General features: G+C 62.5%; 95 protein-coding genes and 2 pseudogenes (2 of these 97 cut by a window edge). 42 read left to right on the forward strand and 55 right to left on the reverse strand.

The genetic code is table 11. The annotated features are described in order from the left end of the window. The 5 genes from VSR68_RS03875 to VSR68_RS03895 form a co-directional block, all read right to left on the reverse strand. Positions 1-158, reverse strand: the 5' end (the start) of a protein-coding gene (locus VSR68_RS03875) for an SDR family NAD(P)-dependent oxidoreductase (protein ID WP_342938528.1). 607 nt of this gene lie to the left of the window's left edge; only the first 158 of its 765 coding nucleotides appear in the window; it begins with the start codon at positions 156-158; the stop codon falls past the left edge of the window. A 3-nt stretch (positions 159-161) separates the two neighbouring features. After that, positions 162-659 (reverse strand): 2,4'-dihydroxyacetophenone dioxygenase family protein, encoded by a 498-nt coding sequence (locus VSR68_RS03880; RefSeq protein ID WP_342938969.1) that lies wholly within the window; start codon positions 657-659, stop codon positions 162-164. A 209-nt stretch (positions 660-868) separates the two neighbouring features. Then, positions 869-2,137 (reverse strand): hypothetical protein, encoded by a 1,269-nt coding sequence (locus VSR68_RS03885; protein ID WP_342938529.1) that lies wholly within the window; start codon positions 2,135-2,137, stop codon positions 869-871. A 765-nt stretch (positions 2,138-2,902) separates the two neighbouring features. Next, positions 2,903-3,319, reverse strand: a complete 417-nt coding sequence (locus VSR68_RS03890; RefSeq protein ID WP_342938530.1) for a hypothetical protein — start codon at positions 3,317-3,319, stop codon at positions 2,903-2,905. Between the two features lie 65 nt (positions 3,320-3,384). Next, positions 3,385-4,422 carry a LacI family DNA-binding transcriptional regulator gene (locus VSR68_RS03895; protein WP_342938531.1) on the reverse strand — a complete coding sequence of 346 codons (1,038 nt, stop codon included), beginning with the start codon at positions 4,420-4,422 and terminating at the stop codon, positions 3,385-3,387. A gap of 262 nt (positions 4,423-4,684) precedes the next feature. Between VSR68_RS03895 and hisD the strand changes: the two genes are divergently transcribed. The 4 genes from hisD to VSR68_RS03915 all read left to right on the forward strand — a co-directional run bounded on the left by hisD (position 4,685) and on the right by VSR68_RS03915 (position 9,436). Continuing rightward, positions 4,685-5,998: a histidinol dehydrogenase gene (hisD, locus tag VSR68_RS03900; RefSeq protein WP_342938532.1), complete on the forward strand. Its 1,314-nt coding sequence runs from the start codon at positions 4,685-4,687 to the stop codon at positions 5,996-5,998. A gap of 36 nt (positions 5,999-6,034) precedes the next feature. Further along, positions 6,035-6,802, forward strand: coding sequence for an SDR family NAD(P)-dependent oxidoreductase (locus VSR68_RS03905; protein ID WP_342938533.1), 768 nt, complete (start codon positions 6,035-6,037; stop codon positions 6,800-6,802). Positions 6,803-6,823: 21 nt separating this feature from the next. Next, positions 6,824-7,831, forward strand: a complete 1,008-nt coding sequence (locus tag VSR68_RS03910) for a galactitol-1-phosphate 5-dehydrogenase (RefSeq protein ID WP_342938534.1) — start codon at positions 6,824-6,826, stop codon at positions 7,829-7,831. Positions 7,832-8,023: 192 nt separating this feature from the next. Beyond that, entirely contained in the window at positions 8,024-9,436 is a 1,413-nt protein-coding gene (locus VSR68_RS03915; RefSeq protein ID WP_342938535.1) for an MFS transporter, read from the forward strand. Positions 9,437-9,577: 141 nt separating this feature from the next. On the opposite strand, the gene VSR68_RS03920 is transcribed toward VSR68_RS03915, so the two are convergent. Next, a complete protein-coding gene (locus VSR68_RS03920) occupies positions 9,578-10,543 on the reverse strand; it encodes a GlxA family transcriptional regulator (RefSeq protein WP_342938536.1) in 966 nt (321 codons plus the stop codon). 149 nt (positions 10,544-10,692) lie between these two features. On the opposite strand from VSR68_RS03920, the gene VSR68_RS03925 reads away from it, so the two are divergent. Next, a complete protein-coding gene (locus tag VSR68_RS03925; RefSeq protein WP_342938537.1) occupies positions 10,693-11,136 on the forward strand; it encodes a hypothetical protein in 444 nt (147 codons plus the stop codon). A 113-nt stretch (positions 11,137-11,249) separates the two neighbouring features. Here VSR68_RS03925 and VSR68_RS03930 read toward each other — a convergent pair whose 3' ends face one another. Beyond that, a complete protein-coding gene (locus tag VSR68_RS03930) occupies positions 11,250-12,176 on the reverse strand; it encodes a LysR family transcriptional regulator (protein ID WP_342938538.1) in 927 nt (308 codons plus the stop codon). 149 nt (positions 12,177-12,325) lie between these two features. On the opposite strand from VSR68_RS03930, the gene VSR68_RS03935 reads away from it, so the two are divergent. From VSR68_RS03935 to VSR68_RS03965, 7 genes are all read left to right on the forward strand, one after another. Continuing rightward, entirely contained in the window at positions 12,326-12,631 is a 306-nt protein-coding gene (locus VSR68_RS03935; RefSeq protein ID WP_342938539.1) for a hypothetical protein, read from the forward strand. Positions 12,632-12,645: 14 nt separating this feature from the next. Continuing rightward, on the forward strand, positions 12,646-12,981 hold the full coding sequence (locus VSR68_RS03940) for a cupin domain-containing protein (protein WP_342938540.1): 336 nt from the start codon (positions 12,646-12,648) through the stop codon (positions 12,979-12,981). A gap of 106 nt (positions 12,982-13,087) precedes the next feature. After that, the gene (locus tag VSR68_RS03945) at positions 13,088-13,411 is read left to right on the forward strand and encodes a carboxymuconolactone decarboxylase family protein (protein WP_342938541.1); all 324 of its coding nucleotides are present in this window, start codon (positions 13,088-13,090) and stop codon (positions 13,409-13,411) included. Between the two features lie 166 nt (positions 13,412-13,577). Then, the gene (locus tag VSR68_RS03950) at positions 13,578-15,362 is read left to right on the forward strand and encodes an ATP-dependent DNA helicase RecQ (protein ID WP_342938542.1); all 1,785 of its coding nucleotides are present in this window, start codon (positions 13,578-13,580) and stop codon (positions 15,360-15,362) included. 123 nt (positions 15,363-15,485) lie between these two features. After that, complete coding sequence (locus VSR68_RS03955; RefSeq protein ID WP_342938543.1) at positions 15,486-15,671, forward strand: hypothetical protein; 186 nt, start codon at positions 15,486-15,488, stop codon at positions 15,669-15,671. A gap of 216 nt (positions 15,672-15,887) precedes the next feature. Further along, positions 15,888-16,415: a low affinity iron permease family protein gene (locus VSR68_RS03960; protein ID WP_342938544.1), complete on the forward strand. Its 528-nt coding sequence runs from the start codon at positions 15,888-15,890 to the stop codon at positions 16,413-16,415. Between the two features lie 121 nt (positions 16,416-16,536). Beyond that, the gene (locus VSR68_RS03965) at positions 16,537-17,421 is read left to right on the forward strand and encodes a 2OG-Fe(II) oxygenase (protein WP_342938545.1); all 885 of its coding nucleotides are present in this window, start codon (positions 16,537-16,539) and stop codon (positions 17,419-17,421) included. Positions 17,422-17,559: 138 nt separating this feature from the next. Here VSR68_RS03965 and VSR68_RS03970 read toward each other — a convergent pair whose 3' ends face one another. The 8 genes from VSR68_RS03970 to VSR68_RS04005 all read right to left on the reverse strand — a co-directional run bounded on the left by VSR68_RS03970 (position 17,560) and on the right by VSR68_RS04005 (position 27,517). Further along, a complete protein-coding gene (locus tag VSR68_RS03970) occupies positions 17,560-18,231 on the reverse strand; it encodes a hypothetical protein (protein WP_342938546.1) in 672 nt (223 codons plus the stop codon). A 73-nt stretch (positions 18,232-18,304) separates the two neighbouring features. Next, positions 18,305-19,732, reverse strand: a complete 1,428-nt coding sequence (locus tag VSR68_RS03975) for a cytochrome-c peroxidase (RefSeq protein WP_342938547.1) — start codon at positions 19,730-19,732, stop codon at positions 18,305-18,307. Positions 19,733-19,919: 187 nt separating this feature from the next. Further along, a complete protein-coding gene (locus VSR68_RS03980; protein WP_342938548.1) occupies positions 19,920-22,259 on the reverse strand; it encodes an alkaline phosphatase family protein in 2,340 nt (779 codons plus the stop codon). A 667-nt stretch (positions 22,260-22,926) separates the two neighbouring features. After that, positions 22,927-23,319: a hypothetical protein gene (locus tag VSR68_RS03985; RefSeq protein WP_342938549.1), complete on the reverse strand. Its 393-nt coding sequence runs from the start codon at positions 23,317-23,319 to the stop codon at positions 22,927-22,929. 11 nt (positions 23,320-23,330) lie between these two features. Then, the gene (locus VSR68_RS03990; RefSeq protein ID WP_342938550.1) at positions 23,331-23,999 is read right to left on the reverse strand and encodes an RraA family protein; all 669 of its coding nucleotides are present in this window, start codon (positions 23,997-23,999) and stop codon (positions 23,331-23,333) included. After that, positions 23,996-25,036, reverse strand: coding sequence for an amidohydrolase family protein (locus VSR68_RS03995; RefSeq protein WP_342938551.1), 1,041 nt, complete (start codon positions 25,034-25,036; stop codon positions 23,996-23,998). The genes VSR68_RS03990 and VSR68_RS03995 overlap by 4 nt, the downstream gene beginning before the upstream one ends. A 41-nt stretch (positions 25,037-25,077) precedes the next feature. Beyond that, positions 25,078-26,394 (reverse strand): MFS transporter, encoded by a 1,317-nt coding sequence (locus VSR68_RS04000; protein WP_342938552.1) that lies wholly within the window; start codon positions 26,392-26,394, stop codon positions 25,078-25,080. Positions 26,395-26,614: 220 nt separating this feature from the next. Further along, positions 26,615-27,517 (reverse strand): LysR family transcriptional regulator, encoded by a 903-nt coding sequence (locus VSR68_RS04005; protein ID WP_342938553.1) that lies wholly within the window; start codon positions 27,515-27,517, stop codon positions 26,615-26,617. 141 nt (positions 27,518-27,658) lie between these two features. Here VSR68_RS04005 and VSR68_RS04010 point away from each other — a divergent pair, with 141 nt between their 5' ends. Continuing rightward, positions 27,659-28,654: an aldo/keto reductase gene (locus tag VSR68_RS04010; protein WP_342938554.1), complete on the forward strand. Its 996-nt coding sequence runs from the start codon at positions 27,659-27,661 to the stop codon at positions 28,652-28,654. Positions 28,655-28,758: 104 nt separating this feature from the next. Here VSR68_RS04010 and VSR68_RS04015 read toward each other — a convergent pair whose 3' ends face one another. The 3 genes from VSR68_RS04015 to VSR68_RS04025 all read right to left on the reverse strand — a co-directional run bounded on the left by VSR68_RS04015 (position 28,759) and on the right by VSR68_RS04025 (position 33,943). Next, positions 28,759-32,010, reverse strand: a complete 3,252-nt coding sequence (locus VSR68_RS04015) for an autotransporter outer membrane beta-barrel domain-containing protein (RefSeq protein WP_342938555.1) — start codon at positions 32,008-32,010, stop codon at positions 28,759-28,761. A 440-nt stretch (positions 32,011-32,450) separates the two neighbouring features. Continuing rightward, on the reverse strand, positions 32,451-32,810 hold the full coding sequence (locus tag VSR68_RS04020) for an RcnB family protein (RefSeq protein WP_342938556.1): 360 nt from the start codon (positions 32,808-32,810) through the stop codon (positions 32,451-32,453). Between the two features lie 134 nt (positions 32,811-32,944). Then, entirely contained in the window at positions 32,945-33,943 is a 999-nt protein-coding gene (locus VSR68_RS04025; protein ID WP_342938557.1) for a quinone oxidoreductase, read from the reverse strand. Between the two features lie 155 nt (positions 33,944-34,098). Between VSR68_RS04025 and VSR68_RS04030 the strand changes: the two genes are divergently transcribed. Both VSR68_RS04030 and VSR68_RS04035 read left to right on the forward strand, forming a co-directional pair. Beyond that, the gene (locus tag VSR68_RS04030) at positions 34,099-35,460 is read left to right on the forward strand and encodes an MmgE/PrpD family protein (RefSeq protein WP_342938558.1); all 1,362 of its coding nucleotides are present in this window, start codon (positions 34,099-34,101) and stop codon (positions 35,458-35,460) included. 51 nt (positions 35,461-35,511) lie between these two features. Next, positions 35,512-36,219 (forward strand): GntR family transcriptional regulator, encoded by a 708-nt coding sequence (locus VSR68_RS04035; protein ID WP_342938559.1) that lies wholly within the window; start codon positions 35,512-35,514, stop codon positions 36,217-36,219. Positions 36,220-36,276: 57 nt separating this feature from the next. On the opposite strand, the gene VSR68_RS04040 is transcribed toward VSR68_RS04035, so the two are convergent. The 7 genes and pseudogenes from VSR68_RS04040 to VSR68_RS04070 all read right to left on the reverse strand — a co-directional run. After that, entirely contained in the window at positions 36,277-37,686 is a 1,410-nt protein-coding gene (locus VSR68_RS04040) for an MmgE/PrpD family protein (RefSeq protein WP_342938560.1), read from the reverse strand. An 11-nt stretch (positions 37,687-37,697) separates the two neighbouring features. Next, positions 37,698-39,092, reverse strand: coding sequence for an MFS transporter (locus tag VSR68_RS04045; RefSeq protein WP_342938561.1), 1,395 nt, complete (start codon positions 39,090-39,092; stop codon positions 37,698-37,700). A gap of 139 nt (positions 39,093-39,231) precedes the next feature. Next, positions 39,232-40,719 (reverse strand): MmgE/PrpD family protein, encoded by a 1,488-nt coding sequence (locus tag VSR68_RS04050; RefSeq protein ID WP_342938562.1) that lies wholly within the window; start codon positions 40,717-40,719, stop codon positions 39,232-39,234. A gap of 12 nt (positions 40,720-40,731) precedes the next feature. After that, positions 40,732-42,213: an FAD-dependent tricarballylate dehydrogenase TcuA gene (gene tcuA, locus VSR68_RS04055; RefSeq protein WP_342938563.1), complete on the reverse strand. Its 1,482-nt coding sequence runs from the start codon at positions 42,211-42,213 to the stop codon at positions 40,732-40,734. A gap of 410 nt (positions 42,214-42,623) precedes the next feature. After that, positions 42,624-45,554 (reverse strand): putative bifunctional diguanylate cyclase/phosphodiesterase, encoded by a 2,931-nt coding sequence (locus VSR68_RS04060; protein WP_342938564.1) that lies wholly within the window; start codon positions 45,552-45,554, stop codon positions 42,624-42,626. A gap of 165 nt (positions 45,555-45,719) precedes the next feature. Then, entirely contained in the window at positions 45,720-46,466 is a 747-nt protein-coding gene (locus VSR68_RS04065; protein ID WP_342938565.1) for an N-acyl amino acid synthase FeeM domain-containing protein, read from the reverse strand. A 562-nt stretch (positions 46,467-47,028) separates the two neighbouring features. Further along, positions 47,029-48,261, reverse strand: a pseudogene (locus VSR68_RS04070) (TRAP transporter large permease); the annotation flags it as partial. 71 nt (positions 48,262-48,332) lie between these two features. Between VSR68_RS04070 and VSR68_RS04075 the strand changes: the two are divergent. Then, on the forward strand, positions 48,333-49,235 hold the full coding sequence (locus VSR68_RS04075) for a DMT family transporter (protein WP_342938566.1): 903 nt from the start codon (positions 48,333-48,335) through the stop codon (positions 49,233-49,235). Positions 49,236-49,258: 23 nt separating this feature from the next. Here the strand turns inward: VSR68_RS04075 and VSR68_RS04080 are convergent, their stop codons facing one another. The 9 genes from VSR68_RS04080 to VSR68_RS04120 all read right to left on the reverse strand — a co-directional run bounded on the left by VSR68_RS04080 (position 49,259) and on the right by VSR68_RS04120 (position 62,344). Continuing rightward, positions 49,259-51,751 (reverse strand): glycogen/starch/alpha-glucan phosphorylase, encoded by a 2,493-nt coding sequence (locus tag VSR68_RS04080; RefSeq protein WP_342938567.1) that lies wholly within the window; start codon positions 51,749-51,751, stop codon positions 49,259-49,261. Positions 51,752-51,961: 210 nt separating this feature from the next. Continuing rightward, positions 51,962-52,975: a helix-turn-helix domain-containing protein gene (locus VSR68_RS04085; protein ID WP_342938568.1), complete on the reverse strand. Its 1,014-nt coding sequence runs from the start codon at positions 52,973-52,975 to the stop codon at positions 51,962-51,964. Between the two features lie 115 nt (positions 52,976-53,090). Further along, on the reverse strand, positions 53,091-54,491 hold the full coding sequence (locus tag VSR68_RS04090; protein WP_342938569.1) for a response regulator receiver protein: 1,401 nt from the start codon (positions 54,489-54,491) through the stop codon (positions 53,091-53,093). Positions 54,492-54,684: 193 nt separating this feature from the next. Beyond that, on the reverse strand, positions 54,685-56,058 hold the full coding sequence (locus tag VSR68_RS04095) for a c-type cytochrome (RefSeq protein ID WP_428983449.1): 1,374 nt from the start codon (positions 56,056-56,058) through the stop codon (positions 54,685-54,687). Positions 56,059-56,063: 5 nt separating this feature from the next. Continuing rightward, positions 56,064-56,522 (reverse strand): hypothetical protein, encoded by a 459-nt coding sequence (locus VSR68_RS04100; protein WP_342938570.1) that lies wholly within the window; start codon positions 56,520-56,522, stop codon positions 56,064-56,066. After that, positions 56,519-57,175: a cytochrome c oxidase subunit 3 gene (locus tag VSR68_RS04105; protein WP_342938571.1), complete on the reverse strand. Its 657-nt coding sequence runs from the start codon at positions 57,173-57,175 to the stop codon at positions 56,519-56,521. Before VSR68_RS04105 ends, VSR68_RS04100 begins: the two co-directional genes overlap by 4 nt. Position 57,176: 1 nt before the next feature. Next, positions 57,177-59,180 (reverse strand): cytochrome c oxidase subunit I, encoded by a 2,004-nt coding sequence (ctaD, locus tag VSR68_RS04110; RefSeq protein ID WP_342938572.1) that lies wholly within the window; start codon positions 59,178-59,180, stop codon positions 57,177-57,179. 15 nt (positions 59,181-59,195) lie between these two features. Beyond that, positions 59,196-60,269, reverse strand: a complete 1,074-nt coding sequence (gene coxB, locus VSR68_RS04115; protein ID WP_428983450.1) for a cytochrome c oxidase subunit II — start codon at positions 60,267-60,269, stop codon at positions 59,196-59,198. Between the two features lie 281 nt (positions 60,270-60,550). After that, positions 60,551-62,344 carry a thiamine pyrophosphate-requiring protein gene (locus tag VSR68_RS04120; RefSeq protein ID WP_342938573.1) on the reverse strand — a complete coding sequence of 598 codons (1,794 nt, stop codon included), beginning with the start codon at positions 62,342-62,344 and terminating at the stop codon, positions 60,551-60,553. Between the two features lie 173 nt (positions 62,345-62,517). Here VSR68_RS04120 and VSR68_RS04125 point away from each other — a divergent pair, with 173 nt between their 5' ends. The 5 genes from VSR68_RS04125 to VSR68_RS04145 all read left to right on the forward strand — a co-directional run bounded on the left by VSR68_RS04125 (position 62,518) and on the right by VSR68_RS04145 (position 68,018). Continuing rightward, a complete protein-coding gene (locus tag VSR68_RS04125; RefSeq protein ID WP_342938574.1) occupies positions 62,518-63,657 on the forward strand; it encodes an enolase C-terminal domain-like protein in 1,140 nt (379 codons plus the stop codon). Between the two features lie 70 nt (positions 63,658-63,727). After that, the gene (locus tag VSR68_RS04130; RefSeq protein WP_342938575.1) at positions 63,728-64,684 is read left to right on the forward strand and encodes a hypothetical protein; all 957 of its coding nucleotides are present in this window, start codon (positions 63,728-63,730) and stop codon (positions 64,682-64,684) included. Next, complete coding sequence (locus tag VSR68_RS04135) at positions 64,677-65,312, forward strand: gluconate 2-dehydrogenase subunit 3 family protein (RefSeq protein WP_342938576.1); 636 nt, start codon at positions 64,677-64,679, stop codon at positions 65,310-65,312. The genes VSR68_RS04130 and VSR68_RS04135 overlap by 8 nt, the downstream gene beginning before the upstream one ends. Beyond that, positions 65,302-66,945, forward strand: a complete 1,644-nt coding sequence (locus tag VSR68_RS04140; RefSeq protein ID WP_342938577.1) for a GMC family oxidoreductase — start codon at positions 65,302-65,304, stop codon at positions 66,943-66,945. Before VSR68_RS04135 ends, VSR68_RS04140 begins: the two co-directional genes overlap by 11 nt. Before the next feature lie 2 nt (positions 66,946-66,947). Next, positions 66,948-68,018 carry an SDR family oxidoreductase gene (locus tag VSR68_RS04145; RefSeq protein WP_342938578.1) on the forward strand — a complete coding sequence of 357 codons (1,071 nt, stop codon included), beginning with the start codon at positions 66,948-66,950 and terminating at the stop codon, positions 68,016-68,018. A 31-nt stretch (positions 68,019-68,049) separates the two neighbouring features. Here the strand turns inward: VSR68_RS04145 and VSR68_RS04150 are convergent, their stop codons facing one another. The 4 genes and pseudogenes from VSR68_RS04150 to VSR68_RS04165 form a co-directional block, all read right to left on the reverse strand. After that, positions 68,050-69,372 carry an NRAMP family divalent metal transporter gene (locus VSR68_RS04150; protein ID WP_342938579.1) on the reverse strand — a complete coding sequence of 441 codons (1,323 nt, stop codon included), beginning with the start codon at positions 69,370-69,372 and terminating at the stop codon, positions 68,050-68,052. 17 nt (positions 69,373-69,389) lie between these two features. Then, positions 69,390-71,159, reverse strand: coding sequence for a SulP family inorganic anion transporter (locus VSR68_RS04155; protein ID WP_342938580.1), 1,770 nt, complete (start codon positions 71,157-71,159; stop codon positions 69,390-69,392). Between the two features lie 124 nt (positions 71,160-71,283). Next, on the reverse strand, positions 71,284-72,240 hold the full coding sequence (locus VSR68_RS04160; RefSeq protein WP_342938581.1) for an NADP-dependent oxidoreductase: 957 nt from the start codon (positions 72,238-72,240) through the stop codon (positions 71,284-71,286). Between the two features lie 65 nt (positions 72,241-72,305). Further along, positions 72,306-72,506, reverse strand: a pseudogene (locus VSR68_RS04165) (aldehyde dehydrogenase); the annotation flags it as partial. A gap of 232 nt (positions 72,507-72,738) precedes the next feature. On the opposite strand from VSR68_RS04165, the gene VSR68_RS04170 reads away from it, so the two are divergent. The 6 genes from VSR68_RS04170 (at position 72,739) to VSR68_RS04195 (ending at position 78,549) form a co-directional block, all read left to right on the forward strand. Further along, positions 72,739-73,332 (forward strand): ParB/Srx family N-terminal domain-containing protein, encoded by a 594-nt coding sequence (locus tag VSR68_RS04170; RefSeq protein ID WP_342938582.1) that lies wholly within the window; start codon positions 72,739-72,741, stop codon positions 73,330-73,332. Positions 73,333-73,421: 89 nt separating this feature from the next. Further along, positions 73,422-73,919 carry a DUF421 domain-containing protein gene (locus VSR68_RS04175; RefSeq protein WP_342938583.1) on the forward strand — a complete coding sequence of 166 codons (498 nt, stop codon included), beginning with the start codon at positions 73,422-73,424 and terminating at the stop codon, positions 73,917-73,919. Positions 73,920-74,220: 301 nt separating this feature from the next. Continuing rightward, positions 74,221-75,006 (forward strand): SDR family NAD(P)-dependent oxidoreductase, encoded by a 786-nt coding sequence (locus VSR68_RS04180; RefSeq protein WP_342938584.1) that lies wholly within the window; start codon positions 74,221-74,223, stop codon positions 75,004-75,006. A 651-nt stretch (positions 75,007-75,657) separates the two neighbouring features. Further along, positions 75,658-76,338 carry a VIT1/CCC1 transporter family protein gene (locus VSR68_RS04185; protein WP_342938585.1) on the forward strand — a complete coding sequence of 227 codons (681 nt, stop codon included), beginning with the start codon at positions 75,658-75,660 and terminating at the stop codon, positions 76,336-76,338. 103 nt (positions 76,339-76,441) lie between these two features. After that, positions 76,442-76,822, forward strand: coding sequence for a potassium channel family protein (locus VSR68_RS04190; protein WP_342938586.1), 381 nt, complete (start codon positions 76,442-76,444; stop codon positions 76,820-76,822). 62 nt (positions 76,823-76,884) lie between these two features. Then, on the forward strand, positions 76,885-78,549 hold the full coding sequence (locus VSR68_RS04195; protein ID WP_342938587.1) for a Na+/H+ antiporter: 1,665 nt from the start codon (positions 76,885-76,887) through the stop codon (positions 78,547-78,549). A 365-nt stretch (positions 78,550-78,914) separates the two neighbouring features. Here VSR68_RS04195 and VSR68_RS04200 read toward each other — a convergent pair whose 3' ends face one another. The 3 genes from VSR68_RS04200 to VSR68_RS04210 all read right to left on the reverse strand — a co-directional run bounded on the left by VSR68_RS04200 (position 78,915) and on the right by VSR68_RS04210 (position 79,838). Continuing rightward, positions 78,915-79,241, reverse strand: a complete 327-nt coding sequence (locus VSR68_RS04200; RefSeq protein ID WP_342938588.1) for a hypothetical protein — start codon at positions 79,239-79,241, stop codon at positions 78,915-78,917. A 264-nt stretch (positions 79,242-79,505) separates the two neighbouring features. Next, a complete protein-coding gene (locus VSR68_RS04205; RefSeq protein ID WP_342938589.1) occupies positions 79,506-79,691 on the reverse strand; it encodes a hypothetical protein in 186 nt (61 codons plus the stop codon). Positions 79,692-79,700: 9 nt separating this feature from the next. Next, positions 79,701-79,838, reverse strand: a complete 138-nt coding sequence (locus VSR68_RS04210; RefSeq protein ID WP_342938590.1) for a hypothetical protein — start codon at positions 79,836-79,838, stop codon at positions 79,701-79,703. 1,857 nt (positions 79,839-81,695) lie between these two features. On the opposite strand from VSR68_RS04210, the gene VSR68_RS04215 reads away from it, so the two are divergent. After that, positions 81,696-82,007, forward strand: coding sequence for a high-potential iron-sulfur protein (locus VSR68_RS04215; RefSeq protein WP_342938591.1), 312 nt, complete (start codon positions 81,696-81,698; stop codon positions 82,005-82,007). 113 nt (positions 82,008-82,120) lie between these two features. On the opposite strand, the gene acs is transcribed toward VSR68_RS04215, so the two are convergent. The 3 genes from acs to VSR68_RS04230 form a co-directional block, all read right to left on the reverse strand. After that, on the reverse strand, positions 82,121-84,061 hold the full coding sequence (acs, locus tag VSR68_RS04220; RefSeq protein ID WP_342938592.1) for an acetate--CoA ligase: 1,941 nt from the start codon (positions 84,059-84,061) through the stop codon (positions 82,121-82,123). Between the two features lie 78 nt (positions 84,062-84,139). Continuing rightward, positions 84,140-84,829 carry an acetate uptake transporter gene (locus tag VSR68_RS04225; protein ID WP_342938593.1) on the reverse strand — a complete coding sequence of 230 codons (690 nt, stop codon included), beginning with the start codon at positions 84,827-84,829 and terminating at the stop codon, positions 84,140-84,142. Then, entirely contained in the window at positions 84,826-85,293 is a 468-nt protein-coding gene (locus VSR68_RS04230; RefSeq protein WP_342938594.1) for a universal stress protein, read from the reverse strand. The genes VSR68_RS04225 and VSR68_RS04230 overlap by 4 nt, the downstream gene beginning before the upstream one ends. A 358-nt stretch (positions 85,294-85,651) precedes the next feature. Between VSR68_RS04230 and VSR68_RS04235 the strand changes: the two genes are divergently transcribed. The 3 genes from VSR68_RS04235 to VSR68_RS04245 all read left to right on the forward strand — a co-directional run bounded on the left by VSR68_RS04235 (position 85,652) and on the right by VSR68_RS04245 (position 87,544). Beyond that, complete coding sequence (locus VSR68_RS04235; RefSeq protein WP_342938595.1) at positions 85,652-86,056, forward strand: hypothetical protein; 405 nt, start codon at positions 85,652-85,654, stop codon at positions 86,054-86,056. Positions 86,057-86,583: 527 nt separating this feature from the next. Then, positions 86,584-87,150: a hypothetical protein gene (locus VSR68_RS04240; RefSeq protein WP_342938596.1), complete on the forward strand. Its 567-nt coding sequence runs from the start codon at positions 86,584-86,586 to the stop codon at positions 87,148-87,150. A 70-nt stretch (positions 87,151-87,220) separates the two neighbouring features. Then, a complete protein-coding gene (locus VSR68_RS04245) occupies positions 87,221-87,544 on the forward strand; it encodes a DUF4148 domain-containing protein (protein ID WP_342938597.1) in 324 nt (107 codons plus the stop codon). Positions 87,545-87,709: 165 nt separating this feature from the next. On the opposite strand, the gene VSR68_RS04250 is transcribed toward VSR68_RS04245, so the two are convergent. The 3 genes from VSR68_RS04250 to VSR68_RS04260 form a co-directional block, all read right to left on the reverse strand. After that, positions 87,710-88,915, reverse strand: coding sequence for an amino acid aminotransferase (locus VSR68_RS04250; protein ID WP_342938598.1), 1,206 nt, complete (start codon positions 88,913-88,915; stop codon positions 87,710-87,712). A 125-nt stretch (positions 88,916-89,040) separates the two neighbouring features. Continuing rightward, positions 89,041-90,423: an amino acid permease gene (locus VSR68_RS04255; RefSeq protein ID WP_428983451.1), complete on the reverse strand. Its 1,383-nt coding sequence runs from the start codon at positions 90,421-90,423 to the stop codon at positions 89,041-89,043. A 174-nt stretch (positions 90,424-90,597) separates the two neighbouring features. After that, on the reverse strand, positions 90,598-90,750 hold the full coding sequence (locus tag VSR68_RS04260; RefSeq protein ID WP_342939001.1) for a hypothetical protein: 153 nt from the start codon (positions 90,748-90,750) through the stop codon (positions 90,598-90,600). A gap of 259 nt (positions 90,751-91,009) precedes the next feature. Between VSR68_RS04260 and VSR68_RS04265 the strand changes: the two genes are divergently transcribed. Next, on the forward strand, positions 91,010-91,483 hold the full coding sequence (locus tag VSR68_RS04265) for an Lrp/AsnC family transcriptional regulator (protein WP_342938599.1): 474 nt from the start codon (positions 91,010-91,012) through the stop codon (positions 91,481-91,483). Between the two features lie 494 nt (positions 91,484-91,977). Here VSR68_RS04265 and VSR68_RS04270 read toward each other — a convergent pair whose 3' ends face one another. Beyond that, positions 91,978-92,280 carry a hypothetical protein gene (locus VSR68_RS04270; RefSeq protein WP_342938600.1) on the reverse strand — a complete coding sequence of 101 codons (303 nt, stop codon included), beginning with the start codon at positions 92,278-92,280 and terminating at the stop codon, positions 91,978-91,980. A 449-nt stretch (positions 92,281-92,729) separates the two neighbouring features. Continuing rightward, positions 92,730-93,692 (reverse strand): GlxA family transcriptional regulator, encoded by a 963-nt coding sequence (locus tag VSR68_RS04275; RefSeq protein WP_342938601.1) that lies wholly within the window; start codon positions 93,690-93,692, stop codon positions 92,730-92,732. Positions 93,693-93,882: 190 nt separating this feature from the next. Here VSR68_RS04275 and VSR68_RS04280 point away from each other — a divergent pair, with 190 nt between their 5' ends. Continuing rightward, positions 93,883-95,073 carry an MFS transporter gene (locus VSR68_RS04280; RefSeq protein WP_342938973.1) on the forward strand — a complete coding sequence of 397 codons (1,191 nt, stop codon included), beginning with the start codon at positions 93,883-93,885 and terminating at the stop codon, positions 95,071-95,073. 143 nt (positions 95,074-95,216) lie between these two features. Continuing rightward, positions 95,217-95,663: a carboxymuconolactone decarboxylase family protein gene (locus VSR68_RS04285; RefSeq protein ID WP_342938602.1), complete on the forward strand. Its 447-nt coding sequence runs from the start codon at positions 95,217-95,219 to the stop codon at positions 95,661-95,663. A gap of 49 nt (positions 95,664-95,712) precedes the next feature. Here the strand turns inward: VSR68_RS04285 and VSR68_RS04290 are convergent, their stop codons facing one another. Then, positions 95,713-96,609 carry a LysR family transcriptional regulator gene (locus VSR68_RS04290; protein WP_342938603.1) on the reverse strand — a complete coding sequence of 299 codons (897 nt, stop codon included), beginning with the start codon at positions 96,607-96,609 and terminating at the stop codon, positions 95,713-95,715. 95 nt (positions 96,610-96,704) lie between these two features. Here VSR68_RS04290 and VSR68_RS04295 point away from each other — a divergent pair, with 95 nt between their 5' ends. The 8 genes from VSR68_RS04295 to VSR68_RS04330 all read left to right on the forward strand — a co-directional run bounded on the left by VSR68_RS04295 (position 96,705) and on the right by VSR68_RS04330 (position 105,655). Further along, on the forward strand, positions 96,705-97,454 hold the full coding sequence (locus VSR68_RS04295; protein WP_342938604.1) for a sulfite exporter TauE/SafE family protein: 750 nt from the start codon (positions 96,705-96,707) through the stop codon (positions 97,452-97,454). 75 nt (positions 97,455-97,529) lie between these two features. Further along, entirely contained in the window at positions 97,530-98,069 is a 540-nt protein-coding gene (locus VSR68_RS04300; protein WP_342938605.1) for a carboxymuconolactone decarboxylase family protein, read from the forward strand. A 111-nt stretch (positions 98,070-98,180) separates the two neighbouring features. Further along, positions 98,181-98,813 (forward strand): LysE family translocator, encoded by a 633-nt coding sequence (locus tag VSR68_RS04305; RefSeq protein ID WP_342938606.1) that lies wholly within the window; start codon positions 98,181-98,183, stop codon positions 98,811-98,813. A 593-nt stretch (positions 98,814-99,406) separates the two neighbouring features. Then, complete coding sequence (locus tag VSR68_RS04310) at positions 99,407-100,975, forward strand: alpha-galactosidase (protein WP_342938974.1); 1,569 nt, start codon at positions 99,407-99,409, stop codon at positions 100,973-100,975. Positions 100,976-101,079: 104 nt separating this feature from the next. Further along, positions 101,080-101,967 (forward strand): LysR family transcriptional regulator, encoded by an 888-nt coding sequence (locus VSR68_RS04315; RefSeq protein WP_342938607.1) that lies wholly within the window; start codon positions 101,080-101,082, stop codon positions 101,965-101,967. A 399-nt stretch (positions 101,968-102,366) separates the two neighbouring features. Next, entirely contained in the window at positions 102,367-103,569 is a 1,203-nt protein-coding gene (locus tag VSR68_RS04320; protein ID WP_342938608.1) for a CoA transferase, read from the forward strand. Further along, positions 103,566-104,330: an enoyl-CoA hydratase gene (locus VSR68_RS04325; RefSeq protein WP_342938609.1), complete on the forward strand. Its 765-nt coding sequence runs from the start codon at positions 103,566-103,568 to the stop codon at positions 104,328-104,330. The genes VSR68_RS04320 and VSR68_RS04325 overlap by 4 nt, the downstream gene beginning before the upstream one ends. 26 nt (positions 104,331-104,356) lie before the next feature. Next, complete coding sequence (locus VSR68_RS04330) at positions 104,357-105,655, forward strand: MFS transporter (RefSeq protein ID WP_342938610.1); 1,299 nt, start codon at positions 104,357-104,359, stop codon at positions 105,653-105,655. A 75-nt stretch (positions 105,656-105,730) separates the two neighbouring features. On the opposite strand, the gene VSR68_RS04335 is transcribed toward VSR68_RS04330, so the two are convergent. From VSR68_RS04335 to VSR68_RS04355, 5 genes are all read right to left on the reverse strand, one after another. Then, positions 105,731-105,991, reverse strand: a complete 261-nt coding sequence (locus VSR68_RS04335) for a hypothetical protein (protein ID WP_342938611.1) — start codon at positions 105,989-105,991, stop codon at positions 105,731-105,733. A gap of 86 nt (positions 105,992-106,077) precedes the next feature. Continuing rightward, entirely contained in the window at positions 106,078-106,242 is a 165-nt protein-coding gene (locus VSR68_RS04340) for an FmdB family zinc ribbon protein (protein WP_152761854.1), read from the reverse strand. Between the two features lie 134 nt (positions 106,243-106,376). Further along, on the reverse strand, positions 106,377-108,521 hold the full coding sequence (locus VSR68_RS04345) for a response regulator (RefSeq protein WP_342938612.1): 2,145 nt from the start codon (positions 108,519-108,521) through the stop codon (positions 106,377-106,379). A 9-nt stretch (positions 108,522-108,530) separates the two neighbouring features. Next, positions 108,531-114,548 (reverse strand): hybrid sensor histidine kinase/response regulator, encoded by a 6,018-nt coding sequence (locus VSR68_RS04350; protein WP_342938613.1) that lies wholly within the window; start codon positions 114,546-114,548, stop codon positions 108,531-108,533. Between the two features lie 463 nt (positions 114,549-115,011). After that, positions 115,012-115,343: the 3' end of a hypothetical protein gene (locus tag VSR68_RS04355; protein WP_342938614.1), read on the reverse strand. It continues 1,966 nt past the right edge of the window; 332 of the gene's 2,298 nt are visible here — the last part of the coding sequence; its start codon lies beyond the right edge, outside the window; the stop codon is at positions 115,012-115,014.

Consider the following 115,343-nt stretch of genomic DNA (forward strand, 5'->3'; position numbering starts at 1 on the left):
GCTGACTCTGCATCGCGATCCCACACGGCTACCGATGCGCCGCAGTCCGCGAGCCGCTGCGCAATCGCAGCGCCGATGCCGCGCGCGCCGCCCGTGACGACGGCCACGGCGCCTGAAAAGTCATACGATGCGCGGCGCAATTCGAAAGGCGCGCTCACCGCTCACCTCACGAACTGATCGACGTAGCTCGCGCCGAGGCCGACGCGCTCGTAGTGCGCGCGGCACATGTCGAGCTTCGTGAACACGTCTTCGTAGCCGGTGTGCTTGCCATACGGATCGCAGTAGTACATCACGCCGTTGACCTGGAAGTACGTGATCATTTCCTCGACGTCTTCCGGCACATACAGCGTGTGCGTTTCGCCCGGCGGCTCGAACACATAGCTGCCTTCGGTGGCCACCCAGTCGTGCTCGAGATAGCGCCAGCGGCCTTTGAGCACAAGCCCATGCACGGCCTGCGGATGACGATGCCGGCTCAGGACGCCCGACTTGCGCACGCGCAGCAGGTTCATCCAGTAGCCACTCGATACGTTCAGGCACAGTGGCCGGAACCAGACGTTTTCGGCCTGCGGAACCCATAGTCGTTCATCTTGCGGAATCGCGGACTCGACGACGATTTCGCGCAACGCTTCGGGCGGATTGGGAAGCTGATAGGGCGTCATCGCATCGACGCCACGCGATTGGGTTGTCACCTCGCCTCCTATGTGTGCCGTCCATATTATGGACAATCACTTCGTATTGTGGACACATAGTCGGACGATTCGCGAAACGTGTCAAGCGCCTGGATGGCTCTGACCCGGGCTGCTCCCGTCCGTTTCCACGCGCGACGCGAGCGGAAACGGATGACACGGACGCGATGTCTGCGTTGAGGTCAGGTATCCGGATTGGCCGACACAAAATTCGCGAATGCGCTGTACGGCGGATTGAGTGTGACTCCGTTCGTCATAACGCCAAACGTGTTGTCTCCGCTATCGAGGAGGTAGTACATCACGGACTGAATGTTGTGCGTCTTGCGCGCCGGATAGAAGTTGTTGAGCGTGCTCGTGATGTAGCTCGCGCGATAGTCCTGCGATTTCTCCGGGCCCGTGTTCCATTCGGTGATGACGAACGGCACGCCATAGCGGGCCTTGCAATACGTCGGCAAGTCGAATCCTGGGCCTGCGCCGTCAATGCCGATGTTGAAGATGTCGCCGTACACCTCGTAGTTGTGCCACGTCGTGATGTCCCAGCGCACCTTCGGATAGCCGCCGGAGCCATCCGGTTGCATGCCGTCCCACAGCGCGTCCGCTGCGCCGATATCCGCGACACAGAAGTTGATGCCGCATTTCGCATTGGACTGCACAGCCTTTACGCCGTCGATCATTCCACGCATCACGCCGCGCATGACGGGCCAGTTCAGGTTGTTGAAGTCGATCGCTTTGGTGCCTGCGCTGGTGAAGTCGAGGACGGTCGGGACCTGCCGCGTCAGTTCGTTCCCGCATTCATAGACGGTGACACCGTATGGCTTGAGTGCATTGGCAATGGTCATTGCAGCCTGCAAGCCGCGGTTATATGCGGCAGATTCGCTGGTAAACAGGATGCCGTTCGAATCGAAGATGCCGTGATTGATCAGCACGAGCAGCGAAATTCCAGTCGGCTGGAACGCTTGCGCGAGTTTGACGACGGCATTCACCTGCTTCGGGTCGTCGGAACATCCGACGCGATAATTCGTGACGCCCATGCTCTTCAGGATCGAGATGAGTTGCGCCGGCGTGTACGTATAGTCGAAATGCCCGTTGATGCCGTAAAACGATCCCGGAGGAGCGCCGACGATCGCGCGCGGATCGCTACACGGCAGCCATTTGTCGAGATCGGTGTGCACATAGAACTGTCCATCCGTGCCGATGTGCCACATTTTTCCGCCGTACCAGAGCAGCAGCGACACGTTGTACGTGTTGCCCACGGTACTGCCATTGCGATAGATGACACCGTTGCTCACCGTCCATTTCGAGCCCCTCTTGTCGATAATGGACGAAGCCGAAGGGATCGCCGTCCCTTCCGGCGACGCGCCTGCGACCCCCGAAGTCTGACCATACGCGTTCAGAAGATACGCACCGCCGAGCGCCGTAAGGCCGCCGAGAAATTGACGTCGTTTAATCATTTTTTAACTCGTCCTTATCCAGAAAGTTTTCAGAACAAACACAACCAGGTGATCGCTTGAACTGGAAAAGACGGCGCGAGCGAATCCGTATTACGCAGTAGTCCTTACTGGTAACAACGATTCTTCGCCTGCTCGGTGCGGGGAAATGGAGAACTGCGTGAACCGCCTCTACGACACGGGAGGCGGTGATGCCAAAGCGCGGGCGTCGCCATACTTGCAGGCACACCCTTTCGAACCCGGCAGACCCTTGCGCAGCGGGTTTCGACGATTCTCCGTTTTTATCCTGCCACTACTTGCCGTCTATCCTGATGCATTGCCCCGATGCATTTCGCAAACATTGGCAATCGCGCATAACGGTTCTGCAAGTTGTTCGCGCGTGCCCGTTCGACCGGGGTAAATAATACGCGCATCAACGCTCGATTTGCATAGGCAAGCAGGTACATTCGTCTAATTAGCGCGATTCTTCCTATGTTTATTTTCGGAAAGGAAATTCCGCCTTTCTGCGTGGCGCGAGCAAAGATCTTGCGCGTGCCTCTGACGGCTCATTCGTCCGATGAGGTAATTATTGGATGTTATTCGCGCGCAAGTACGCAGTGCCGTCGATCGACGATCGGCACAATCAGCGATAGAGGCACCGCATCGTTATCCGGCAAGACATAATTACCGGTAACACGGCGGTCAAATATCGCTGAAAATTTAATCGCATCGAGAAATTTTTTTCGGAATCGACCCTGGCGCTAAAGCACTCGCGCGCCACAGGCCAGGCTATTTCGGCATGCGACCCTGCAAGTCGAGATAAAGTTGCGCCGCTCCGCCGCTCACTCGCTCTAGCGGATGGGCATTGCAGTAGTTGTCCATCCACACCATCAGCGAGTCGTAGTCGGTGTCGCGCAGAATGTCGACCCGTGTTCCCGTCGCGAGCCCGCTCAAATATCCGAGTAGCCAGGACTCGCTCGTCGCCTTGTCAGAACTGGAGTTCTTTCGGGCTATCCACTGGCCGCAAGACGGAACGCTCATCGCGGTGGTCGCGTGCGCAGCGCCGGGGCAGTTCACAGCAGATGAAATCACCAGAACGCCTAGCCATCGTCGGAACATATATGTCATTCGTTTCTCACCGGTTTTCAGGTCATTGCTCAAAGCTTCCGGTGATAAGAATGCGATTCGCTGTTTCGGTTCCTGCATGCGCACGCAAGAACCGACAAGGCACTGGGCCGCGATGCGTTCCGCCGGGCCCGGGCCCTACCGCATCACGCGGCGGGCGGCCCGCTCGTCCCTCTGACGACAAGTTCGATCGGCAGACATTCGGACTCGGGCGTCGTCTCGTCTTTCATCCAGTGCAACAGCGCGCGCGCCGCATGCACGCCGAGTTCATAAGTCGGCAGGAGAACCGTGGTCAGGGAAGGTGTGATCTGCGACGAAATAGGCAGATCGTCGCAGCCGACAATCGACAGTTGACGGGGCACGTCGATGCCGCTGCTCTGCGCTTCGAACAGGCACCCCATCGCGAGGACATCGTTTCCGCAAAAAACGGCCGTCGGCGCGGGCCGCAATTGCATCAGCTGCTTGAGCCCCGCGCGGCCGCCCTCGTAGCCGAACGGCTGCTCGACGACATTCGCTTCGGGCAGCCGGATGCCCTGCACGGCAAGCGTTTGTCTGAAGCCCTCGACGCGCTGCCGCGCGCGATCGTTTTGCCGCGTGTACCCGGAGATGACGCCAAAGCGTCGATGTCCGAGTTCCAGCAGATGCTGCGCGGCAAGCCGCCCGATCTCGCGATTGTCGAAACCGATGACAGGCGAAACGCTTTCCGAGCCGTCCGCTGCTTGTCCCGGGTAGGTCCACATCAGCAGTAGCGCGACGCGGCTTGCCCTGATCAGTTCGAAGGTCTGCGGCGCATGATCGATGCCGACGAGAACGATCGCGTCGACCGAGCGTTCGAGCAGCGCACGGACCACTTCGATTTCGGCCGCCGGATTGTATTCGTGCGCGGAGATCAGCAATTGATAGCCGGAGCTCGACAACGTCGACTGCAGCCCTTGCACTGCGCGCGCGAAGATCGCGTTGTCGAGCGTCGGCACGATCGCGCCGACGAGACGCCCTCGCCCGAGCGCGAGTGCGCGCGCCGAGCCGTCCGGCACGTAGCCGAGCGCGGCGATTGCATCGCGTATGCGAGCCCGGGTGTCGGGCTTCACGACGTCCGGGTTGGACAGCGCGCGCGAAACCGTCGATGTCGAGACTCCGGCGAGAGCGGCGACATCGCTGATGCGGGCCCGGGACAAAGTACTCATGACTTGCGGTGTGCGACTCGTTCAGTTGCTGGGATTCTAAACCGCGCCTGCAAACGCAAGACAAAAACCGCGCATCGGTTTAGTGGAAACCCCGATGCAAGCACGCCCGGATCAAGCCTATATTGAATGCAAGCGTTTGCATTGCATCAAGCAGTTCAGGTCACGAGATGACCTACGCAGAAAATCTCAGGGCATTCTAGCCCTTTTAAAATTCGCTAAATGCAAGCGCTTGCATTTTTTGCAGATCGATAAGGAGAAGGCAATGAGCGTTGTCTACCTGAAGAAGGCAGCCAAGACGCCCGAGAGCGAAACGGCGACTGCGCAGCAGGTCGTCCACGAGATGCTCGCGCGCATCGAGACGGGCGGCGAAGAGGCCGTGCGCGCCTACGCGAAGCAACTCGATCAGTGGGATGGCCCCATCATCGTGTCTCCCGAGGAAATCGAGCGGCGCGCACTTGAAGTGCCCGCGCATGTACGAGCCGATATCGACTTTGCCGCGCGCCAGGTATTCGATTTCGCTGTCGCCCAGCGACGCTCGGTCGAAGACTTCGCGGTGGAGCTTCATCCGGGTGTGACCGCGGGCCAGAAGATCGTGCCTGTCAACGTCGTCGGTTGCTACGCGCCGGCAGGACGTTACGCGCACATCGCGTCCGCGTACATGACCGTCGCGACTGCGAAGGCGGCCGGCGTCAAGACCGTCATCGCATGCTCCAGCCCGTTTCGCGGCGGCGGCATTCACCCTTACGTGCTCTATGCGTTCAAGGCCGCGGGCGCCGACGTCGTGATGACGCTCGGCGGCGTCCAGGCGATTGCGTCGATGGCGCAAGGTCTCTTCACCGGCAAGCAGGCCGACGTGATCGTCGGGCCAGGCAACAAGTTCGTTGCGGAAGCCAAGCGCGCGCTGTTCGGCAAGGTGGGCATCGACGTGTTTGCCGGCCCGTCCGAAATCGCCGTGATCGCCGATGACACAGCCGACGCGCAGATCGTTGCAAGCGATCTGGTCGGCCAGGCCGAGCATGGACACGAGTCGCCCGCGTGGCTGCTGACAACCTCCCGAACCCTCGCCGACAACGTGATGCGGCTCGTGCCCGAGCTGATCGCCGGCCTTCCGCCGACCGCGCGCGACGCCGCGGGCTCCGCATGGCGCGATTACGGCGAAGTCGTGCTCTGCGACACGCGCGAAGAGGTGGTACAGGTATCGGATCGCTACGCCGCCGAGCACCTCGAAGTGCAGGCCGCGGAACTCGACTGGTGGCTGGAACACCTGACCTGCTACGGCTCGCTCTTTCTCGGCGAAGAGACCACGGTCGCCTTCGGCGACAAGACGAGCGGGCCCAATCATGTGTTGCCCACCAAGGGCGCGGCACGCTACTCGGGAGGGCTCTCCGTCCACAAGTTCATCAAGACGCTGACGTGGCAGCGCATGACGCGCGATGCAGCGAGGCAGATCGGCGAAGTGACCGCACGCATCTCGCGGCTCGAAGGCATGGAGGCGCACGCGCGCACCGCCGACGACCGGTTGCGCAAGTACTTTCCGAACGATCAGTTCGTGCGCGGTGAACCGGTCGTGGTTTGACGCGCTCTCACGCGTTCACAGTCAAAGGAGCACGACTTGAACATACACAGGATGTTCGATCTGCACGGCCGCACCGCGCTCGTCACGGGCGGCAACGCCGGGATTGGCGCCGCATTGGCGCGAGCGCTTGGCTATGCGGGCGCGCGTGTCGTGCTCGTCGCGCGCCGGCGCGCCGCGCTCGATGAAACCGCGAGTGCGTTGCAGGCGGAAGGCATCGACGCGCACACGAGCGCGTGCGATCTGAGCGACCTGTCGGCGGCTCGCGCATGCGCGCTCGAAGCGGCGCAACGGCATGGGCCGATCGACATCCTCGTCAACGCGGCCGGCGTCAACCTGCGTCAACCGTTCGAAGAAGTCACGCCGGATACATGGCATCGGCAGCTCGCGATTCACCTGGGCGCGCCGTTCTTTCTCACGCAAGCACTCGCGCCGCAGATGAAAGCGAACGGCTACGGCCGCATCATCAATATCGCGTCGCTGCAGTCGTATCGCGCGTTCGGCAACAGCGCGCCCTATGGCGCCGCGAAGGGAGGCGTCGTGCAGTTGACGCGTGCCATCGCGCAGACGTGGTCGATGCACGGCATCACGTGCAACGCGATCGGCCCCGGCTTCTTTCCGACCGCGCTGACAGCGCCCGTATTCGACGATCCCACGCTCGCGGATCATCACGCGAAGCAGACGTGCATCGGCCGCAATGGGCGTCTCGAAGATCTCTACGGCGTGGCCGTCTTTCTCGCGAGCGAAGCGTCGGCCTACATCACCGGGCAGACGATCATGGTCGACGGCGGCTATACGGCGCGTTGAACACGGTTACGGAGCATATCGATGAAAGCGCTTGTTTATACGCAGCCCAATGAGATCCAGTTGATGGAACGCCCTTATCCGGAGATCGGCGACGACGAGGTGATCGTCAGGATCGACGCGGTCGGTATTTGCGGCTCGGACATGCACGCGTTCCACGGCCATGATCCGCGACGCAAGCCGGGGCTCGTGCTCGGTCACGAGTTCTCGGGGACGATCGCCGATACACGTGCGCAAGGCCTGCAATGCGGCGCGCGCGTGACGGGCAATCCGTTGATCACATGCGGCCGCTGCGAGTACTGCGAGCAGGGACGCGACAACCTCTGCTCGAATCGCACGATGGTCGGCATGACGCGGCCTGGGGCGTTTGCGGAGTACATGTCCATTCCGGCTTCGAGCATCATCGCGATACCGCCGGACATGCCCGCCGCGCACGCCGCCGTCACCGAACCGGCAGCGACCGCGTTGCATGCGCTGAACCTGTCGATGCGCGCATTGACGAGACCGCTGCCGGAAAGCCGCACGCTCGTGATTGGCGGCGGCGCAATCGGCATGCTTTCGGCGCTGCTGCTTCGCTCATATGGTTGCCGCGCGGTCGAGCTGGCGGAGGTCAATCCTCTGAGGCGTGCATCGGCTGCGGAGCACGCCGGCTGCACCGCCTTCGATCCCCTCGCGAGCACAGTGCCCGAGAACCGCTTCGACTTCGTGATCGACGCCGTAGGCGCAAAACCCACGCGCGCCCTCGCGCTGGCTGCCGTCAAGCCGGGGGGCGTCATCATGCATATCGGCCTGCAGGATTGGGCGAGCGAAATCGACATGCGCAAGCTGACGCTCGCGGAAATCACCTTGCTCGGCAGCTATACGTATTCGATGGCCGATCTTCGCGCGACGGTGGCCGCGTTGCATGAAGGGGCGTTCGGCTCGCTGGAGTGGCTCGACATTCGTCCGCTGGACGAAGGCGGCCATGTCTTCGCCGAACTCGACAAGGGCCGCATTGCGGCGAGCAAGGTCATCCTGACACCGGAAGCGTAATGCGTCCGGCGATCGCGCACAGACAGCAACAGTCGATGCCGGCGACGATCAGCGGCCGATGAGCCGCCGCCGACACGACGGGCCACGCGCATTGTGTCCCGGCCCGTCGATTAGAGAAGAAAGCGCATGAGCGCCTGGAGGGTAACGAGGTCTCACGGACCCTTTCCAATGGAGAACCCACGAGGAGGCAACATGAAACAGGAGTTGGTCATCCGAAGCGCAAAGGACGTTTCCGATTTCGTCGATGAACAGGCGGGAGGCAGGTCAACGTTTTTGATCGTCATGATTGCGCTCGGCGGCGTCTTCGTCGATGCGTATGACTTTACGAGCCTGGGCATCGGCGTTCCCGCGCTCACGAAGACGTTCGGGCTCAGCCCGATCGAAGTGGGCAGCGTCACGGCGATGATGGCGATTGGCGCGTTCATCGGCGCGATCTGGGGCGGCAAGGCAACGGACAAGGTCGGCCGGTACAAGATGTTTCTCGTCGACCTCATTCTGCTGGTGGTGGCCGCGCTCGGCGCGGCGCTGTCCGTGAATCTGCCGATGCTGCTCGTCTTCCGGTTTCTGCTCGGCCTTGGCGTGGGACTCGACTTTCCAGTGGCGCTGAGCTTCATTGCCGAGTTCGTCAACCGGCGCAAGCGCGGCGCCGGTGTGAATCTGTGGCAGTTGATGTGGTACGTCGCTGCATCGTGTACCGGCTTGATCGCCATTCCCTTCTATTTCGCCGGCTTCGGCGATGACCTGTGGCGGGTGGCCGTCGGTTTCGGCGCCCTGCCCGCGCTGATCATCCTCGTTCTGCGCTTCAAGTACGTCAAGGAGAGCGCGCCGTGGGCCGCGCAGAATCTGGGGCTGGCCGAGGCCGCGCGCATTCTCGAGGCCACGTACAAGATCAAAACGCGTGTCGTGCACGACGCGGCCCAACGCGTCCCTCAGTTGCGCGAGCAGCCAGCGTTCGGCGAGATCTTTACGTCGCGATTCATCAAGCGGACCATTCTCGTATCGGTGATTTGCGCGACGCAGAGCCTCGAGTATTTCGCCATCGGATTCAACCTCCCGTCGATCTCGCAGGCGCTGTTCGGCAAGGAGTTCATCAACGCGATCGTCGGCGCGATTGCGTTCAACGCATTCGGGATCGTAGGCGCGCTGCTGGGCGTCGCGGTGACGAAGAGGATGGGCGCGCGCAGGATGGCCATCGCCGGCTATGTGCTCGTGCTGCTGTCGTTGCTCGCGCTCTTCAAGGTGCACGATGCGCTGCCCATCGAATACACGGGCCTGCTCGTCGGCCTGATGATCCTCGGTCATGCGTTCGGTCCCGGCGCCCAGGGCATGACGATGGCCGCGCTGTCCTATCCGACGCGGATTCGCGGAGTCGGCACCGGCTGGGGACAAGGCATGGTTCGCGTGGGGAGCATCACGGGGTTCTACTTCTTTCCGCTGCTCGTCGCGGCGGTGGGCTTCTACAACATGATCGGCATTCTGATGCTCGCGCCCGCGCTCGGGCTGGTCGCGGCGCTGCTGATCAAATGGGAACCCGTTGGAGCGACCATCGAGGAAAGCGACGGACAACATCGCGCAGAGGACGCCGTGCTGGAAGGCAACATGTAGCGGATCGCGGCACGGGGACTACGCATTGACTTCGATCATGTGAGCAAGCCATGACGGTAGTCCCCGATTCCCGATGCTCCAATTGCATCGTGACGTGTCGACGCTTCTGAACGAATCGAGAGAGATCAGCTTCGCTAACGGCTAGCGCAGATCGGCGCGCAATTCGCGCACGCCCCGCCCCAGGCGCTGACGCAGCAGCGTTCGCAGCGTCGCGCCGTCGAGATAGCCGACTTCAGCGGCGATCGCCTCCAGGTCGAGACCGCTGCCGTGCAGAAGCGATTGCGCGCGCTCGACACGCAAGTCCTGAAAGTAGGCGAGCGGCGATTTTCCGAGCACCTCCTGACAACGGCGCTGCAACGTGCGCGCGCTGGTCGCGAGCGCGGCGGCGGCTACCTGCAGCGAAAACCCTTCCTTTAGATGATCGCGGGACCATCGCTCGAAACGCTCGATCAACGGGTCCGCCAGCGCCAGATGATTGGGGATGATGTACGGCGCCTGTAGCGAGCGGATGTCGGCGAGCAGGAAACGCGAGACGAGTGCGGCCAGCTCCGGGCTCGCTTTGCGAATCAGCCAGAGCGCGAGATCGAGGTGGCCCATCGCAGCGCCCGCCGTCACGCCGATGTCGGTCGCCACGAGCATCCGCGATTCGTCGAGCGAAACACTCGGATAGCGTTGCCTGAAGAGCGGCGCGAGCGACCAGGTCGTCGTCGCTTCCCGATGATCGAGCAGTCCCGCTTCGGCGACCAGAAACGTCCCGATACACGACGCGGCAATGAACGCGCCCTCGCCCCGCCACACCTGCAATTGCGCGGTGGCGTCCTTCACATCCGCGCGTTCCAGCGCGGGAACCAGCAAATCCGAAGTCGTTGCGCCGAGTGCGGGCACCACGACCCAATCGGGCTTCAGCGCAGGCGTGATCGCTTGCACGGGAATCGAGAAGCCTTGCCCCGAGCGCACTCTTCTGCGCACGCCCACGACTGTCACGTCGAAGCGCGGTGCACCGCCCATCGTGCGTGAAGCGAGCCTGTTCGCGACGCCGAGCGCGTCGAGCGTCACGGCAAGCCCTGTATCGAACAGTCCATCGAGAGCGAGTATGGCGATGCGCATGGCGTAAATGACCCCAAAGTTGTCATATGCGACGATACCGCTTTTTGCGTCCGAAGGCTACATTAGACTCCGTCGCGCATCGACGTGCGCAATCATCAGGAGATCACGAATGAAAGTCCTCGCCATTGACCGGGCCTCGGGCAATTGAAATGAAAACAGCTTTCGCTTCCACGCTTGCCGCGCTGTCTATCTTCGCGGCGACGGCGACCGCCGGCTACGCTGAGCCCGCGCATCCGCCGACGCCCACGACGAAAATGCTTGCGATCGGCTCGGTGACACCGGGCGCCAAGCCGGATGAAGTACGCGCGATCCTGCCCATCGAAGTGCGGAAGACGGTCGACCTCTATCTGGACGGGAAGATCGATCAGTGGTTCTCGTTGCAGGGGCGTTCCGGCGTGGCATTCATATTGAACGTAACGGACCCGGCCGCCGCACGTGAAATGCTCGAACAGTTGCCGTTGGGGCGCGCGCATCTGATGACGTTCGAGTTGATTCCTCTCGCGCCGCTCAATCCGCTTCGTCAATTGCAAGGAGTAGAAAGCGCCAGCTCTGACGATGTCGTTTCCGTTTCCGCCACAGGCCGCGGCGAATAGCAACGCGCTCTTGCATTGCCTTCCAGTCGCCGAAATGCGGCCATATCGATGTTTTCGTCGACAGCAGAACGGCAAGCCCGGCGTCCAACGTACCGCCGTCGACGCGCTACCCATCAACCACGCGTGGTCGCCCCTTTTCGTTGCTTGCCGCCCCGCACAGCGGGCCGCGAACCTATATCGTGGGCATGCTTCGGCTCGTCATAAGCGGTGGCGACGGTGCGCAGGCCGCCGCGGACCCGTTCTATAACGTGCCCTTCCTGCCGTCTCGCGTAGACGACATACGCCGACCATGAAAACTCGGGCGCGCCCTTGACGAGCCGCAGACGGCCGTCCGCCAGAAACGGTTGCGCGGTGCCGATACGAAAATAGCCCGATCCTCCCACCGACAACAGATAAGTCAGCGCCAATGGGCCGAGCGAAATGGAGACGGGCGGATTGCTCAGTTCGGGAAAGGCCGCGTGATGGTTCGCCGCAAAGCTCGGCCCCCAATCGACGAACACATACTCCGCGGGGTCCATCGCGCCATCTGGTGCGGTCGTCACCATGACCAGCCTTTCCTCCACCAGCAACTCCGAAATCAAATCCGGACGTTGCGGCGGATTGTAGAGAACGGCAATGTCGAGCGAGCCGTCGTGGACGCGATCGAGCAATCGCATCGGACTGTCGACCTCCGCCCGCAACGCGATCTCCGGACACTCACGATGCATCCAGATGAGCCAGTCGGTCAGAAGCGGATGCCACAAGCTGAGCTCGCCGCCGAGACTCACGCCCTCTTCCCGTCCGGGCGGCAGCGCCACATGCTGGCGGGCCTGCTCCCACACCTGAACCAGAGTCGTCGCGTGCCGGACGAAGCGTTCGCCCGCTGTCGTCAGGCGCGCGCCCGCCTTGTTGCGCACGAAAAGCCGACGCCCAAGCTGTTCCTCCAGCGTGCGGATTCGCGCGCTTACCGCCGTCTGCGTGAGGTGCAGGCGCTCGGCAGCCGATATGAAACTGCCGCTCGCGGAGACTTCCAGGAAGGTCCGCGCCAAGATGATATCCATCGTTTCATAACAAAATTTTTGCACTCAATTGCAATGATAATGCATTTGCCTATTGACAAAAGCAACCGGACAATGGTCATGAAGTCGATTACATCCGAACTGTCCGGACGCGCACGACGCGGGACAGCAATTGCATAAGAGGTGAAATCATGATGGAACTGATCATTGCCGGAGGAACGGCATTGGGTTTAGGGGCCTGGGCGACCGTATTGCTGGCGACGCATATTCCCGAACAACTCCTCATCGGCGGACAGGATCACGGCCGATATGCGTACCTCGGCGAAGACGATGACGCGGTCGAAGCAACGTCATCGAACAGCATCGACGTCAAACCGTTTCGCCCCGCGTTCGCCGATGCGCGTGCGCGTGCGCGCCGTTACGCGAATCCGCTTCGTGAAAGCCGCAGGCGTCGCGCGCTCGAAGAGCGGACGATCCGCGAGACGATCACCGATTGAGTGCGGGGACTGCGATGGCCTTATCTCGAGCGGCAGCGGGAGAACTGATCGACGTTCGACCTCTCGGCGAAGCATTGCCGGATTCGAAATCCACGACGCTGATGCGTTCGGATCACCTTGAGGTCGTGCGGCTGGTGCTCCCGATGGGCAAACATATTCCCGAGCATCGCGCGCCTGGCGAAATTACCGTGCAGTGCATCGAGGGCGCCGTTCAGTTCGGCACGAGCGCCGGAACGCAGTCGATGCGCGCCGGAGACATGTTGTTTCTCCTCGCCGGCGAGCCGCATTGGCTGGAAGCGCTGGAAAACGCGTCGGTGCTCGTCACCCTCTATCTCCCTCACAACGGCTAACGCAACAGAAAGTCGTCCACAACGCGCGATATATGATCGAATTGAACTGCTAGCAGTGCACTTCTCATGTACCGCCTTTTCTGGGAGACCCATGATGGACGATTCGATGTATCCGCTGCCCGATGCCGAGATTGCAGCCATGCGTCGCGACCTTGCACCCGCGCCGCTCGCCGCATTCAAGGCATTCACTGAGAGCGTCTTTGCGGACGGAGCATTACCCGCAAAAACAAAAGAACTGATCGCGATCGCGGTCGCCCATGTCACGCAATGCCCCTATTGCATACGCGCACATACGAGAGCGGCGATGAAAGCGGGCGCGACGGACAACGAGATCATGGAGGCGATCTGGGTCGCGTCCGAAATGCGCGCCGGCGCTGCGTTTGCTCATTCGACCATCGCACTCGACATGATGAGGAAACAGCACAAATAGAGCGATGATGTTCGCTATGGGGTGCCGTCACAGTGACGATCTCGTAGCGAACACTGAAGCCACTTGCCGTTCCTGCACGCCCACACGCACGCCTGCGCCCGTCAGGCACATCGTATGCAAGAAACCCCGCGTCACAAGAACGATAGACGCGAAGGGGAACACACCGATGGCGGCATCGACGGGCGCGACAATGCAAGCGATGCAGCAGACGCTGCGCGAGGTCTTCGGCCTCGAATCGTTGCGGCCGGGCCAACGCGAGATCATCGAGAGCGTCATCCAAGGCCGGGATACGCTCGCCATCATGCCGACAGGGGCCGGCAAATCGTTGTGCTACCAACTGCCCGCGATGCATCTGCGGGGCCTGACGCTCGTCGTGTCGCCATTGATCGCGTTGATGAAAGACCAACGGGACAAGCTGGCCGCTGCGGGTGTCGACGCGTTGCAGATCAACAGCACGCTGAAGACCGACGAGGAACGCGACGCATACGAAAGGCTGAACACCGCATCGCGAGCGATCGTCTTCGTCACGCCCGAACAGTTGGGCAAACCCGCGCTGCTGGACGCACTCCGATGCGGCGACCGATCACGCGCAGGTACACGCAGCATCGAGCGCAAGCGCGTGAGTCTCGTCGTCGTCGACGAAGCGCATTGCATTTCGCAATGGGGCCACGATTTCAGACCGGCCTTTCTGCAAATCGCCGATGCCGTCCGCAATCTCGGGCGTCCGCCGATGCTCGCGTTGACGGCCACCGCGACATCGGCCGTCGTCGACGATATCGTGCGCTCGCTCGGCATGCGCGAGCCGTGCGTGCTGCAAACAGGCATCTATCGCGAGAATCTGCATTACAGCGTCATGCAGGTGTCCGTGTCGGGCGGCAAGGGACGCGCATCGACGCGTTCCGCGCAGGCAAAACTCTCCGCCATCCGCAAGCTGCTCGCGCAGAGCGACGAGCCCGGCATCGTCTATACGGCGACCGTCCGCGAAGCAGAACGCCTTTCAGCGGCGATCCGCGAATTGGGCGTGCCCGCCGCGCTGTATCACGGCCGGATCAGATCGCGTGAGCGTCAGGAGGCACAGGACCAGTTCATGCGCGGAACCGCACGCGTGATGGTCGCGACGAACGCATTCGGTATGGGCATCGATAAAGCCGACATTCGCTTCGTGGTCCACTACCAGATGCCGGGCAGCATCGACGCCTACTATCAGGAAACCGGACGTGCGGGACGCGACGGCGAAGCGGCCCGCTGCATGCTGCTGTTCGATCTGAACGACCGGCGCGTCCAGCAATTCCTGATGCTCGGCCGCTATCCGGAGCGCGAGCTCGTCGAACGCGTGCGCGAGGCGCTTGCGCAAGCCGACACGGCATCGACGGCGGGCGTGAGCACGCGCGAACTCGCACAGGCGATCGGCAATATCGGGCGCAACAAGCTTCAGGTTGCGCTCAAGATTCTGCTCGACGCGGGTCTCGTATCGCGTAACCGCGCACGCCGGTACGTGCTGCGCAATGACGCGCAAGACGACGATGCGCTCGAAGCGGCGCTCGGACAATACGGCGAACTTGCCGAGCGCGACCGCGCCGCGCTTCAACAGATGATCGACTACGCGCAGACGGGTCGATGCCGCTGGCGCACGATCCTCGAATACTTCGGTTACAGCGATGAGTTCGAGCGATGCGGCACGTGCGACAACTGTCTGTATCCGCCGCATATCGAGCCCGCGCGACAGCCCGTCACCGCGCAAGGCCGCATGCTCGATACCGCGCGCAGGACGCTCGACGCGCGGCGCGGCTTTGTGCGCGGCCAGGCGGTTCGCGTGCGCAAATACGGCACGGGCCAGGTCGCATTTGCGACGACGGAACAGGTTGCCGTGCTGTTTCCCGATGGAACGACGCGCACTTTTCTCTCGCGGTTCGTCAGGCCGGCCGATGCCGAACGCAGCGCTTCTCGCTAGCCCTCTGCTGGCCGCTTTCCGCATTCAAAGTGCCTCTCGAATCGTGGACCGCGAGGTGTACACGCACTGCGCGGAACGCGCATTGCTCGAACGATAGCGAACCGATCAACCAAGGAGGCTCGAATGAGCACTGGCAAGAAGGAACAGAACCCGACCAGCGAGAAGCCGGAGCATGCCGTCGACAAGGCGATTGAAGACACCTTTCCGGCCAGCGACGCACCGGCGACGGGCGGCACGACCCGGATCGAGTCCGACAACGAAGCACCGAAAAAAGACAAACCGGAGCGGTCAAAGGACCAAAAGCACTGAGATCCGGCACCGCAAACGTGAAGCGATTGCGATGAAATGAACTGGGCGCACAAAAGAACAGGGCTTATGCCTGACAAGTCTGCAAACCATCGGCATAAGGCTTGCTGACCGCTCGACAAGTCCACGCTGCTTTAGACTGCATGCGCTGATCGGCCGCGCGCCGGATGTGGGAAGTCCCCGCACGGCCGATGACGCAAGGTTGCTGACGGAGGCTTCATGCGCCCCACTCAATCGACTGACCGACACCCCATCGACCCTCTGCAGTCCGTGCCGGACACCTCCAGTCCAGCCTACGCGACGCAACATCCCGTAACCCGCGCGTTCGACCGGTTTGCGTCGACGGTCACGCGATGGGCAGGTTCTCCCGTCGCGTTCGGCGTTGCCGTCATCGCCATCGCGGTCTGGCTCATCACGGGGCCCATCTTTCACTATTCCGATGGCTGGCAACTCGTCATCAATACAGGCACGACCATCGTGACGTTCCTGATGGTCTTTCTGATCCAGCAAAGCCAGAACAAGGACAGTGTGGCCGTCCATTTGAAGCTGAATGAGCTGCTTGCCTCGCATAGTGGCGCGAACAACAAACTGATCGGCATCGAGGACGCGTCAGAAGAGGATTTGCGACGTATCGCCGATGCCTATCTCCAGCTCGCCGAGCAAGCCGGCAAACGGCATCGCGGCGCCGGCAGCGTCGAGAAGTCGGTCGCCCACGCCAAAGCGAACGTCGACGGGGGCAAGGATTAGGATGAGCGCGCGAAAACGCGTCGAGGGCATGTGTCGGTTCGTTCGGCCCTTGTCATACCTCCGACAAGAACGCGCCTGACAATAACGGGTTTCCCTCGTTGCCCACGGCGCTTCCTCCACGATGTCGACTACCGTTGATTTTCCCGCGCCGGTGCGCGACTGGATCTTGCACAATCTCGCGCGCGGTGTCGAAGCGCGGTCCGTCGTCAACGAACTCGTCAGCCACAAGACGGCTGTCGAAGTGGCGGCCGCGATGGTCGATGCCGTCGCCTCGGCCCTGCTGTACGGCACGTCGCTGCCAGGCGAGCGGCTGGAGATAGGCGGCGCTCCCGTCAGCTATGAACCCGAGCCGTTGCGTGTGCCCGAAGGTCCGCTGATCCACCTTGGCGAACGGGAAGTGCGCGTGCTGTTGCGCCTGCAACGACCCGCTGCCGTCCTGTTTTCCGAGTTGCTCGGCGCGCACGAATGCGAGGAGCTCATCGCGCTTGCGCGCCCTCGCCTTATCCGCTCGACCGTCATCGATCCCGTCACTGGACGCAATATCGTCGCCGGCCATCGCAGCAGCGACGGCATGTTCTTTCGTCTGCGCGAGACACCGTTGATCGCGCGCATCGAGGAGCGCATCGCGGAACTGACGGGATTCCCCGTCGAAAACGGCGAAGGCCTTCAGATGCTTCGTTACGAGGCCGGTGCGGAATCGACGCCCCATGTCGACTACCTGGTGCCGGGCAACGACGCGAATCAGGAATCGATCGAACGCAGCGGTCAGCGCGTGGGCACGCTGCTCATGTATCTGAATGACGTCGAGTCGGGCGGCGAAACGGTCTTTCCGCAGGTCGGCTGGTCGGTCGTGCCGCAACGCGGCCAGGGATTCTATTTCGAGTACGGCAACCGTTCCGGCCGGTGCGATCCCGCATCGCTGCACGCGAGCGCGCCGTTACGCGCCGGTGAAAAATGGGTGGCGACGAAGTGGATACGTTCGCGACAATTCGTGCCGCGCGGCTAGTCGGTTCAGTACTTCGGCAAGCAGCACGCTCTGCGTTGAAGCTAGCGGGGCGCAACCATCGTCCTGCCTACGCGCTCCGCGATAACGCAGCGCTGGCGAGCCGGGCCTGTGCGATGCACACGCCCGGCTCGTGCAAGTTCAACGCTGGAATATCTCGTCGGCGACCCAGCCATTCGACGTGAGATGCACGCCTTCGCGCAACTGCATCTTGCCCTCGCCTTCGATCACGCGCGCGAGCATCGGGAAAACGCGGCGCACGTCGTCGTTTTGCGTCCACGGCGCCGGCTCGATCTTGTACGTGTAAATCACCGACGTGGCCGTCTGCCCATTTTGCGTGACGGGCGGCTCCCATCCAACAACCTTGTCGAGCTTGAGCGTCGCCACGCAAAGGTCGGCCGGATGCGTGACACGCAACGTCCCCGTCGCGATGACGACGGGAACGTGCAGATAGTACTTCTGTCCTTCCGCCGTGAGGTCGTATGCTCGCGCGTTCGCGGTGATCTTCTTGCCGCTCTCATCCTTGCGTTCGACGACGACGTTCTTGCCCGTCACGAGACCGACCCTCTCGAGCACCGGCATCTGCACTGCGTCGCGGCTCTTCGCCGCCTGGTCATCGGTCGTCACGTAGATCGGCCAGTCGTATTTCGCAACGCACAGATGGCCGCGCTTCGCGAGGAAGTCGTTGATCGTCGTGGTGAAATTGTCGATGCTCGCGTCTTGCGTCTTGTCATGGCAACCGCTGAACAGCACAACGGCAATCAGGGAAGCCGCGATGCATGCGTGGCGCGCGGCAGTGGAACGTCGCTTCATGGTGTTGTTGCTCTGGTTAGATGTTGCGAAAGTACGTGCAGCGCGGATCGCAGCAGCGGTCCGCGCATCGAGATCAGTTCACACAGGCCCCGCTCGTCGGCGGCGTTGCGGGCGGCTGATAGCCATCCGTCAGCGTGTTCAGGAAGCAGATCACATCCTGAATGTTCTGCTCGCTCATCACCGGTGCGGAATGGAACGCGCGTGGCTGCGTACCGCTGCCGAGCGTGTTGCTGCCGCCGTCGCCCGTGCCCATCGGCACTTCTTCGTCGACGTTGCCCTGGTAAGCCGTCGGCAAGTCGTTGAAGGTCGACACGGCCGCACCCGATGCATACGTCGGGAAGAGCGCATAGGTCGGGTTCTGCGCGACGTTGCTCGTGTCGCCGCCCTTGCTCGGATACCAGTACTCCGGATTCGTATCGCGCGTGTTGTAGAAGTGGACCACCTGCGTGAGCGAATGGAACACGCCGTTGTGGAAGAACGCAGTGCGTGTCGCCACGTTGCGCAGCGTCGGCACCTTGAACAGTCCGCAATACGAATCGGCCGCGCCCGGTGCGCTCGGCGCGTGGTCCGTGCGATACGGACCGCACACGCCCATGTCGTAGTACGACGCGTCGGCGTTCGCGGGGATCGGGTCGGGATTGTTCGGGATCTGCGTATCGTTGCGCGGCAGGCCGAGCGACTGATACGTGAAGTCGGTCATCAGGCCCACGCTGCCGTTGAAGTTCGCGCCGGCATAGTGACATGCCGAGCAGTTCGCGGTGTCGTTGAAGACGACGAGGCCGCGCAACTCGGCCGCCGTCAGCGTGCCGCCGATCTTGTTGCCCAGGTACAGGTCGAACTTGCTCGAATACGGATGAAACGTCGGCTCTTCGCTCTGGAATGCCTGCAGTGCCTTGCCGATACTCGCGAACGCGGTGTCGGTACTGGCGAATACGCCGGCGCCGAACGCCTGCTGGAACAACGCCGCATACGACGCATTCTGCACGGCCTGAACCACGCTCGCCTTCGACGTGTTGTTCATCTCGATCGGATTGAGCAGCGGAAGAGCCGGCTGGTCGGCGAGCGAATCGGCGCGGCCGTCCCACATGAAGCCGCCACCGGGCGCATTCTGCGAGACTCCATCCGGATTGTCCGCGTTGTCGGCATAGGCCGGTGTCATGTCCTTATAGCGCAGCGACGGCACGGCGCGCACGCCCGCCTGCGACGGATCGGACCCGAGCTGCACGGCGAGACTGTTAGGCGGCCCGTATGCATACGCCGGGTTGTGACAGCTCGCGCACGACATGTTCTTGTTGCCGGACAGATTCTGATCGAAGAACAGTTGTTTGCCGACCTGCGCGGCAAGACTGAGCGTGACCGTCAGCGTGGATGCGGGCGTGGATGTCGATGTGGACGAGCCGCCACCCGATGAAGCCGACGACGCGTCATTGCTTCCACCGCCGCCACAGGCGGCCAGGATCAGCGAGAACGCGCATAGGGCGCCAGCATAGAGTTTGCGCATGTCGTTTCCTGTTCTTTGTTTTGTCTGCTTGCGTGTGGCCTTCAGCCCCGTGCGCGATAAAGGAATGAAGCGGCCAGATGAAACGGCTAGCCGAAACAGGTGGCCCGCTCGAGAGCGGACCACCGTCTGACGATGCAAGAGGAGCAAGAGCACATGGCGGGAGGCGTCAAGCCGCCTCCCAGGCCGCTTACTTGCTGACTGCCCAGACGTTCGCCTGCGTCTTGTCCGGACCGACTTGCGCCGTCGCGAGGGACGTACCCGACACGTCGCCCGGATTGAGCTTCTGCGTGTACGCCGACGGAATCACATACGCGTGGTTCATCGGACGCACCGAGTCGAAGTGCGTATCGGCGCTGCCCAGGAACTCCGGCAGATTCGCGATGTTCTGCGCGATGAAACGCTCCGTGTACTTCGCGCGGCTCAGGTACGATGCATCGTTACCCGGATCGCCGATCTGGAACATGTCCTGCAGCGTACGCACGAACGAGAAGTGGCTGTATGCATCGCTGTCGACGACGCCCGTACCGTTCTGCTGGTTCGTCAGCACGCCGAAGATCGAGTTGCCGTGGCCGAAGTTGCCGTTGCTGTAGTTGAGCAGCGGCGTCGCGCTCTTGATCCACTTGCCCGTCGAATCCTGCTGCAACGGTTGATCGCCACTCGTCTTCGCCGTGTTCCAGCCGCAGCACGACGTGCTGGTGCCGCCGCCTTCGTCGAACATCACGACGATCGCGACCTTGCGCTGGCGGTTCGCCCACAGCGGCGAGCTCTCGATCTTGTTGACGAGCTGCTGCACGTATGCGTCGCCGCGCTGGATGATCGGATTGCCCTTACACGACGTGTCCGAACCGACGCTGTGCATGTCGTCGCACTGGTCCGGCATGACGAAGTTCAGATTGCCCACGTCGCCCGTCGCGAGGTCGGTTCCGAGCTGGTCATAGTCGTAGCCCGCCGGAATCGGATAAGCCGTCGACTTCGACCACGCCGTCGCGTCCCATTGCGTGCCGGCAACCGTGCGGTTGTCAGCATAGAACTCCGGCAGATTGCGCGTGCTCTGGTAAGCCATGCCCGGATGGTGCTTGGTCTTGTACAGGCCGCCCGGCGCCGCAAAGTTGGCCGTGCCCGGACCGCCCGCGCCCGTGAACGTGCCCGTTACGGCGGCATCGGCAATGCTGTCGGCACGCGGGTCCTGGCCCGGGTTCATCGACTCGCTATAGGTGCGCCACGTCATGCCCGCTTGCGAGATCAACGTGAAAAGGCTCGGAGCCGAGACGTTGTGGTTCGCCACGGAACCGACGTTGCACGACGCGCTGCCGTAGTTCGACAGATGCGCAGTGTCGAGCGGCGGCGTCGTCTGGGTCGCCACGAGAGGCTGGCCATCCGATGCCTTGCCGCCAGCAAACGCTACGTCCGTCGGCGCATTGTTCACGCCCGTGCCAGCCGCGCCGGCCCCGCAACCCCACCAGTTGTCGTCGGTGATGCCCCAGTCGTCCGCGCCGCCAAGCGCCGTGTAGTTCGGCTCGCTCGGGTTGCCCGTCGCGTAGTACGTCGTGAACTGGCTGCCCGTCGTCAGAAGGTTGTTGATGTTCGGCGCGTATTGCGAGCCGAGGATCGAGTTCGTGCTCTTGTTCTCCATCATGATGATGAAGATGTTGTCGTAGCGCGGGATGCCTTCGACGTTGAACGCAGCCTGCTGTGCCTGCGCGAACGTAATGGGTGCCTGCGTCTGGGCCGGCGTCACCGCGGTTCCGGCCGTCACATGCCCCGATGCGACGAGCGGCGGCAGCGCCGGATCGCCCCCGACCACCGCGAGATTGTCCGGATACAGATCGGCGCGATCGAGCTTGGTCGTTGCATACGTGTAGCGGTTCGCGAGCTGGTTCTCTTCGAACAGCACGACTTGCTGCTCGGCGCCCGAGAGCTTGTTCGCATCGCCGAGGGCATCCGCGCCGCTCACCGTCACGGCCGACGCCGACGCGCCGAACGCCGGACCCGTCAGGCGGTTCGCGACATTCGTCTTCTCGGTTGCGTAGGTGCTGCCGTTTGCCTCGACAAGACGCTGCACTTCGCTCGACATCGGGCTGATCACGACGCTGGACGTACCCTGGTCGGCGATCTGCGCAGCCGACGCGCGAAGAATCATATGGCTAGTCACAGCCGCGCCGCTTGCCGTGTTCTTCGCGGACGTCGGAATGTCGGCGACGAGCTGGCCCGCACCGCTGCTTTGCAGTGTGAAGTGACCGTTGCTATCCGTCTTGGCCGACGGCTCGCCCGAGTCGAGCTTGCCATTGCCGTTCGTATCGACGAACACGGTCGCGCCCGTGTAGTAGCCGGCCTTGATGGTCGGGTCGCCCGTCGTGCTGCCCGGCACATACGCGCTGGACGCGACGACGCCGCTATAGGTCTGCGTCTGTGCCGTCGCCGCAGGAGATGCCGATCCATTGTCGTTGCCACCGCACGCGGCCAGCATGCACGCCGACGCGATCGAGGTCAGGAAAAGCGCATTACGTTGAGTTAGTTTTACCGACATTGTGGGGGTTTCCTTTTGTTGTAGGTGCGACTTCTGTGCTCCACGAAGCCTGCTTGCGATATTCACAAGACACGACAGCGTGAATCTTTCGATGCCTTGGGAGGAAACAGGTATCGAATCCCGAACCTTGCAATTAGCTGAAACTGGCCAAGCACTTTCGTTTGAATAGGAATCAACCCGCCGTGCGAGTGGACGGTCTCTTCACGAACACAACGCCAAGAGCATCGTGTCCGCTAAGACTTTTTGTATGGCCTCCTGGACGGCGGCAACAATACGAACGGTCTGTACGTAATGCGCTAAACCGCGTTCGTTGCATCGTCAACGAAATGGAATGGCCGCAATTATCGGGTCGATATATTTAAGATTTTTGAAAACTGCGAGACTGATTTGCCGATGTGTGGCCGAAGCTAAGAGCGCTTTTTGTTATTTTATTGAAAGCGCTTGTCAGGCTTAAGCAAGACTTTTAGCGCCGTTTAGAACACTAAATGACGAACAACGTATCGGACGAGTCGTTCACGTAGCGTTCTACGCGATGATCTTATGGAGAGGACGATTTGCAATGCCAGGTATGTGGCATCGTAATACGCATCGAGTCGGCGGGAGTTGTGATGCTGGAAATGCAGCGCGAAGGGACGGGTCACAACTGCGGCGCAGTGTGACCGTGAGATCAGAGCGGCACGTCTTCAATCAACCGCGATTTCAGCGCGCGGATTCGCCGGTCGACAAAGTATCCTCCACCTTCCGTATAGCGCAGATAGAGCCGGTTGCATTGCGTGCATTGCCACACGCCGCAACGATTGTAGGGAAAGTAGCGCGGAGCGATCGGTGCATCCGCAGACCAGTACTGAACGTTGCCAGGCCGATATTCAGCGAACGTCGGCTCGGGATCGTCTTCGCGTACGAGCGTTGCGATTTCGACGAGTTGCGCTTCATCGATGGAAAGCGGTTGCGATTGCCACCCGTCCAGCGATGTTCTGGTACATGAGCATAATTCAGCCGCGTTCTGTTCAGAGCGTTGCGCGAGTTCGACGAGAGCCGCGGCGTCCACGTATGGTGTCATGATGTGGCGAGTCAGCCGCGCATCATCCGGTCGAGATGCGGCAACACCCATGACCGGTCGAAGCGGCCCTCGGCGATCGATTGCAGTGCAGCCGCTTCCTTCGCTCCCTGCTTGCGCGCGCCTTCGATCACACGTTCGGCGTCGGAAGGCGCGATGGCCAGCAATCCATCGTCATCGCCGACGATGATGTCGCCCGGATTCACTACCATTTTTCCGACCGTCACAGGCACATTGATCTCACCTGGTCCATTCTTGTAGGGCCCGCGATGCGTGACACCTCGCGCGTAGACGGGAAAATCGCGCTGACGTATCGCGCCGACATCGCGGATCGCGCCGTCGATCATGAGCCCTTGCACGCCGAGACTTTCCGCATAACTCGCCATGATGTCGCCCATCAACGCCTGAGTCAGCTCGCCGCCGCCGTCGATCACGAGCACATCGCCGGGCCTGCAAAAGTCGAACGCGCGATGGATCGCGAGGTTATCGCCCGCACGCGTGTGCACGGTCACGGCTGTGCCTGCCATCGCCTTGGGGCGGTGATACGGCTGAAGCCCCATGATTCCGCTCGCGCGGGCCATGTTGTCGCTGAGCAGCGACACGGCAAGTTCGCGCAACGCGTCGAGCGTCGCCATGCTCGCCTGCGGAGCCGATTCATATTCACGCCAGCCGATCGGATTCATATCGTCGCCCCTTCCGTAGCCAATTGCTTGTCGAGTTGCGCAGTCAGACGTCCGTACACCGCCCGCGCGTTGTCTTCGTAAATGTGTTGCCGGTCCGCGTCGCTCAGCCATTCGATTGCATCGATATAGCGCCGCGTGTCGTCGTAGTAGTGGCCTGTTTCGGGATCGATACCCTGAACCGCGCCAATGGTTTCCGACGCGAAAAGAATGTTCTCGACGGGAATCACTTTCGCGAGCAGTTCGGCGCCCGGCTGATGATAGACACAAGTGTCGAAGAACACGTTCTTCAGCAGATAATCGCGCAGCAGCGGCCGCTTCATGTCCTGCGCGAGTCCGCGATAACGTCCCCAGTGATAGGGCACCGCGCCGCCGCCATGAGGAATGATGAAGCGCAACGTCGGGAAGTCGGCGAAAAGATCGGCCGTGAGCAGTTGCATGAACACCGACGTATCGCCATTGATATAGTGCGCGCCCGTCGCATGGAAGTTCGGGTTGCACGATGACGATACGTGAATCATCGCCGGCACGTCGAGTTCCACCATCGCTTCGTACAGCGGATACCACGAGCGGTCGGTCAGCGGCGGGCCCGACCAGTGACCGCCCGACGGATCGGGATTCAGATTGCAGCCGATAAACCCCAACTCCTGCACGCAGCGACGCAGTTCCGCAACGCTGTTCGCTGGCGATACGCCGGGTGCCTGCGGCAACTGGCATACGCCGATGAAATGGCGCGGAAACAGCGTGCAAACGCGATGCACGAGATCGTTGCACGCACTCGACCAGACGGCATTCGCTTCCGCGCCGGCGAGATGATGGCCCATGCCCGCCGCGCGCGGCGAGAAGATCGTGAGGTCCGTGCCGCGCTCGCGCTGGATGCGCCGCTGGCCCGTTTCAATGCTTTCGCGGATTTCGTCGTCGGTGATGACGGGACGCGGCGGCACGGTCGTGCCGTCTTGCAGCGCGGCGACCTGCTTGACGCGCCACGCTTCGTGTTGCGGCGGCGACGTCGTGTAATGGCCGTGGCAATCGATGATCATGAAGCGAACCTTTTCGTCTGTGCGATAAATCGAATCGTGATTTAACTACCGGTGGCGGCGTCTCCACGCGCCAGCGTCGACGATGAGTCTTCGTCCGGCGGCGTGACGCGCATGACGAGTGCGATGATCGTCGCGATCACGAGGAACGCTGCGATCGTCAGCAACGCCAGCGAGAAGTTGCCTGTTGCGCGGCGCACCAGTCCGATGCTCCACGGCCCGACCAGCCCACCGAACTGTGCGATGGTGTTGATCAGCGCGATGGTTGCCGCGCCCGTCCGAAATGAGGACGCGAGGCTCCAGAAGAGCGGATTGCCGGCGTAGATGAAGAGTCCGGTGATACAAAGCAGCGCGTAAGCGAGCAGCGGATTCGGCGCATACGCACTGCCTGCGATAGCGATCGCGCTGGCTCCATAGACGAACGCGAGGTGCTTCTTGCGGTCTCCCGAACGGTCCGAACTGCGGCTGACCAGAAACGTCCCGAGCACGCCGAGCAACGGCGGCGCAGCGGACAGAAAACCGACTTCGATATTGTTCAGATGACCGAGGCTCTTGACGATTTGCGGCAGCCACAGAAAGAGCCCATAAATGCCGACCAGCGCGCAACCGAACAGACACGCAAGGCTCCACACGCGGATATCGCCCGCGACGCGCAGCAGAGAAACATGCGTGTGGCCGCCGAGCGCCTCGCGTTCCGCAGCGAGCGTCGATTCGAGCCAGTGCTTCTCGTCGTTGGAAAGCCACGCGGCGTCGGCGGGCCGCTCGGTCATGATGCGCAGCGTCAACAGACCCAGCAGCATCGCCGGTATGCCTTCGAGGATGAACATCCACTGCCATCCATGCAATCCGAGCACGCCGTTCGCGTAGGTCATCAGCGTCGTGGAGATCGGGCCGCCGAGCACCGCCGAAAACGAACCTGCAATGATGTAGCCGCCCACGGCACGCGCGCGGTACCGTTCGGGGAACCATTTGGTCAGATAGACGGCGACGCCAGGCAGGAAGCCCGCTTCCATCACGCCCAGCATGAAGCGAAGCACATAGAAGCTGGTGTCGTTGAAAACGAATGCCGTTGCCGCCGCGACGGCGCCCCATGTGAGCAGAATGCGCGCTATCCAGCGACGCGCGCCGACGCGATGAAGCAGCAGATTGCTCGGCACTTCCAGCAGCATGTACCCGAAGAAAAAGATACTGCCAGCGAATCCGAACACGGCCGGGCTGAAGCCCATGTCGCTGTTCATGTCGAGCGCCGCAAAGCCGATGTTGATGCGGTCAAGATAGTTGAAGAACATCATCGCGAAGAGCAAGGGCATGAGCCGCCCATACACCTTTCGCATCGTTGCAGCTTCATCGATGTGAGTCATGCTGTCTCCTGCCTGTGCGCGACGTGGCCGTCGCTGCGCTCTTTTTCAACCGGGCCTTTCGAGCTGGCCCCCATCCACCGCCACGTGTCGTGGCCGTGAGCAGTGTTCCGTGGCGTGCCGCGTGCGCATCGTCTGCGACGGAATCTGCTACATGATCGATGTTAAGAACGCGAAGACAGGAAGTCCAAGACGAGATGCTTATGCTTCTATAAGCGCAGACTTATAGTGCGCCGTTGCTGGCGGGCGGAGATGGAAGGCAGCGAAGAAATGCGAGCAGATGTGGCGACGTATCGTCGGTGCGATAGGTGGCGGCAAGCGTCGAGCGTTGCGATGAACCGGGGCCCGTCAGGTGGCGGTACACGACGTCGGTGCGCCCGTGCCGCGCAACCGATTCGCCGACGACCGTCACGCCCAGGCCGGCTGCAACGAGCGCTATAGCCGTCTGGATTTCGTAGGCCTGGTGAGCGACAAGCGGCGTGACGCCTGCATCGCGATACAGCGACAACACCGAGCGTTTGTACTGCGCATTCTGATGCTTCGGATAGAGGATCAGCGGCGTATCCGCCAGTTCTTCTATTCTCACTTTCTTGCGTTTCGCAAGCGGATGATCGAGCGCCATCACGACCACGACCTGCTCGCGCAACAGCACACGCGTCGTATATCCCTCCATCGCGAGCGGCTGCCGTCCGATACCGACATGAATGCGCATGTCGCGCAGCGCGTCGCTTTGCTCGTCGGTGAGCATTTCATAGAGCTTCAACTCGACCTGCGGGTATTCGCGGTGAAAGGCCTTGAGCGCGGGCGGCAAGATGCTGTACATCGCCGAGCGCGTGAAGCCGATGCTCAGCCAGCCGCGCCGGCCCATGCCGACTTCGAGCGTGCCGAGCGTCGCCTGATCGATCGCGCCGATGATCTGGCGCGCCTCCGTGCACAAATATTGCCCCGCTTCCGTGAGACGCAGCGGTCTTCGCGTGCGGTCGATCAGTTGCGTGCCGAGCCGCTCTTCCAATGCGCGAATCTGCTGGCTCAGCGCGGGTTGCGCAATATGCAGACGTTCGGCGGCGCGGCTGAAATTGAGCTCCTCGGCGAGCGTCACGAAACATTGAAGCGCTCTTATGTTCATCGTGTTCTGTCGATTCTTTCAGATCGTTGGGCATCGACATGATGACATGGTTCGCGCATCGCATACCGTTTGTCCATCACGTCGGCTTCGTCAATCGCCCGATTGCTGGATAATCGAATGCCACATTGCACGGAGGATGAGATGGACTATGTGAAGCTGGGTCGCACCGGACTCGATATTTCCCGACTCTGCCTGGGCTGCATGACCTACGGCGTCCCCGAGCGCGGCCCGCATCCGTGGACGCTGAACGAAGACGCGAGCCGCCCGTTGATCCGTCAGGCGCTGGAAGCTGGGATCAATTTCTTCGACACCGCGAACACCTATTCGGACGGTACATCGGAAGAAATCGTCGGCCGCGCGCTAAAGGAATTCGCGAAGCGCGATGAAATCGTGCTCGCGACGAAGGTGTACTTTCCCATGGGCAATCGCTCGGACCCGAAGAAGCCCAATGGTTCCGGCCTGTCGCGCAAGGCGATTTTCCAGTCGATCGACGCGAGCCTGTCGCGCCTCGGCACAGACTACGTCGACCTGTACCAGATCCACCGCTGGGACTATGCAACACCGATCGAAGAGACGCTGGAGGCGCTGCACGATGTGGTGAAGGCTGGCAAGGCACGCTATATCGGCGCGTCGTCGATGTTCGCGTGGCAGTTCGCAAAGGCGCTCCATGTGGCCGAGCGAAATGGCTGGACGCGCTTCGTGACGATGCAGAATCACCTGAATCTGCTGTATCGCGAGGAAGAGCGAGAGATGCTGCCGCTTTGCGCGGACGAAGGAATCGGCGTGATTCCGTGGAGCCCGCTCGCGCGCGGCCGACTGACTCGCGACTGGAGCGAGGCCACCGAACGCCAGAAGACCGACGGCTTCGGCACTAGTCTTTACGACAAGACGGCCGACGCCGATCGTCGCGTGATCGAAGCGGTCGCGAAAGTTGCGGCGGCGCGCGGCATTCCGCGTGCACAGGTCGCGCTCGCGTGGGTCATCGGCAAGGCAGGCGTGAGCGCGCCGATTGTTGGCGCATCGAAGCCGCATCATCTGGACGATGCCATTGCGGCACTCGGTGTGAAGCTCACGGCGGACGAACTCGCATCGCTGGAAGCGCCGTATGTGCCGCATGATGTGGTGGGCTTTCAGTAGGCGTCCCGCGCATAAGGGCATGAGGGCAAAACGGCACAAGGGCATCTTCATCGGACGGGTGGCGCGCGTCGATCGCACACGTGAATAGAGCGAACCATCGTGCGCTACCAGTGATAGTCGAAGCCCACACTACCCGCATGCATGACAGTCCGCGCGCCGAACTCGACGTCGTAGCGCGCGAACAGTTGCGCACGCCGGGCGATCTCGATGCTTGCGCCTACACCCAACTGTGCAGCGTCGCGAGCGGGACCACTGCCGTGGACCGTGAAGCCGCTGCCGGGCGCGCCCGCGAAACTCGCGTTGATCGCTCGCGTAAGCGCGCCGTACTCGTGCGCCCAGGCCGCGGACGCATCGACGCGCCATGCATGCCCGAACCAATCGAACGCGTGCCTCCACTGCGTGCCGAGCAGTGAACGCACCGCGCTTGCAGACGCGGACTGCACCGCCAGATTGACCGAGTCGGCTCCCGACTCGGTAAAGCCCGAGCCTTCGACGTACTGTGCATCGAATCCGACGAACGGCGACAACACGCCGATCGCGCCCGCCGCCAGATCGATGCCCGTGCGCCGCGAAGCGAAGTACTGGTTGCCGCCCGTGCTGCCCTGTGCCGTGCGCATCGGATCGGTGAATGTGATGTCACGCTTCATCGCGTCGTCATTGCGCGCGTAGCCGATTGCAGTGTTCAACCAGTAACGTCCCGGCACATAGCTGGCGTAAAGCGCGGCCTGGTAGCTGTCGAACTGCCCGTGTACGGGCAGCGTGTCGGTCGACGTGTTGCCGTGTACGTAGCTCAACGCCGCACCGAGCGTGAGCGGCGCAGCGACGCGGTAGTCGAGCCCCGTCGTCACGCCGGCCAGATCGATGCGCTGGGTAAGCCATGTGTCGTACCCGCCGATCTTGCCCGTGTTCCCGATGAGCACGGCCCACGAACAGAACCGTGAATCGCCGCTCCCCGATACCTGTGCCGGCTGCACCGATGGGGAGCACGAGCCGCTGCGCGCGTCGGTAAGGCGTGCATCGATCGCGCCCGTGGTCAGGCGCACCGCGTCGATGTGCGCGTTCAACAACGCCGTGTAGGCTTCGGCACTCAACTGGTCGAGCGCCGCATACGCCGCGGGCCCCTCGAGGTTCAACAGATCGACGGCAACCGTCAGGAAATCGCGGTCACGCGGCGCGTTCGACGCGAGTCCCGCAATGCCTCGATCGAGCGCGCCTTCTACCGCGATCTCGTTCGGCGTTCCGCCTGCGAGCCGGAAGCCGCGCTTGACCACCAGATACGCATGGTTCGCATCATAAGCGAGCGAAGGACGCACGAACGGATTGAGCGTGCTGACGCCTGCGAACGCGCCCGTGAGACCGGCCGAAGCCGCGACGATGGTGTACGTGTCGCTGGTAGAGAGCGAGCCCGCACGCAAGCGTGCCAGTACCGTTCCGCCGTTCAGCGTCGCCGGGCCGGTCACGTCGATCATGTCGTTGGCGGTGGGTGAGACATCCATCTGATACTGGCTGCCGGCCGACTGCGTATAGGTACCGTTCACGTGCAACGTGCCGACTGCAATGGGCGGCAACGCGGGTGCCGCCGTGCCGCCTTGCGCGAAGATGGCGTCGCCGGGGGCGATCGTGCCCTGGGTGACGAGAGCACCCGTCACGGTCCCTGTTCCCGCGAGCGCCGCACCTGAAGCGACCGTCACCGTCGGGCTCGTCAACGCGCCATTTACGCGCAACGTGCCCGTTTCGATCGTCGTCGTGCCCGCCGACGCCGTACTGGCAAGCGTCCAGTCGACGCCGCGCATCGCGAGTGAAGAGAAGCCATATGCAGGGCTTGCCAGGCGTCCCGTGCCCTGCAGCACGAGCGCATTGTTTGCACCGTTGCCGCCGTCGAGGTCGCCGCTCACGTTGCTGCCGGTGTCGAGCGTCAGCACATCGTTCGATCCGGTGAAGCGCACCGCCGCACTGCGGCCCCACAGTGTGCCGGCGTTCATGATGTCGACGTTCGACCCGCCCATGACGGCAACATCCTGGACACTGGAAATGCTCGCACCCACGTTGTTGATGAGCGCCGCTTCGCCGCCCTGCGCATCGATGCTGATGCCCGGCGCACCCGCGCCATCGGCCGTGACGATGCCTGTGTTGACGATGCTGCTGCCCGCGCCCTGCACGTTCAGCGTCGAGATCTTATCGGCGTGACCGTCGATTGCGCCGTTGTTCGCGATGCGGCTCGCCGCGCCCAAAGACACTGCGCTGCCCGTTGGCGCATGGATCGCGCCTCCGCTCGCGACTTCGACATCGAGTCCGACGCTCTGCGGAGCCGCACTGATACCGCCCGTCAACTGCCCCGCGACGACGAGGCCGCCGCCTGCCATCTGCCACAGCTCGTCCACGCTGTTGGTGCCCGTCATCGTCCACACGCTCGCATCCTGCTTGCGCAGGATGTTGAAATTGCGGTATTGCGCATTTGCACCGATGGACGACAGATCGAACTTGCCGGCCGTCGTGCCACCGAGGATCAGCGTATTGCCGCCGCCCGCACTCTGACCGCCGCCATCGACGGTGCCGGAAATCGACGAAGCACCCGTAATCAGCAACGTGTCGTCATTCGGACCGAAACGGATTGCAACGCCGCCGCTCGAAGCAATGGTGCCGTTGTTGGCCACGAAACCGCCCGTATTACTGGTGCCGGCCGTCAGGTCGATCGCAGGACCACTCCCCGACGCGATCGTGCCGTCGTTCATGACAGTTGTCGCAGGCGCAGCGAGAATCGCGGACCCATAGCCGCCGATACGGCCCGTTGCAAGATTGATCACCGTGCCGCCGTCCGGCATATGAATGCCCGACTGCGAATCGACAAGACCGAAGACGTCGCCTGCGATCGTGCCGGCGTTGACCACCTTGCCGAATGATTGCGCGGCATAAATGCCGTCCAGCTTTCCCGCTATGACTGCGCCCGCCGCATTGACGACCGTGCCGCCGCCGAACAGCGCCAGCGCCGTGGTGGCTGGACTGAAGAACACACCGTTGTTGTTCACGGTGGCCGGCTGGTTGAACTGAAGCGCCCAGAATCCGCCGTCGACGGTGCCGTTGTTCGTGAGCGTCCAGGTCGCGTTGGCGCTGCTTCCGCTGATCGCGGTGGTGCCGTCTGCGCGCGTGTCGATGGTGGCGCCGGCTACGACCACGTAGGGATTGGCCGCTGCCGTGAGCGAATAGGCAGTCGTGGAACTGGGCAAGTCGGTTGCAAAAGCCTGGCCGATGATTCCGTAGGTCAGCAGGATGGAAGTCGCAGCGCAAGGCGACAGCGTGCGGCGCGTCGGAATACCTCGGCGAGCGAAGGTTTCCGGCTTAACGTTGGTTGTTGTCATAAGCGCTTTTTTATCAGTACTCATGCGCCGACTTTATATGATCTTCAGAACTACTCAAATACCCGCTAAATTTACGTTTGCTTTTTTATTCCAGAACGTCGATAGTCGAAATTATCAGGACACTGGATTTAAGTCCTGATATGGAGCTCGAAGTAATCGACGTTTGTCCCGCGCCTCCGTACGCGGGACTTTTTTATACTCGCTCTTGCTAGATATTCAAGTACTCTAAGTACTTGAGCAGTGACACAATCGCGTTCACTCAAGATCAAAATGCAACGCGAGACGAAGCGGTAGCGCTCCGTTGATTTGCAGCCACATCCCGCGCCATTGCACATGCGACCGCGCAGACCGTTAAGAAAAGAAATGAGCGTCGCTCTCACGCGACGCTGAACTGGTGTTCGCCGCGCAAGAATCGCAACGCAATGCGGTAGGAAAAGCGATCAGTGAGCAGAGATCAGCACGCTGGCAATGACACCTGTTGCAACTGCTGCGAGCACATAGTCTCCATTCACACCAACCCAGCGATAGCCGCGCGGCGGAGCAGACAGGCCGTGCGAATGCCAGTCATCGACCTCATAGTTGCGATCACGGTACTCGGCGGGCAAGCGGTCGCCCTTGTGCCAGTCATTATGCGGAATCGGTCCGCCGGGACGGCCTGCATATGCATCGTGAGGGGGCGGCGGCCGGTGTGCGTTATGACCGTGATGATCCGGTCCCTGTCCGTGAGGTTGAGCGAAAACCGTCGACGACATGCCGAGCAACGAAACCATAACGAGTGACGCAATCGCTTTCAATTTCATATGACACCCTCATGAAAAATGGATAATGGCGAACTCCGGTGTAATCCGGCAAGAACTTCCCTTTGCACTATATCAGTCGTAAGGAGAGAACATCGTCAAGGAATGTTCAATGCAAATTCGAAGTCGCTAAAGCGCTAGCAAAAACGACCGATCTCCAACACTGCCTTTCCAATTTGCCGGCGTTCCTCCAATGCCGCATGCGCCTCTTGCACGTCGTCAAACGTATATCGCCTGTCGAGCTTCACATGCAGCGCCCCATCGAGCAGGCCCGCAAAGACCTCGTCCGCACGTTGCTGCACCGTCTCCGCGTCCTGTAGATAATCTGTAAGCCGCGGACGCGTCAGATACAACGAACCCGCCTCACCCAATTCGATCGGATCGAGATCGCTCAACGATCCGGATACCGATCCATAGTTCACGATCAAGCCGCGCGTGCGCGCCGCCCGAAAACTGTCTCGCAGTGTCGCTCGTCCCACTGCATCGAACACGACGTCGACGCCAATACCGTTCGTCGCTTCGCGAATGCGGTCTGCGAATCGTCCGCCTTCATACAGCATCACATGATCCGCGCCGAGGCTCGCCGCGATCGCCGTCTTCTCGTGCGTGCTCGCGGTAGCGAACACGGTGGCGCCTGCGCGCTTGGCCATCTGCACCAGCAATTGGCCGATGCTCCCCGATGCCGCATGAACGAGACACGTGGCGCCCGGCGCAAGCTGACCCACGCTGTAGCAAAGGTAATGCGCTGTCGAGCCCTGAAATAGCGCGGCCGCAGCCAGATCGAAAGCGATGCCGTCTGGAATGTGCGCAACGCGCGACGCGGGGACGGTCGCGTATTCCGCGTAGCTGCCCCAGGCGATGCACCATGCCACCCGATCACCCGGCTTGAAGCGATCGACATGTGCGCCCGTTTCTACGACCGTGCCAGCACCTTCCATGCCCAACGTGACGGGCAAGCGCACGGGATAACTCTTCGACGACGCATACTTGCCCTGCCGCGTATGCACGTCCATGAAATTGATGCCCGCAAACGCGACTTCCATCAACACTTCATCGGCCTGTGGCTTTGGAACCGGCACATCTTCACGCAGCAGTACTTCGGGACCGCCATAACGTTCGATACGAATTGCCTTCATGTCGCCTCCGCGTTTCACTGGTAATCGCCACTATAGCAATGCGAGTACGTTGGTATACAATGGTACTCGATTGTTCGAAAAGCAGAAAACCGACGTGCACGGAAGCGCATCGCGACGCAGCGGCGCCCATGATCCGAACTGTGCAAGGCCAGGACATGACCACACTCTCATACGAGTTCACCGAGCGGATTCTCGGCTGGCATGCCGATGACGCGAGACTTGTCGACCGCTGCCGGTTGATCCTGCTCGATGGCCTGGGGGTTGCGGCGGCGGGCGCTTCGCAACCGGGGCCGACGCACATGGCCGAATTCTCGAAAGAGCATCAGCAGGCTCACGGACCGTCGACCGTCATCGGGCATGCATACTGCGCGCCTGCCGCCGTCGCGGCGCGCATCAACGGCATGTCGATGCATGTGCTCGATTTCGAACCCATGTGGAACCCGCCGAACCACGCAGTATCGACGCTGCTGCCCGCATTGCTCGCGCTGGCCGAACTGCGCGAGCGAGAGAGCGGCGCGCCGCACGGGAATGCGCTGCTGCGCGCGCTCGCTAAAGGCATCGAAGCACAGGGCCGTCTGCGGATGTCGTCGGGACAGATCGAACCGGCGCAACTTACGCTGCATCCGCCTGGCGTCGTCGGGCCGCTTGCCGCAGCGATCGCGTGCTCGGATCTGCTCGGCCTCGACACGGCGCATGCAACGGCTGCGCTGGGCATCGCGGCTTCGCGCAGCGGCGGCGTGCTCGCCAACATCGGCTCGCAAACGAAGGCTCTTCATTGCGGCGATGCTGCTGCACATGGTCTCGAAGCCGCTCTGCTGGCCGCTCGCGGCTTCACGGCAAGTACCGACGCACTCGGCGGACCGCGCGGCTGGGGCTACGCCTATTTCGGCGCGCGCTTCGACAGCGACTGCCTGCTTGCCCCGATTGGCGTCGGACGCGCGCTCGAGCCGGGTCTGTCGTGGAAGCTGTTTCCTTCGCAGTTCGCGACGCACTACGCGATCACGGCCGCGCTCGATGCGCGCGCGCAAGCCGACGCCTTCCGCGCCGACGACGTCGAAAGCGTCGAACTGCATGCTCCGTCGATGCCGTATATCGATCGTCCGCAGCCGCAGACGGGTCTGGACGGCAAGTTTTCGTGGCAATACACGACGTGCGTCGCGCTGCTCGACGGTCGCGTCGATCCCGACTCGTTCGGCGATGCGCGCCGCTTCGCGCCCGATGTCGAGACGATGCTCACGCGCTTCAAGATGAACGCCGATCCATCCATCAGCGGCGCGCTCGACAGCATGTACGTCGATCTGAGCGTGCATCTGAAGAACGGAGCCCGGCTATACGCACGCTGCGACGCGCCGCTGGGCAGCTGGAACCGCCCCGTGGGCAACGACGTCGTCAGAGGAAAAGCACGCGGACTGTTAGTCGATGCCGTCGGCGAGCGCCGCGCGGATCAGGTCATCCATCTGGTCGAACGAAAAGACGCATCGATCGCGGTACGCGACCTGATGGTCTGCCTGGCGTAAATGCGCCGATCTATACTTGCATCACAGATTACAAAGACGAGGGACTAGCCGGTGACTGGAAAGCTCAACGCGACGATCGATGAAGCCGACACGACGGCCGATTTCGGGCAAGGGTCGCTTGCCCAATATGTCTACGCCCAGTTGCGGCAGGAAATTCGCAGCCGGCAACTCGGATCGAACGAGCGTCTGCGCGAGGCCGACATCGCGCAGCGCCTCGCCGTGAGCCGCACGCCTGTCCGCGAAGCACTGAAGCGGCTCGAAGCGGAAGGCATGGTGCGCTTCGCACCGCCGCGCGGCTTCGTCGTCGTGCAGCTCTCGCCGAAACAGGTGATGGAGCTCTACGCGATGCGCAAGGTGCTAGTCGGCGCGGCCGCGCGGTTCGCCGCCGAGCAGGCCTCCGCCATCGAGATCCTCTCGATGCAGCAGGTCCTTGCGCAACTCGAGCGCGCGAAGACGCCCGACGAAGTCGCCGCACTCAATCGACGCCTGCACGAAATCATCGTCGCCGCTGCGCATAACGAGTACTTATACAAGACTTCGAATGTACTCATCGATGCGCTCGGCCTGCTCGGCACGACCACTTATTCGATGCCGGGCCGCATCAAGAGCGGACTGAAAGAGAACAAGGAGATCGTCGCCTGCATCGCTCGCCACGATGCGGACGGCGCGGAGAAAGCGGCTCAGGCGCACGTTGCGGCTGCAACCGAATTGCGCCTGAAAATGCTGTTCGGTGAAGAGAACGCGAAAGGCGGTGCGTAGCGGAATCGCTCGATAACGCATCGTCGAGAGCGTTCGCTTGCACCGGTTTCTTTGCGACTACGTCGCACGAAGCAACTGCATCATCGCGCGCACCTTGCGTTTTCCCGGCGAAAGCAGCACTTCCAGCAACGCGTCCACGCGATCGGGCGACAACATCAGGCCGGCCGTGCCGCGAAACTTCTGCGCGATCTCGCGCTCGCCCAGCGCGCGCGCTCCGCTTCCGAGATTGATCGGCACATGCTCGCTGCGTTGCGAGCCGTCGCGCATCCTGACCGTGACGCGGCCCGAGAAATAACGCGGGAAATCCGCATCGGGATCGACCGCACATTGCACTTTGGCCGCGAGCTTCAGGATACCTGGGTCGCGCAACACGTCGTCTTCGAGTTCGGCAAGACCGAAGCGTCCGCGCAACAGGCACGCCGCCACGACGAAATGCGTGCTGAACTTCGCGTCATAGTCCGTCTTCGGCGTCATCTTCGCGCCGGCCGGCTCGGCGACGATCGGCATCGTCGGCGCGGGCAACAGGCAGACAACCTCTTCGATGTCGTCCGCGTTCATTTGCGCATCATGCAGACGTAGTGCCGCTTCCGCGCATCCGTGAATGAAATGGCACACGGGATACGGCTTGATCGCGATGCCGAACATCGTCCATTCATCGCCGAGTCCGTTGCCGATCGACGCCAGATCGACCGTACCTGCATGCTCCTGCAGATGCGATTCGAATAGTCCGAAGCGGCCTTCGTACGGACGCGATGGTCCGGCAAAACCATTCGCCGCAAGATGCGCTGCCGTGATCCCCGCCAGCGCGCCCCAGCCCGGATGCATTCGCTTGGTCCATGCGCCCTCTTCGAGGAACACCTGAACGCCCGCCGCCGTGCTCGCCGCAATGCCCTGCGCGGCGACGAGTTGCGCGGCATCGAGCTTCATCAGCTTGCCCGCGACGATCGTCGAACTGAAGTGCGCAACGATCCCCGTCGCGTGAAAGCCCGCGTGATGGAAGCCGCCCTTCACGGCGACGCCAAGACGTATCGCCACTTCCATGCCCGCGATGTAAGCGGCGAGCATGTCGTCCCAGTCGGCGTCGACCGCTTCGCCTACCGCGAGCGCCGCCGGCAGACAGGCGACGGTCGGATGCACGATCGCAAGCGGATGCGTGTCGTCGAAATCGAGGCCATGCATCAGAAAGCCATTCGACAACGCCGCATCGCGAGGCGCAAGCGACGACGTGTTGCCGATCACCGTCGCATCGCCCGCCGATCCCGCCGCTGCAAAGCCGCGCAACGCGGGTGCTGCGAACGCAAAGCGCTGCGACGCAAACGCGAGGCCGATTGCATCGACGATGTGATGCGTCGCCTTGCGGCGCAACTCAGCGGGTAGCGCGGACGGTTGAAGCACGCACGCAAATTCTGCGAGCCTGCGCGCGATGACGGGTTGGTTGGCCTGGCGTGGCTGATCGGTATCGGTCATCGAATGTCCTCTCAATGGTCGCCGGGACGAAGCACGTGCGCATCGAGCCGCTGGTCAAGGCTTTCTTCGTGAACAGGATTGATCGTCTCGAGCCGGCGTCCCGTCGTTCTCGCACCGAAGATCAACGTGACAGCCGACGTCGCGAGCCACGCACCCGCGATGTACACGAACACCCACACATAGCCGAAGTTCGTGAAGATCGCCGCGACGATAAACGAGTTGCCGACGTTCGCGAGCCGACCCATGCCGTATGCGAAGCCTGCGCCCGTATTGCGGATGTCGGTCGGATACTGCTCGGGCGTGTACGCGTAGCACAATGCGGCGAAGGTCTGGATCAACATGCCGACGAGGAAGCCGAACGACACGATCAGCACCGGCTCGAAGCTCAGTCCATACAGCAGACCGAACACGGCAATCAGCGCGGCCGCCGCGGCAATGCTGAACTTGCGCTCCATGCGATCCGCGAGAAACACGGCGATGAGCGCGCCCGGCACGGCGCCGATGTTGATCAGCGTGATGTACGTCAGGCTATGCACGATCGTGATGCCGTGCTTGACCAGCAGTGTCGGCACCCACGCCTGGAAGCCATAGAAGCCGAGCGTCTGGAAGATCCAGATCGCCCATAGCGTCAGCGTGCGTCCGATGTACTGGCCTTTGAACATCGAGGTCCAATGCGCGCGCGCTTCGACCGGCCTGTTGACGGCGACGGCTTCCGGCAGCGGACCCGTCGTCTTCGCGACTTCGGCTTCGATCCCGCGCAGCACGCGGTCGGCCTCTTCCATGCGCCCTTGACGCGCGAGCCAACGCGGTGACTCCGGGAAGTGGCGCAGAAACACCAGAAAGACAATGCCCAGCGAACCCCACACGAAGATCCATCGCCAGCCGTCGGGCCCCGAAGGCACGACGAGCCGCGCGACCCAGCTCGTGATCGGGATGCCGCACAACGCGATGACCATCGCCCAGCCTTGCCATGTACCGCGTGTCTTCGCCGGGAACAGCTCGGCGATGTACGCCATCACGACGGCCGTCGCCGACGAAATACCCACGCCCGTCAGCACGCGCGTGACGATCAGCATCGGAATGTCGGGGGCGAGCGCATTCGCGAGCGAGAACATCGAATACGCGATGACGTACACGACGAGCGCGTGCTTTCGCCCGATCTTGTCGGAGAGCATGCCGCCGAGCGTCGCACCGACGAACATGCCGAAGAAGCCCGCTGACGTGAGCAACGCGATGCTCGAGATCGGCAGTCCCCACTCCTTGACGAGCGCGGGCGCCGCATACGAAAACGTGAAGATGTCGCTGATATCGAAGAAGAACGGCAGGCTCACCAGCAGCAGCAGTCGCTTATGAAAGCGCGAGACTGGCAACCGGTCGACTCGCGCGGCAATCAGCTCGTCATTCATGGGACGCCTCCCGTCCCGCGAACGCCGCGCGATCACTATGAACTGCGCTCCCACTTCCAGATGATTCGAAAACATTCAGCATGTCTGTCTCCATCCGTAGTTTCTTTGTCTCGCTACCGGCGCCTGTTCGCCTGCGTGCTCACGGCACCCAGGCTGTTTCCTCCGATTTGCGTTCAGGCGCCGCCGACACTTCGAGCTTCTGCTGCGCGACGTTGCTGCCGGGCAGCACACGCCTTGCAAAGAGACGCGCAAGCGTGCTGACGTCGCTCAGTTCCTCGAGCGCTTCGAGCCGCTCGTAAAGCGCGAGCGCTTCGGATGAACCGATCGCCCGCTTGCTGCAATCGTAGAACTTCTCCCACAGCTCATCCGTCGACATCGGATTCGCGGGACCGCGCCCGATCAGGTTGTCGATGCGGCGCGACAGCACGCGTCCGTCGCGCAGCGTCAGCGTCACTTCCGCGCCGAACTGATGCTCTGCGTCTTCCGGCATATCCGGATGCGGATCGGTGCGCGTGATCGCGAGCAGCCGACGAACGCGTGGGTCGAGATGCGCATCGCCTTCGAAATGCTCGAGCCGCACGACACCATCGACGAGCGCGCGCGCGACCGCATATTGCACGCTGAACTTCGCGCCGAGCGGCGTGCGCGGATCGGGGTTATCGGTATGCGGAAGGCGCCGCCGGTGCGCCTGAATATGAATCGACTCGATCTGCTCCGGCTTCACGTGCTCTTCATGCACGAGCGCGAGCGCCATCGCGATCGCGGGATGCGTGCTTCCGCAACAAGGGAACTGCTTGAGCCCGAGCGTCTCGCTTTCGATCTCCAGCGGCGCGCCCCAGTTCTCGAAGATGCGTTGCGCGTCGTAGTGGCCGGGGCCATTGAACGCGTTGAAAAAGCCCTGCTTGTGTTCGATCGCCGCTACATTTGCAGTGAAGCCCCGTTCCGCGATGAGTACCGCAAAGAGGCCGCTGCGTCCGATGTGCCCGACGTGCAACGGCTTGACCATCGTTCCGAAGTTCGCCTTCAGCCCTGCCGCAAGCGAGGCCGCAATCGCAAGCGCTGTTGCGATGCGTTCGCTGTCGAGCTTCAGCAGATGGCTCGCGGCCGCGACGGTGCCGAAGATGCCGAGCGTCGCGGTCGGATGCCAGCCCTTGTCGTAGTGGTGAAAATTCACCGCGCGCGCAAGCCGTATCTCCGTTTCGATACCGATCACATACGCGACGATCAACGCGTTGCCGGACAGCTTGCGCTCTTCGGCGAGCGCAAGCAGCGGCGCAACGAGCGGCACCGATTGATGCCCGCCCAACGGCTGGCTGAAATCGTCGTAGTCGAGCGCATGCGATGCCGTGCCGTTGAGCAGCGCGGCATCGAGCGCCGAGGTTTTCACGCTCGTGCCCAGGACCGTGCAGTTGCCGGGCGCATCGGCGATGCCCGGCGTATCGAGCAGAATCTGCACGCAGCGCTCGGCGGAGCCTGCGAGCGTCACGCCGATCGTATCGATGATCGCCGTGCGCGCCGCCGCCAGCGCACGCGGCGTCAGGTCTTTAGCGTCGAATGCGGCAATGCGCTGCGCGAGCCGCTTCGTGACCGGCCATTCGCGTTCGTCGTCCAGTAGAGGCTGGCTCATGTTCCCTCCTCTTCATGCGCGCGCTGATGTTCGGCCCGCGATGCGCCCGAACGTTGCGCCCGAAACCAATCCCGTGCCCGCTGGGTAGTTGTCGTAGAACAGGCCGCCGACCATTTCGCCACACGCAGTGAGGCCTGGAATCGGACGCCAGTCCGTGCCGATCACGCGCGCCTCTTCGTCGACCTTCACGCCGCCGAACGTAAAGGTGATGCCTCCGGTCGCCGAATACGCGTAGAACGGCGGCTTGTCCAGCTTCAGCGCCCAGTTGGATTTTTCCGGCGTGAGGCCGTGTGTCGACAGGCCGTCCTTGCCGGTCGGATCGAAGCCGTCTTCGCTGTCGTGCGCGGCCGCGTTGTACTCCTGCAGCGTCTTGAGCGCGCGCGGCTTGTCGTCGATATCGAGTTGCTCGATCAACGCCTCGAGCGTATCGGCTTGCAGCGGATCGCTTGTCGAGTAACGCGCTTCGAGCAGGTGCACCGTTTTCGAATCGAACAGTTGATAAACCTTCGCGCCGGGTTCGGCGAGAATCGCGCGCCCGTATTTCGCGTAGGTGAACATCGCGCCGTCTTCGCCTTCGTCGACAAAACGGTTGCCCTTGCGGTTGATCATCACGCCATACGGGTAGCTCAGCCGATTGCTGCGATCCGTCATTTCGCGCGGCGCGAAGTTGCCCCAGTCGGCGCTGATGGGCGTCGCGTGACAGCCGCTCCATTGCCCCCACGGCATCGCGCCGATGGCCATCGCGATGCGCAGCCCGTCGCCCTGATTGTGCGGCGTGCCGCGCACCTTCGCGCCGCCGACGAGCGGGCCGATATGTTGCGTGCGCATCTGCACGTTCGCTTCGAAGCCGCCGCAACCGAGAATCACCGAACGGCTTCGCAGTTCGTGGATGCCTTCGTCATCGCGCACGCGAACGCCACTCACGCGGCCGCTCTCGTCCTGCAACAGCGCCGTGACGGCCGCGCCGTAACGCACTTGAATGCCAAGCCGCTCGACGGCGGCGAACCAGCTGCGCGACAGGCCCACGCCCTCGTGTTCAGCCCGCACGACGAGCCCGCGCGCCCAGATGATCTGATTGCCCTTGCGCACGCCCGTCAGGCTCACGGCGGGCTCCATCTTGATCTGGCCGGTTTCGTGCATCCAGAACACCGTGTCCTTCGAGTTGTCGACCAGCACGCGCGACAGGACCGGGTCGGTCTGTCCACTGGTGACACGCATCAGGTCGCCATGGAAATCGGCGCGCGTATAGGGCTGGATGCCCTCATAGAAGTCTTCGAACTCTTTCTCGACGCCCGGCAGCAACGGCCCGATTTCGTGTGGATCGTCGAAAGCGAATCGCAGCACGCCGCCGCTCCAGTGCGTATTGCCGCCGCGCATCGCGCGAGGCGCCTTCTCCAGTACGACGACGCGTTCAGCGCCGTTCTCGCGCGCGGATACTGCTGCTGCCAGCGCGGCATTACCCGCGCCTACGACGATCACATCATAGTCAGCCATTCTGAAGCTCCCGTTGTTCAACCGTTATCAGACGTGTTCTGGCGCGATGCTGCCTGCGCGGCACTTTCCGTGGCACTTCGTTTCGCTTCAGTTCAGAGTACTTCGGTATACAAAGGTACTCTAATAAGTACATTCCCTGGCAAGCCATGCCGATAGCCGCTTTTCAGGAAAATGTCGGAGAAGGAGGAAAGCAGGCGCAACGCTTGCAGGGAAAACGGCAGCGTCGAATGAATTGAGTGGAGCGAGGGTTATATCCGCGGAAAGACGATGTGAATCGTCATTGGTGCACGAGCACCGATGTTTTCTGTGAGCGGCGCGCTATTGGATCAACGGATGAGGGACAAAAGAATGAAGCGCGTCTGCGCGCGAGTCCCCGATCCGAAGACCGCGCGCCAGATCAATACACGAGCCTAGTAAATCTCGAAAGGATCGTTCGAACGCGTCTTCGCGCTGATCGCGCTCGCCACGGCGGAATCCGTCACGAAGTCCGCCGACGACTTCGCTGCGAGAATCATCTCGGGCTCCAGCGGCCGCGCGATCGCGTAGCCCTGCACGTAGTCGACGCCCAGTTCCCTGAGCATCGTGAGCGTATCGGCGTCCTCGACCCACTCGGCGACGCTGCGCATGCCCAGCGCGCCCGCAAGCGAGACCAGCGCCTCGACGATCGCCACATCCTTTGGATGCTCGCGCATCGAACGCACGAATTCGCCGTCGATCTTCAACGCATCGGCGGACAGACGCTTGAGATAACGGAACGACGTATAGCCCGCGCCGAAATCGTCGAGTGCGATTTTCGCGCCGAGATCATGAATGCGCGCGATAAAGCGCTGCGTGTTCTCCAGATCGTGCAGCGCGACGCTTTCGGTGATTTCGAGGCACAGGTACTGCAGGACCGGCCGGTGCTCCACCAGCAGATCGAAAATCTCGCGCGTGAAGCGCTCGTCGTTGAGCGACGCGCCATTCAGGTTCACGCAGATGAACTGCGTATTCGCGAGATGCGCCTGATGCCCGGAGATCCATTCGAGCGTGGTCTTGACAACCCACGTATCGATGGCGGCGATCGCGCCCGATTCTTCGGCTGCGCTGAGGATGCGGTCCGGCGTGATGAGTTGCCCTTCCGGCGAGCGCATGCGCAGCAGCACTTCGAAGTTCAGCGAATCGTAAGGCGCCGACAGCGACATGATCGGCTGCATCAGCAGAAACAGCCCCGGCGGCAGACTCGTGCCGCGGAACGACTCGACGAGCCGCAATTCGGCCGCGCGATGTTCGAACGCCTCGGCGCCGCGCCGGTACGCAACGATGCTGTTGCCCGATTTGTGCTTCGCCTCGCGGCACGCGCGGTCCGTATGCGCGAGCGCATCCTGCACGCGCATGCCGTGCTCGCATTCGGTGAGGCCGATCGACGCCTTGACCATGAACGCCCGGTTGCCGACCTGATACGGCACATCGTTGATCGCGTTCACGACGTTGGTCCAATGCTCGAGCGCTTCGTCGATGGACACGTCCTTCATGATGCAGACAAACTCGTCTCCGCCGATGCGCCCAAGCGAGCAGCGCTCGTCGAGCATGCCGACGATGCGTTTCGCGACCAGTCTCAACACCTCGTCGCCGGCCTGATGGCCGAACAGATCGTTGATCAGCTTGAAGCGGTCCAGATCGATATAGACCAGCACCCAGCGGGAAAGCGTCTCGGACTGCGCGGCGATCGCGCTCTCCACGCCGCGCCGGTTCAGCAGGCCCGTCAGCGAATCGTGCTCGGCGAGGAAGCGCAGACGCTCGACAGCCTTCGAGCGCTCGGTCACGTCCTGCAGCGATCCCTCGATAAACTGGCCCGAGCGGATCGCGGAGATTTGAAAGCGCCGGTCGGAATTGCCGAGCAGCGTCATGCCGTTGATACCGGGTTCGCTGCCCAAGCCGCCCGAGCCGACCGCGCCGACCGTCAGGAACGACTCCAGCTTGCCCCACGCGCCCGCTTCGAAGAAATCGTTCCAGTGATGCATCCGGTACGACGCCCTGTCGAGGCCGAGCATCTGCAGCAGCGCGGGATTCGCGCGAACGAAGCGGCCCATCGCATCGAGCGTGAATAGCCCGACGGGCGCCACGTCATAGGTGTTGCGCAAGTCGATTTCGGCTTGCTGGCGGTGCTGCCGTTCGGCGCGCATCTGCTCGGCGATCGCGAACGCGGCCATCATGCTCGACGTCAGCGCGGCCAGCACGGGGCTCACTCCGGCCGCGAGCGCGGGCAAGCCGAACACCGCGCCGATCAGCTCCGAAAACGTCGAACCGAGCACGACCGCGAGCGAGCCGACGTACCACATCACCGTCCGCGAGCGCGCCTTCCTGACGAACTGCGCGAGATGCAGGATCAGCACGCAGATGCCGAAGCCGCCGAGCGACCACAGCGCCAGAATGAAGCGCGAATACGGCAGCACCAGCGCGGCGACGAGCAGCAGAACGCCCGTCCATTGCGCCGTGCGATAGAGCCGGATGAAACCGGTGCGGCGCAACTCGCGGCGGAACAGCCGGCTGAACAGCGCGCCCGTCACGATGTAATACGCGGCGAAACTCAGTTCGCGCAAGAACGCGATCGACGTCGAAGGAATCGTCCGGTCGACCCACTGCGTGTCCCAGCCCATCGCGTTCGCGCACAGGCGCAGATTGCCGACGAGCCACATCGAGAACAGCACGTAGGTCCATTCGCGATTGATCAGCGCGGTGACGAACACGAAGCACGCGAGCGTCAGCAGGCCGCCGGCGATCAGCGCGGCACCTTCCTGGAAGTCGAGTTCGGAGGCGTGAAATTCGTCGATGCCCCACGACAGCACCGACACCTGGGCCGGCCCGGAATACGTCGCGCGGCACAGGATCACGTTTGCGCTATCGTTTGCGTCGAGCGGAATGGAAAAGCCGGCCTTGGTTGCGCGCATCGGCGCCGTCTGGTGCTCGCGGTCGGCCTGGCCGAGCGGCGCGAGCGTCGAGGCGAGCCAGCATTGCATCGACGTGGCGTGGCGCGACGGGAAGTCGAGAATGCGCTCCGCTGAACGGGATGCGGGCGCAAGGAATTCGATCCATATCGGGGTTTCTGAAAGCTTTGTGCCGTAGCGGGTCGTTTCGCGCGTGCCGGCGAGCGCCGTGCGGGCCTCCACGAGGCCCATCGACGCGCTCTTGTCGTCAAGTACCTTGAACTGCAATGGCTGCGCGGATTTCGGCTGGAACGCATGCGGCAGGCACACCAGCACGACGACCGTGCCGATCGCAACCGCGGCCGGCACGCCGTAAATGGAGAACGCGTCCAGCCACGCGTCGATCGACGAGCCAGCGCTATGTAATATTCGTGACAACCATCGCGACCGCATCATCTGCGGCACCCCCAATCCAGCAAAGCCTGTTTTGTGACGGCTGCGCAACCCACTCACGCACAGCCGTGCTCTTTCCGTCATTTGATCAGCCACCCGCAACCGCATTATCCCTGCAATAGCGCGGGGCCGGTGGCTGCCCGGCAATTTTTACGCCGCCGCCTCCAGGCAGACGGCCCGTTGCACCGGCTGCGTCAGGTCCAGGTCCGGATGAGGCGTTTCGAACACGAACCTGTACAGCGGATGTTTCGCCTCCGACCAGCGCCGGCGCGCCGCCGATACCTCGCCCGCCATCACCCGGTGCGGCAGCCCGCCGACATGCGTCATTGGAACATACCGGTGATCGGCAAAAATGTCGCGAAACAGCATCGCCTCGTACTCACGGTCGATCGGCGAGCGCGCCGTGATGAGCAGCCAGTCGATGCCCCGCTGCTCGCACAGCAGGAACAGCGCCTTGAACAGCATCATCTTGACCATCCGGCCGCTCGACGGACCCGTCACCGCCAGGCGCGTCGCTTCCGCCAGCCGGCCCGACGACGCGCACCAGGACGGCAGCTCGACCGAATGCTCGACGGGCAACGCCGCGAATTCGTTGGTCTGAATCCGCATCGTGCCAATTGGTGCGCGATCGAGCCGCGATTCCGCGAGCAGGATCGTCGTGCCCGGCGCGACGTCGGCGTCCTCGATCGTCATCGTTCGCGCGAATTCAGGCAGATGACGCCCATACGCGCTGCGCCTGACGGCCACGGCTTTCGCGATGTCCTCGCGGTTGACGGCTATACGTACAGTAAACGGCAGACGTTCCGGCTCCTGAAGGCCGATGTTCGCAACTTTCTGGTTTGCTTCGCTGTCGCGTGCCGTACGAATGACTTCGTGGTTGAGCTCGAGAATTTCCATTTTTCATCCCTTTTATTGGTCGTGGAATAGACATCCGCTGACGTTCCCTATGTCCGGAATGGGTCCGGAACGACAGCGGCAGCCAAGAGGCGGGCCTTCAAATTCACTTCGCAGTACGACGGGGACTGGCATCCACCTGGATAGTGGGTGTAGCGCGTGCTGTCAGAATCGAAGCCGACTCTGATGGGATGGTGGCACTTTTCATCGGACAACACCCGCTCGAACACAAAAAAGCCGCCCTTTCAAGCAGGCGGCGCGACTGTCGGACACTGCCGTGTCGGGGTCGATCAGGGATGGGAAGTGCTGTACGTCCCTGTTCTGTACGTCCCTGTGTCACGGGAAGTACGCGAACGGGCGCCGTTGCGGACGAACGCACGGGCGCCGTCGCGCTACGCACTTAACAGGTGCCTGGGGAGGGATGCTTTGATGAGGCGGCTCCTGACCGAACCGTGCCTGCTTCATGGGCAGGAGTCGCCTGGGGGACCTTACGACGCAATGGCCCGAGGCCTTTGCGCCGATAGTCGAAGCGGCGCCGAACTCGCGCCAGATGAAGATGCAGCGCCTACAGAAAACCGATCGAGATCCATGGGATGGCGGCAACGAGCACCAGTCCCACGCCGAGCGCCACCATATACGCCACGATCGGCCGCATGCCCTCTTCCGGGTTGATGCGGTTGATCGCGCAAGCGGTGTAATACCCGACGCCGAATGGCGGCGCGAACAGCCCCATGCCCATCGCGAGGATCGCGATCATCGCGTAATGCACGGGATGTACGCCCACCGTCTCCGCGATCGGAAACAGCAAAGGCCCGAACAGGACGATGGCGGGAATGCCTTCGAGCAGACTGCCAAGCACGACGAACAGCACGATCCACGCGACGACGAATGTGATCTTGCCGCCCGGCAGTTGCGCGAAGATGTCGGCCAGCGCATCCGAGAAGCCCGACTGCGTGAGGCACCAGGCCATGCTGGTCGCCGCGCCGATGATCAGCAGGATCGCGCCCGACAACGCAGCCGTCCCGACCAGAATCGGCCAGATGCGCCGCACGTCGAAGCGGCGATAAATCAGCAGGCCCGCAAGGATCGCGTAGACGATGCCGATCGTCGAGACCTCGGTCGCCGTCGCGACGCCTTCGACAACGGCAAGCCGGATGACGAACGGCAACGCGAGCGCGGGCAACGCGATCCAGAAGCTGCGCAGCACGTCGCGCGCGCGAGGGCGCGCTTCGGCCGCGCTGTCGTCGATGTGACGATGCCGCCACCAGACCAGCACGCACAGCATCAGCCCGACGACGAGCCCCGGCAGCAACCCGCCGCCCGTAAACAGCGCGCCAATCGATACGCTCGTCACGGAGCCGAGAATGATCAGCACGAGACTCGGCGGAATCGTCTCCGTCTGCGCGGCCGTCGCCGACAGCAGCGCGACGAACTCGCCGGGCTTCGTGCCGCGCGCCCGCATCTCGGGATACAGCACGGGCGCGAGCGCCGCCATATCGGCAGACTTGGAACCGGAGATACCCGACACGAGGTACATCGCGCCCACCAGCACATACGAGAGTCCGCCCGGCACGTGGCCGAGCACATTCGCAAGAAAGGCAACGAGCGCCTTCGCCATGCCCGTCATTTCCATCAGCATGCCGAGGATCACGAACAGGGGCACGGCCAGCAGCACGATCTGCGACATGCCCTGGTCCATCCGGCTCGCCATCACCAGCAACGGCAACTGCGTCGCGATCGACAGATAGCCGAACGACGCGAGCGCGAACGAGAACGCAATCGGCACGCCGGAGAACACACAACGCTTGTCAACGCGGCGATTGTGCGTTGCAATCACCCACCGTGACTTCACAACGAATAAGGACGGAAATGGAACAGGCGTCGAACGCAGTGACAGCCGACGGGCAACGCTGGTTGACGGTCGCGGGTCCCGTGATTTTTCTGCTGTTGTGGTCCGCCGGTTTTCCGATTGCGCGGATCGGCCTGCGCTACGCGTCGCCCCTCACCTTTCTTGCAATCCGCTTTGCGTTGAGCGTCAGCGTGCTCGTCGTCATATGCGCGGTCCGCCGGCCTGTGTGGCCGCGCGGGCTGCATGCGTGGAAGCATCTGATCGTCGTCGGCTTTCTCGTGCAGGTGCTGTACTTCGGGCTGAGCTATCTGTCGATGACGGCGGGCATCGAGACATCGGTGGTCGCGCTGATCGTCTCGCTGCAACCGATACTCGTCGGCGTGCTCGCGCCGAAGCTGGTCGGCGAGCGCGTCGGCGCACGACGCTGGACGGGACTGATACTCGGCCTCGCGGGCGCGGCGGGCGTCATCGTCGCGCGCAGCCGCGTCCAGGTGGATTCGCTGGGCCCCGTGCTGCTCGCAATCGGTGCGCTGCTCGGCATCACGGGCGCAATGCTCTATGAAAAGCGCACGGCCGCATCGAACGATCCGCTGATGGCGAATCTCGTGCAGTACGCGGTGGGCCTCGTGTGTTGCGCACCGATGGCCATGCTGTTCGAGCATGGCCACGTGCAGTGGACGGGAACCTTCACGGCCGTCATGGCGTATCTCGTGCTGTGCAATTCACTGATCGCCATCAGTCTGCTGCTCGCGATGACACGCGCGGGCAAGGTATCGAAAGTGGCCGCGCTGTTCTTTTTCGTGCCGCCCGCCGCGGCGCTGATGAGCTACGCGTTCCTCGGCGAAACGCTGCCGACGTCCGCGTGGTGGGCAATGGGTGTTGCGGTGGTGGGCGTTGCGATTGCAACTTCGCAGTCGCGATGACGCGCGTGCCCCGCGTTCAACGGTCAATCCAGCGAAATTTTCACAGGAGCGATCTTCCAGATCCGCTCGCAGTACTCGGCGATCGCGCGATCCGATGAGAACTTCCCCGAGCGCGCCGTGTTGAGTATCGACATGCGGGTCCAGCGTGCCGGGTCCAGCCATGCAGCGCTCACGCGCTCCTGGCACGCAACGTAATCGGCGTAATCGGCGAGCACGAGGAACGGGTCCACGTGCAGCAGATTGTCGACGAGCGGGCGAAACACCTGCTGATCGCCGCGCGAGAATTGTCCGCCTGCGATCAGGTCCAGGACCTCGCGCAACTCTGCATTGCTTTCGACATGCACGGAAGGACGATAGCCTTCGCGCCTGACGCGCTCCACCTGCGCGACCGTCAGGCCAAAGAGGAAGAAGTTCTCGTCGCCGGCTTCTTCGCGGATCTCGACGTTCGCGCCGTCCAGCGTGCCTATCGTGATCGCGCCGTTCATCATGAACTTCATGTTGCCTGTGCCCGACGCTTCCTTGCCCGCAGTCGAAATCTGCTCGGACAGGTCGGCGGCGGGATAGATGAACTGCGCGTTCTTCACGTTGAAATCCGGAAAGAACACGACCTTCAGCCTGCCGTGCATCGCGGGATCGTTGTTCACGACTTCAGCGATGCCCGTAATCAGCCGGATCATCAGCTTCGCCATCGCGTATCCCGGCGCGGCCTTTCCGCCGAACACGAAGCAGCGCGGCACCGTGCCCTGCTCCACGTTGCGCCGCAGGCGCTGGTAAAGCGCGACGATGTAGAGCGCGTTCAGATGCTGTCGCTTGTACTCGTGGATGCGCTTCACCTGGATGTCGAACAGCGCATCCGGGTCCACGTCGATATTCGTCACATGGCGGATCTGGCCCGCGAGAATGCGCTTGTTCACATGCTTGACGGCACGCCATTTTTCCTGGAACGCGCGATCGTCGGCATACGCTTCGAGCTTGCGAAGCTGCGTGAGATCCGTGACCCAGCCATCGCCGACGGTTGCATCGAGCAGCCTCGCAAGGCCCGGATTGCTCAGCAGCAGGAAGCGGCGCGGCGTGACGCCGTTGGTGACGTTGTCAAAACGTTCGGGCCACAGCTCCGCGAAATCGTGCAGCACGGTCTGCCTGAGCAGCGTCGAATGCAGCGCCGCGACGCCGTTGACGGCATGACTGCCGATCGTCGACAGGTACGCCATTCGGATTCTCTTCTCGCCGCTCTCGTCGATCAGCGACATGCGCGCGATGCGCGCCTCGTCGCCCGGATACTTTCGCCGCAGTCCGTCGAGGAACCGGCGATTGATCTCGTAGATGATTTCGAGCGGACGCGGCAGCAACCTGCCGAAGAGCCGCAAGCCCCACGTTTCGAGCGCTTCGGGCAACAGCGTGTGGTTGGTATAGGCGAGCGTGCGGCACGTGATGTCCCACGCTTCGTCCCAGGGAAGAAGCCGTATGTCGACGAGCAGGCGCATCAGCTCGGCGACGGCAATGGACGGATGCGTGTCGTTCAGCTGAACCGCGAACATCTCGGCGAAACGCGAGACGGGCACGCCCTTCAGGTCGAGAATGCGCAACATGTCCTGCAGCGAACAGGAGACGAAGAAGTACTGCTGCGCGAGACGCAGCCGCTTGCCGGCTTCGGGCTCGTCGTTCGGATAGAGCACCTTCGACAGCGTCTCCGAAATGACCTTTTCCTCCACGGCCTGGTAGTAATCGCCTGCGTTGAAGTCCTCCAGGTCGAATGACTCGATGGCCTCGCTTTTCCACAGGCGCAGCGTGTTGCACATGTTCGCGCGATAGCCCAGCATCGGCGTATCGCAGGCCACGCCCTTGACCATCCGAGCCGGCAGCCAGCGCACGCGGAAGCGGCCTTGCTCGTCGGTCCACTGTTCCGTATGCCCGCCGAAACCGGCGTAGTAGCACACGCTCGGGCGCACGATCTCCCACGGGTTGCCTTTTTGCAGCCATTTGTCGGTGACTTCCACCTGGCAGCCGTCGCGTATCTCCTGATCGAAGATGCCGAACTCGTAGCGGATGCCGTAGCCGACAGCCGGTATTTCGAGCGTCGCCAGCGAGTCCAGATAACAGGCGGCGAGCCTGCCGAGCCCGCCATTGCCGAGTCCCGGCTCTTCCTCCAGTGCGAGCAGCGCATCGAGGTCCTGGCCGAGCGACTGCATGACAGCGCGCGCGTTGTCCTCGATGCCGAGGTTCAGCAGATTGTTGCCGAGCTGCGGGCCGATCAGGAATTCAGCAGAGAGATAGCACGCGACCCGCAGCTCGCGTACGACGTAGTGCTGGATCGTCGCGGCCCAGCGCGCCAGCATCCGGTCGCGCACGCTGTACGACAGCGCCATGAACCAGTCATACGGCGTAGCGATGCTGGGAGGACGGGCCTGCAGGCAGATCAGATTGTCGAGCACGCCGCGCCGCAGCGCATCGACGTCGAGCCCGGTGCGCGCCGATCCGGCGCTCGGGGGTACGCCTGATGCCGGATTGGTGGTCACGATGCTTCCTCCCGATTCGCCGCGTCAAACGCGTGACGCTGTCGCGCCCGTTCGTCATACCGGGCGCGAGCCGCGCCTCGGCCGAACGAACCTCAACGGCAGCATATGTTACGGCGCAAGGATTGCAAGCTCGATGAACCGAACCGCGCAGGCTTTCCTCTGACGATTATCGGGTGGGCAACGCTACGGATGTCGATGAACGAACGAAGATCACGCGGCGGCGCATTGCGTCGAATCCTCCATGTCCGCCTGAACCTCGCGTGGCCGCTCGTTCGCGTGAATTGTCTGCAGACCGTTCGTTCTGGCACGCTGCAACGCGCGATATTCGGTCGGCGACTTCCCGATACAACGGCGAAACAGCTTGCCGAGCCTGCCGCCGTCGGTCAGACCGACGCGTCGCGCGATCTTGTCGGCGGGCAGCGAGGTTTCGGCCAGCAGCACGCAGGCCAGATCGAGCCTCGCCCGTTGCAGGTATTCCGATGGCGATGTCCCCAGACATGCCTGAAAGTAGCGCAGCAACGTGCGCTGGCTCATCGCGCACGCTTGCGCGGCATCGGCGACGCTGACGGGACGGTGGCAGTTGTTCTTGAGCCATCGGCCTGCGGCGTGCACCTTGTCGGCCGTGCTCATGCCCGCATCGATCGATGACAGCAACGTGTCGACCTGTACGCAGACCGTGCGATGCAAGGCCTCGCGCGCAATCGTCTCGCCGATATCGTCGCGAATGATCTCGAAGACCGCCTTGATCGCGCCGGATAATCGCACTTTGGCCTGCAAGCCTTGCGCGACGCGATCGCGCTCCGATACATACGGAGTGTCGTTCACGGTATCGGCCGCAAGGAAACGCACGGGCGTGCCGGCCGCCCTGACCCGTTGCAGCCACGCTGCATGCGAGAGCCCGTTGCACACCTCGTCCGCATTCGGACCTGCGGCGACGAACACGCACGCGAATCGCGTCCCGATCGTATCGCCCAATTTGCCCGTCGACACGACAAGCGAGCGATGGCACTTCACGAGGCCGCCATTCGCGGACAGAAACTGCATCCCGTACCTGCACGCATGTTGAGCGCCCGCCAGTTCGCTCGCGCAATCGAGCGCTTCGGCGACGACGGCCACGCCTAGAAGGTCGCACGCATCCGTCAGCACGAACGCGATCCGTTGCAAGCTCGAAACACTGCCTCTGTATTCGTCGGCGCGTTGACGCCCGTTCTCGGCCACAAACATGATTCCTCCAGCTGATTCATCGCGACGTGCGTCGGCATGCATCGATTGAAAAGACGAACTTCTTCATACGTTTTCGCAATTCCGCGAACGCACGGCGACGATGCGCGTCCGTGCGCTACCGTCGGCCGAGCGCTTCCATCACCGCTTCGACCACTTCGCCGGGATCGGCGGAGCGTGGAAACCAGCCGTCCCATTGCGTCCAGTCGACGCGCGCATCGTCGGCCGAAAACGCGATCATCACGGGACGGCCCGCGCCGGCCGCGCTGCGCGTGACCGCGTCCGATACATCGCCATCGTCGGCACCAACGAACGGACTCGACGTAACGATGACGCGCGGATCGAGCCGCCGCGCGGCATCGCGTGCTTCTTCCATCGTGAGGGCCGGCATCACGACGACGCCACGCGAAGTCAGCCGCGAAGCCAGCGCCGACAACCGGCTGGCATCGGGATCGAGGATCAGCACATCGACTCTCGCAGCGCGATTGACGGGCATCTGCCGCTGACGCGCGCGTGCGCGACGCCACTGCCTGAGCGGCCATAGCATCCGGTTGAACGCGTGCGCCAGCACGATCCTTCGCCAGATACGCGCTGCGCTGAACGTCGCGCGGCGCGACTGACGTTCGAGCAGCCGCTTGCTGTCAGGCAGATGCACCAACACACATCCCTTGTACCAGCGCAGATCGCGATGCGTGTTGCCGGACCAGTGCCGTCCCACCAGCCGGTGCGCGCCGACATCGACGATCTGTTGCCCTTCTTCAGCAAGCAAGTTCAGTGCCGCAGAGACGAACGCTTCGTCGCCGTGATGGTTCAACCGGTCGATCGAGGACCTGTACCGTTCGAAACATATCCGCGCGCGAGGCACGAGCTTGTCGATGAACGCCGCCGATGCCAGCAGCGCCTCGCCGCCGAACCATCGCGGGTTGGCGAGCCGCTTGCCCGCGACCGTCTCCAGATCGGCGATGACGCGGCTCTCGCCATGTGCGGAGAACTCCTGATCGGAGATGTCATACGCGCCCACGCCCGTCGCGCGGCAACGCAGCAGCAGTTCAGCGCTCACGCCTCGAAGCGCGAGCATGTCGGTATCGAGCAGCATCAGCAGCTGGCCTTCGTGCAACGTAGCGGCTGCCTGCTCCAGCAAGTCGAGCTTGAAATGCGTGCCATAGAACCGCGTGACCTTCGGCAACTCGAGTGTCGACGGTTTGAGCTGCAACACATCGGGACGCCAGTCCCCGGCGACATCAGCAAGATAGTGCTTGACCCTGTCCGCCACGTTGGTCGCGACGGTCAATCGCGGCAAGCCGGCGGCGAGCAGGCTCCGGTTGAGCGTGATGGACTGTTGGAGATAGGCGAACGGATCGACGCTCGTGCTGTTGGGACTGCCAACACTGTCCGTGTCGACGTAAACGAGCGCATAGGGTACGACGCTGGAATGGGAGCACGCCATACGTGGCGAACGCTGTTTCGTCTGCGTGGAGGTGGACCGAAAACCGTTGCTAAAAACAGCGGTGTCAAGCATGGTCGCCTCCAGCAGACCGCATCGACGCGCGGGATAGCACTCGCCATCTCGCACGTCTCGTTTCCAAAGACTAGTCGCTACGGATTACTTTATTAAGACCGTCGCCATGTCCGAAGATTGATTCTTACGTACAACACATGCGACTTCGGCGTGACGCTCGCGCATGCAACCGTTCGACTCGCGCGCTTCAGCGTCACTTGCCTATTTCCTGACGGATGCGCGCTACCTCGCGTGTCGTGACAGGGGCCGCATCGTTGCCCCATGTGTTGCGCACGAAGGTCAGCACGCGCGCCATCTCCGTATCGGTCAGCTTGCCCGCGAACGACGGCATTTTCTTCGGGTCCGGTCCCGATTGCGTATGCGGCGCCTCGCCGCCTTCGACCAGCAGGCGCACGAGCGAATCGGCGTGCTCGCTCAATACAGCAGGGTTGCCCGCGAGCCGCGGATACTTGAGCGGCTCGCCCATCCCATCCGCCTTGTGACAGCGCGCGCAAAAACCCTGATAGATGCCCGCGCCGGGCAATTCGACATCGCCCGTTTTCAGCGCGCGCACGGTCCGCAGCGCAGCGCGCGACTGGTCGTCGAAATGACCGGACGGCGCTTGCGCGGGCAAGCTCTTCAGATAGCGCGCGATCGCGTGCAGATCGTCGTCAGTCAGATACTGCGTGCTGTCCTCGACGACCTGGATCATGCTGCCGAACGTGACGAGACCGCCGCCATGCCCGCGTCGCAGGAATGCGGCGATGTCCTCCTCGGAAAAGCGTCCGAGGCCCGAGCCCGTGTCGCCTGTGAGGTTCGGCGCGAACCAGTGATCGTTCGTGCCGCCCGTCAGATAGAGCCGCGAGTGCTCGCTGTAGCCGCGCTCTTCGTAAGCGGGTCCGCGCGGCGTGTGACATGCGCCGCAATGCCCGAGCGATTGCACAAGATACGCGCCGCGATTCCATTGCGGGCTGCGCGACGATTGCGGCACGAATACATCATCGGGTGCAAACGCAAAGCTCCAGAACATCAGCGCCCAGCGCAGATTGAACGGAAACGGCAAGCGCGTGTGCGGCGCGGCCTTCGATACGGGCGCCACGCCGTGCATGAAATACGCGTAAAGCGCGTGCATGTCGTCATCGTTGATCTTCGCAAACGACGGATACGGCATCGCCGGATAGAGCCGCCGGTTGCCGGGCGCAACGCCCTCGCGCACGGCGCGCGCAAAATCGTCGTAGCTGTAGCGCCCGATTCCCGCGACGGGATCGGGCGTGATGTTCGACGACCAGATCGTGCCGAACGGCGAGCCCATCCCCAGGCCACCTGCAAAAGGCGCCGACGGATGCAACGGTTGCTTGCCCGAAGGTCCGCCCGGCGGCGCCGTGTGGCAGCCCGCACAATCGGCGGCTTTCGCGAGGTATTCGCCTTTCGCAATCAGTTTCGGGTCGGTGGAGTCGATGGGCACCATCGATATCTGCGCGTCGGCACGCTCCGGCATCGCGCCTGACGCGATAAAAGCCGCAGCCGCGATCGCCGCGATGCCGATACCTACGCTGATGCCGATACCTAGAACGACACGTCTGCTCATGATCGTCACCACTGCCCGCACGGCGACACAACCACCACGGCAACAGCCGTCGTGATCAGCCCGAACATGAACATCGCGCTCGACAGCGCGCTCACCCGCGCGAGAAACCATTCGAGTTCCGCGACCCGGCGCGCGCGTCCGTCGAGTGCGTGCCCGCGCCTGCCGCGCGTGAACACGACGGCGCGCCACGCGACGATCACACCCGCAACGCCCACGATCAGGCACGCTACGCTCAGCGCGACCAGCGCTGTCGTCACCCATGTCGGCGGCGACACGGGACGCAGCGGATCGGATAGCGCGCACGCCTGCGCCGTCAGCACTTCGCCGATGAACATCTGCGCGAACCATGCGAGCGGCGTCGCGAGCGCGGCCGTCAACAGGCGCCCCGAGTGAAAGCGCGGAATGTCGATGCGCGTCGCCGGCTCTTCGCGCCGCTGCCGCGTTTGCGTGCGGTCGTCGCTCATGCGCGCTCCCTCAGCACATACGGCGACAGATAGATCGTCGTGAAGATGAAGAGCCACACGAGATCGACGAAGTGCCAGTACAGGCCGCCTATCGTCAGCGCGAGGCAGCGCTTTTCATCGAAGTAGCCGCGCGCCGTCCATAGCAGCAGCAACGCCAGCACCACCAGCCCGACGATGACGTGCGCCATGTGAAAGCCGGTGATCGTGAAGTACAGCGAGCCATACAGGTGCGCGGTCATCCCGTAAGGATGGTTCTGCCATTCCTTGATCTGAATGCCGACGAACGTCACGCCCAGCACAAGCGCGGTGCTCATCGACGCGACGGCCCAATGGATGCGCCGACGCTTCACGCAGCGCTCGCATAGCCACACGAAGACGCTGCTCGTCAGCAGGATCGCCGTGTTCACGCCGCCGAGGCCGAGCTTCGGCAAGCCTTCGGGCGGCCACATGCGGCCGCTTTGCGACGCGAGATAAAGGTACGAAAAGATCAGATAGCCGAACAACGAGCCTTCCGTGACGATCAGCGCGAGACACCCGAACCAGCCGCCCGAGCGTTCGCCCGCGCTCCCGACGGGCAAGCTGACCTCGCGTCCATAGGCGTCGCGGCGAGAGGTATCGTCGTGCACCGTGCCGTTGTGCAACGCGTCGCTCATGTCAGCTCCCTGCGTCGCGCACGCGCTGCGGCTCGCGCTGGATCAGGCTGCGCTCGGGCCACAGCCACACGACGATCGACGCCGCGCAGCCCACCAGCATCGCCGCCACGAGCCACCACGCGAGCAGCGCAAGCCCCGCGAAAAGCAGCGTCGCGAACACGCTCAACACGAAAGGCGTGTACGAATCTTCCGGCATCTTCAGGATCACATCCGGCCGCGCTTCGAGCGCCGTCGTGCCGAGCGCTTCGCGGCCTCGATCGAGAATGAAGCCTTCTTCGAGCGACGAGCGCGAACCGTTCTGCTCCTCCTCTTCGATGCGCCCTTCCCATAACGGATGCCGGCTCGCGACCGTCGGCGCGACGGCGAAGTTGTACGGAGGCGGCGGCGAAGTCGTCGTCCATTCGAGCGTGCCGGCGTCCCACGGGTTGTCGCCCGCGACGGCGCCATGCCGCAAGCTGTACAGCAGATCGCACAGGAAGATCAGAATGCCGAGCGCGAGCACGAACGAGCCCACCGACGTAATCAGGTTCACCGTGCTCCAGCCCATGTCCGGCGCGTATGTATAAATGCGGCGCGGCATGCCGAGCAGTCCCGCGAGATGCATCGGAAAGAACGCCACGTTGAAGCCTATGAACATCACCCAGAAGGCAAATTTTCCAACACGCTCGCTCATCATGCGTCCCGTGAACTTCGGAAACCAGAAGTACACGCCGCCGATCACCGGGAACACGTTGATGCCGAGCAGCACGTAATGCAGATGCGCGACGACGAAGTAGGTATCCGTCAGTTGCCAGTCGAAAGGCACGGCCGCCGTCATCACGCCCGACACGCCGCCGATCACGAACAGCAGCACGAAGCCCGCGAAGTAATAGAACGGCACGCGGAACACGGGTCTCCCCGTCCAGATCGTTGCGATCCACGCGAAGGTCGCGATCGCGCTCGGCACGGCAATCGCCATGCTCGCCGCGCCGAACAGCGACAGCGCGAGCGCCGGCAAGCCCGTCGCGAACATATGGTGAATCCAGACGACGAAGCCGATCAGCATCGTCGCGACCGTCGACAACGCGACGGGCCCATAGCCCACCAGCGGCCGGCGGCAGAACACAGGCAATGCATCGGAGACGATGCCCATCGCGGGCAGCACGACGACATATACCCACGGATGCGCGAAGATCCAGAACAGGTGTTGCCACAACAGCGCGCGCCCGCCGTTCGCCACGTCGAAGAAATGCGTGCCGATGCGCCGGTCCATCCACAGCAGCAAAAACGCGAGGCTCACCGACGGCACCGCGAGCAGATTGCCGCACGACGCCGTCATCGTGCCCCACACGAGCACGGGGATGCGATCGAGCGACATGCCCGACGCGCGCATGCGCAGCAGCGTCACGACGAAGTTCACCGCGCCGACGGTCGTCGAAATGCCGAGCAGCACCATGCCGAGCGCGTAGACATCGATGTTCGGCCCCGTGTCGTATTCGAGGCCGGACAGCGGCACATAGTTGAACCAGCCGGCGTTGGGCGCTTCGCCGAGCGGAAAGCTCGCATACAGAAAGATCGCTGCGAACAGAAAGATCCAGTACGAAAACGCGTTGAGGCGCGGAAACGCCATGTCGCGCGCGCCGAGTATCAGCGGCCACAGATAGTTCGAGAAACCGGACAGCACGGGCAGCGCGTACAGGAAGATCATCGTCACGCCGTGCATCGTGAAGAGCTGGTTGTATTGCTCCGGCGTGAGCACCGTGCCGTTCGGCTGCGCGAGCTGCACGCGCATGATGAGCGCCTCGACGCCGCCCGCGATCAGGAACACGAAGGCCGTGACGAGATAGCGAATGCCGATGCGCTTGTGATCGACCGTCGACAGCCAGCCGCGCCAGCCCGGCGGCGTCTCCCACAGTTCGCGAAGCGCCTTCTCGGCTGCGCTGCCACGCGCGACGACGCCGCGCCGCAACGTGCGCTCGAGCGGCTCGCGCGAGGAAGTCGAAGAAGGAGTCGTGGTGTCGGCCATCCGTGTCTGTTCCCGTCAATGCAAGGTCGCGAGATATGCGGAGAGGGCCGCTGTCTCGCTCGTCGTCAGCGCGATGCTGGGCATCAGCGAATCGGGCTTGATCCGCTGAGCGTGGCGAATCCAGTCGAGCTGATGCTCGCGCGTGTTCGTTAATGCGCCCGCCGCGATCAGCCTGCGCGCATTCAGATGCGTGAGATCGGGCGCCTGCGCGCCGTTCGCGTCCGTGCCGCGCACCGTGTGGCAACCGGCGCAGCGCGCGTCGAAGAGCTGTTTGCCGTGCGATGTCAGCGCATCGGCCGAAGCGGCGACGGGCGTCGCGGGCTTGGCTTGCTCGCGGCGCCATGCATCGAAATCGGCACGCTCCTGCGCAATGACCTCGAACGCCATATGCGCATGCTGCGCGCCGCAAAACTGCGAGCATTGCCCGCGATACACGCCCGCTGCTTCGGCCTGAATCCATTGCTCGTTGATCTGCCCCGGAATGGTCTGCGTCTTGCCCGCGAGCTGCGGCACCCAGAACGCGTGAACCACGTCGGCGCTCTTCAGCACGATCTTCACGGGCTCGCCAACCGGGATATGGATTTCGTTCGCCGTGACGAATGCGGGCCCGCCGTCCGTGTCGCTGTAGTCGACTTTCCACCACCAGTCGTATGCCGTGACCGTCAGCGTCAGCGAAGGCGCACGCGGTGGCGCCGCTACCGAATCGAGCGCGACGAGCGTATAGGCGAGCGCAACCACCAGCAGCACGGACGAAATGCCCGTGCCGATGTACACCCAGCGAAGCGCGCCCTTTTCCCCTTGTTCAAGCGCGTTCGCGGCGCGTGCATCACGGCGGCGCGCAATCGCAATCGCGAGCAGCAGCGCGACGATCAGGACCACGCTCATCGAGAGCGCGGCGAGCGCCCAGCCGAGGCGCATCGTCGGCCCGGCGGCGGGACCGCCTGCGTGCAGGAAGTAATCGAGGGGCGCGCCCTGTGCATCGGTATGTGCAGCCATCAAGCCAGCCATCGACGCAATCGCGGCGGCCGCGGGCGCGCGAGTCCACACGCCTGTGCCGCCGCGACGCGCGTCTTCCGGCCTCCGTTGCATCCGCCTACTCCCCCTTTCGATGCCTGCATACCGCGACGTGGCGCGCCCGTACTTGCTCAGCAAGAAACGGGCACGGTCCGCACGGTCCGCACATGGTCCCCACGGCCACGTTACGCAGCTTCCGCAATCATCAAGCCGCCGCAAACGCCGCGCCGCGCACGCGCAAACATGCCGGCAAACGCCAGCCTGCAATACGCGTACGATTTACATCACACTGTGACCTTTACACGGGATGTCAGGCGTGGTTCTTCGCATGTAAGCGCATCACGCACGAACGTCCGCTAGTCCTTCCCGCCTGGAATCACCGAGCCGAGCACCTGACGCGCGGTGTTCGCAATCACGCTGCCTTCTTTCGGATCGCCTTCCATCAACGTCCGCGCGAACGCGCGCGCCTGCGCCATCGTCACGTGAGGCGGCAATGGCGGCACTTCCGGGTCCGACTTCACTTCCAGCACGACGGGGCGCTTCGCGGCCAGCGCGGTTTCCCACGCGTCGGACAACTGCTCGGCATCGTCGACGTAAAGGCCCGTCAAGCCGAGCAGTTCCGCAAAGCGGTGATAAGGCACGTTGGGAATTTCCTGCGACGCGTTGAACTTCGGATCGCCTTCCATCACGCGCTGCTCCCACGTCACCTGATTCAGGTCTTCGTTGTTCAGCACCATACAGATCCAGCGCGGATCGGCCCACTGCTTCCAGTACTTCGCGACGGTGATCAGCTCGGCCATGTTGTTCATCTGCATCGCGCCGTCGCCGACCATCGCGATCACGGGGCGGCCCGGATACGCGAACTTCGCGGCGATCGCATACGGAACGGCGGCGCCCATCGACGCGAGCCCGCCCGACAACGACGCCATCATCCCGCGGCGAATCTTCAGATCGCGTGCGTACCAGTTTGCACACGAGCCGGAGTCGCTGGTAAGAATGACGTTGTCGGGCAGGCGCGGCGACAGTTCGGTGAACGCGCGCTGCGGATTCACACCCTTGCTCGATGGCTGATGCGCGCGCTCGTCGAGCGTCTCCCACCAGCGCGAAGTCCAGCGCTCGATACGCGAGCGCCATACGTGACTGTCCTTCTCTTTCAGCAGCGGCAACAGCGCGCGCAACGTCTCCGCGCTGTCGCCGACGAGGTTCACTTCCATCGGATACCGCAAGCTCAGCATGTCGGCCTTGATGTCGATCTGCACGCCGCGCGCATCGCCTTCCTTCGGCAGAAATTCCGAGTACGGAAAGCCCGACCCGATCATCAGCAGCGTGTCGCATGACGTCATCAGCTCGTAGCTGGGCTTCGTGCCGAGCAGGCCGATCGATCCCGTTACCCACGGCAGATCGTCCGGCAACGCGGCCTTGCCGAGCAGCGCTTTCGCGACGCCCGCGCCGAGCCGGTCCGCCACCGCGATCACTTCATCCGTTGCATTCAACGCACCGGCGCCGACCAGAATCGCGACCTTGTGGCCTGCATTCAGCACATCGGCGGCGCGTTGCAGATCGTCTTGCGCGGGCACGACTCTCGGCCGCGAATAGCCGACGCCCGAATGCGCAGTGCCGTGCTTGCGCGCGGGCGGCTCGAATTCGAGGTCCTGCAAATCGTTCGGCAAGACGAGCGCCGTCACGCGCCGCTCCGACAACGCAATGCGCACCGCGCGATCGATCATGTGCCGCACCTGCGCGGGCACGCTCGCCTGCTGCACGTATGAACCGGCGACGTCCTTGAACATCGCCGCAATGTCGACTTCCTGCTGATAGTGCGAGCCCAGCGCGGCGCGCGCCTGCTGGCCGACGATCGCGAGCACGGGCATGTGGTCCATCCGTGCGTCGTAGAGGCCGGTGATCAGGTGTGCGGCGCCCGGCCCCGACGTCGCGATGCAGACGCCCAGCTCGCCGGTGAACTTCGCGTGCGCGCTCGCCATGAACGCGGCCATTTCCTCGTGCCGCGCCTGCACGAATTCGATCTTCCCTTCCGCCCGATTCAGCGCGCCGAAGACACCGTTGATGCCATCGCCCGGATAGCCGTACATGCGTCTTACGCCCCATTGATGCAGCCTGTCGACGATGAAGTCGCCTACTGTCTTTGCCATGAAAGCCTCCGCGGAAGAGAAGTTGTGCGTGCCCTTGTGCGGACACTGCGCCGTCTGTCGGGACAGCAAGACGCGCGCCCCATCGCGCGAAACCCCGCTGTAAGGCACATCCATTGCTCGCCGGTGAGTAGCGCAACACGGCCTGCCACAGTCGCCCGTCACGGATGCACACCATGAACGAAGCCGCTTCTTCTGCAACGACGGATCGTTACGCCGCGGCGCCCATCACGAGAATCACGGCAGACGCCTACACGATTTCGACGGATGCGCCCGAGGCAGACGGAACGTTCGAATGGAACTCGACGACACTCGTGGTCGCCGAAGTCGAAGCGGCTGGCGTCATAGGCCTGGGCTACACGTATAGCGACGCGTGCACGGCAACGCTGATACGGCATGCACTCGCCGATGTGCTGACCGGCGAAGAGGCGTCGCAAGTTCGGCGCTTGTGGCTTCGGATGCAGCGCCGCGTGCGCAACCTCGGTCGCGAAGGCATTGCGGCCACCGCGATCTCCGCATTGGACTGCGCGCTATGGGACCTGCACGCGAAGCGCCTGAACGTTCCTCTCGCGAATCTGCTGGGCCAGGCGCGCGACCGCGTGCCCGTCTATGGAAGCGGAGGCTTCACGACTTATACCGATGCGCAGATGCGCGAGCAGTTGACGCGCTGGGTGCATGACGACGGATGCCGATGGGTGAAGATCAAGATCGGCAGCGAGCCGGAGCGCGATCCCGCGCGCGTGCGATGTGCGCGCGACGCGATCGGCAATGACGCAGGGTTGTTCGTCGATGCGAACGGCGCGTATGACAGAAAGACTGCGCTGGGGTTTGCCGCGCGTTTCGCCGAACAACATGTGCAATGGTTCGAGGAGCCCGTCAGTTCGGATGATCTCGCGGGCCTCAACGCAATCCGTTGCAGCGCTCCGCCCGGAATGGACATTGCGGCAGGCGAGTACGGCTATACGCTCGACTATTTCCGGCGAATGCTCGAACAGAATGCCGTCGACGTGCTCCAGGCCGATGCGAGCCGTTGCGGCGGGATCACGGGCTTCATCGAAGCCGCTTACGTTGCGGCGGCTTTTCATGTGCCGCTGTCGGCTCACTGCGCGCCGGCCTTGCACCTGCACGTCGCGGCCGCCGTGCCCGGACTCGAGCATCAGGAGTGGTTTCACGATCACGCGCGCATCGAGTCGATGCTGTTCGATGGCGCACCGCGTGTTGCGGACGGAAGCATCGCGCCCGATCTCTCACGGCCGGGCTGCGGTCTCGAATTCAAGCGCCAGGACGCTCGCCGCTTTGTGACCAGCGCGCCTTGAAAGAACCGAACCCACGCATCGAACCTACGCTGACGCATCGAGCGGCTGATATGCAAACGATTTGATCACGATGACAAGAACTGCGTTATTTGTGCTCGGCGCGCTCTGCGCAGCCTCAGGTGCCGCCGCGCTCGCAACGAAAACGAATGGCGCGTCCGAGCGGCAACGTGCCCGTGTTCGTCTCGCACCGGCTCGTGCATCGGGCACGACATCGCGCATTCATATCGATGCCGCGCGCGGTTTCAATCACGGTTCCGCGTTGCTCGCTTTTTCCGCGCTCGCCGACAGCGCGGTCGAGCACTATCGCGGATCGTTCGACAACCCGGCCATGTATACGCCGCTCGTGTCCGCGACCTGCGCGCTGATCGCCGGACTGCACGGCGGCGCGGACCGCACTGAGGCCGCGCATTCGATCCGCCACGCGGCGTATGTCACGGCAGCGGTGGCAGGCGTCGCCGGGACGGCATTTCATCTCTACAACGTCACGAAGCGGCCGGGCGGCTTTAGCTGGCACAACCTGTTCTATGGCGCTCCGCTCGGCGCGCCGATGTCGCTGTTGCTGTCCGGCGCGCTCGGAGCGGTCGGCGAGCGCTTGCGCAACGAACCCGCCGTCGATCCGCGTCTGTTCGGCATGCCGGCCGGCAAGGCGCTCGCGCTCGCGGCCAGTATCGGATTGGCGGGCACGGTTGCCGAAGTCGGCCTGCTGCATTTTCGCGGCGCGTTCCAGCACCGCGCGATGTACGCGCCCGTCACGGTGCCGCCGCTCGCCGCTGCGATGCTCGCGAACGCCGCGCTATCCGCGCCACGGCAGCACTGGCTCACGCGAATCTGGTTGCGCGCGACGGCAGCGCTCGGTGTGGTGGGCACGCTGTTCCATGCACGCGGTATCGCGCGCAGCCAGGGCGGCTGGCGCAACTGGTCGCAGAACATTCTGGGCGGGCCGCCCTTGCCCGCGCCGCCCAGCTTCACCGCGCTCGCGTTGGCAGGACTCGCCGCGTTGCGCATGAGGGAGACAGAAAATGAATGACGCCACGCCTCTACCCGATTACACCGGCTATGACGTGCTCGACAAACGCGACACGCCATCGTGGGACGACGCGTCGCGCGCAGTCATCGGCGATCGCATCGCGACGGCCGACGAGCCCGCGTGGTGCAATCGCGAGCAGTGGCGCGCGCTGCGCGCGCTGTGCGCGATCATCGTCCCGCAGCCCGAGAACCGGGCATTTGTGCCGCTCGCCGCGCTCGTCGATCGCAAGATCGCGATGGGCAAGAGCGACGGCTATCGCCGTGCCGGTCTGCCTGCGTTGCAGGAAGCATGGCGAACAGGTCTCGCGGCACTCGACGACGAGAGCGTTCATCGACACGGCGCCGCCTTCGCCGATCTCGACGAACGCGCGCGCATCGGACTCGTTCAGTCGATGGAGCATGGAACGCTGACGGGCGGCGCGTGGCGCAACATGTCGTCGAAGCTGTTTTTCACGCAGCGCGTGCTGCACGATATCTGCACGACCTACTATTCGCATCCGTCGGCGTGGAGCGCGATCGGATTCGGCGGGCCTGCGAATCCGCGCGGCTATGTGCGCATGAACTTCAATCGAAGCGATCCGTGGGAGGGCAAGGAAGTGCCGCCCGAGGAGAGACAGCGTGCTCGATGATGCGCTTCGCGATCCGCGCGGCAAGCAAGGCCGCGCACCGGATGTCTTCACGCCTGGCGGATGGCTGCCGATGCGCGAGTATCCGCTGCATGAGGAAGTCGATTTCGCGATCGTCGGCACGGGCGCGGGCGGCGGCACGCTGGCCTGCCGGCTCGCGGAAAAAGGCTTCAAGGTGGTCGCGCTCGACGCGGGCGCGTGGTGGAGACCGCTCGAAGAATTCGCCTCCGACGAAACGCATCAGTCGAAGCTGTACTGGACCGACGAGCGGATCGTCGACGGCGACGATCCGCTCGTGCTCGGAGCGAACAATAGCGGCAAGGCCATTGGCGGAAGCACGGTTCACTTCGCGATGGTGTCGCTGCGATTCAGGCCCGAATGGTTCCGCTCGCGCTCGCTGCTCGGCTACGGCGCGGACTGGCCGCTCGACTGGCGCGAGATGTGGCGCTACTACACGTACGTCGAAGATGCGCTGAAGATTTCCGGACCGGTGCGTTATCCGTGGGGACCGAAGCGGCCGCGTTATCCGTATCGCGCGCATGAAATGAATGCGGCTGCGCTGGTGCTCGCGCGCGGCGCGGACGCACTCGGCATCGGCTGGAGCCCGACGCCGCTCGCGACGATTTCCGCGCCGCGCGGCAAGGCGCATCCGTGCGTCTATCGCGGCTTCTGCGTAGCGGGCTGCGCGACGAATGCGAAACAGAGCGCGCTCGTCACGTGGATTCCGCGCGCCGTCCATGCGGGTGCCGAGATTCGCGACCTCGCGATGGTCGGCCGCATCGACGTGAATCCGGCGGGACGCGCAACGGGCGTCGAATATCTGCGCGAAGGCCGATGGCAGTTTCAGCGCGCGCGTCATGTCGTCGTGGCCGGGTATGCGATCGAAACGCCGCGTCTGCTGCTGATGTCGGCCAACGACCGTTATCCGGATGGTCTCGCGAACAGCTCGGGGCTTGTCGGCAAGAATCTGATGGTGCAGTCGAATCAGGCCGTGTGGGGCGTGCTGGACGACGAGATACGCTGGTACAAGGGGCCGCCGTCGCTCGCGATCACCGAGCACTGGAACTATACGGACAAAGGCAAGGACTTCTTCGGCGGCTATGCGTACATGAGCCAGGGGCCGCTGCCCGTCGTGTGGGCGCAGACGCAGATCGGCCGCGGCCTGTGGGGACAGCCGCTGCTCGACGAGATGCAGATGTACAACCATCAGGCGGGACTCAAGATCGTCGGCGAGACGATGCCTCAGGAGCGCAACCGCGTCACGCTCGCCGACGAAAATGACCAATACGGTCTGCCGATCGCGCGCGTCACGTGGAGCTACTGCGACAACGACCGGCGGCTGATCTCGCATTCGCTCGGGTTCATGACGCAGGCGCTCGAAGCGGCAGGCGCGAAACGCGTCTGGGCGCAGCACGACGATACGTGCCATCTGAACGGAACGGCGCGCATGGGCGACGATCCGGCCACGAGCGTCGTCAATGCGGACTGCCGCAGCTGGGACATTCCGAATCTGTGGATCTGCGACGGCTCGGTGTTTCCGACCGTCGGCGGCGTCAACCCGTCGCTGACGATTCAGGCGATCGCCTGCCGCACGGCCGACAGGATCGAGGCGCTCGCTTCGCGCGGCGAGCTATAGGAATGAACATCGAGGCATGCGCATCGAGGCATGCGCATCGGGCAACGTCGAACAGCAAGGAGGGATTCATCGTGGGCGGCATCCGCAAACCACGAACGGTCGTGATAACAGGCGCCACGGCGGGCGTGGGACGCGCGGCCGCACTCGAATTTGCGCGGCACGGCGCCGACGTCGCGCTGATCGCGCGCGATGCCGACGCGCTGCACGACACCGCGCAGGAAATCCGCGCAGCCGGCGTGCGCGTCGTGTCGATCAAGGCGGACGTGAGCGACGCCGATGCGGTCGATGCGGCGGCCGCTTCGATCGAAGCGCGGCTCGGGCTCATCGACGTGTGGGTGAACAACGCGATGGTCACGGCCTTCGCGCCCGTCGATGCGCTGCCGCACGAGGACTTCGCGCGCATCACCGATGTGACGTATCACGGCTTCGTGTGGGGAACGATGGCCGCGCTGAAACGGATGATCCAGCGCGACGATGGCGTGATCGTGCAGGTCGGCTCCGCACTCGCCTATCGATCGATCCCGCTGCAATCCGCGTACTGCGGCGCAAAGCACGCGATACGCGGATTCACCGACGCGCTGCGCTGCGAGCTGCATCATCGCAAGAGCCGCGTTCATGTGACGATGGTGCAGATGCCTGCGCTCAACACGCCGCAGTTCGACTGGGCAGAAAACAGGATGCCGCACGCGCCACGGCCCGTCGCGCCGATCTTTCAGCCGGAAGTCGCGGCGCGCGCGATCTACTGGGCCGCTACCCATCGACGCCGCGAAGTGTGGGTCGGCGCGTCGTCGATCAAGGCGATTGTCGCGAACCGATGGGTGCCGGGCTGGCTCGACCGCTATCTCGGACGCAATGGCGTCGATGCGCAGCAGGACGCACGCATCGCCATCGAAGGGCAGCCGTCGAATCTGTGGGAGCCCGTCAGCGGCCTGCATCGCGTGCGAGGGCGCTTCGATGCGCAAGCGTCTTCGTCGAGTGCGGCGTTGTGGCTCGACACGCATCGTGGGCTCGCGGCGCTTGGCGCCGCTGCGATTGCCGCGCTCTGTGTCGGCGTGGTCCGGCGACGGATGTGATCGTGTCGTCGGGCGGCGTGATCGCTCGATGTCAGTCCAGCCATTCGAGCACGAACAAAGAGACCAGCGAGGCGCCCGCGCAAACGGTCGCGAGCCAGCACAGACACCGCAGAACCCAATGCGCGCTCAGATCGCCGACAGCCGAGTGCTTCGTGCTCAGCAACACGAGCATGAACATCACGGGCATCGCCGTCGATCCGTTGACCAGCGCGCCCCAGTACAGGATGCGCAGCGGCTCGACATGCGCGCACACCATCGACACGCCGAGCGCGCCGCCAAGCAGCATTACGGCGATCAATACGAACGCGACGCGACGGTTCGAGAGCCCACTGTCCTCGTTCTCTTTCTCGAACACGCCGGCCGCCGCATGCGCCGCCGAACCCGCGAGCGGAGGCAGCGCAATCAGCGCCGTGCCGATGAGCGCCAGCGCGAGCACCTGCGACGCGTAGCCGTGTGCGACGGGCTCCAGCACACGCGCTGCGTCCCGCATGTGCTGCATGTCGCGCCCATACGCGTAGAGCGTCGCGGCCGTCGCCGCCATGATCGCGAATCCGACCGCGTTCGAAAACGCCGTTCTGATCAGCGTGTCCTTGCGCACTTTGCGAAACTGCACGTCGAGCTTGCGCCTGCACTCGTCCGATTGCCTGTGCTCGGGATCGAGCCGCAATTCCTCGACCTGTTGCGACGCCTGTGAAAAAAGCAGATACGGACTGATGGTGGTGCCGAGTACCGCCATCAGCATCGAGAAGTAGTGTTCGCTCCAGTGCAGACGCGGCACCAGAGATCCCGCCAATACGCCGTGCCACGATACCTGCGTGACGATCATCACGCCGGCATACGCGAACAGCGCGAGCGTCAGCCACTTCACGAATCTTGCGTAGCGCGGGTACGGCACCGTGAATTGCAGCACGATGGAAAGCACCGTCGATAATGCCGCGAACACGGGCACGGAGCCGTTCCACAAGAAGTTCGCCGCGACGCCCATCGCGACCGCGTCGGCGGCGATGTTGAAGATGTTCGCGATCAGAAAGCGGGCGACGGCGAGATAGAAAAAGATACGCGGATAGTGCTCGCGCATGTTGCTCGTCAGGCCCTTGCCCGTCAGCGACGCGATGCGTGACGCGACCAGTTGGAACGCGACCATCGACGGATAGGACAGCACGCACAGCCATAGCATCTCGTAGCCGAACTGCGCGCCCGCAAGCGAATACGTTGCGATGCCGCTGGGATCGTTGTCGCTCGCCATCGACGCGAGCCCCGGTCCCAGGTCCGCCGCCCACGAGCGGGCGGGCGTCTCAGCGGGCGTCTCATTGGGGCCGTTCGTGTTCTGCTTGCGTCGCGTGGTTGTCGACATCGTCCATTCGACGCGTGCTACGCGTCCTCCCAGTCGCGCCACTTCACGTCGTGTGTTTGCAGATAGCCGTTGACGGCTTCCCCGACGGTGGAAAACACATAATCCTCGCCGATCATGTCGAACATCGCGTAGCGCTTGAGGCTGTCCTTCACGGGGCCCTTCATCTCCGCGAAGCACAGCGTGATGTTCCGTTCCGCGAGTTCCGCGTGCAAGGTCTCGAGCACTTCGGCGGCGGTCAGATCGATATCGGTGACGGGCTCGGCGGCAATGACGATCCAGCGCACCTGGCTCGGCGATTCATCGATCGCGCGCTGCACGTGCTCGCGAAAAATTTCTGCATTCGCGAAGAACAGTGGCGCATCCCAGCGCAACAGCACGAGCCCCGGAATGCGCCGCGCTTCCGGATGGCGCGACACGTCGTGATAGCCCTTTCTGCCGTCGATGCGTCCGAGCACCGCATCATAAGGACGCCACGCGCGCCACAGAAACGACAGGACGGCGAGCAGTAGCGCGAGCGCAATGCCGTTGACGACGCCGAGCACCGCGACCCCCACGAAGCACACGATGGCCTGCACGAACTCGCTCATGCGCAGACGGTACAGACGGATCATGCCGCGAAATTCGATCATGCCGAGGCACGCGGCGATCACGACAGCGGCCAGCGCGGACTGCGGTGTGTCCTTCAGCGCGCGCGGCGCGAACACGAGCAGCGCGGCCACGACACCTGCCGCGACGACGCCCGTCAATTGCGTCTTTGCGCCGGCCGCCTCGGCGACCGGCGTACGCGAGCCGCTGGCGCTCACGGCAAACCCCTGAAACAAACCGGCGGCGATGTTCGACAGGCCGAGCGCAACGCACTCCTGGTTGCGATCGACCTTCGTCTCGTTGCGCACTTCATAGGTGCGCGACAGCACGCTGACGTCGGTGAATGATACGAGCGCAATCGCGGCGGCGCTGCTCGCGAGACGCCACCATTCGTCGAGCGGCAACATCGGCGGACGCGGCGCAGGCAAGCCATGAGCGATCGTGCCGACCACGGCCACGCCTGCACGCTGCGCCGAATCCATCAGCATCACGGCGAGCGTCGCGCCCGCTACCGCGATCAGCACGGCCGGCGCCTTCGGCCAGAACCGCTTGAGCACGAGGATCAGCACGAGCGCAGCGGCGCCTAGCGCGAGCGACATCACGTTCACTTTCGACGCGGCAATGCCGCCCGTCAGATCGCGTATCTGCTCGAAGAACGATTCGCCGTTTCCCTTGAAGCCGAGCAGCTTGGGAAGCTGTCCGACGATGATCGTGAAGATCACGCCGTCGAGAAAGCCATAGCGGATTGGCAGCGATAACAGCTCGGTGACGAAGCCGAGCTTGAGCATGCCGACGACGATGCAGGCCACGCCAGCGAGAATCGCGAGCGCGGCTGCGGCAGCGAGCGCGTGATTCGCGTCGCCGTGGGCAAGCGGCATCACGCTCGCCGCGATGAGCGCGACGAGCGCCGAGTCCGGACCCAGCACGAGTATGCGGCTGGGGCCGAACACCGCATACGCGAGCAGCGCCGCAAACGATGCATACAGTCCATTGACGGCCGGCAATCCGGCGGCTTCGGCGTAGGCCATCCCTGCGGGTACGAGCACCGCGCTCAGCGTGACGCCCGCCACTATGTCGTGCAGCAGCCAGCGCGCCTCGTAGCTGCGCGCAACGGCGAGTCCGTTGATCCAACGCATCGGACCGCGTGACCCGGCATGCGCCGCTTTTTTCGTGTGACGGCGATCGTCGATTCTGCTGTTCATTGCGGTGTGTTTCCGCACGCCCTGATTGCTACCTTGGCGTTTGAACCAGCAAAAACGATTCCAGACGGATTGCAGCGATAGAGCGCTTTGGTCGGGGCTCAATCAACTGCCAGTCAGCCGCCGATCAGCCGCCAATCGTCGCATCAATCACGATCTTTCCGTGCATGTGTCCGCGCTGCAGATGCGCGAGCGCGGCGCTCAATTCATCGAACGGATATTTCGCCGAAACGACCACGCGCACGGCCCCGTCGTCGATCAATTCGCCGATTCGCGCGAGCGTCCTGCCATCGGGATGCGCGGTGTAGCGCAATGCCTCGGCGCCGCGTTCGCCCGCCTTCACCTGCGACGGCTCGTTGAGCGTCGACACCAGGCGGCCGCCCTTGCGTATCACGTTCCATGATCGTTCCTGCGTCTGCCCGCCGACCAGGTCGTACACGAGATCCACGTCGCAGACGGCATCCTCGAACTTCTGCGTCTTGTAGTCGATCACGTGATCGATGCCGAGCGAGCGGACGAATTCGACGCCGTCCCCTGACGCCGTCGCGAAGACCTTCGCGCTCGTGAGCCGCGCGAACTGGACCGCGAAGTGCCCGACGCCGCCGGAGCCCGCGAGAATCAGCACGCGCTCTTCGGCTTCGAGCATGCCGTGTTCGTAGAGGCCCTGCCACGCCGTCAACGCGGCAAGCGGAACGGCGGAAGCCAATGGGAAGTCGAGCGTATTGGGCTTTCTCGCGAGCGCGCTCTGATTCACGAGCACGTAGTCGGCGAATGCGCCTTGGCCCTGGCCGACGAACGCATACACCTCCTGCCCCGGCTTCCATCCGCTGACGCCATCGCCGACGCGCGCGACGACGCCCGCGAAATCGCGGCCCGGCGTGAACGGCAACGCGTCCTCGCGTATCAGCGGATAGCGGCCTTCGCGCGTCTTGATATCGACGGGATTGACGCTCGCCGCACGCACCTTGACGAGCACCTCGTCGCGTCCGGGCTGCGGCACGGGAACCGGCTCGCGTTCCAGCACTTCGGGGCCGCCGAAGCGGCGGACGCGATACGCACGCATGTTGTCGGGCACATTGGACATGGTTCTTCTCCCTGCGATGTCTGCGGTTCTCTGTTTGACTACGTTGCCTCGCGAGCGTGCGGTCGTCAGGCGGCAGCCTTGAGCACCACCTTCGTCCATCCGTCGTAGCGTTCGTCGTAGTGCTTGTAGCCTTCGGGCGCCTGCTCGAGCGGCAGCTCGTGCGAAACGATCTGCGATGGCTTCGCGTTGCCCGCCGCGATCAGGTCGCGCAGCTTGCGGTTGTACGCCTTCACGTTCGCCTGGCCGGTCGCCATGTGCTGCCCTTCTTGACGACGACTTCTCCGGGACCCTCGTAGACGACTGCTTTCATTCGACACTCCCGTTGAAGTTTGAAGCTCGAAGATTGGCTTCGCGCCATTCACATCGTGCGCAATATGGCTACGCCGTTTGTTCGAGCATCCGTTGTTCCTATCGGGCCGTGCGCGGGGGGCGTGCGCGCGGAAAGTGCATCGACACGGGCACAAATCCTGCGCCGCGAAGGCAGGAGGGATGGACAGCATGGAGAAACTCGACATCGAGCGCTTGCGTCCGACGCAGATGACGCACGGCGAGCGGCAGATCGAACAGAAAGCCGCCATGTACAAATCATTGAGCGGTCACGATCTGGACATGGCGATCGCCGAAAAGCCCATACCCGTCGTGTACGGACCAGGCGGCGCGCCCTACGCAATCGATCACCATCATGTCGCCGCCGCGTTGTGGCGCGTCGGTATCCGCATGGTTCCGTTCGTCCTCGTCAGCGATCTGTCGTCACTGACGCAAGCCGACTTCTGGCTGACGCTGGAAAACAATGCGTGGACTTATCCCTATGACCCGAACGGCCGGCGCGTCTCCTTCGCGCGAATGCCCGTGCATGTATGGGAAGCCGCGGACGACGAATTCCGCAGCCTCGCTGCTGCCGTGCGCGATGCGGGCGGCTATGAAAAAACATCCGTGCCGCTCGAAGAATTCAGATGGGCCAATCTGTTTCGAGGCGCGCTTGCTCATCCCGATAGCGATGAGGCATTCGATGCGCTGGTCGTAAGAGCCGTCGAACTGGCGAAGTCGACAGCCGCTTTGGGACTGCCGGGATATATCGGACAGCAGGCATAGGCTGGCGCGACGTCGGCTGCGTGACCGCGCGTTGCCGATGACTGATCGGGCCGATCGCGTCCGGCCGCAATGCAGGAAAGGAAAGCAAAATGGATGTGCTGATTGCAGTATTCGGCGAGGGCAGAGACCTGAACGCGCTTCAGACCGCGATGCGAGCGATCGTCGTATTCTTCGCGGCGCTGCTTTTTATCCGCATTTCCGGCCGACGTTCGTTCGGCCAGCGCTCTCCGTTCGATTACGTCGTGGCCATTCTGCTTGGCGCGACGTTGAGCCGCGTGATCGTCGGCGCGTCGCCCGTCGTTCCGACGCTGACTGCGTCGCTCGTGATCGTTCTGATCCATCGCGCGCTTGCATGGGTTTGCGTGCGCTCGCGATGGCTCGAATCGCTCGCGGTCGGCAGCGAACGCGAGATCTATCGCGAGGGCCGCTTCGACGCGCGTCAGATGTCGGCGGCGCTCATCACGAAGACGGATATCTTCGAGGCCGCGCGGCAGTCGTTTCACTCGCCCGATCTCGACGACGTGCAGGCGGCCATTCTCGAACGCAACGGCGAGGTCAGCCTCATTCGCAAACGGAGCCGTTCGTGAAGCAAGAGCGAACATGAATGCACGTCGATGCGGCGATGGCGCGACACAGGCATAGCGCTTGCGCCCTCTTCTGTGGTCACGCAAAACGGAGGCCGACATGCAATCAGGCGATACACCCTTGAACCCCGGAGACGAAGGACCGCCCGACGCGCCCGGTGTCGGAGAGGACTTGTGCAGCGCATGCCGCGGAACAGGCACCGTCGAAGGGCAGCGCTGTAGCGTTTGCAACGGCACAGGAAAGGTGCTCCAGGGAATCGGCGGCGGCTAGACGAGAGACGAAACCTCTGGACGGGAGAAACGGATGGACTTGAAAGACAGGGTCGCGCTCGTGACGGGCGCGGGCTCGGGCATCGGCAAGGCCTGCGCGCTCAAGCTGTCGGCCGAAGGCGCGCGCGTGATCGCCCACGCGCACAAGGAACAGGAAACGAAGGCGACGGTCGACGAAATCGGCCGTGGCGGCAGCGTCGCATTCGGCATCACGGCCGACCTGCGCGACGACAAGGGTTATCGGGCAGCGCTCGAAAAAGGCATCGGCCATTTCGGCGCGCTCGATATCGTCGTCGCGAACGCGGGCATCAACGGTGTGTGGGCGCCCATCGACGAGCTTCAACCCGACGAATGGGACAACACGCTCAACACCAACCTGCGCGGCACGTATCTGACGCTGCACTACACGGTGCCGCATCTGAAGCGCAAAGGCGGCGGCTCGATCATCATCATTTCGTCGATCAACGGAACGCGTGTCTTCAGTCATGGCGGCGCATCCGCGTATTCGACGACGAAAGGCGGCCTGCTCGCGCTCGGGCAAATGACGGCGCTCGAACTCGCGAAGCACAAGATACGCGTGAACGTCGTATGTCCCGGGAAGATCGAATCGGAGATCGGCGAGAACACACGTGCGCGTTCCAGCGCAGAGGCGTCGGAACCTGCCGATTATCCGGGCGGAAAGATTCCACTGACGGACGGCCAGGCGGGAACCGGCGAGGATATCGCGGAGATGGTGAGCTTTCTTGCGTCGGAGCGCGCGAAGTTCATCACCGGGACGCCTGTGTGGATCGACGGGGGCCAGTCGCTGCTGGTGGGATAAAGGACGTCTCCTCCATATCTCCTGTGGATATGGTTTGAGCCCGCCTGACGTTAGGCGGGTTTTTTTCTTCGCGGAAGTTCGTGGGAGTGGCAGTTGTCGAGCCGTTGCAGGCATTCGCTGTCGCTCAGCCAGCGGCCGATTTTCAGCCGATCACGGACGGCCGCTTGGCAGCCGAATGTTGCCTCGTTGCCAATCGCCTGGTTTCGACCAGTCGCCGCCATCGAGGCGCTGCCGCAGCCTCGCAGCGTTTGCCGTCGTACGCGCGACATCGACAGCGCGGAGCATCTTTGAGGTCGCGCCCCGTCATCTCTGGATCGGCCCGATCGCTTCCTTCATCGGCAAGAGGTTCTGCCGCCAACTTTTCGCGTTCTTCTTTATTCGCTTAATGCAGGAACGTAGAAAGTTCGCCACATGACCGGCAGGATGCGAGACCATTCATTCGTGATTTGCCTGCGAACACCCACTCCGGCATATGATGGACGATGGTACAGCCGAATCCGGCCGACCTCGGGCCCCTTCCGCTGCTTTCGCCGCTCCCCGTCTATCAAAGTGAGAGTACCGAACTGTCGTCTCTTTCAAATACTGCTCGCACCAGCAGTCCATGTTGGCAGCTAGCGTAACGTCTCGTTTGCTACCTTCAGTCGAGGCCATATGAGCACTATCACGCCGGCCGGACGCGCCGAACCCGAACGGCGCGAGCCGATTCTCAACACCGTTGACCGTGTCTGCGAAATATGTTTTGGACTGTTCATGGCCCTGACGTTCGTCGGCGCCGTCAAGGCAGTCACCGCGGGCGAAGATGAGGGGTACAAGATGTTCTTCGCCGCGCTCGGATGCAATCTGGCGTGGGGCCTCGCCGACGCCGTGATGTATCTCGTACGCACGCTCGCCGATCGAGGGCAGCGCCTGAAACTCGCGCTGACCGTGAAGCGGGAGCAGGACCACGCGGTAGCCGTGCGGGTGTTGCGCGATGCATTGCCTGAGAAGCTGGAGCCGCTCGTCGAAGATGCCGACCTGGAGCGAATCCGCGCGCGCCTCGCGACCGCATCGACGCTTCCACCTCGGGCAAATTTTGTGAGTGGTGACTTCGTCGGCGCGCTGGGCATCTTCCTGCTTGTTGTCCTGGGAACATTTCCGGTCGCGGTGCCGTTTCTCGTCGTGAGGGATGTTACAACGGCCCTCATCGCCTCGCGCGTGCTCACACTCGTGATGCTTTTCATCGCCGGCTTTGCGCTGGGGCGCTACACCGGCGCAGGGGCAATGAAGGCAGGTGTCGCAATGATCGCGCTCGGCATTCTGCTTACGATGGCAATCATCAAGCTGGGCGGCTAACCGACCCCAAGCCTTTCTAAACCTGGTCGGCCCGCTTTCCATCTGCGGGTGCAGACCCGGCACGTTAGCAGGGCGACGCACACTATTGTGAGAGTTCTGCTTTATGGAGAACGCCAACAGTTCCGGGCACGCCCCGCTGAAGACTCGCCACGTCGTGGCAGAATTTTCCAGTGCCCTTTGTCAGCTACGTGCCCCGCTCGCCTTTCTGTTTGTGCTTTATCTCCTGCTTTCCGTCGTAATGTATAACTTCGGTGGCCCAGTCGACTCGACAAGCGGATCGCCATGCTCGTTTGGGGAGACCCTCTACTTTTGCGCGATGAGGGCGCTCACGATCGGCTACCGCAACATCGTGCCCACCACAACCGTTGGCCGCATCGACTCGGTGTCGCTCGGGGTGCTGGGCATACTGCTGGTGAGCACTGTTGCTGCCGTGGCGGTTCGCGGCGTCCATGAGGCGATAAAAAACGCTGGCACACGACGTTAAGTCAGCTGTAGCACTAAGCTAATACTCAGACCCGGCTCCAATTCTCACGGTAGTCGACCCTGATGGAAATCGTCTTCACCGTTTTGATCCTCCTGTTCGCGGTCGCCGTATCGGGCGTCGTCGTGCGGCTTCTGCGTGGCCTGTTGCCGTTACCGCTCGTCCAGATCGCAATCGGTGCATTGCTTGCCTGGCCTCAGTTCGGTCTGTACGTCACCTTCGACCCCCAACTGTTTCTGCTACTCTTCATCCCCCCGTTACTCTTCGCGGACGGATGGCGCACTCCGAAACGCGAATTCTTCATGCGGCGCCGTTCGATCCTGCTGCTTGCGTTTGGCCTCGTGTTCATGACGGTGCTCGTGGTTGGCTACTTCGTGCATGCGCTCGTGCCGACAGTTTCGCTCCCCATCGCGTTTGCGCTCGCAGCGGTGCTGTCGCCGACCGACGCAGTCGCGCTGGCTGGCATTGCCGGCAAGAACCGTATTCCACCGCATCTGATGCATATTCTCGAGGGCGAAGCGCTGATGAATGACGCCTCGGGGCTCGTCGCGCTCAAGTTCGCCATTGCGGCCGCGCTGACTGGCATGTTTTCGCTGCGCGAAGCTTCGATCACCTTCGTGATCATCGCCGCGGGCGGCCTTGCGATGGGCGCTGCGGTGAGCTGGCTGTTCAGCGTCGTTATACGGCGCCTCCGCAGCGTTACGGGCGAGGGCGATCCAGCGCCCGGCGTCGTATTGACGCTGCTGATCCCGTTCGCAGCCTATCTGTTCGCCGAACATTTCCATTGCTCCGGTATTCTCGCGGCAGTCGCCGCCGGGATGATGATGAACTACGCGACCATCACCAGCGCCGGCACGGTATCGGCACGCGTGCGGGCAAACAGCACATGGGCAATGGTCGAATTCGTCTTCAACGGAATGGTGTTCATCCTGCTCGGACTGCAGTTTCCGCGCATCATCGGTCGTGCATTGCTTGACGCTCACGGGACAGGCAATGGTGACGTGTGGCGACTGATCGGCTACGTCGCGGCAGTCACGCTCGCGCTATATACGATGCGCTTCGTGTGGGTCTGGCTACTGCGGTGGCTCGCAAGCCTTGGTGCGGCCCGGCACGGCATGATCAACGCCGTGCCGGGGCTACGTACCGTGACGATCATGACGGTCGCTGGAGTGCGCGGTGCGCTGACGCTCGCTGGCGTGTTGTCGATACCCGTTGCGTTATCCAGCGGTGAGGCGTTGCCGGGACGTGACCTGGTGATCTTTATCGCTTCGGGTGTGATCCTGATATCGCTGCTGGTCGCGGTATTCGCACTGCCGCAGTTGTTACACGGCGCTCACCACGCGCACGATGCACATGCAGTTGAAGAACAACACGCGCGCAAGGTTGCCGCGCAAGCCGCCATGCGCGCCATCGATGACCTTCATCCAACCGTCACCGGAGATATTGGCGAGCCGGCAACAGCCTTCGACGCGGATGTGGCTGCGCGCGTGATGGACCTCTACCGTCGGCGACTCGCCACGCTCACTGACGACAGGCATTCCACTGATGAAGTGCGCCGAGCGGAAGCACTGGAAATTCAGATCAGCCTTGCGGCAATGCGCGCGGAGCGTGCTGCGCTACTGGCCCTGCGCAACACCCACGAGATCAATGACGAGACGTTGAGCAAGCTGATGCGGGAAGTGGATTTTTCGGAAACGGCGCTGACCACCCGCGAACAGGCAGGTACGTGACCACACGGAGCATGGGCCGGATCAGTTTTGCGAGGACCGGATCTCGCGATCACCATCGCATTTGTAGGACCTAACCTTCGGATCACGATGGTCGGCTCTCGAGCGCGCTTCGGCCGTTGGGTAACGGACGACGGATGTCGCTTCATGGCCGACCTCTGCCCGATACGTTCGACGGTAGTCGACCCCTTTCCGCCGTCCGAACGCATGCATTCCACACGACCGATCTCAATGCACAACGGACAGTCGATCACGCGTGGTGATCGGCGCGTGATCGGCCAAAGCCGACTGTCGCCGTTTCGAAGTCGTGCTGCGGTCCACTCCGGCTTATCGCGGCACACCCGCTGCACGCCGTCTTCACAAGCCGTTCACAGCAGTCGCATGCTCCATACAATCGCGATTACCCGTCCGGTAGCCGCCATGACCTTCTTCTCTTGCACGAAAAAGCGCTGACAACAAGGCGGCCGATTACCTTGACCCACCTCCGTGACCGCCTCCGCCGTTCCCGCCTCCACCCGAACCGCCTCCGCCGTGGCCGCCTGCGCCTGCACCCGCACCGCCCGCACCGCCGGCGCCGTGACCGCCTGCACCTGCACCTGCACCCGCACTACCTGCACCTGCACCTGCACCGTGACCGCCTGCGCCTGCACTGCCTGCACCCGCACCGCCCGCACCCGCACCGCCTGCGCCCGCACTGCCTGCGCCCGAACTGCCTGCGCCCGAACTGCCCGCACCCGCACCGCCTGCGCCCGAACTGCCCGTGCCCGAACTGCCCGTGCCCGAACTGCCCGCCCCCGAACTGCCCGCACCCGCACTGCCTGCACCGTGACCGCCTGCGCCTGCACCACCTACGCCCGCACCGCCCGGGCCTGCACTGCCTGCACCTGCACTGCCTGCACCTGCACTGCCCGCACCCGCACTGCCTGCACCGTGACCGCCTGCGCCTGCACCCGCACCACCTACGCCTGCACCGCCCGCGCCTGCACTGCCTGCGCCCACACCGCCTGCACCTGCACTGCCTGCACTCGAACCGCCTGCGCCTGCACCGCCTGCACCCACACCGCCTGCGCCTGCACCGCCTGCACCCACACCGCCTGCGCCCGCACCGCCTGCACCCACACCGCCTGCACCCGCACCGCCTGCACTCGAACCACCTACACCCGAACCACGTCCACCGTGACCGCCTGCTGGCTGTCCTTCAGCCATTTGCTGTGAAGCAGCATCGGGAGAAGGTGCATCGTGATGATCGAACGAAGCGGAAGAAGGGCGCGGGGCGACTTCAGCACTGCCAATTGCAGTTCCCCGGGCAGGGGGTGACGATGATCTCGCGACATGACTGGACGACGACGCTTGTTGCGTTGGCGATGTGGGTCGGGTGATCCTGGGCGCATGCCGCGTGATTGGTCTCTCGTGCGGCGCCGAATGGCGGCGATTCTGTGCGACGGCAGAGCTTGCTTGACCAGGCTCCCGTGTAACCGACTGCGGCGCAGCAGGCTCCGGAGCGGAGCCAGCGCTGTGATCGGACGGATCGGAAGACACCGGCGGGGCGGGCTCAGCATTGGCAACCGCGGTTCCGCGAGCGGGAGGCGACGACGGTGGCGGGACATGACCGGACCAGTACGTGTGTTGCGCAGGCGACGTGGGTCCGACGATCCCGAGCGCCTGATCATAGTCGAACCGATCGACATGCGCGACGACACCTATGACCCCGACAGCCAGTGCGCTTGCCGATGCAACCCAAAGCGCAAGGCGCCTGGACCGCACAGGCGGCGCGGCCTTGATGTCTGCATCCGGGCGACCTGCACTCGACTGTGCGAGCCCGGCCCGTCTGAACATTACGACACGCTTCGGATTGTTTCGTCTGATCCTTCCATTTACTACGTTCATGTGCCGTCCCCTTGCGGAGTGCTCATCGAAATGAGCCGCGGGACCCCGAATCAGGTGTGTGAAGCCGCCGGAGCCACCTGGCAAGTGACGCACCGGCCGGCGTGCGGTTTCGTTTAACCGCTCTGCGTATTCGCCCCTGGTTCCGCAACGGAAACGGGACCGTCATACCAGCTTTTTCTATCGTAAGCCTTTGAGCTATGGAAACGCTCGCCATCTTCGTGGCCGATCTGGACGGATGGACGAAGCCGCGGTCCGGCGTGCTTTTCCGCGATGAATCCACAGTGGCGACGACCAAGCAGTTCTGACCAATTGGAAACAGACCAAACGCCCGAACCAGTCTTGACAAGAAAACTGACAATCACGCCACGAGATGGCGAGCATTCGCTGTGCCTGTAAGCCGAGTGCGATTGAATTATGGGATCGTGGACATAGCATGGGCGTACACGATCCAACACGATTCGCGCCAGGCGAGGCGCGGATCGAACTGGGAAAGATGGAAGAGAATGATCTATTTGTGAATCTGCTCAACCCTGCCGAATGTCGGCAGCCGTCGATAGCCACCCGATCGACTCGATGGCAGAGCAGTCGCTGTTGCCCGTCACGCCTCAGGGTACGGGCAACCCACGTAGTGACCGGAAAAAACAGGATTGGGGTGAACCAGACATAAGGTCGACATTACCGTTAATAAAAACCTGCAACTGTTCGCGATGTTCGATGTAAGGCTCCCTTCGATCGGACGGATTTCACAAAAGCAGGAATAGCCATCGCTTCGACCGCGAGGTCATCGTCTTGGTGTTCGCTGGTACGACGTTACAAGCTCAGCCTTCGAGACTTCTTGGATATAGAGCCCAACGTGGCTATCGCTCGCACATATATGGACATGCGGCGAGTAAGGCTGTTCACTCCGGAATTCGCCAAGTAAGGCTGTTCACCCCGAAATTCGCCAAGTACCGGAATCGCCATTGCGAACATAAACCTGGCGCGTCTGAGGCGCCCATGCATGACAAGACTGCTGAAGTCCGCTACAGCCGGAACCATTCGCCTGCATCGCGCGCAGCCTCATATGTCACAATATGATGTACAGTCGGAAACAAATGCTTTAACGGATCGGTGCCGAAGAAACCGCGGACCACGTTGTTTTTTCGACCGGTAGGTATGGCGTATGCTGAGCGCTCAGGGTCCGACAAGGTCGTGTCAATATGATCAAAGAAAGGGCGACACGCCTTCTCGTGCCTGCTTCATTACATATAGGAATCCATATCATGTCATTCTCCAGACGGCGTTTCATGATACTCGCCGCATCCGTCGCATCGACGACGGTTCTCTCCACTGAGTCGCGGGCTGACGCTCCCGTGCTTGCCGAGAACGATCCGACTGCACAGGCGCTTGGCTACAAGACGGACGCTGCGAAAGTAGACAAGACCAAGTTCCCCCACTATCAGACCGGGCAAACTTGCGCCAATTGCCAGCTTTATCAGGGCAAGCCCGGCTCGGCGATGGGCCCTTGCCCGACGTATGGCGGCAAGCTGGTCGACGCAAAGGGATGGTGTAACGCTTACGTGAAAAAGGCCTGAATCTGGCGCGTCGATGCTTCGCCGGCGAGCAACGTATACGCGACGGCAAGCCAGAGCCCGCCGCGAGATCCAGGCGGCGCTGAACTTCGTGAAAGCTCATAGCGCCGCCCGCTTCAATGCGCTATCCGATGGTCGATCAGTTCCTTGACGACGCGCGGATCTGCCAGCGTCGAGACGTCACCCAGATTGTCATAGTCGCCGTCGGCAATCTTGCGCAGGATGCGGCGCATGATCTTGCCTGAACGTGTCTTCGGCAGCACGGGTGCCCACTGGATGAAGTCCGGGCTGGCGAGTGGGCCGATCTCCTTGCGCACCAGCGCCACCAGCGTCTCGCGCAATGCCTCCTCCGGCTTGATTCCGAGCTTGAGCGTCACATAAGCGTAGATGCCCTGCCCCTTGAGCGCATGCGGATAACCGACTACCGCTGCCTCGGCGACATCGGGATGCGTCACCAGTGCGCTTTCTACTTCCGCAGTACCAAGCCGATGCCCCGAAACGTTGACGACGTCGTCGATCCGTCCAGTGATCCAGTAGTCGCCGTCCGCGTCGCGATAGCAACCGTCCCCGGTGTAGTACTTGCCTTCGAACTGGCTGAAGTACTGTTGTCGCATGCGATCCGGGTCGCCGTACACGTAGCGCATCTGTCCGGGCCACGAGTCGAGCATGCACAGGCTCCCGGCGCCCGCCCCTTCGATCACCTCGCCTTTCTCGCCGACGAGCGCGGGCCGCACGCCGAAGAACGGCCGCGTGGCCGCTCCTGGTTTGAGGATCGTCGCGCCCGGCAGCGGCGCGATCAGAATGCCGCCTGTTTCCGTTTGCCACCATGTGTCGATCACGGGGCACCGCTTCTCGCCGACGACTTCGTAATACCACAGCCATGCAGCCGGATTGATCGGTTCGCCTACGGTGCCGAGCAGCCGCAGCGACTTGCGCGATGTCTTTCTGACCGGCTCGTCTCCGTCGCGCATCAGCGCACGGATTGCGGTTGGCGCGGTGTAGATGATTTGCACACGGTGCTTGTCGCACACCTGCCAGAACCGCGAACTGTCCGGATAGTTCGGAACGCCTTCGAACATCAGCGTAGTCGCGCCGTTGGCGAGAGGACCATAGACGATATAGCTGTGTCCCGTTACCCAGCCGACATCGGCCGTGCACCAGTAGACGTCGCCATCGTGATAGTCGAACACGTACTGATGCGTCAGCGCGACATACGTGAGATACCCGCCCGTGGTATGCACAACCCCTTTCGGCTTGCCCGTCGAGCCCGACGTGTAGAGGATGTACAACGGATCTTCCGCATTCATTTCCTCCGGCGGACACTCGGCTGGAGACTGATTCATCAGATCCCCGTACCAATGATCGCGGCCTTCGCGCCATCCTGTCTTGCCTCCCGTTCGCCTGACCACGATGCACGTCTTGACCTCGGGGCATTTGTCCATCGCCGCATCGGCGCTTTCCTTCAGCGGTATCGTGCGGCCGCCTCGCACGCCTTCGTCGGCGGTGATGAGAATGTTCGAAGCGCAGTCCTGAAGGCGGTTTGCGAGCGCGTCGGGCGAAAAACCGCCGAACACCACCGAGTGAATTGCCCCGATGCGCGCGCACGCAAGCATCGCCACGACTGCTTCGGGGATCATCGGCATATAGATCGTCACACGATCGCCCCGCTCGACTCCGAGCGATTTCAGCACATTGGAGAACTTGCAGACTTCCGTATGCAGTTCGCGATAGGTGAGCGTTCGGCTGATAGCGGGATCATCGCCTTCCCAGATGATCGCCACCTGATCGCCGCGCGTCTGCAAATGGCGATCGAGACAATTGCTGCAAGCGTTCAGCGTACCGTCATAGAACCAGCGGATGTGCAGGTCATCGCTGGCGAAGGAAACGTCTTTCACGCGCGTGTATGGCCTGATCCAGTCGAGACGTTTGCCCTGCTCGCCCCAAAAGCCTTCCGGATCGTCAGTCGAGCGGCGGTACATCGCCTCGTAACGATCCTTGTCGGCCCACGCATTCTTGGACCAGTCCGCTGCCACAGGAAATGTTGGATGCTCAGACATGGCTTCCTCCTCGAGGACATTGCGCTGCCACGCCGGCGGAGGCGCCCTTGAGCACACCGCCCCGCCGGCGCCGATCCGCTACGCTGCCTGCGGATGAGGTTCTACATACGGGTGTGTAGGCAGCACGGTACGCCCGAAGCTCTCGTTGATCACCATCGCCGCGGATGCGTAGAAGGCAAACAAGGCCGTAATCAGACCGGCATATCCGCCCAGATGCGTCGCGAGAAGAGATCCCGTCCACGCGCCGATCGCGAGCAGCAGATAGGTAATCCACAGGGCGAGGAATACAATTTGCACGGACGTGCTGGTATGCATGGAACCAATCCACATGTAGAACGTGAACACGCCCCACACCAGCAGGTACCAACCGACGAACGTTTCAGGCACTTTCGTGCCGAGAAACGCGACGAACAGCGCGAAGGACCACCAGAACGCACCATAGCTGAGGAACGCGACCGTCCCGAGCGTATTGCCGCGCGGAAATTCGAGTACGCCCGCGATCATCTGCGCCGTGCCGCCGAAAGCGAATGCTAGAGCCAGCACAAGACCCAGTGAATCGGCATTGAACCAGCCTGCGTTGATCATGCTGAGCATCCACGTCGTGAATGCAAATCCGGCTAGTCCGAGGGGCGCCGGGTTGGAAAGTTTGCCATCCATGATTTGCCTCCATGGTCGTTGTTTCCGATTACCAAAGTCAAAGTCGAGTCCTTCGCGGCCGTGCGACAAGCGCTTCTGCTGCCAACGTAGCCGGCTGCGTGCGATCATCACGATACGGACACTGCGTCTGCCTCGGTGTCCTTCTGCGCGTGCACCACGAGTACTGCGCACGACAGACGGTCAAGCAACCGTTTGTCATCGCGCCCGTCCCACCAACGCGCAAACATCCCTCTGCGATGATGCCCAAGCACGACCAGATCGGGTTTCAGTTCGTCGCAGCAACGGGCGATTTCATCGATCGGATTTCCGACGACGAAGTGTCCAGTCACCTTGACGCCGAGCTCTCCCAGACGGGTCACGCTTTCATCCAGTATTTCCTTCGCTGCCTGCTCGGCCGTTCCGAGCGGCATGGCCGGGATAATGTCCGCGCCGTGCGTCAGATCCAACCGGTCCAGCACCGCAAGCAAATGCGTTTCCGCTCCGGATTGCCGCGCAAGTTCCGCTCCTTCGCACAGCGCCCGGCGACCCTCACGGGTAGCGTCGTAGCACAGCAGCACTCTCTTGAACGAGGCCATTGCCGCTCCTCTTTCTCACGCGCCGGTCAACCGCGTCTTTGCTACGCGATGCGATGGACGTGCATGTGGCTCGTATGCAGGGACGTATCGAAACGCAAAATGACCCGCTTATGGTCATTATAGGCAATACATCACGCCATGATATATCCATATCATCAAAGGTATGCTGAATAATCAGTCATGCCAATCGATGCAATATCGACGTCTTGCAATTCGCTTTATTGCCGACGCGGCATTCTCCGTACGACTGTCGACGCGAACGTTTCGTCCGTAACGAAAAACACGTCAGATATGGCAATCGGCGTCGATCGCTGCACGGGGCTAGACTAGGCGCGTTGGAATCTCGCGTGAGGTGTCCATGATGGCAATCGATGTCAAGAATCCGAACTACAGGTTCGGCGGAAACTCAACATATGTCACCGTCAACGGCGTCGGGTTTGCGATCGTGCGCGCGGACGCCTGGTTCGAGCAGAGTGGATCGCGGAACGCCTCTGCGTCACATGACAATCGGCTGTCGGTACTGCTCGGGAACCCGATCAAGGGTAGCGGAAAATATTGCGGCGCGAGGACGGTCAAGCTCGCCCTCAAGCGGCATCCTTCCGTCTGTCACTCAGTGGTGCACAGGGCCACTCACTACCCTGCCGATCAGGTGACGCTCGCAGCCGCCTGCAGGAAGAAATTGCGCTCTGGCAATCCTGCGCGTCGCAAAACCGGGCGTGGAAAAGCTGGCGTGGGCGGCATGCGGAAGAGGTCGCACAGCTGACGGCGCACGTATCGAGTCGCAGTTTGCCTGTTCGACGAACTAGCGCGACGCGTCCCGCTTTGATCTGTTCGCCCTCGCCCTGTCCTTCCGCCAGCTCAGGAAGTTCGTCACCGCAGCCGCGATGAACGTGACGATAGTGGAGGTCGACGACGCGATGAGTGTCTTTTCCTCAGCGTCTCGCGAAGGCGTTGTCGACGGGTGTTGCGCAGCAGATGAAAGTGGGACTGCGGGAGCGCTTCCCGACAAGCCTTGCGATGCGCTCTTCGACTGCACGGCGATGACTTGCGGCGGCCCGTTCGCCGATATGATGTAACGCGAGAAAAGCGCAGCAGTGACGCAGAAAAAGCCCACAAATAGACCGAGGAATAACCGACACAACAGATCGAGCCGAGGGAAGTTTGCCACGCCTGCCTCCACCTTCGACGACGGTTGCAGCACACTCATATTGCGCCACAATCTCGCTGAATTGATACCTCAGGCGTCGAAAATGGCGTCCTCCCTGGCACAGTCTCCATCATCGGGAGCCATTGACTCGTGTGCAGGAACGGCATGACAAGGCGCTTGCCCGTGTTGACCGCGCAGATGCAGGAATTATTGAAGCAGACTACTTCAAGTCGCTGCCCGAGCCGTGCAATCGCCGCCGCCCGACGTGGCTAACACGAATCGCTGCGATGTCGGGGCTAAGGCAACACTTCAAGTCTCATTTTTTCACCTGGATCGGAAATGCAATTTCCAAACAATCAACAAGGACTCTAAATAAAAACAATCCAGTTGCATGTATAGAAAATGACCCTATCGCGGCGCGCGGCGAGCGGCGAGCGGCGAGCCGCAAGCGCGATGAAAGGAGGCACGCGCGTAGAGAACAGTGGAGATCTTTTATTGAAGACATTCCCGAAAATAACCGCTTTCTCATAGACGCGCAGCCGCGTACTGCGAGCGCTCTGCGATTTTCCGCTTCCCTGATCGTCTTTTCTCTGCGGACAGCTCGTCCGGCGCTGCCTGTCCTTCGCGACGATGCTCGTGTGATACCAGAACATCGCGATCTTGCGCGGGCCGCGCCCATTCGTATCGAAGTTGAAGGTTTGCCCGTCTAGACTTCGATGGCCAGTTACACGGTCTTGCATCCGTAACGAGGCACCCTGACATTTATGAGGAGGGGTCATCATGAAATCATTCGCGATTGCAGTTGCCGCTGCGTCGGCGCTTTCGTTGCCGCTCGCCGCGTTCTCGCAAAACGACGCGGCACTGACGCGCGCGCAGGTCCGCGCCGAGTTGCAGCAGCTCGAACAGGCAGGCTATGACCCCGCCAAAGGCGAAGATCCGAATTATCCAGCAGACATCCAGGCGGCCGAGGCGCGCGTGTGGATGCAGGGCGGAGCAACCGCCTACGGTGGCGTGACGCCCGGTTCAACGTCATCGGGTTCGCGCGCAACCGCGCAACCCGCTTCCCTGGACGAGATGAAGCAGCTCTACTTCGGCGGTGAATAGCCGCCTGTGTATCCGCGCGTGGCCCGGATTTCCTGGCGACGCGCAGATGCCATTCCGGGAACGCAGTCGCGCCGGACCATGTGCTCCGAAGCGCGAATGTCACTGACGCGCTTACATGACATTGCAGGGACGGGCGGTATCGATGGATCGCCGCCCAATCGAATTTCAGTCCGTTGCCTGCGAGAAGATTTTCGAAATCGCCTGCGCAGCCGCGCCAACGTTTTTCTCGTTCAGCGCTGCCACGCACATGCGGCCAGACCGGATCAGGTAGACGCCGTGCCGCTCACGCAGCACGTCGACCTGCTCCGCCGACAATCCCGTGTAAGTGAACATCCCGCGCTGCTCCAGGTATCGCGCGAGGAGCGCGTCCGGCACGTTGCCGCGCAAACGATCATGGATTGCGGCGCGCATGCGGACGATGCGCCTGCACATCGTCGCTAGCTCGTCTTCCCACGACTGCCGCAGCGCGGGTGTCGTGAGCACCCGGGCAACGATCTTCGCGCCGTGCGTCGGCGGGTTGCTGTAGTTCGCGCGCACAGCGCTCGTCAACTGCCCCAAAACGCGCCCCGCGACGTCCCGCGACTCACAGATGACCGACAGGCCACCACAGCGCTCGCCGTACAGCGAGAAGTTCTTCGAGAACGAGTTGGCGACGAACGCGGGCACGTTCTGGCGTGCGAGCTCGCGAATCGCGAATGCATCGGCATCGATGCCCGCGCCGAAACCCTGATAGGCCATGTCGATGAAAGGCAGCAGGCTGCGCTTCTTGAGCACCTCGATCAACGTCATCCATTGCGACTCGCTCAGGTCCACGCCGGTCGGATTGTGGCAGCATGCGTGCAACAGCACGACACTGCGCGCGGGCAGTGCGTCGATGGCCGAGAGCATCGCTTCGAATTTCAATCCACCGCTGTTTTCGTCGTAGTACGGATACGTGCCGACGCTGAATCCAGCGCGCTCGAAAATGAAGCGGTGGTTTTCCCACGTCGGATCGCTCACCCAGACCTGCGAGCCGGGGAAATAGCGCTTGATGAAATCCGCGCCGACCTTGAGCGCCCCCGAGCCGCCCAACGTCTGAACAGTCGCGATGCGTCCGTCGGCACGCGCCGGCGAGTCGTCGCCGAATACCAGCGACTGCACGGCGTCGCGATACTGCGCAAAACCCGCCATCGGCAGGTACGGCTTTGGACCGGGTTCCGCGAGCAATTGCGTTTCGGCCTCGTGTACGGCTCGCATGACGGGCAAACGGCCGTCCTCGTCGTAATAGATGCCGATGCTCAGGTTGACTTTGTTGTCGCGCGGATCCTTCGCGAAGTTCTCGTTCAGCGTGAGGATCGGGTCGCCGGGATAAGCATCGATGTGTTCGAACATGACAGTTCCTGGGAATGACAAAGAGATTGTGAAAGCGCGGCAGATTCAACGAGTGCGATCGGCTCGCCGCCATGCAGTTCGACCGTGGAATAGCTGTTGTCGCCGTCCCACGGCCAGTTGCGTGCCTAGCGCAGCGGCACGCCCTGAGGCACCGGGTCGTCCGCGCGCCGGTTGCGCAGGCGGTAGCCGATACCCAGCACAGCGAGCCAGACGGGGATCAGATAAACCGAAATGCGCAGGTCCGGAATCAGGCACATCACAACGAGAATGCCGCCGAGAAATGCAAGGCACAGATAGTTGGTGAGCGGATAGCCGAGGCTGCGGAACACGGTCGTTTCGCTTGCGCGTGCTTTGGCGCGGCGAAATTGCAGATGGATGATGCTGATCATCGCCCAGTTGATGATGAGCGCCGACACGACGAGGCCCATCAGCAACTCGAACGCCTTGCCCGGCATCACGTAGTTGATCACCACGCATGCGGCCGTCGCGAGTGCGGAGACACCGAGCGCAACGAGCGGAATGCCGCGGGCGTTGACCTTGAGCAGCGCGCGCGGCGCATTGCCCTGACCCGCGAGACCGTAGAGCATCCGGCTGTTGCAGTACACGCCGCTGTTGTAAACCGACAGTGCGGCCGTGAGCACCACGGCATTGAGTACGTTGGCCACGAAGTTGCTGTTCATCGCGTGGAAGATCAGCACGAACGGGCTGCCTCCCGTAACCACTTTTTCCCACGGATACAGCGAGAGCAGCACGCCGAGTGCGCCGACGTAGAAGATCAGGATGCGGTAGATCACCTGGTTGGTCGCGCGCGGAATGGTATGCGACGGATCATCCGCCTCGGCGGCGGTGATGCCCACAAGCTCGAGTCCGCCGAACGAGAACATGATGACGGCCATCGCCATCACGAGCCCCGAGATGCCGTTGGGGAAGAAACCGCCATGACGCCAGAGGTTGGACACACCAGCCTCAGGCCCGGCGCTGCCCGAAACGAGCAGATAGCCGCCGAACCCGATCATGCCGACGATCGCCGCGACCTTGACGATCGAGAACCAGAATTCGAGTTCGCCATACGATTTCACGCTCGTGAGATTGATCGCATTGATCACGCAGAAACACACGAGCGCCGAGATCCATGTCGGCAGACCCGGCCACCAGTATTGCATGTAGATGCCGACTGCCGACAACTCCGCCATCGACACGAGAATATAAAGCACCCAATAGTTCCAGCCCGATACGAAGCCCGCGTATTGCCCGCAGTACTTGCCCGCGAAATAGCTGAACGAGCCGGCGACAGGCTCGTCGACCACCATCTCCCCGAGTTGCCGCATGATAAAAAAAGCGACGATGCCAGCGATCGCATAACCGAGCAGTACCGATGGTCCTGCCGATTTGATCGTCTGCGCGATGCCGAGAAACAGCCCCGTCCCTATCGCGCCTCCGAGCGCGATCAGTTGAATGTGACGATTCTTCAGGCCGCGTTTGAGCGTGCCCTGTCCTTTGTCTGCCACGATGTCTTCTCCTGTGTCCTGCGGTTGATTCCGGACGCCACGCCTCGCTGTTCGCGTGCCCTGGTGAGGCAAGCGAGATCTGCGAAGTCGTCACGGCCGGCGCTTGTGGCGCCGGCGCCGTATCCTGCTGGGATCTGTATGTTGAACCGGCCCATGAGCCGGGTTGCGAGTACGTCAGATCTTGAGCGTGCCGCGCTCGATCTGGTTGCGTTCAAGCGACGCGAAGAGCGCCTTGGAATTGCCTTTGTCGAAGTTGGGCGTGGGCGAGGCGAATGCCACGAATTCGAAGCCCATCAGTTGCATCGGATTGTCAAACAGGTCAGCCATCTTCGTTTCGCGTCTCAAGGAGAGTGGATGATTCGCTGGAGGTGCAAAGCACGGCATATCGGGTGCGGTGTCGTATTCCAGATGTCGCTGCACACGTGCGCGTGCTGCAACTGCCCGATAGCGCCCTGTACGCATGCATTGCGGCAATTTCGGGAATCAGTGTAATTTCCCTTGGACGCAATAGGATTTCCTAACGGACGCAGACAAACCCTAATTCGCCCATTAAAATTTCTTCCCTCTGGTTACGGGAGAAAGAAAAGTGCAGACCCTTGAGATTGACCGTATCGACATGCGCTTGCTGGGCATCCTGCAGACCCGGGGACGCATCTCCAATCTCGAACTGGCGGAGGCAATCAGGTTATCGCCGGCGCAGACATTGAGACGTCATCGTCGGCTCGAGGAGATGGGGGTGATCCGGTGCTACGAGACCCGCCTCGACGCGCAGGTGCTGGGCTTTGGCGTGGTGGCCTTCATCCAGGTGACGATGGAGCGTGGCCATCTCCGCGACCTCGCGAAGTTCAAGGGCATGGTCGCGGAACTCACGGAGATCCAGGAGTGCTTCGCCGTCACGGGCGATATCGACTACATGCTGAAAGTAGTGGCACGCGACCTGAAGGCGCTGTCGGAATTCCTGCTCGATACGTTGATGCGCATCCCTGGCGTGAGCGGAGTCAAATCCAGCGTTTGTCTCGACGAACTCAAATGCTCCGGCGCAGTGCCACTCGCGACCTAGAACCCTCTTCGTCTCCGATTTTTATCGCGCCTCCCGCCTTGCCATGGGACTCGCGACCCAGGCGTGCAAATACGAAGGCAGCCGGATCAAAGGCACTCCGACGTGGCACTATCATTTGAAAGCAATGCACCTGCTGCGGAGAATTGAAATGAATTCGCCACCTGTCGTGCTCCTTTCATGCGAGGTTGTGAAGCGATATCGGGCACGGCTTGCATCATACGAATCCGTCACATGCGCAATGTCCGACTGCCTGGCGATACCCTCGGGCACGGCTCGGGTTCTGAATATCGATGCCAACGCTTTTGACGCGGATTTCAAACAGCTCGGCTGTCACGTGGCACGGACGTGGGCGCGGAACGCCCGTTCGTCGATGCACGATACCTGGTCAGCGGCCGATCAATTCCTGCCGTACTGCTTGCTGCGCAAATCAGCGCGACTCGCGATCCATAGGTCCGTCCGAATGAACCGAGCGCAGACGCGCGCGTAATCGATCGTCAGCGTTTCGCGGAATCGTCGTCTGGCGAGTCCTTATGGACGACCTCCACATCGACGGTCCGTCCGTCGTCGCCGAACACACGCGCCTGCCGGCGCAGCGCACGCGTCTTCCACCAGAAATAGCCGACGACGACCGTGCCCACTGCGAACAGCACGGCGAGCAGCACCACCGAGAGCATCGCGGCCGCCACGAGCACGATCGCGCTCAGGAGGACGGCCAGCAACCGCGCGAGCCATCCGGAGCCACCGATCTGGATCCCTTTCTCGTATGCCACGCGCCGCTGCCTTCTGTCGTTCTGCATCGTTCGTCTCCCGACCGCCGCCCGGCGAACACGGGCAGGCGGACGTCAGTCGTCCATATCCCAATGTGAACCGCTAACGTCGCCGGTGCAAGCATTGTGCGAGCACGACTCCGTCCCGCTCACGCAGTGGGCCGTCAACAAGCCGGTTGCTCAATTCCAGTTTCGTGAAGCGCGTGTAATCCGACGCATAGACGAGCCACGAAATTCCCCAGCCGATGCCGCGAGCGGTTGAGACGTGCCAGTGAACATCGACATGCGTGAAGGCAAGCGATACTTGAGTTCAATACCGCGGCTCACCACCATGCGATCGAGTGCGGCAACAGCAAGATCGAGAACAATCCACGTGTTGATTCTGGACGACTCGTCTATCGCAGTTGCCGATCGTGGCATGCGCCTTGGTGAACGACCCTGAGCATATTACGCGCGAGCCAGTACGGTCATTGTCGAGGTCATTGTTCAACGTGTTCAATCGACCCACGGTTCTCCCTGCCGAAGCGACGGACCGCCTGGGGCGGTTGCCCAACAGTCCGCAGGAACGCTCGCCTCATTCGCTCCCGGTCAGAGAAGCCGACTTCGTCCGCGATCACGTCCAACGATAAACGTCCTTTTTCCAACAACAATCTCGCTGCTTCCACGCGCAAATGTTCGACGGCTTTAGCAGGCGATTGCCCCGTTTCAGCACTGAAAGCGCGACTGAACTGACGTGGGCTCAGGCCTGCGACGTCGGCCAGTTCCTCGACAGTCAGTGCATTGCGCAGATTGGCGTTCGCATAGTCGATCGCCTTCTGGATACGGTCGGACTTCGGCTCGAGATCAAGCAACGTGGAGAACTGCGATTGACCGCCGGCGCGGCGATGATAGACGACAAGCTTGCGCGCTACGGCGCGTGAAACCTCCTGGCCATGATCCTTTTCGATCATGGCGAGCGCCATGTCGATCGTGGCCGTCATGCCTGCCGACGTCCAGACCGGTCCATCGACGATGAAAATCTGGTCCTCTTCGACCGCTATGGTGGGAAAGCGGCGCTGCAGCTCGTTTGCAAAGCGCCAATGTGTGGTCGCCCGACGACCGTCCAGAACCCCTGCTTCCGCGAGGATAAAAGCGCCTGTGCACGGCGCCGCGATGCGCCTCGACGTGCTCAGAGCGCGCTTGACGAACGCAGTCAATGCGTCAGAGACGATGTCGATCTCGACGCCAGAGCCAAACATCACCGTGTCGAATTCGGCGTCGCCGAAGCGCTGCGTTTCTACACGGACGCCTGCCGAAGACATGACGAGTCCTCCCTCTTCAGACAGGACTGTCACTTCGTATGCCGGTTCTCCGAGCACGACGTTCGCCAGTTCAAAGGCGGTCACTGCCGCGAAGCCCAACAGATAGAAGTTCGGGAACACCACGAAGCCGATCGTGTGCATAGCTCGCCCAAGTCATGTCATGAATTGCACGTATATATGGCATTTGAGACACGGTCAACAACGATTATTCTCTACCCATGCCGTTCCGGCGCGAAAAGCCGTCCAGGCTGATGCGGCCTTCGCGCGCCAGTCAATTCGCGACGCGCGTCTTCTAACGGAACTTCAAACCGCTTATCGCGAGAACGTTGGTATGGATCGTCGACTATTGATACTGGCCGTGGGCATGTTTGCAATGGGTACCGACAATTTCGTTGTAGCCGGTATTCTTCCTGGCGTCGCTGCATCGCTGAGTACATCCGTCAGCCTCGCCGGACTGATGGTCACCTTCTACGCGTTGACTTACGCAGTGGCTGCCCCGGTGATGGCGGCGCTGGCGGGCGGTTGGCCGCGCAAGCTCTTGCTGGTTTCCGCGCTCGGCATTTTCGTCGTCGGCAACATGCTCAGCGCGCTCGCCACGGACTTGCACTGGGTGTTGTTCAGCCGGGCGCTGTCAGGATTCGGCGCAGCACTGTTCTCCCCTACCGCATTGGGCGTTGCTTCTGCGCTCGCATCGCCTGAAAAACGTGGCCGTGCGTTAGCGGCAGTGACGGCCGGATTGACGGGCGCAACAGCACTCGGTTCGCCGATCGGCACGTTCATAGGCGGATTCGGAAGCTGGAGAACGACACTCTGGTTCGTCACCTTCCTCGGGATTGTGGCGATGATCGGCGTCTGGGCGATGCTGCCGTCCATGCCCCGCCCTGCATCCATCACATTGCGAGAACGGCTTGCACCGGTGCGTGACATGCGCATAGCGCTAACGCTGCTCACTTCGTTGTTCGCCTTCGGCGGCTTCCTCATGGTCTACACGTATGCGGGCGTGGTGCTACAGCGTGTAACGCACGGCGACGAACGCGTACTTGCTGCGATGTTTTTGCTCTGGGGCGTCGCGGCGACGGCGGGCAACCTCATGTCAGGCCGGCTTGTGGACCGATTCGAAACTCGCAACATCATCAATGCAATGCTGTGGGTTGCCATCATTAATTTCTGTGCGTTGCCGTGGACATCTGCAGATGCATTCAGCGCTGCGGTTGCGCTCACGATCTGGGGCGTATGCGGATGGGGGCTCATCGTCCCCCAGCAGCATCGGCTGGTACAACTCACGCCGAGCGTCGCACCGCTGCTGCTCGCGCTCAACAATACCGCGACATACATCGGACTCGCCTGCTCCGGCGTGCTTGGCGGCGCCGTGCTCCCGTCGATCGGCGGACGGTACCTCAGTCTCGTTGCGGCCGCGCTGATTGCGATTGCTTTCTTGCTCGCCGAAGCCGCGCATCATCGGATGAGCCGGGCATACATACCGCAACGCGCGACGGCCACTCGCGAGACGGAGTCCGCCTGATCGGCCACGCACACCTGGCAAACCATCGTCGCCTGAACGGCCCTTATTGTCATGAACACACGAGTTCGGCGTGACTGTTTCCACAGTACCGCCGATACCGACGATCAAATCCCGACGACACCCATCGAACATGGAGAGCTGACATGAAACGTCTCGACTACAACCAGGTTGCACCCGCAGGCGTCAAAGCCCTTGGAGGCGTGTATGGATACGTCATGCAGAGCGACCTTTCGCCGATACTGGTCGATCTCGTGTACCTGCGGATCTCCCAAATCAATAACTGCGCGTACTGCCTCGATATGCACACCCGCGATCTGCTCAAAAGAGGACAAAACGTGGAGAAGCTCGCGCTGGTGCAGGCATGGGCCGAAGCCGGCATGCTCTTCGACGAGCGCGAACGTGCAGCCTTGGCGTGGGCGGAAACCGTGACGCGCGTCGCCGAGACGGGCGTTCCCGATGACGCATACGAAGCTGCGCGAAAGATATTCGACGAACGCGAAATCGTGGATCTCACGATCGCGATAGGCTTGATGAACGCGTATAACCGCATGGCAATCAGCTTCCGGAACCCACCGCAGGCCGCGCTGTAATGCGGGTACGAATGACGATCCGGAACGTCGACCGCAGCCGGCCGCGCGGCTAAGCGCTCGGCGCTCCGCCGCCGAGATGCGTCAGCAGGCTTTGCATCGGCGCAGACAGCGTGTGCCATTGCTGGAAGCACAGACAAAGCCGTCTGCGCGCCCAGCCATCGCTGATCGTAATAGTCTTGAACGGATATCTGCGTCGAAAGCGCCGGGCGACCGCCAGTGGGATGATCGCTACTCCCACCCCCTGCGATACCATCTGGCACGATCCCTCGAAGTTTTTCATGCGAATACGGAGTGCTAACGTCTTGCGCAGATCGGCAGCGTGTTTGTCGATGTGATCCTGAAGCGCGCTCCCGGCCTCAAGGCCAACGAACTGCTCACCCGTAACATCGGCAAAGCAAACTTCCTTCGATTCCGCGAGTCTGTGCGCAACAGGAACAATCAGGACGAGATGGTCACTGGCGACAGGCTGGATTGTGAGACCTGTCGGGTTGACTGCATCCGATACCACACCCGCTTCGGCCAGTCCTGCGCCGATCATCTTCACAATCTCGGCACTCGTCCGCTCTCTCAGATCGATCTTCAGACGCGGACGCTGCGCAAGCCACGGGGCAAGCTTCTGCGGCAAGAGGCCAGTCAGCGCTGCCGTATTCGCGTACAGCAGCAACGTACCTCGCGCACCGGCGCCATAGTCGCGCAGTTCTCCCTGCAACAGGCTGTGCTGTCGGAGTATCAGACGCGCATGGTGCGCTAACGCCTCTCCTGCCTCGGTCGTTACCACGCCCCTGCGGCTTCTTTCGAGCAGAACGACACCGGCATCCGACTCGATGTTACTGATCCGCTCGCTTGCCGACGCCAGTGCGAGATTCGCCTGCCGGGCCCCGGCTGTAATGCTGCCAGCATCGACCACACAAACGAACAGACGCAGATCCGCGAGATCGAATCTCATACATTCACCAAGACAGATTTCCCTTCGGACAATCCGAAGGTGGCATCGGAAAAACCGCATTGTGCCAGTTTCCGGTTGGAGGCGTAATACCGTGCATGAATACTCTGACCTTCGGATTGACCTGCCTGCTCCTTGCCACGTTTCTCGGAGCCGGTGTGGTTAAAGGCGTGACCGGAATGGGCTTGCCCACGGTTGCCATGGGCCTGCTCGGGGCTGTCATGTCGCCGCTTACGGCGGCGGCGATCCTGATCATTCCGTCGTTCGTGACCAACGTGTGGCAGATGCTCGTTGGGCGAGACAAACTCCGCCTCATGCGACGGCTGTGGCTAATGATGCTCTGCATCGTGATCGGTACTGTTCTGGGGGCGCGACTGCTGGTAGTCGTCGATCCCGTCTGGTCGGGCCGTGCTTTGGGAATCGCCCTGATTGCCTATGCAGCCTATGCACTGTTTTCGCCGGCTATCTCAACCTCGGAACGGGTCGAGCCCTGGCTTTCGCCCGTCATCGGCATTGTTACCGGGTTGTTGACTGGCGCCACCGGCGTCTTCACGCTTCCGGCTGTGCCCTATCTGCAATCGTTGGGGCTTCAGAAAGACGAGCTCGTGCAGGCTCTCGGCCTTTCGTTCACCGTCTCCACAGTTGCTCTCGCAGGAGGGCTCCTGGCTCATGGCGCGTTCCGGCTTGACCAGCTTGGTCTGTCGATGCTGGCTGTCCTTCCCGCTCTCGTCGGCATGTGGCTGGGCTCGATCGTGCGGCAGAGGATCAGCCCGAAGACCTTCCGCCGCTGCTTTCTCCTCTTTCTCGTGGTCCTGGGCCTCGAACTGGCGCTGCGTCCGTTTTCCTGAGTTCTGGCCATCCGATGAAGAGTCACACCGTGAGCCGTATCGCTATTCCCGCCACATCTGATGAAGAGTCACACTATGAGCCGTATCGCTATTCCCGACATCGAGTCCGCCACCGGCGCCACTGCCGATATCTATGCGCGGGTAAAGAAGATTTCCGGTGGCCGCGTCCCCAATACATACGCCGCGTTGGGCTATCTTGTACCGGCGTCTTTGGCTGCGGTGCTCGACGCCCAGGGCACATTGAACGCGGGCAGCCTGAGCCGGCAAGAGCACGAAACCATCAAGCTGCTAGTCAGCGAGAAAACCGGTTGCGACGTTTGTGTGGCCGCACACAGCTTCGTGGGCAAACTGGTGGGCCTGCCGGCCGATGCGCTGCGCGCCATTCGCGCGGGGCAGCCCACCGGTGACGCCAGGCGTGATGCGTTGGTGCGCTTCGTGTCCCACCTGCATACCACGAGCGGCACGATCAGCGACGACGAATTTAATGCCATCCGCGCGGCCGGCTACACCGACGCCCAACTGGCGGAGATCTCGCTGACCATTGCGCTCGGCATCTTCACCAATACCTTCAATCGTATCAACGGCACCGACGTCGACTTTCCGCCGGTCGATTAAGCCGCCTCGCCGGGCGTGCATGGCATCACACATCCCGGTTTCGCCCGGCTCCTCATGGACGCAATGCGTGCCGATACGAGAGGTATCGCGATCTTGTCATGGAGACATGCAATGCCTGAACACACTTCTCTTCTGGCCTTTGGCCTCGTCGCACTGGGCATCGCGCTTACGCCGGGCCCGAACATGATTTACCTCGTCTCACGATCGATCTGCCAGGGCCGCGCCGCGGGGCTGATCTCGCTAGGCGGCGTCGCGCTCGGCTTCGTCGTCTATATGTTGTGTGCGGCACTTGGCATCACTGCGCTGCTACTCGCGGTGCCGTTCGCGTATGACGCTTTGCGCTTCGGCGGCGCGCTCTATCTGCTTTGGCTTGCGTGGCAAGCGGTAAAGCCGGGTGGACGTTCGCCGTTCCAGGTGCGCGACCTGCCCGCCGATAGTCCGCGCACGCTGTTCACGATGGGCTTCGTGACGAATGTGTTGAATCCGAAAATCGCGGTGCTTTATCTTTCGCTGCTGCCGCAGTTCATCGATCCGCGGCACGGCAGCGTGCTCGGCCAATCGCTCGCACTCGGGTTCGTACAGATTGCGTTGAGCATCAGCGTGAACGCGGTAATCGCGATAAGCGCGGGTTCGATCGCCGGATTTCTCGCGCGCCGGCCCAGATGGCTTTCGATCCAGCGCTGGATGATGGGAACTGTATTGACGGGCCTGGCCGTTCGGATGGCGATGGAAGCGCGCCGATAGCACGTCTGCGCGCGGGTCGCGCGCGCCGCAGGCTTCAGGCAAGCGCGACCCGGATGAATGTGTGCAGTTGCGCCGAACCCGCGTGAATCGGGCGCGGCTCGCAACGCACGTTATCCCGATCGAAGATGTCCTGGCGCGACTCGCCATGTTCATCAAGCCATTGGCAGACCCGTCTAAACGGGAACCGTGCTTGCTTCGTGACCGATCCGTATCGAGGCGACGGCACGCACAATGAGCGGCAACCGCAGATCGAATCGACGGCCCGAACGTCGGCAGCCGAGCCGAGAGCGGACGTTAGCGCGCGTCGAACCTTTGACAAGAAGTGGCCGGTCGCAGCCCAACCCCTCCTTCCTCCCGCAAATCCGCGAAAAAACTTTCTGCGCGCCTGCTATTAGACTGACTTCGTGCGGCCCTGTCTGGAGACGGCTATGCGATTGCATTGTCATCGGCGCGTGTTCGTTGCTCTATTGCTCATTGCGAGCCTGTGCGCGTGCGGCCGCGTCACCGACTCTGCAAATGGCGAAGCGGCGCATTCCACGCACGCGCCCGACGTCACGCGTCGTGCGACGCAAATACCCGTGCCTCCGCCGCCTATGGGCTGGTCATCATGGAACAGTCTGGGCGAAGGCGTGAACCACGACGTCATCAAGGCGCAGACCGACGGACTGGCGGCGCTGAACGCGCGCATTGCTTCGGGTCATCGATACAAGTACGTGAACATCGACGAAGGCTGGTGGCTCTCGGGACAACGAGACGCAAGCGGCAACTTTATCGTCGATACGGCGCAATGGCCCGGCGGCATGCAGGCCATTGCGCGATATATCCACGACAAGGGGCTGAAGGCGGGCATCTATATCGATGCGGGCCCGCGAGGCTGCGGCAAGCGGGCCGATGGCACGCATTTCGTCGGAAGCGATCCGGCACACTACGATCACGACTTTCTGCAATTCGCCCAATGGGGATTCGACTTCATCAAGGTCGATTTTTGCGGGGGCGCGGCGAAAGGCTACGATCCGGAGAAGACCTATCGCTCCATTGCTCAGTCCATCAAGCGGGCTTATGCGCAGACGAGCCATCTCCTGACGCTCAGCCTCTGCGACTGGGGCACGATACCCACCGACACATCGTTTCCCGACTACAACGAAGGGCCGTGGGCATGGGGCGCCGGCGTCGGCGCGATGTGGCGAACCACGCGCGACATCACGCCGGACTTCGATAGCGTGATCTACAACCTGGCCGGCAACCTTCATCCGGCGGGACAGCATACCGGCTTCTACAACGATCCCGACATGATGGTCGCCGGCATGCGGATGTCGGCCCTTCACGACCAGGCGCACATCAGCCTGTGGGCGATTTCCGGCGCGCCGATGATCCTCGGCAACGATCTGGCGAAGCCGCTCTCACCCGACACGGCACGCCTGCTGACGAATCCCGAAGTGCTCGCAATCGATCAGGATGCGCTAGGCCTGCAAGGTCTGCTGGTCGCGCAGTCAGGCCGCCTCCAGGTGTGGGCGAAGCTGCTCGCGGGAACGGGACAGCGAGCGGTCGTGCTCTTCAACAACTCCGCGAAGGCTGCGCCGATGACGGTCACATGGGATTCGCTCGGCCTCGTTCCGTCATCGCAGGCAACGGTGCGGGACGTGTGGGCCCGGAAGGATCTCGGCCGGTTTGCGACGTCCTATACGGCACCTGGCGTGCCCGCCGGAGGCGTGGTCATGCTCACGATAAGCGGCACTGATCCTGCGCCCGTGATGTGGCAACCGGGTCCGCTGGCCGGCGGCGCCGTCTCTGCGCGCTGCCCAACGTGCGCGAGCGGCATGAAGGTGACGGGCCTCGGCACGGTGAATTTCAGCGGAATGGCGTCGGACGCGCGCGGGGGCTTCATCGAAATCGGCTACGTCAACGACAGCGCGCGAACCGTCTTTGCGCATCTGACGATGAACGGCCAGCGGCCCACGATGCTCGCCTTCCCTCCGACTCGCGGCGACGCAAGCATGGGCGCCATCACGGTCTACGTGCCGTTTCAAGCGGGACGAAATGCGCTGGCGTTGTCGAATGCGGACCCGTCGACGCCCGCACCCGACATCGGCTACGTCGCGACGGTCAGCGGACCCGTGCCTGTTTCACAGACAGTTTCCATAGAGCGCCGCACCGAAAACTGATTGCCACTCGACGAACGGTCAGCTGCAACTGCGCTAGTCACCCGCGTGCGGCTGACGGACAATCTCGCTCACCCGCCCTCATTCAATCCGGAGATTCGATCATCGTGAGAGTCGACACGACAACCGTTCGGCTGGTCCTCGCCATCGTGGACGAAGGCAGCATTTCACGGGCAGCGGACAAGCTGGGGCTCGCAGTGGCGGCCGCATCGCGCCGCGTATCCGATCTGGAGGAGCAGCTCGGCGCAAAGCTGTTTCGCCGTGTGCCGCACGGCGTCGAAGTCACCGAATCCGGCGACAAGCTGCTGCGCTATATCCGCCAGATCGACACGCTCGTCGACCGGCTCGCGGGCGATGCACAGACGCTCGCTCACGGACTGGAGGGGCGCATCATCATCGGCGCGCCGAAGGCGGTCGTCATCGAATTTCTTGCGCGCGATATCGCGGGCATCCAACGCACGTACCCGGGCATCTCGCTGAAGATCGTCGAGGAGAACAGCAAGATCGTTCAGCAGTTGCTGCGCGACAAGGTGATCGACATCGGCATCTACGAGAAAAAGAGCGGCTTTCTGGACCTGCCGCAACTGCCGTATCGCGAAGACCGTCTGGTGCTCGTCTACAGCCGCCCGCATTTCCAGTTTCCCGATACGCCCATCGCCATCGACGATCTGTTCGACATTCCTCTCGTCAGCCTCGGCAAGGGCTCGGCGATTCTTTCCGCGGTGCAGCGCGCGTATCGCAGCCGTGGCCGCCACTTCACCAACGATTTTTCCGTCAACGGCTTCGACACGATGCTCGCGTTCGTGCGGCACGGTCTCGGCGTCGGCCTGATGCCGCCCGCCGTGCTGGACAGCTTCCATCCCGAGGAAACGCTCGCCCGCGCCGAACTGCAAGGCGACTGGCATCAGCGAAGCTATGTGCTTTCGTGCGTCGAGGGGCATGCGCAGGCGCAGACGCTGGAGAACGTCGTCAACGCGTTGATCGCGCCGCGATAGGACGCGTGCCAGGCCCATACCTTGGCCCTACTCTCGCAAAATACACTGGCCACACCCTGCCACCGCCCCGGCCTCAACTAGCCATACCAGGCTGAATCGGCGATCGCTCATCGCCTTTCGCGATTCGCGAAACCAGCCATGATTCTTAGATGCTTGCCGCCGTCTCCCGACTGAGTGACAGTTGTAAAAACAACGAGTACCCGGAGACAACACGACGGGCGGCGCACTTCGGCTCATAGCACCGAAGCATCCACGCGGTCGTCACGCACCGCGCCGCGCACACGCGCCCCGACATTTCCGCAGCCCGCTTCTTGCCGCTGCCGATGCAATTCCATCGATTGCCGCCCTTGCGCTCTTCACGCACGGCGATCGTTCGCACAACCTTTCAGGAGACTTCACATGGCGCAAACCGACCAATCCGCGCGACCGGCGCAATCCGCACAAGCGCAAGCGTTACCGCTGCAGGGCATCCGCGTGCTGGACGTCAGCCAGGTGATGGCAGGACCGTTTGCCTGCATGCTGCTCGCCGATCTCGGCGCCGACGTGATCAAGGTCGAGCCGCTCGAAGGCGATCAGACGCGCGGCGCAATGGGCTTCAAGATGAAGGGGCCCGACAGCATGGGCTTTCTGAACATGAACCGCAACAAGCGTTCGCTCGCGCTGGACCTGAAGAGCGACGAAGGCCGCGAGTTCTTCTACAAGCTGGCGAAAACGGCCGACGTCATCGTCGAAAACTACCGGCCCGGCGTCGTGCAGCGTCTGCGGATCGACTACGAGTCGATTCGCGCGATCAATCCGAAGATCGTGTACGCAAGCATCTCCGGGTTCGGTCAGAGCGGGCCGTGGGCGTCGCGTCCGGGCTTCGATCTGATGGCGCAGGCGATGTCGGGCGTGATGAGCGTGACGGGCTACAAGGGCGGCAAGCCCGTGAAGGCGGGCGTGCCTGTCGCCGATATCGGCTGCGCGCTCTTTGCCGTCTATGGCGTGCTGTCGGCGTACATCGGCGCGCAAGCGACGGGCGAGGGACAGCACATCGACGCATCGCTGTTCGACTCGGCGATGGCGTTCTCGATCTGGGACATGTCGGACTTCTGGGGCACAGGCGTGCCGCCGACGCCGCTCGGCACGAGCAACAAGATGAGCGCGCCCTATCAGGCCGTGGAGGCACGCGACGGTTACTTCGTGATGGGCGCGACCAACCAGAAGCTGTGGACGAACCTGTGCGAGTTGCTCGAGCGCCCCGACCTCCTCCGGCATCCCGACTACGAAACCGTGTCGCTGCGCCTCAAGAATCGCGAAGCGCTGATCGAAACGCTCGAGCAGTCGTTCGCGCGACGCGACTGCGAGGACTGGATCGAGACGATGCTCGCGGCCGGCATCCCGGCGGGCCCGATCCTCTCCTATCCCGAGGCGTTCGGCAGCGAGCACGCCCAGCATCGCGGCATGTGCATGGAGATCGATCACCCGATCGAAGGCAAGGTGAAGAACATCGGCTTCCCCGTCAAGCTGCTGGGCACGCCGCAGCAAGTGCGGCGCCACCCGCCGCTGCTCGGCGAGCACAACGACGAACTCTTCGCCGAAATCAACGGAGCGCAGCCATGAGCGACCATGTCAAGTTGAGCATGCCCGACGCGGGCACGGCCGAGATTCTGATCGACCGTCCCGAGCGGCACAACGCGATGACGATCCCGATGTACGAAACGCTGCTCGCGCTGATCGACCAATGCGAGCGCGACGAGGCTGTGCGCTGCATCCTGATCCGCGGCGCGGGCGGCAAGTCGTTCGTATCGGGCACCGACATCGGCTATTTCAGCGACTTTCGCAACGGACGTCAGGGCGTCGCCTATGAAGCCCTCGTCGAACGCGTGATCGACGCCGTCGAACGCATACGCGTGCCGACAGTCGCCGTCATCGACGGCTGGGCCGTGGGCGGCGGGCTCGCGCTCGCGACCGCGTGCGATTTTCGCGTGTGCAGCGATGCGTCGAAGTTCGGCGCGCCGATCGCGAAGACGTTGTCGAACACGCTGTCGTCGCGCAATATCGCGCGGCTTCACGCGGCGTTCGGCGTGCCGCGCGTCAAGAAGATGCTGATGCTCGCCGACTATCTGGGCGCCGACGAAGCGCTCGCATGCGGCTACGTCTACGAAGTCTGCGCAAAGGACGCGCTGGACGCCGCTGCGCGCACGCTCGCGCAGCGCCTGAGCGCGCTGTCGCAGGAGACACAGCATGCCGTCAAGGAAAGCCTGCGGCGCATCGTCGTCGAACAGCGCCTCGACGATGAAGACCTCATCGAGACGGTCTACGGCAGCAGCGCGTTTCGCGATGCCGTCGCCGCGTTCACGGCTGGTTCGTCGAAGCGCTAGCAGCAGAATCCATAAGAGGAGGAGACATGAAACGAACGCTGCCGAAGGCCACGACCGTGGTTCTGGCGATGCTGTGCCTGATGTACCTCATCACCTATGTGGACCGGGTCAACATCAGCACGGCTGCGGGTCAGTTCAAGAGCGAGCTCGGGCTCACGAACACGCAACTGGGGCTGATCTTTTCCGCATTCGCCTATCCGTATGTGATCTTCCAGTTCATCGGCGGATGGGTCAGCGACCGCTTCGGCGCACGACGCACGCTGATCGCGTGCGCGGCCGTGTGGGCCGTCGCGACGGCGCTCACGGGCCTCGCGGGCGGATTCGTCTCGCTGATCGCCGCGCGCCTGCTGCTGGGGCTCGGCGAAGGCGCGACCTTTCCGGCATCGACGAGCGCAATGGCCGCATGGGTGACGAAGGACAAGCGCGGCATGGCGCAAGGCATCACGCATTCGTGCGCGAGACTCGGCAACGCGATCGCGCCGATGCTGGTGCTCGCGCTGATGACGGCGTTCGACTGGCGCTTCTCGTTCTATCTGCTCGGCGCGTTCAGCGCGGGATGGCTCGTGCTGTGGCTTCTGACGTACACGGAGCGGCCCGCCGATCATCCGCGCATCACGCGCGAGGAACTGGACATCCTGCCGCCGCCGAAGACGACGCATCCCGCCGACGCGCGCGGCACGTGGATGCGGCTCTACCGCCGCATGGCGCCCGTGTCCGCCGTCTACTTCTGCTACAACTGGATTCTGTGGCTGATGCTCGACTGGATGCCGCTCTACTTCATGCACAGCTTCCATCTGAACATCAAGAAGGCCGTCGTGTTCACATCCGGCGTGTTCATTGCAGGCGTGGTCGGCGATCTCGTGGGCGGCCTCATCAGCGACCGGCTGTTGCGCAGGACGGGCAACGTCAAGCTCGCGCGCAGCTATTTCGTCGCGTTCTGCATGGCGCTGACGGGTCTGTCGCTGGTGCCCGTCGTGCTGCTGCACGATCCCGTGTACTCGCTCGTGTTTCTCGGCGCCGCGATGTTCTTCAATGAAATGAACATCGGCCCGATGTGGGCGATCCCGATGGACATCGCCTACGATCGCGCCGGCACGGCAAGCGGAATCATGAGCGGCAACGGCTTTATCGCGGCGATCGTGAGCCCGGTGGTGGCAGGCTATGTCGTCGATCACATCGGCAACTGGAACGTGACTTTCATGCTGTCGATCGGGATTATGATCTGCGGAATCGTGTTGAGCTTCGCGATGAAGCCCGACGTCGCCTTTGCCGAAAACACGAAGGCCGACAGGCCGCGCGGCATCGCAGAGCCGTCGACCTTCTGAACGCCGGGAAAATAACGCACCGTCCGCTTCGCGACTGATGCGAACGCGGCCGGTGAAGCGCAAGGTCCGGCGGCGTCAGCGATGAACGTCGCCGTCGGGAGCGGGCAACACAAAGCCCTTCGCCTGCTCCCGGTCCTGCAGGTTCACTGCGGCAATGACGGTGTTTCGCGGAATGAGGATTTTCAATCCGTCATGCTCCGCTTCGCAGATGTCTTCGCTCGCGTCGAAGGTTTCGCAAACCAACTGGCTCCAGTCGTCCCGTTTCCCGTGCTCCTTGAACACCTCGGGTGAGACGTCGCGCCAGTAGGCGCCATGCAGAATGACGAGCCATGCCATCACGACCTCGTGACGTTAAGACGTGTTTGATGCATCCATTTACCGCACAACGACGCGCGTCGTGACGGCGGGATTTGATCGGGCGCTCAACTCTTCCTGGATGTCTTCGCGACAAACGGCGTGGGTGCATGCTGCACCTTGTCGCTTCCGCATTTGGGACATTTCAGTTGCACCGTTGCATGTTCTGCGACGTGCTCCGCATGTTCGAACGTTTCACCACAACTTTGGCAACGATACTGGTAGGTCGGCATGCTGATCCTCCCGTGCGGATGAATGGGACGCGCGATCACGCGCATTCGTGCGACGTCGGCTCATCTCATTCTAGTTCGTGCGCGGGGTGCGCACATACAACCGTTTGCGCAATCGGACAAAACTGCAAACGAAATCACGTTGCGGCCATGCCGTCATAATCGCGGCCCTCTTCGCGTGTGGCCAGCAAATCGAGTAGCGACGCAGGATCGGTGGGCTTGACGAGATAGTGGTCGACGCCCGCTTCCATCGCCTGCCGCACGTTCTCTTCCTGGCCATAGCCGCTTAGCGCGATCATCAACGCGCGAGGACAAGCGCTTCCCTGCCGCAGATATCGCGCAAGCTCGTAGCCCGTCATGTCCGGCAATCCGATGTCGAGCACGACCACGTCGGGCTTCATGTCCGCGGCGACACTCAATGCGGACGCGCCGTCCGTCGCGCATCGGACGATGTAGCCGTGTATCGCGAGCAACGCTTCGAGGCTTTCCGCCGAAGCCACGAGATCGTCCACGACGAGAACGCGCGTCGCCGCCTTGCGGTTCAGATGGACGACGGTCGCGCGCACGGGCGTGATGCGCTCGGTCATCGTGCCGGGCAAGCGGATCGTAAATTCCGAGCCTTTGCCGAGCCCTTCGCTCCTGCACTGAACGGACCCGCCGTGCAGTTCCGTCAGGTGCCGAACGAGTGTCAGTCCGATGCCGAGTCCCCCGAGCGAACGATGCAGCGACGCATCGGCTTGCGCGAAAAGCTCGAACACGTGTGGCAGGAATGCGGCGTCGATGCCTTGTCCGTCGTCGGCGACGGTAATCGACGCGATGCCGTCGGCAAAGCGCGTCGACAGCGAGATATGTCCGCCTTGCGGCGTGAACTTGGACGCGTTGTTCAGCAGGTTCGCGACGATCTGCGCGAGCCGGACCACGTCGCCATCCACGACGGCATCGACGGCCCCCTCGTCGCATATCAACGTTTGCGAGTGACGTATCAGATGGGGACGGCTCGTTTCCACCGCGCGGCCGATCACGACGGAAAGCGGCACAGGCGCCTTGCGCAGCGTCACCGTGCCTCTCGCAATACGCGACACGTCCAGCAGATCTTCGACGATGCGCACCATATGCTCGACCTGCGTGCCGACGATCTCGCTTGCCCAGCGCAGCACTTCCGCATCGCCCTTCTTCGCGCTGCGCATCACGGCGGCTGCATTGGCGATCGGCGCGAGAGGATTGCGCAGTTCATGCGCGAGCATCGCGAGGAACTCGTTCTTGCGCCTGTCGCCATCGCGAATCGTCGAAAACAGCAGCGCGTTTTCGAGCGCGATGGCAGCGCGGCTGACGAACTCCTGAACGAGCGTGGTCCGCTCGGCGGGCATCGGGCCTGCGGCCGAGCAGAGCACGAGCACGCCCTTCTGGCTGCCCGTCAACAGCGGAAACGCGCTTACACACCGGATGCCTTCGCAAGACGGCGCGTCGCTAATGCTTTCGGCAACGAACTCGTCGATACCCGGCTCGTTTTCAGGGCTGCTCTCATGCAGCAATCTGTCGACGAAGCGATTCACGCCGGGAAAAGCCTGCGTGAGCGTGCCGGCCTGGAACGCCGCGAAATCCGGCGCATGCTGATCGTTGCGTCGCGCCGACCTTGCCGTATAGTCCGCGGCGAACTCGCCGATGCCTCTCACCGCGACGAACGCCGTCTCGGCAAGTTCGCCCGATGCAAGCTCCGCGATACGCTGCAATGTCGTATCGATTTCGAGCGAGCGCGTCAGCACGTGGCTCGCGGCCGCCAGAAAATCGGCGCGTTGCCGCGCGCGTTCGGCGGCCGCCCTGCCCGCTTCCGCGCGCACGAACGCCTCGCGCTCGTCCGCACGCAGCAGCAGCTCCTTGTGCATGCGGTGCATTTCCACAAAGACCTTGACCTTCGAGCGCAGAATCTCCGGCACGACGGGCGCGGAAATATAGTCGACGGCGCCCAGCGAATAGGCGCGCTTCATCTCCGACTCGTCGATATACGCAGTCACGAAGATGATCGGCGTGCTGGCCGTGCGCCGATAAGTGCGCAACAGCGACGCCGTTTCGAGACCGTCCATGCCCGGCATGTTCACGTCGAGCAGGATGACCGCGAAGTTGCGTTCCAGCACCGCCTTCAGCGCCTCGCGCCCCGATCCCACCGTAATCACGTTCTCGCCAAGCTCTTCGAGAATCGTGCGCATCACCAGGTGCTGTTGCGGCAAGTCATCGACGACGAGAATGTTGACAGGTTGCCGCGAGGAGGCGACGGCATTGTCCATTGCGCTCTCCTAGCGATGCAGCCACGCATGAAGCACCGCGAGCAGATCTTCGCGGTTGACGGGCTTGGACAAATAATCCCACGCGCCCGCTTCGATGCAGCGTTCGCGGTCGCCCTTCATCGCTTTCGCCGTCACCGCGATGATCGGCAACGTGCGGCCGACCTCGCGCTTGCGGATCTCTCTCGTCGTCGCAAGGCCGTCCATCTCCGGCATCATGATGTCCATCAGAATGATGTCGATCTGGTCGTCTGCCTCGACGAGCCGGATCGCGTCCCTGCCGTTGTCGGCCCAGACATGCTGCATTCCGTGATCCTCGAGGACGGTTGCGAGCGCAAAGATGTTGCGCATGTCGTCGTCGACGATCAGCGCCTTGCGGCCGGAGAGATCCGCATTCGCGCCATGCAGACTGTCGATCACGTCGCGCGCTTCATCATGTAGCCACTTGCGGTCGAAGTGCAGCGATGCGACTGTCGCATCGAGCATGCGGCTCATGTCCGAAACGGCGAGCGGCCGGAAGGTTTCGACATCGCGCGCCCATGCACCCGGCTCTTTCCCATGCGTCAGCACGACGAACGGCAACGGCGCAAAAAACCCTCTGTTCGAGAGCGCCGCCTTGATGTCTTCAAGGCTCGACTCGAACAGTTCCACGCCGATCGCGACCGCGCCCAGATTTCTGTCGGCGAGCGCCACCATCAGCAGCTCGCGTGTTGCCGCAAACACGGGCGCAATCTTGTCGCTCGACAACGACGACGCGAAGTGCTCGCGCTCAGGCGAATCCGGCAGCGCGACGAGCAGCTTGCGCGGCGTCGTATCGGCGTAGCGGGCCAGCGCGCTCAGCGCGTCGTCGAGTATTTCGCGCGCCTGGATCGGCTTCGCGAGAAAGGCGAACGCGCCCGCCTGCAATGCGCGCTCGCGCGACTCGTCCGTCGAGATCACGCAGACGGGCATATGCCGCGTCGCCATATCGTGCTTGAGGCGGCTCAACACGCGCCAGCCGTCCATATCCGGCAGGAACAGATCGAGCGTGATGACCTCGGGCTTGAACTGATCGGCGAGCGTCAACGCGGGGGCGCCAAGCGGCGTGACGAGTCCCTTGAAGCCGCGCTCGCGCGCCGCGTCCAGCAGGAAATGCGCGAACGCCAGATCGTTTTCGACGATCAGCAGCACTCGGTCTCCAGGCATGATGTTGAAGCGGTCGTCTTCGGGCGTGCCCGCCAGTTCGCGCGATTCGCTGACGACGGTATCGATGAACTCATGCGCCGCAAGCGCGCCTGCCTCGCTCGCGGCATCGCCGGCGTCGTCGCCGGAAACGGAGACGGTCTTTCTCGCGACGCGGCCCATCTCGCCCGACAACGGCAAATAAAGCGTGAAAGTACTGCCCTTGTTCGGCGAGCTGACAAGCCGGATTTCTCCGCCCAGCAGTTTCGACAATTCGCGGCTGATCGCAAGGCCGAGCCCCGTGCCGCCGTATTTACGGCTCGTGCTGCCGTCGGCCTGCTGGAATGCCTCGAAGATGATCTGCTGCTTGTCCGCCGAAATGCCGATGCCCGTGTCGGACACCGAAAACGCAATGACCTCTTTTGCGCGATTGAGCCCTTCGTTGTCCGCGTTCCATCCGCCGAACACTTCTTCGATCGATAACGTGACGTGCCCGCGATGCGTGAACTTGAATGCGTTCGACAACAGGTTCTTGAGGATCTGCTGCAAGCGCTTGATGTCGGTGCGGACCGACGCGGGCAGGCGCGTGCCGAGATGGATCACGAAGTCCACGTTGCGCGCTTCGGCGACGTGGCGGAACGTGCGCTCGACATACGACATGAGATCGGCGAGACGATGTTCGGCGAAGTCCATCACCACCGTGCCCGACTCGATCTTCGACAGGTCGAGAATGTCGTTGATCAGCATGAGCAGCTCGTTGCCCGACGAGTGTATCGTTCTCGAAAACTCGATTTCTTTCGCCGACAAATTGCCTTCGGGGTTCTTGCACAACTGGTCGGAAAGAATGAGCAGGCTGTTGAGCGGCGTGCGCAGCTCGTGCGACATGTTGGCCAGGAATTCCGATTTGTACTTCGACGTCAGCGCAAGCTGCTTTGCTTTTTCTTCGAGTGCCTGGCGCGCCTGCTCGACTTCGGTGTTCTTGCGCTCGACTTCCTGGTTCTGATGCGCGAGAAGCCGCGCTTTTTCCTGCAGTTCTTCGTTGGTCTGCTGCAGTTCTTCCTGACGGCTCTGCAATTCATGCGCGAGCGACTGCGATTGCTTGAGCAGATTTTCCGTTCTCGTATTGGCCTCGATCGTATTGATGACGATGCCGATGCTCTCCGTCAATTGATCGAGGAACGCAAGGTGAGTGGGATTGAAGCACTCGGACGAAGCGAGTTCGATCACGCCCTTCACCTGCCCTTCGAACACGATGGGAAGCACGAGAACATTGTGCGGCACGATGCTGATCAGCCCGGACGTAATGCGGATACTGTCGGCGCCGGACGGCTCAAGCAGAATCTTGCGACGCTCGACCGCGCATTGGCCGATGAGTCCTTCGCCCAGTTGCACGCGCTTGCCATGCGACAGATGACCGCTCGACGCATAGCTCGCCATCAGCCGCAACGACGCGGCCTCATCGGACGAATCGAACACGAAGAACTCGGCCTGCTGAACGCCGACCACGGGCGCGAGTTCGGAAAGAATCAACTGGCCGACGGCGACGAGATCCTTCTGTCCTTGCAGCATGCGGCTGAACTTGGCGAGGTTCGTCTTGAGCCAGTCCTGTTCGGTGTTGACCTGCGTCGTGTCCTTCAGGTTGCGGATCATCTCGTTGATCGTGTCCTTCAGCGCCGCGACTTCCCCGAGCGCCTCGACGGTGATCGACCGCGTGAGGTCGCCCTGCGTGACGGCCGTCGCGACTTCAGCGATGGCCCGCACCTGCGTCGTCAGGTTCGCGGCAAGCTGGTTGACGTTTTCCGTCAGCCCCTTCCACGTACCCGACGCGCCTGGCACCTTGGCCTGGCCGCCGAGCTTGCCCTCGACGCCGACCTCGCGCGCGACGGTCGTCACCTGATCGGCGAACGTCGCGAGCGTATCCGTCATGCTGTTGATCGTGTCCGCGAGCGCCGCGATTTCGCCTTTCGCTTCGACCGTCAGCTTGCGCGCGAGGTCGCCGTTCGCGACGGCCGTCACGACCTTTGCGATGCCGCGCACCTGACTCGTCAGATTGCCCGCCATGAAGTTCACGTTGTCGGTCAGATCCTTCCACGTGCCCGCGACACCTTGCACATAGGCCTGGCCGCCGAGCTTGCCTTCCGTGCCGACTTCGCGCGCGACGCGCGTCACTTCCGATGCGAACGAGCGCAACTGATCGACCATCGTATTGATCGTGTTTTTCAGTTCGAGTATTTCGCCCTTCACGTCGACGGTGATCTTCTTCGACAGGTCGCCCGCTGCAACGGCCTTCGTCACGTCCGCGATATTGCGCACCTGGCTCGTCAGGTTGCCCGCCATGAAGTTCACGTTGTCGGTCAGATCCTTCCACGTGCCCGCGACGCCCTGCACATCAGCCTGCCCGCCGAGCTTGCCTTCCGTGCCGACTTCGCGCGCGACGCGCGTCACTTCCGATGCAAACGAGCCGAGCTGATCGACCATCGTGTTGATCGTGTTTTTCAGTTCGAGAATTTCGCCCTTCACATCGACGGTGATCTTCTTCGACAGGTCGCCCGCTGCAACGGCCTTCGTCACGTCCGCGATATTGCGCACCTGGGCCGTCAGATTGCCCGCCATGAAGTTCACGTTGTCGGTCAGGTCCTTCCACGTGCCCGCGACGCCCTGCACGTCCGCCTGCCCGCCGAGCTTGCCTTCCGTGCCCACTTCGCGTGCGACACGCGTCACTTCCGATGCAAACGAGCGCAACTGATCGACCATCGTATTGATCGTGTTTTTCAGTTCGAGAATTTCGCCCTTCACGTCGACGGTGATCTTCTTCGACAGATCGCCCGCCGCGACAGCCGTCGTCACTTCGGCGATATTGCGCACCTGTGCAGTCAGATTGCTGCCCATCGAATTGACCGAGTCGGTCAGGTCTTTCCATGTACCCGCGACGCCTTGCACATCCGCCTGGCCGCCGAGCTTGCCTTCCGTGCCCACTTCGCGCGCGACGCGCGTCACTTCCGACGCAAATGAACTGAGCTGGTCCACCATCGTATTGATCGTGTTCTTAAGCTCGAGAATTTCTCCCTTCACATCGACGGTGATCTTCTTCGACAGATCGCCTGCTGCAACGGCCGTCGTCACTTCGGCGATGTTGCGTACCTGTGCGGTCAGATTGCTGCCCATCGAATTGACCGAGTCGGTCAGGTCCTTCCATGTGCCGGCGACGCCTTGCACCTCCGCCTGGCCGCCGAGCTTGCCTTCCGTGCCGACTTCGCGCGCGACGCGCGTCACTTCCGATGCAAACGAACGCAACTGATCGACCATCGTGTTGATCGTGTTCTTCAGTCCGAGAATTTCGCCCTTCACGTCGACGGTGATCTTCTTCGACAGGTCGCCAGCCGCGACGGCCGTCGTCACTTCGGCGATATTGCGCACCTGGGCCGTCAGATTGCTACCCATCGAGTTCACCGAGTCGGTCAGGTCCTTCCACGTTCCGGCGACGCCTTGCACTTCGGCCTGACCGCCGAGCTTGCCTTCCGTGCCGACTTCGCGCGCGACGCGCGTCACTTCCGACGCAAACGAACGCAATTGATCGACCATCGTATTGATCGTGTTCTTAAGCTCGAGTATTTCGCCCTTCACGTCGACGGTGATCTTCTTCGAGAGGTCGCCCGTTGCAACAGCAACCGTGACCTCCGCGATATTGCGCACCTGGCTCGTGAGATTCCCCGCCATGAAGTTCACGTTGTCGGTCAGATCCTTCCACGTGCCCGCGACGCCTTGCACGTCCGCCTGGCCGCCGAGCTTGCCTTCCGTGCCCACTTCGCGCGCGACGCGTGTCACCTCGGACGCAAACGAGCGCAACTGATCGACCATCGTGTTGATCGTGTTCTTCAGTTCGAGTATTTCGCCTTTGACGTCGACGGTGATCTTCTTCGACAGATCGCCGGCCGCGACGGCCTTCGTCACTTCGGCGATGTTGCGCACCTGGCTCGTGAGATTGCCCGCCATCGAGTTGACCGAATCGGTCAGGTCTTTCCACGTGCCAGCAACGCCCTGCACGTCGGCCTGGCCACCGAGCTTGCCTTCCGTGCCGACTTCGCGCGCGACGCGCGTCACTTCGGCGGCAAACGTGCCGAGCTGCTCAACCATCGTGTTGATCGTCTTGGCCGTGTGCAGAAACTCGCCCTGCAACGCGCGGCCATCGGCTTCGAGCGCCATGCTCTTCGACAGATCGCCCTGCGCGACCGCGCCGATCACCCGGGCGACTTCGCTCGTCGGATGAACGAGGTCGGCGATCAGCGAGTTCACCGCATCGATCGAATCGCCCCAAAAGCCGCGCGCATACGGAAGCGCGGCGCGCTCCTTAAGCCGCCCTTCCTTGCCGACCACCCGGCTCAAGCGGCCGAGTTCTTCCGACATGCAGATGCTCTGCTCGACGACGTCGTTGAAGACTTGCGCGACTTTGCCGTGAATGCCCGTCCAGTCCGCCGGCAACGAAACGGCCTCTCCTTTTTGCAAGGCAGCCAGCGCGGCGAGCACTGTTCTTGTGCATTCGTGAGCGGTCGTCACGCTGTCGAAGAGCTGATTCACCTGGGACGCGCTATCGAGCCAGACGCCTGCCAGCGCATCGCTACTGACGGCGACTTCCTTCGGCAGGAAGCCGGGACCGGAAAGACGCCTCGACATCTTGCCGATATCCTGCGCGACGCGCCCCGTCTGCGAAGACAACAGATTGAATTCGGCTGCAACTTTGCCGGCATCGCCCGCCCAGTCATCGGGCAGACGATACGACGTGTCTCCCCGGCGCAGCGCATTGAGCGCGGCAGCGATATGGGCAAGCTGATCATTGGATTGCTGCGGTGACTCGACTGCGAACGTGTCCATGCGTTCCTCACCTGTCACAAATAAGCGGCTTTATTCTGGTTTTGAATTGCGTGCTTTCACAAACTTCGTCGGTCTATGTCTTTGCTCTATTCCACCGGAGTCGCGTCTGCGCGGGCGAACGCCTGCACCGGGCAGGCTGGATGCCCAGCAAGCATAGACGTTACCAGTTATGGGCATGCATCGGGAGGCACGCCGCTATTAAATTTGTCGTGAGCTTCCACGCTGACGTCGACGCACGCAACAAAGAATAGATGAATCCACGGTGAAATGTTAAAGGTGGATTACTGGCCTAAAGAGAACCGGTACTTGTTTCCGGTTTTGTTCTAAAGATCCGTATTTTTTTCTTGAGCATGGCGAATCGACTTTTAATCAACAATAAAAAAAGCCCGGCTATTGCCGGGCAAGCAAAACATTCGATTGATCGCCGCCAACCTCGGCGGCGAGTCATCGGTGTCACTTCATATTATTGTCCCGTGTAACCAACAGGAACCGTCGAATTGTTCTTCGCAACGGTCGCGTTGTTCGACACGATGTACTGCGGCACTTCCGTCAGCGTCAGCGACACCTGGCCGTTCGAGTACGGAACGGTCGTGGTATTGCCATAGCCATCGATCTTCGTCACGTTGCCCGACGTACCCGGATTGTCCACCTGCAGCGAGTAGCCCGTCGAATACGTCTGGCTGTACGTGCCATTGCTCGTCGGCCACTGGCTGTTGTTGTGCGCCCATGCGGCCGTCACGACCTTGCCGTCGCCGAGCTGCTGGAACGCATACACGAACGTACCACCCGGCGTGC

The organism is Paraburkholderia phymatum (assembly GCF_038900715.1).
Taxonomy (GTDB): Bacteria; Pseudomonadota; Gammaproteobacteria; order Burkholderiales; family Burkholderiaceae; genus Paraburkholderia; species Paraburkholderia phymatum_A.

What these genes read in the sequence shown, in the direction of transcription:
- VSR68_RS03880 (WP_342938969.1), bottom strand. Translation starts at nt 659, where the DNA reads ATGACGCCCTATCAGCTTCCCAATCCGCCCGAAGCGTTGCGCGAAATC.
- VSR68_RS03885 (WP_342938529.1), bottom strand. Translation starts at nt 2,137, where the DNA reads ATGATTAAACGACGTCAATTTCTCGGCGGCCTTACGGCGCTCGGCGGT.
- VSR68_RS03890 (WP_342938530.1), bottom strand. Translation starts at nt 3,319, where the DNA reads ATGCAGGAACCGAAACAGCGAATCGCATTCTTATCACCGGAAGCTTTG.
- VSR68_RS03895 (WP_342938531.1), bottom strand. Translation starts at nt 4,422, where the DNA reads ATGAGTACTTTGTCCCGGGCCCGCATCAGCGATGTCGCCGCTCTCGCC.
- hisD (WP_342938532.1), top strand. Translation starts at nt 4,685, where the DNA reads ATGAGCGTTGTCTACCTGAAGAAGGCAGCCAAGACGCCCGAGAGCGAA.
- VSR68_RS03910 (WP_342938534.1), top strand. Translation starts at nt 6,824, where the DNA reads ATGAAAGCGCTTGTTTATACGCAGCCCAATGAGATCCAGTTGATGGAA.
- VSR68_RS03915 (WP_342938535.1), top strand. Translation starts at nt 8,024, where the DNA reads ATGAAACAGGAGTTGGTCATCCGAAGCGCAAAGGACGTTTCCGATTTC.
- VSR68_RS03920 (WP_342938536.1), bottom strand. Translation starts at nt 10,543, where the DNA reads ATGCGCATCGCCATACTCGCTCTCGATGGACTGTTCGATACAGGGCTT.
- VSR68_RS03925 (WP_342938537.1), top strand. Translation starts at nt 10,693, where the DNA reads ATGAAAACAGCTTTCGCTTCCACGCTTGCCGCGCTGTCTATCTTCGCG.
- VSR68_RS03930 (WP_342938538.1), bottom strand. Translation starts at nt 12,176, where the DNA reads ATGGATATCATCTTGGCGCGGACCTTCCTGGAAGTCTCCGCGAGCGGC.
- VSR68_RS03935 (WP_342938539.1), top strand. Translation starts at nt 12,326, where the DNA reads ATGATGGAACTGATCATTGCCGGAGGAACGGCATTGGGTTTAGGGGCC.
- VSR68_RS03940 (WP_342938540.1), top strand. Translation starts at nt 12,646, where the DNA reads ATGGCCTTATCTCGAGCGGCAGCGGGAGAACTGATCGACGTTCGACCT.
- VSR68_RS03945 (WP_342938541.1), top strand. Translation starts at nt 13,088, where the DNA reads ATGTATCCGCTGCCCGATGCCGAGATTGCAGCCATGCGTCGCGACCTT.
- VSR68_RS03950 (WP_342938542.1), top strand. Translation starts at nt 13,578, where the DNA reads ATGGCGGCATCGACGGGCGCGACAATGCAAGCGATGCAGCAGACGCTG.
- VSR68_RS03955 (WP_342938543.1), top strand. Translation starts at nt 15,486, where the DNA reads ATGAGCACTGGCAAGAAGGAACAGAACCCGACCAGCGAGAAGCCGGAG.
- VSR68_RS03960 (WP_342938544.1), top strand. Translation starts at nt 15,888, where the DNA reads ATGCGCCCCACTCAATCGACTGACCGACACCCCATCGACCCTCTGCAG.
- VSR68_RS03965 (WP_342938545.1), top strand. Translation starts at nt 16,537, where the DNA reads ATGTCGACTACCGTTGATTTTCCCGCGCCGGTGCGCGACTGGATCTTG.
- VSR68_RS03970 (WP_342938546.1), bottom strand. Translation starts at nt 18,231, where the DNA reads ATGAAGCGACGTTCCACTGCCGCGCGCCACGCATGCATCGCGGCTTCC.
- VSR68_RS03975 (WP_342938547.1), bottom strand. Translation starts at nt 19,732, where the DNA reads ATGCGCAAACTCTATGCTGGCGCCCTATGCGCGTTCTCGCTGATCCTG.
- VSR68_RS03980 (WP_342938548.1), bottom strand. Translation starts at nt 22,259, where the DNA reads ATGTCGGTAAAACTAACTCAACGTAATGCGCTTTTCCTGACCTCGATC.
- VSR68_RS03985 (WP_342938549.1), bottom strand. Translation starts at nt 23,319, where the DNA reads ATGACACCATACGTGGACGCCGCGGCTCTCGTCGAACTCGCGCAACGC.
- VSR68_RS03990 (WP_342938550.1), bottom strand. Translation starts at nt 23,999, where the DNA reads ATGAATCCGATCGGCTGGCGTGAATATGAATCGGCTCCGCAGGCGAGC.
- VSR68_RS03995 (WP_342938551.1), bottom strand. Translation starts at nt 25,036, where the DNA reads ATGATCATCGATTGCCACGGCCATTACACGACGTCGCCGCCGCAACAC.
- VSR68_RS04000 (WP_342938552.1), bottom strand. Translation starts at nt 26,394, where the DNA reads ATGACTCACATCGATGAAGCTGCAACGATGCGAAAGGTGTATGGGCGG.
- VSR68_RS04005 (WP_342938553.1), bottom strand. Translation starts at nt 27,517, where the DNA reads ATGAACATAAGAGCGCTTCAATGTTTCGTGACGCTCGCCGAGGAGCTC.
- VSR68_RS04010 (WP_342938554.1), top strand. Translation starts at nt 27,659, where the DNA reads ATGGACTATGTGAAGCTGGGTCGCACCGGACTCGATATTTCCCGACTC.
- VSR68_RS04015 (WP_342938555.1), bottom strand. Translation starts at nt 32,010, where the DNA reads ATGACAACAACCAACGTTAAGCCGGAAACCTTCGCTCGCCGAGGTATT.
- VSR68_RS04020 (WP_342938556.1), bottom strand. Translation starts at nt 32,810, where the DNA reads ATGAAATTGAAAGCGATTGCGTCACTCGTTATGGTTTCGTTGCTCGGC.
- VSR68_RS04025 (WP_342938557.1), bottom strand. Translation starts at nt 33,943, where the DNA reads ATGAAGGCAATTCGTATCGAACGTTATGGCGGTCCCGAAGTACTGCTG.
- VSR68_RS04030 (WP_342938558.1), top strand. Translation starts at nt 34,099, where the DNA reads ATGACCACACTCTCATACGAGTTCACCGAGCGGATTCTCGGCTGGCAT.
- VSR68_RS04040 (WP_342938560.1), bottom strand. Translation starts at nt 37,686, where the DNA reads ATGACCGATACCGATCAGCCACGCCAGGCCAACCAACCCGTCATCGCG.
- VSR68_RS04045 (WP_342938561.1), bottom strand. Translation starts at nt 39,092, where the DNA reads ATGAATGACGAGCTGATTGCCGCGCGAGTCGACCGGTTGCCAGTCTCG.
- VSR68_RS04050 (WP_342938562.1), bottom strand. Translation starts at nt 40,719, where the DNA reads ATGAGCCAGCCTCTACTGGACGACGAACGCGAATGGCCGGTCACGAAG.
- tcuA (WP_342938563.1), bottom strand. Translation starts at nt 42,213, where the DNA reads ATGGCTGACTATGATGTGATCGTCGTAGGCGCGGGTAATGCCGCGCTG.
- VSR68_RS04065 (WP_342938565.1), bottom strand. Translation starts at nt 46,466, where the DNA reads ATGGAAATTCTCGAGCTCAACCACGAAGTCATTCGTACGGCACGCGAC.
- VSR68_RS04075 (WP_342938566.1), top strand. Translation starts at nt 48,333, where the DNA reads ATGGAACAGGCGTCGAACGCAGTGACAGCCGACGGGCAACGCTGGTTG.
- VSR68_RS04085 (WP_342938568.1), bottom strand. Translation starts at nt 52,975, where the DNA reads ATGTTTGTGGCCGAGAACGGGCGTCAACGCGCCGACGAATACAGAGGC.
- VSR68_RS04090 (WP_342938569.1), bottom strand. Translation starts at nt 54,491, where the DNA reads ATGCTTGACACCGCTGTTTTTAGCAACGGTTTTCGGTCCACCTCCACG.
- VSR68_RS04095 (WP_428983449.1), bottom strand. Translation starts at nt 56,058, where the DNA reads ATGAGCAGACGTGTCGTTCTAGGTATCGGCATCAGCGTAGGTATCGGC.
- VSR68_RS04100 (WP_342938570.1), bottom strand. Translation starts at nt 56,522, where the DNA reads ATGAGCGACGACCGCACGCAAACGCGGCAGCGGCGCGAAGAGCCGGCG.
- VSR68_RS04105 (WP_342938571.1), bottom strand. Translation starts at nt 57,175, where the DNA reads ATGAGCGACGCGTTGCACAACGGCACGGTGCACGACGATACCTCTCGC.
- ctaD (WP_342938572.1), bottom strand. Translation starts at nt 59,180, where the DNA reads ATGGCCGACACCACGACTCCTTCTTCGACTTCCTCGCGCGAGCCGCTC.
- coxB (WP_428983450.1), bottom strand. Translation starts at nt 60,269, where the DNA reads ATGCAACGGAGGCCGGAAGACGCGCGTCGCGGCGGCACAGGCGTGTGG.
- VSR68_RS04120 (WP_342938573.1), bottom strand. Translation starts at nt 62,344, where the DNA reads ATGGCAAAGACAGTAGGCGACTTCATCGTCGACAGGCTGCATCAATGG.
- VSR68_RS04125 (WP_342938574.1), top strand. Translation starts at nt 62,518, where the DNA reads ATGAACGAAGCCGCTTCTTCTGCAACGACGGATCGTTACGCCGCGGCG.
- VSR68_RS04130 (WP_342938575.1), top strand. Translation starts at nt 63,728, where the DNA reads ATGACAAGAACTGCGTTATTTGTGCTCGGCGCGCTCTGCGCAGCCTCA.
- VSR68_RS04135 (WP_342938576.1), top strand. Translation starts at nt 64,677, where the DNA reads ATGAATGACGCCACGCCTCTACCCGATTACACCGGCTATGACGTGCTC.
- VSR68_RS04145 (WP_342938578.1), top strand. Translation starts at nt 66,948, where the DNA reads ATGAACATCGAGGCATGCGCATCGAGGCATGCGCATCGGGCAACGTCG.
- VSR68_RS04150 (WP_342938579.1), bottom strand. Translation starts at nt 69,372, where the DNA reads ATGTCGACAACCACGCGACGCAAGCAGAACACGAACGGCCCCAATGAG.
- VSR68_RS04155 (WP_342938580.1), bottom strand. Translation starts at nt 71,159, where the DNA reads ATGAACAGCAGAATCGACGATCGCCGTCACACGAAAAAAGCGGCGCAT.
- VSR68_RS04160 (WP_342938581.1), bottom strand. Translation starts at nt 72,240, where the DNA reads ATGTCCAATGTGCCCGACAACATGCGTGCGTATCGCGTCCGCCGCTTC.
- VSR68_RS04170 (WP_342938582.1), top strand. Translation starts at nt 72,739, where the DNA reads ATGGAGAAACTCGACATCGAGCGCTTGCGTCCGACGCAGATGACGCAC.
- VSR68_RS04175 (WP_342938583.1), top strand. Translation starts at nt 73,422, where the DNA reads ATGGATGTGCTGATTGCAGTATTCGGCGAGGGCAGAGACCTGAACGCG.
- VSR68_RS04180 (WP_342938584.1), top strand. Translation starts at nt 74,221, where the DNA reads ATGGACTTGAAAGACAGGGTCGCGCTCGTGACGGGCGCGGGCTCGGGC.
- VSR68_RS04185 (WP_342938585.1), top strand. Translation starts at nt 75,658, where the DNA reads ATGAGCACTATCACGCCGGCCGGACGCGCCGAACCCGAACGGCGCGAG.
- VSR68_RS04190 (WP_342938586.1), top strand. Translation starts at nt 76,442, where the DNA reads ATGGAGAACGCCAACAGTTCCGGGCACGCCCCGCTGAAGACTCGCCAC.
- VSR68_RS04195 (WP_342938587.1), top strand. Translation starts at nt 76,885, where the DNA reads ATGGAAATCGTCTTCACCGTTTTGATCCTCCTGTTCGCGGTCGCCGTA.
- VSR68_RS04215 (WP_342938591.1), top strand. Translation starts at nt 81,696, where the DNA reads ATGTCATTCTCCAGACGGCGTTTCATGATACTCGCCGCATCCGTCGCA.
- acs (WP_342938592.1), bottom strand. Translation starts at nt 84,061, where the DNA reads ATGTCTGAGCATCCAACATTTCCTGTGGCAGCGGACTGGTCCAAGAAT.
- VSR68_RS04230 (WP_342938594.1), bottom strand. Translation starts at nt 85,293, where the DNA reads ATGGCCTCGTTCAAGAGAGTGCTGCTGTGCTACGACGCTACCCGTGAG.
- VSR68_RS04235 (WP_342938595.1), top strand. Translation starts at nt 85,652, where the DNA reads ATGATGGCAATCGATGTCAAGAATCCGAACTACAGGTTCGGCGGAAAC.
- VSR68_RS04245 (WP_342938597.1), top strand. Translation starts at nt 87,221, where the DNA reads ATGAAATCATTCGCGATTGCAGTTGCCGCTGCGTCGGCGCTTTCGTTG.
- VSR68_RS04250 (WP_342938598.1), bottom strand. Translation starts at nt 88,915, where the DNA reads ATGTTCGAACACATCGATGCTTATCCCGGCGACCCGATCCTCACGCTG.
- VSR68_RS04260 (WP_342939001.1), bottom strand. Translation starts at nt 90,750, where the DNA reads ATGGCTGACCTGTTTGACAATCCGATGCAACTGATGGGCTTCGAATTC.
- VSR68_RS04270 (WP_342938600.1), bottom strand. Translation starts at nt 92,280, where the DNA reads ATGCAGAACGACAGAAGGCAGCGGCGCGTGGCATACGAGAAAGGGATC.
- VSR68_RS04275 (WP_342938601.1), bottom strand. Translation starts at nt 93,692, where the DNA reads ATGCACACGATCGGCTTCGTGGTGTTCCCGAACTTCTATCTGTTGGGC.
- VSR68_RS04280 (WP_342938973.1), top strand. Translation starts at nt 93,883, where the DNA reads ATGGATCGTCGACTATTGATACTGGCCGTGGGCATGTTTGCAATGGGT.
- VSR68_RS04285 (WP_342938602.1), top strand. Translation starts at nt 95,217, where the DNA reads ATGAAACGTCTCGACTACAACCAGGTTGCACCCGCAGGCGTCAAAGCC.
- VSR68_RS04290 (WP_342938603.1), bottom strand. Translation starts at nt 96,609, where the DNA reads ATGAGATTCGATCTCGCGGATCTGCGTCTGTTCGTTTGTGTGGTCGAT.
- VSR68_RS04295 (WP_342938604.1), top strand. Translation starts at nt 96,705, where the DNA reads ATGAATACTCTGACCTTCGGATTGACCTGCCTGCTCCTTGCCACGTTT.
- VSR68_RS04300 (WP_342938605.1), top strand. Translation starts at nt 97,530, where the DNA reads ATGAGCCGTATCGCTATTCCCGACATCGAGTCCGCCACCGGCGCCACT.
- VSR68_RS04305 (WP_342938606.1), top strand. Translation starts at nt 98,181, where the DNA reads ATGCCTGAACACACTTCTCTTCTGGCCTTTGGCCTCGTCGCACTGGGC.
- VSR68_RS04310 (WP_342938974.1), top strand. Translation starts at nt 99,407, where the DNA reads ATGGGCTGGTCATCATGGAACAGTCTGGGCGAAGGCGTGAACCACGAC.
- VSR68_RS04320 (WP_342938608.1), top strand. Translation starts at nt 102,367, where the DNA reads ATGGCGCAAACCGACCAATCCGCGCGACCGGCGCAATCCGCACAAGCG.
- VSR68_RS04325 (WP_342938609.1), top strand. Translation starts at nt 103,566, where the DNA reads ATGAGCGACCATGTCAAGTTGAGCATGCCCGACGCGGGCACGGCCGAG.
- VSR68_RS04330 (WP_342938610.1), top strand. Translation starts at nt 104,357, where the DNA reads ATGAAACGAACGCTGCCGAAGGCCACGACCGTGGTTCTGGCGATGCTG.
- VSR68_RS04335 (WP_342938611.1), bottom strand. Translation starts at nt 105,991, where the DNA reads ATGGCATGGCTCGTCATTCTGCATGGCGCCTACTGGCGCGACGTCTCA.
- VSR68_RS04340 (WP_152761854.1), bottom strand. Translation starts at nt 106,242, where the DNA reads ATGCCGACCTACCAGTATCGTTGCCAAAGTTGTGGTGAAACGTTCGAA.
- VSR68_RS04345 (WP_342938612.1), bottom strand. Translation starts at nt 108,521, where the DNA reads ATGGACAATGCCGTCGCCTCCTCGCGGCAACCTGTCAACATTCTCGTC.
- VSR68_RS04350 (WP_342938613.1), bottom strand. Translation starts at nt 114,548, where the DNA reads ATGGACACGTTCGCAGTCGAGTCACCGCAGCAATCCAATGATCAGCTT.